Origin of the sequence: Mesorhizobium sp. M4B.F.Ca.ET.143.01.1.1 (assembly GCF_004792275.1) — a bacterium.
In the GTDB taxonomy this organism is placed as follows: domain Bacteria; phylum Pseudomonadota; class Alphaproteobacteria; order Rhizobiales; family Rhizobiaceae; genus Mesorhizobium; species Mesorhizobium abyssinicae.
This window is the reverse complement of record NZ_SRSR01000007.1, coordinates 1-114520: the sequence shown is the minus strand read 5'-3', so window position 1 is coordinate 114520 and position 114520 is coordinate 1. Positions and strand designations below refer to the sequence as shown.

General features: G+C 63.0%; 108 protein-coding genes, 1 tRNA gene and 3 pseudogenes (1 of these 112 cut by a window edge). 81 read left to right on the top strand and 31 right to left on the bottom strand.

Annotation, left to right across the window (positions count from 1 at the left end):
- Positions 1–2445, bottom strand: partial view of a PAS domain S-box protein gene (locus EN786_RS18820; protein ID WP_127309770.1) — the 5' portion only. It extends 1353 nt beyond the left edge of the window; 2445 of the gene's 3798 nt are visible here — the first part of the coding sequence; its start codon is at positions 2443–2445; its stop codon lies off the left edge, out of view.
- A 247-nt stretch (positions 2446–2692) separates the two neighbouring features.
- Between EN786_RS18820 and EN786_RS18815 the strand changes: the two genes are divergently transcribed.
- Both EN786_RS18815 and EN786_RS18810 read left to right on the top strand, forming a co-directional pair.
- A complete protein-coding gene (locus EN786_RS18815; RefSeq protein ID WP_127286863.1) occupies positions 2693–3151 on the top strand; it encodes a phasin in 459 nt (152 codons plus the stop codon).
- 347 nt (positions 3152–3498) lie between these two features.
- A tRNA-His gene (locus tag EN786_RS18810) sits at positions 3499–3575 on the top strand.
- A 534-nt stretch (positions 3576–4109) separates the two neighbouring features.
- On the opposite strand, the gene EN786_RS38685 is transcribed toward EN786_RS18810, so the two are convergent.
- Positions 4110–4289 carry a hypothetical protein gene (locus EN786_RS38685; protein ID WP_245478213.1) on the bottom strand — a complete coding sequence of 60 codons (180 nt, stop codon included), beginning with the start codon at positions 4287–4289 and terminating at the stop codon, positions 4110–4112.
- Between EN786_RS38685 and EN786_RS18805 the strand changes: the two genes are divergently transcribed.
- The 3 genes from EN786_RS18805 to EN786_RS18795 all read left to right on the top strand — a co-directional run bounded on the left by EN786_RS18805 (position 4290) and on the right by EN786_RS18795 (position 13057).
- The gene (locus tag EN786_RS18805; protein WP_245478212.1) at positions 4290–9776 is read left to right on the top strand and encodes a HAMP domain-containing protein; all 5487 of its coding nucleotides are present in this window, start codon (positions 4290–4292) and stop codon (positions 9774–9776) included.
- Between the two features lie 10 nt (positions 9777–9786).
- Positions 9787–11847, top strand: coding sequence for a response regulator (locus EN786_RS18800; RefSeq protein ID WP_135908718.1), 2061 nt, complete (start codon positions 9787–9789; stop codon positions 11845–11847).
- Between the two features lie 199 nt (positions 11848–12046).
- Positions 12047–13057: a GlxA family transcriptional regulator gene (locus EN786_RS18795; protein WP_127285435.1), complete on the top strand. Its 1011-nt coding sequence runs from the start codon at positions 12047–12049 to the stop codon at positions 13055–13057.
- A 319-nt stretch (positions 13058–13376) separates the two neighbouring features.
- Here EN786_RS18795 and EN786_RS18790 read toward each other — a convergent pair whose 3' ends face one another.
- Positions 13377–13601: a hypothetical protein gene (locus tag EN786_RS18790; protein ID WP_127285434.1), complete on the bottom strand. Its 225-nt coding sequence runs from the start codon at positions 13599–13601 to the stop codon at positions 13377–13379.
- A gap of 314 nt (positions 13602–13915) precedes the next feature.
- On the opposite strand from EN786_RS18790, the gene EN786_RS18785 reads away from it, so the two are divergent.
- The 10 genes from EN786_RS18785 to EN786_RS18740 all read left to right on the top strand — a co-directional run bounded on the left by EN786_RS18785 (position 13916) and on the right by EN786_RS18740 (position 23292).
- Complete coding sequence (locus tag EN786_RS18785; RefSeq protein WP_245478411.1) at positions 13916–14197, top strand: acylphosphatase; 282 nt, start codon at positions 13916–13918, stop codon at positions 14195–14197.
- A 149-nt stretch (positions 14198–14346) separates the two neighbouring features.
- Positions 14347–14997 carry a Rieske 2Fe-2S domain-containing protein gene (locus tag EN786_RS18780; RefSeq protein ID WP_127311443.1) on the top strand — a complete coding sequence of 217 codons (651 nt, stop codon included), beginning with the start codon at positions 14347–14349 and terminating at the stop codon, positions 14995–14997.
- On the top strand, positions 14994–15839 hold the full coding sequence (locus tag EN786_RS18775) for an aromatic ring-hydroxylating dioxygenase subunit alpha (protein ID WP_127285431.1): 846 nt from the start codon (positions 14994–14996) through the stop codon (positions 15837–15839). Before EN786_RS18780 ends, EN786_RS18775 begins: the two co-directional genes overlap by 4 nt.
- Entirely contained in the window at positions 15836–16495 is a 660-nt protein-coding gene (locus EN786_RS18770; RefSeq protein ID WP_127285430.1) for a glutathione S-transferase family protein, read from the top strand. The genes EN786_RS18775 and EN786_RS18770 overlap by 4 nt, the downstream gene beginning before the upstream one ends.
- A gap of 1 nt (position 16496) precedes the next feature.
- Positions 16497–17876 (top strand): amidohydrolase, encoded by a 1380-nt coding sequence (locus EN786_RS18765; RefSeq protein ID WP_127285429.1) that lies wholly within the window; start codon positions 16497–16499, stop codon positions 17874–17876.
- 26 nt (positions 17877–17902) lie between these two features.
- The gene (locus EN786_RS18760; RefSeq protein ID WP_189340614.1) at positions 17903–18997 is read left to right on the top strand and encodes a BMP family ABC transporter substrate-binding protein; all 1095 of its coding nucleotides are present in this window, start codon (positions 17903–17905) and stop codon (positions 18995–18997) included.
- Between the two features lie 2 nt (positions 18998–18999).
- Entirely contained in the window at positions 19000–20523 is a 1524-nt protein-coding gene (locus EN786_RS18755; RefSeq protein WP_127311198.1) for an ABC transporter ATP-binding protein, read from the top strand.
- The gene (locus EN786_RS18750) at positions 20520–21620 is read left to right on the top strand and encodes an ABC transporter permease (protein ID WP_127286752.1); all 1101 of its coding nucleotides are present in this window, start codon (positions 20520–20522) and stop codon (positions 21618–21620) included. Before EN786_RS18755 ends, EN786_RS18750 begins: the two co-directional genes overlap by 4 nt.
- On the top strand, positions 21617–22528 hold the full coding sequence (locus EN786_RS18745) for an ABC transporter permease (protein ID WP_127286753.1): 912 nt from the start codon (positions 21617–21619) through the stop codon (positions 22526–22528). The genes EN786_RS18750 and EN786_RS18745 overlap by 4 nt, the downstream gene beginning before the upstream one ends.
- 512 nt (positions 22529–23040) lie before the next feature.
- Positions 23041–23292, top strand: coding sequence for a DUF768 domain-containing protein (locus EN786_RS18740; RefSeq protein WP_127286754.1), 252 nt, complete (start codon positions 23041–23043; stop codon positions 23290–23292).
- A gap of 38 nt (positions 23293–23330) precedes the next feature.
- On the opposite strand, the gene EN786_RS18735 is transcribed toward EN786_RS18740, so the two are convergent.
- Positions 23331–24455: a P1 family peptidase gene (locus EN786_RS18735; RefSeq protein WP_127286755.1), complete on the bottom strand. Its 1125-nt coding sequence runs from the start codon at positions 24453–24455 to the stop codon at positions 23331–23333.
- 8 nt (positions 24456–24463) lie between these two features.
- Positions 24464–26026 (bottom strand): exodeoxyribonuclease VII large subunit, encoded by a 1563-nt coding sequence (gene xseA, locus EN786_RS18730; protein ID WP_135908717.1) that lies wholly within the window; start codon positions 26024–26026, stop codon positions 24464–24466.
- A gap of 122 nt (positions 26027–26148) precedes the next feature.
- On the opposite strand from xseA, the gene EN786_RS18725 reads away from it, so the two are divergent.
- The gene (locus EN786_RS18725) at positions 26149–28377 is read left to right on the top strand and encodes an EAL domain-containing protein (RefSeq protein WP_127310498.1); all 2229 of its coding nucleotides are present in this window, start codon (positions 26149–26151) and stop codon (positions 28375–28377) included.
- Between the two features lie 8 nt (positions 28378–28385).
- Here the strand turns inward: EN786_RS18725 and EN786_RS18720 are convergent, their stop codons facing one another.
- Positions 28386–29342 carry a LysR substrate-binding domain-containing protein gene (locus EN786_RS18720; protein ID WP_127283821.1) on the bottom strand — a complete coding sequence of 319 codons (957 nt, stop codon included), beginning with the start codon at positions 29340–29342 and terminating at the stop codon, positions 28386–28388.
- 178 nt (positions 29343–29520) lie between these two features.
- Between EN786_RS18720 and EN786_RS18715 the strand changes: the two genes are divergently transcribed.
- Positions 29521–29811: a DUF1127 domain-containing protein gene (locus EN786_RS18715; RefSeq protein ID WP_127310497.1), complete on the top strand. Its 291-nt coding sequence runs from the start codon at positions 29521–29523 to the stop codon at positions 29809–29811.
- A 147-nt stretch (positions 29812–29958) separates the two neighbouring features.
- Here EN786_RS18715 and EN786_RS18710 read toward each other — a convergent pair whose 3' ends face one another.
- The 4 genes from EN786_RS18710 to EN786_RS18695 all read right to left on the bottom strand — a co-directional run bounded on the left by EN786_RS18710 (position 29959) and on the right by EN786_RS18695 (position 33958).
- Positions 29959–30963: a DUF937 domain-containing protein gene (locus EN786_RS18710; RefSeq protein WP_127283819.1), complete on the bottom strand. Its 1005-nt coding sequence runs from the start codon at positions 30961–30963 to the stop codon at positions 29959–29961.
- Between the two features lie 103 nt (positions 30964–31066).
- Positions 31067–32440: a glutamate--cysteine ligase gene (locus EN786_RS18705; RefSeq protein WP_127283818.1), complete on the bottom strand. Its 1374-nt coding sequence runs from the start codon at positions 32438–32440 to the stop codon at positions 31067–31069.
- 104 nt (positions 32441–32544) lie between these two features.
- Positions 32545–33279, bottom strand: coding sequence for a 16S rRNA (uracil(1498)-N(3))-methyltransferase (locus EN786_RS18700; RefSeq protein WP_127310495.1), 735 nt, complete (start codon positions 33277–33279; stop codon positions 32545–32547).
- Positions 33280–33310: 31 nt separating this feature from the next.
- On the bottom strand, positions 33311–33958 hold the full coding sequence (locus tag EN786_RS18695; protein WP_127310494.1) for a hypothetical protein: 648 nt from the start codon (positions 33956–33958) through the stop codon (positions 33311–33313).
- 75 nt (positions 33959–34033) lie between these two features.
- On the opposite strand from EN786_RS18695, the gene EN786_RS18690 reads away from it, so the two are divergent.
- Both EN786_RS18690 and EN786_RS18685 read left to right on the top strand, forming a co-directional pair.
- Complete coding sequence (locus tag EN786_RS18690) at positions 34034–34732, top strand: type 1 glutamine amidotransferase (protein WP_127310493.1); 699 nt, start codon at positions 34034–34036, stop codon at positions 34730–34732.
- Positions 34733–35155: 423 nt separating this feature from the next.
- Positions 35156–35296, top strand: coding sequence for a hypothetical protein (locus tag EN786_RS18685; RefSeq protein WP_189340537.1), 141 nt, complete (start codon positions 35156–35158; stop codon positions 35294–35296).
- Between the two features lie 46 nt (positions 35297–35342).
- Here the strand turns inward: EN786_RS18685 and EN786_RS18680 are convergent, their stop codons facing one another.
- From EN786_RS18680 to EN786_RS18670, 3 genes are read right to left on the bottom strand one after another with little or no spacing between them, the layout of a single operon-like run.
- The gene (locus EN786_RS18680) at positions 35343–36119 is read right to left on the bottom strand and encodes a metallophosphoesterase (protein ID WP_127310492.1); all 777 of its coding nucleotides are present in this window, start codon (positions 36117–36119) and stop codon (positions 35343–35345) included.
- Between the two features lie 59 nt (positions 36120–36178).
- Positions 36179–37315, bottom strand: a complete 1137-nt coding sequence (locus tag EN786_RS18675; RefSeq protein ID WP_127310491.1) for an alpha-hydroxy acid oxidase — start codon at positions 37313–37315, stop codon at positions 36179–36181.
- Positions 37316–37337: 22 nt separating this feature from the next.
- Positions 37338–38135, bottom strand: coding sequence for an FCD domain-containing protein (locus EN786_RS18670; protein ID WP_127310490.1), 798 nt, complete (start codon positions 38133–38135; stop codon positions 37338–37340).
- 209 nt (positions 38136–38344) lie between these two features.
- Here EN786_RS18670 and EN786_RS18665 point away from each other — a divergent pair, with 209 nt between their 5' ends.
- The 6 genes from EN786_RS18665 to EN786_RS18640 all read left to right on the top strand — a co-directional run bounded on the left by EN786_RS18665 (position 38345) and on the right by EN786_RS18640 (position 45592).
- Complete coding sequence (locus EN786_RS18665) at positions 38345–39667, top strand: DUF3422 family protein (RefSeq protein ID WP_135859240.1); 1323 nt, start codon at positions 38345–38347, stop codon at positions 39665–39667.
- A 285-nt stretch (positions 39668–39952) separates the two neighbouring features.
- Positions 39953–41449: an FAD-linked oxidase C-terminal domain-containing protein gene (locus tag EN786_RS18660; RefSeq protein ID WP_127310607.1), complete on the top strand. Its 1497-nt coding sequence runs from the start codon at positions 39953–39955 to the stop codon at positions 41447–41449.
- Between the two features lie 150 nt (positions 41450–41599).
- Positions 41600–42868: a glycolate oxidase subunit GlcE gene (gene glcE / locus EN786_RS18655; protein ID WP_127310606.1), complete on the top strand. Its 1269-nt coding sequence runs from the start codon at positions 41600–41602 to the stop codon at positions 42866–42868.
- Complete coding sequence (locus tag EN786_RS18650; RefSeq protein WP_127283807.1) at positions 42865–43254, top strand: DUF4870 domain-containing protein; 390 nt, start codon at positions 42865–42867, stop codon at positions 43252–43254. Before glcE ends, EN786_RS18650 begins: the two co-directional genes overlap by 4 nt.
- A gap of 9 nt (positions 43255–43263) precedes the next feature.
- Positions 43264–44562 carry a glycolate oxidase subunit GlcF gene (gene glcF / locus EN786_RS18645; RefSeq protein ID WP_127310605.1) on the top strand — a complete coding sequence of 433 codons (1299 nt, stop codon included), beginning with the start codon at positions 43264–43266 and terminating at the stop codon, positions 44560–44562.
- Between the two features lie 31 nt (positions 44563–44593).
- Positions 44594–45592 (top strand): hypothetical protein, encoded by a 999-nt coding sequence (locus EN786_RS18640; RefSeq protein WP_135908715.1) that lies wholly within the window; start codon positions 44594–44596, stop codon positions 45590–45592.
- Positions 45593–45601: 9 nt separating this feature from the next.
- Here EN786_RS18640 and EN786_RS18635 read toward each other — a convergent pair whose 3' ends face one another.
- Positions 45602–46522: a bifunctional 5,10-methylenetetrahydrofolate dehydrogenase/5,10-methenyltetrahydrofolate cyclohydrolase gene (locus EN786_RS18635; protein WP_127310603.1), complete on the bottom strand. Its 921-nt coding sequence runs from the start codon at positions 46520–46522 to the stop codon at positions 45602–45604.
- Between the two features lie 291 nt (positions 46523–46813).
- Positions 46814–47554, bottom strand: a complete 741-nt coding sequence (locus tag EN786_RS18630; protein ID WP_127310602.1) for a L,D-transpeptidase — start codon at positions 47552–47554, stop codon at positions 46814–46816.
- A gap of 213 nt (positions 47555–47767) precedes the next feature.
- Between EN786_RS18630 and EN786_RS18625 the strand changes: the two genes are divergently transcribed.
- On the top strand, positions 47768–48406 hold the full coding sequence (locus EN786_RS18625; RefSeq protein WP_127310601.1) for a DNA-3-methyladenine glycosylase I: 639 nt from the start codon (positions 47768–47770) through the stop codon (positions 48404–48406).
- 47 nt (positions 48407–48453) lie between these two features.
- On the opposite strand, the gene EN786_RS18620 is transcribed toward EN786_RS18625, so the two are convergent.
- The gene (locus EN786_RS18620; protein WP_127310600.1) at positions 48454–48702 is read right to left on the bottom strand and encodes a hypothetical protein; all 249 of its coding nucleotides are present in this window, start codon (positions 48700–48702) and stop codon (positions 48454–48456) included.
- A gap of 484 nt (positions 48703–49186) precedes the next feature.
- On the opposite strand from EN786_RS18620, the gene hisS reads away from it, so the two are divergent.
- From hisS to EN786_RS18585, 6 genes are all read left to right on the top strand, one after another.
- On the top strand, positions 49187–50728 hold the full coding sequence (gene hisS / locus EN786_RS18615; protein ID WP_127310599.1) for a histidine--tRNA ligase: 1542 nt from the start codon (positions 49187–49189) through the stop codon (positions 50726–50728).
- Positions 50729–50906: 178 nt separating this feature from the next.
- Entirely contained in the window at positions 50907–52028 is a 1122-nt protein-coding gene (locus EN786_RS18605; RefSeq protein WP_135908713.1) for an ATP phosphoribosyltransferase regulatory subunit, read from the top strand.
- Complete coding sequence (gene hisG / locus EN786_RS18600; protein WP_135859628.1) at positions 52025–52723, top strand: ATP phosphoribosyltransferase; 699 nt, start codon at positions 52025–52027, stop codon at positions 52721–52723. Before EN786_RS18605 ends, hisG begins: the two co-directional genes overlap by 4 nt.
- A gap of 165 nt (positions 52724–52888) precedes the next feature.
- Positions 52889–54655: an AMP-binding protein gene (locus EN786_RS18595; protein WP_127309493.1), complete on the top strand. Its 1767-nt coding sequence runs from the start codon at positions 52889–52891 to the stop codon at positions 54653–54655.
- A 10-nt stretch (positions 54656–54665) separates the two neighbouring features.
- On the top strand, positions 54666–55289 hold the full coding sequence (locus EN786_RS18590; protein ID WP_127309492.1) for a poly-gamma-glutamate hydrolase family protein: 624 nt from the start codon (positions 54666–54668) through the stop codon (positions 55287–55289).
- 128 nt (positions 55290–55417) lie between these two features.
- Complete coding sequence (locus EN786_RS18585) at positions 55418–56485, top strand: calcium:proton antiporter (protein WP_245478184.1); 1068 nt, start codon at positions 55418–55420, stop codon at positions 56483–56485.
- A 91-nt stretch (positions 56486–56576) separates the two neighbouring features.
- Here the strand turns inward: EN786_RS18585 and EN786_RS18580 are convergent, their stop codons facing one another.
- Positions 56577–57485 (bottom strand): hydrogen peroxide-inducible genes activator, encoded by a 909-nt coding sequence (locus EN786_RS18580; protein WP_127309490.1) that lies wholly within the window; start codon positions 57483–57485, stop codon positions 56577–56579.
- A gap of 140 nt (positions 57486–57625) precedes the next feature.
- On the opposite strand from EN786_RS18580, the gene katG reads away from it, so the two are divergent.
- Positions 57626–59812 (top strand): catalase/peroxidase HPI, encoded by a 2187-nt coding sequence (gene katG / locus EN786_RS18575; protein ID WP_127309489.1) that lies wholly within the window; start codon positions 57626–57628, stop codon positions 59810–59812.
- Between the two features lie 69 nt (positions 59813–59881).
- Here the strand turns inward: katG and EN786_RS18570 are convergent, their stop codons facing one another.
- The gene (locus tag EN786_RS18570) at positions 59882–60559 is read right to left on the bottom strand and encodes an MIP family channel protein (RefSeq protein WP_127285370.1); all 678 of its coding nucleotides are present in this window, start codon (positions 60557–60559) and stop codon (positions 59882–59884) included.
- Between the two features lie 323 nt (positions 60560–60882).
- Here EN786_RS18570 and EN786_RS18565 point away from each other — a divergent pair, with 323 nt between their 5' ends.
- The 5 genes from EN786_RS18565 to EN786_RS18545 all read left to right on the top strand — a co-directional run bounded on the left by EN786_RS18565 (position 60883) and on the right by EN786_RS18545 (position 66708).
- Positions 60883–62181 (top strand): RsmB/NOP family class I SAM-dependent RNA methyltransferase, encoded by a 1299-nt coding sequence (locus EN786_RS18565; RefSeq protein WP_127309488.1) that lies wholly within the window; start codon positions 60883–60885, stop codon positions 62179–62181.
- A gap of 98 nt (positions 62182–62279) precedes the next feature.
- Entirely contained in the window at positions 62280–62738 is a 459-nt protein-coding gene (locus EN786_RS18560; protein ID WP_127285378.1) for a PaaI family thioesterase, read from the top strand.
- 143 nt (positions 62739–62881) lie between these two features.
- On the top strand, positions 62882–63541 hold the full coding sequence (locus EN786_RS18555; protein ID WP_127309487.1) for a 5'-methylthioadenosine/S-adenosylhomocysteine nucleosidase: 660 nt from the start codon (positions 62882–62884) through the stop codon (positions 63539–63541).
- A gap of 55 nt (positions 63542–63596) precedes the next feature.
- Positions 63597–65159, top strand: coding sequence for a glutamine-hydrolyzing GMP synthase (gene guaA / locus EN786_RS18550; RefSeq protein WP_127309486.1), 1563 nt, complete (start codon positions 63597–63599; stop codon positions 65157–65159).
- 292 nt (positions 65160–65451) lie between these two features.
- A complete protein-coding gene (locus EN786_RS18545) occupies positions 65452–66708 on the top strand; it encodes a site-specific integrase (protein ID WP_127309485.1) in 1257 nt (418 codons plus the stop codon).
- Here the strand turns inward: EN786_RS18545 and EN786_RS18540 are convergent.
- The gene (locus tag EN786_RS18540; RefSeq protein WP_127282187.1) at positions 66662–66958 is read right to left on the bottom strand and encodes an AlpA family phage regulatory protein; all 297 of its coding nucleotides are present in this window, start codon (positions 66956–66958) and stop codon (positions 66662–66664) included. The genes EN786_RS18545 and EN786_RS18540 overlap by 47 nt on opposite strands.
- A 387-nt stretch (positions 66959–67345) precedes the next feature.
- Here EN786_RS18540 and EN786_RS18535 point away from each other — a divergent pair, with 387 nt between their 5' ends.
- The 5 genes from EN786_RS18535 to EN786_RS37750 all read left to right on the top strand — a co-directional run bounded on the left by EN786_RS18535 (position 67346) and on the right by EN786_RS37750 (position 73710).
- On the top strand, positions 67346–68533 hold the full coding sequence (locus EN786_RS18535; RefSeq protein WP_127309484.1) for a DUF932 domain-containing protein: 1188 nt from the start codon (positions 67346–67348) through the stop codon (positions 68531–68533).
- Between the two features lie 164 nt (positions 68534–68697).
- The gene (locus EN786_RS18530; RefSeq protein WP_127309483.1) at positions 68698–70794 is read left to right on the top strand and encodes a ParB/RepB/Spo0J family partition protein; all 2097 of its coding nucleotides are present in this window, start codon (positions 68698–68700) and stop codon (positions 70792–70794) included.
- A gap of 60 nt (positions 70795–70854) precedes the next feature.
- Positions 70855–71904 (top strand): toprim domain-containing protein, encoded by a 1050-nt coding sequence (locus EN786_RS18525; protein ID WP_127309482.1) that lies wholly within the window; start codon positions 70855–70857, stop codon positions 71902–71904.
- A gap of 354 nt (positions 71905–72258) precedes the next feature.
- Entirely contained in the window at positions 72259–73188 is a 930-nt protein-coding gene (locus tag EN786_RS18520; protein ID WP_127309481.1) for a DUF2493 domain-containing protein, read from the top strand.
- Positions 73189–73542: 354 nt separating this feature from the next.
- Positions 73543–73710, top strand: coding sequence for a hypothetical protein (locus tag EN786_RS37750; RefSeq protein WP_187331533.1), 168 nt, complete (start codon positions 73543–73545; stop codon positions 73708–73710).
- A gap of 262 nt (positions 73711–73972) precedes the next feature.
- On the opposite strand, the gene EN786_RS18515 is transcribed toward EN786_RS37750, so the two are convergent.
- The 3 genes from EN786_RS18515 to EN786_RS18495 all read right to left on the bottom strand — a co-directional run bounded on the left by EN786_RS18515 (position 73973) and on the right by EN786_RS18495 (position 76461).
- Positions 73973–74281: a hypothetical protein gene (locus EN786_RS18515; RefSeq protein ID WP_127309480.1), complete on the bottom strand. Its 309-nt coding sequence runs from the start codon at positions 74279–74281 to the stop codon at positions 73973–73975.
- Positions 74282–75930: 1649 nt separating this feature from the next.
- A complete protein-coding gene (locus EN786_RS18500; RefSeq protein ID WP_127311534.1) occupies positions 75931–76119 on the bottom strand; it encodes a DUF3606 domain-containing protein in 189 nt (62 codons plus the stop codon).
- 45 nt (positions 76120–76164) lie between these two features.
- Positions 76165–76461: a helix-turn-helix transcriptional regulator gene (locus tag EN786_RS18495; RefSeq protein WP_127282180.1), complete on the bottom strand. Its 297-nt coding sequence runs from the start codon at positions 76459–76461 to the stop codon at positions 76165–76167.
- A 953-nt stretch (positions 76462–77414) separates the two neighbouring features.
- Between EN786_RS18495 and EN786_RS18490 the strand changes: the two genes are divergently transcribed.
- Complete coding sequence (locus EN786_RS18490) at positions 77415–77714, top strand: hypothetical protein (protein ID WP_127311535.1); 300 nt, start codon at positions 77415–77417, stop codon at positions 77712–77714.
- A gap of 502 nt (positions 77715–78216) precedes the next feature.
- Positions 78217–78426: a hypothetical protein gene (locus tag EN786_RS18485; protein WP_127282177.1), complete on the top strand. Its 210-nt coding sequence runs from the start codon at positions 78217–78219 to the stop codon at positions 78424–78426.
- Between the two features lie 20 nt (positions 78427–78446).
- On the opposite strand, the gene EN786_RS18480 is transcribed toward EN786_RS18485, so the two are convergent.
- The gene (locus EN786_RS18480) at positions 78447–78785 is read right to left on the bottom strand and encodes a hypothetical protein (protein ID WP_127282176.1); all 339 of its coding nucleotides are present in this window, start codon (positions 78783–78785) and stop codon (positions 78447–78449) included.
- A gap of 263 nt (positions 78786–79048) precedes the next feature.
- Between EN786_RS18480 and EN786_RS18475 the strand changes: the two genes are divergently transcribed.
- The 3 genes from EN786_RS18475 (at position 79049) to EN786_RS18465 (ending at position 80851) form a co-directional block, all read left to right on the top strand.
- Positions 79049–79450: a response regulator gene (locus tag EN786_RS18475; RefSeq protein WP_189340649.1), complete on the top strand. Its 402-nt coding sequence runs from the start codon at positions 79049–79051 to the stop codon at positions 79448–79450.
- A 59-nt stretch (positions 79451–79509) separates the two neighbouring features.
- Positions 79510–79695, top strand: coding sequence for a hypothetical protein (locus tag EN786_RS18470; RefSeq protein WP_127282174.1), 186 nt, complete (start codon positions 79510–79512; stop codon positions 79693–79695).
- A 958-nt stretch (positions 79696–80653) separates the two neighbouring features.
- A complete protein-coding gene (locus tag EN786_RS18465; RefSeq protein WP_135908711.1) occupies positions 80654–80851 on the top strand; it encodes a hypothetical protein in 198 nt (65 codons plus the stop codon).
- Between the two features lie 320 nt (positions 80852–81171).
- Here EN786_RS18465 and EN786_RS39305 read toward each other — a convergent pair whose 3' ends face one another.
- Positions 81172–81306: a hypothetical protein gene (locus EN786_RS39305; protein WP_281034302.1), complete on the bottom strand. Its 135-nt coding sequence runs from the start codon at positions 81304–81306 to the stop codon at positions 81172–81174.
- Between the two features lie 442 nt (positions 81307–81748).
- Here EN786_RS39305 and EN786_RS37745 point away from each other — a divergent pair, with 442 nt between their 5' ends.
- The gene (locus tag EN786_RS37745) at positions 81749–81907 is read left to right on the top strand and encodes a hypothetical protein (protein WP_189340449.1); all 159 of its coding nucleotides are present in this window, start codon (positions 81749–81751) and stop codon (positions 81905–81907) included.
- A 79-nt stretch (positions 81908–81986) separates the two neighbouring features.
- Positions 81987–82247 (top strand): hypothetical protein, encoded by a 261-nt coding sequence (locus EN786_RS18460; protein WP_127282171.1) that lies wholly within the window; start codon positions 81987–81989, stop codon positions 82245–82247.
- Between the two features lie 3 nt (positions 82248–82250).
- Here EN786_RS18460 and EN786_RS18455 read toward each other — a convergent pair whose 3' ends face one another.
- The gene (locus EN786_RS18455; protein ID WP_127282170.1) at positions 82251–82493 is read right to left on the bottom strand and encodes a hypothetical protein; all 243 of its coding nucleotides are present in this window, start codon (positions 82491–82493) and stop codon (positions 82251–82253) included.
- 217 nt (positions 82494–82710) lie between these two features.
- On the opposite strand from EN786_RS18455, the gene EN786_RS18450 reads away from it, so the two are divergent.
- From EN786_RS18450 to EN786_RS18335, 23 genes and pseudogenes are all read left to right on the top strand, one after another.
- A complete protein-coding gene (locus EN786_RS18450; RefSeq protein WP_127282169.1) occupies positions 82711–82932 on the top strand; it encodes a DUF768 domain-containing protein in 222 nt (73 codons plus the stop codon).
- Positions 82933–83486: 554 nt separating this feature from the next.
- Entirely contained in the window at positions 83487–84167 is a 681-nt protein-coding gene (locus EN786_RS18440; protein WP_245478236.1) for a sulfocyanin-like copper-binding protein, read from the top strand.
- A 236-nt stretch (positions 84168–84403) separates the two neighbouring features.
- Positions 84404–84736 (top strand): hypothetical protein, encoded by a 333-nt coding sequence (locus tag EN786_RS18435; RefSeq protein WP_245478235.1) that lies wholly within the window; start codon positions 84404–84406, stop codon positions 84734–84736.
- 142 nt (positions 84737–84878) lie between these two features.
- Positions 84879–85136: a hypothetical protein gene (locus tag EN786_RS18430; RefSeq protein ID WP_127282168.1), complete on the top strand. Its 258-nt coding sequence runs from the start codon at positions 84879–84881 to the stop codon at positions 85134–85136.
- A 1197-nt stretch (positions 85137–86333) separates the two neighbouring features.
- Positions 86334–86636 (top strand): annotated as a pseudogene (locus EN786_RS38675) (S26 family signal peptidase); the annotation flags it as partial.
- Between the two features lie 68 nt (positions 86637–86704).
- Positions 86705–87043, top strand: coding sequence for a DUF736 domain-containing protein (locus EN786_RS18420; RefSeq protein WP_127282161.1), 339 nt, complete (start codon positions 86705–86707; stop codon positions 87041–87043).
- 77 nt (positions 87044–87120) lie between these two features.
- Positions 87121–87816: a lytic transglycosylase domain-containing protein gene (locus tag EN786_RS18415; RefSeq protein ID WP_348627064.1), complete on the top strand. Its 696-nt coding sequence runs from the start codon at positions 87121–87123 to the stop codon at positions 87814–87816.
- A gap of 243 nt (positions 87817–88059) precedes the next feature.
- On the top strand, positions 88060–89799 hold the full coding sequence (locus tag EN786_RS18410; protein ID WP_127309961.1) for a VirD2 family relaxase/mobilization nuclease: 1740 nt from the start codon (positions 88060–88062) through the stop codon (positions 89797–89799).
- A gap of 22 nt (positions 89800–89821) precedes the next feature.
- Positions 89822–91807 carry a conjugal transfer protein TraG gene (locus tag EN786_RS18405; protein WP_127309960.1) on the top strand — a complete coding sequence of 662 codons (1986 nt, stop codon included), beginning with the start codon at positions 89822–89824 and terminating at the stop codon, positions 91805–91807.
- Positions 91808–91812: 5 nt separating this feature from the next.
- On the top strand, positions 91813–92250 hold the full coding sequence (locus EN786_RS18400; RefSeq protein WP_127309959.1) for a CopG family transcriptional regulator: 438 nt from the start codon (positions 91813–91815) through the stop codon (positions 92248–92250).
- Positions 92251–92430: 180 nt separating this feature from the next.
- Positions 92431–93291, top strand: coding sequence for a type IV toxin-antitoxin system AbiEi family antitoxin domain-containing protein (locus EN786_RS18395; RefSeq protein ID WP_127309958.1), 861 nt, complete (start codon positions 92431–92433; stop codon positions 93289–93291).
- Positions 93249–94172: pseudogene (locus tag EN786_RS18390) on the top strand (nucleotidyl transferase AbiEii/AbiGii toxin family protein). The gene EN786_RS18395 and the pseudogene EN786_RS18390 overlap by 43 nt, the downstream one beginning before the upstream one ends.
- A gap of 493 nt (positions 94173–94665) precedes the next feature.
- Positions 94666–95649, top strand: coding sequence for a P-type conjugative transfer ATPase TrbB (gene trbB, locus EN786_RS18385; RefSeq protein ID WP_127309957.1), 984 nt, complete (start codon positions 94666–94668; stop codon positions 95647–95649).
- Positions 95646–95972 (top strand): TrbC/VirB2 family protein, encoded by a 327-nt coding sequence (locus tag EN786_RS18380; RefSeq protein WP_127285574.1) that lies wholly within the window; start codon positions 95646–95648, stop codon positions 95970–95972. Before trbB ends, EN786_RS18380 begins: the two co-directional genes overlap by 4 nt.
- Entirely contained in the window at positions 95972–96253 is a 282-nt protein-coding gene (locus EN786_RS18375) for a VirB3 family type IV secretion system protein (protein ID WP_127285575.1), read from the top strand. The genes EN786_RS18380 and EN786_RS18375 overlap by 1 nt, the downstream gene beginning before the upstream one ends.
- A gap of 10 nt (positions 96254–96263) precedes the next feature.
- Entirely contained in the window at positions 96264–98720 is a 2457-nt protein-coding gene (gene trbE, locus EN786_RS18370) for a conjugal transfer protein TrbE (protein WP_127285576.1), read from the top strand.
- Positions 98717–99475: a P-type conjugative transfer protein TrbJ gene (gene trbJ / locus EN786_RS18365; RefSeq protein WP_127311586.1), complete on the top strand. Its 759-nt coding sequence runs from the start codon at positions 98717–98719 to the stop codon at positions 99473–99475. The genes trbE and trbJ overlap by 4 nt, the downstream gene beginning before the upstream one ends.
- An 11-nt stretch (positions 99476–99486) precedes the next feature.
- Entirely contained in the window at positions 99487–99813 is a 327-nt protein-coding gene (gene trbK-alt, locus EN786_RS18360; RefSeq protein ID WP_127311587.1) for a putative entry exclusion protein TrbK-alt, read from the top strand.
- A 2-nt stretch (positions 99814–99815) separates the two neighbouring features.
- Positions 99816–101192, top strand: coding sequence for a P-type conjugative transfer protein TrbL (trbL, locus tag EN786_RS18355; protein ID WP_127311588.1), 1377 nt, complete (start codon positions 99816–99818; stop codon positions 101190–101192).
- A gap of 3 nt (positions 101193–101195) precedes the next feature.
- Entirely contained in the window at positions 101196–101885 is a 690-nt protein-coding gene (gene trbF / locus EN786_RS18350; RefSeq protein ID WP_127283171.1) for a conjugal transfer protein TrbF, read from the top strand.
- The gene (gene trbG / locus EN786_RS18345) at positions 101882–102943 is read left to right on the top strand and encodes a P-type conjugative transfer protein TrbG (RefSeq protein ID WP_127311589.1); all 1062 of its coding nucleotides are present in this window, start codon (positions 101882–101884) and stop codon (positions 102941–102943) included. Before trbF ends, trbG begins: the two co-directional genes overlap by 4 nt.
- Positions 102940–104082 (top strand): TrbI/VirB10 family protein, encoded by a 1143-nt coding sequence (locus EN786_RS18340; RefSeq protein ID WP_135908769.1) that lies wholly within the window; start codon positions 102940–102942, stop codon positions 104080–104082. The genes trbG and EN786_RS18340 overlap by 4 nt, the downstream gene beginning before the upstream one ends.
- Before the next feature lies 1 nt (position 104083).
- Positions 104084–104308: a DUF2274 domain-containing protein gene (locus EN786_RS18335; RefSeq protein WP_127310744.1), complete on the top strand. Its 225-nt coding sequence runs from the start codon at positions 104084–104086 to the stop codon at positions 104306–104308.
- Between the two features lie 10 nt (positions 104309–104318).
- Here EN786_RS18335 and EN786_RS18330 read toward each other — a convergent pair whose 3' ends face one another.
- On the bottom strand, positions 104319–105284 hold the full coding sequence (locus tag EN786_RS18330) for a LysR family transcriptional regulator (protein WP_127283168.1): 966 nt from the start codon (positions 105282–105284) through the stop codon (positions 104319–104321).
- A 225-nt stretch (positions 105285–105509) separates the two neighbouring features.
- Between EN786_RS18330 and EN786_RS18325 the strand changes: the two genes are divergently transcribed.
- The 7 genes from EN786_RS18325 (at position 105510) to EN786_RS18300 (ending at position 110341) form a co-directional block, all read left to right on the top strand.
- Positions 105510–105728 carry a helix-turn-helix transcriptional regulator gene (locus EN786_RS18325; protein WP_127283167.1) on the top strand — a complete coding sequence of 73 codons (219 nt, stop codon included), beginning with the start codon at positions 105510–105512 and terminating at the stop codon, positions 105726–105728.
- Positions 105729–106082: 354 nt separating this feature from the next.
- The gene (locus tag EN786_RS18320) at positions 106083–106742 is read left to right on the top strand and encodes an ABC transporter permease subunit (protein WP_127283166.1); all 660 of its coding nucleotides are present in this window, start codon (positions 106083–106085) and stop codon (positions 106740–106742) included.
- A 12-nt stretch (positions 106743–106754) separates the two neighbouring features.
- Positions 106755–107504, top strand: a complete 750-nt coding sequence (locus EN786_RS18315; RefSeq protein WP_135908709.1) for an ABC transporter permease subunit — start codon at positions 106755–106757, stop codon at positions 107502–107504.
- A gap of 53 nt (positions 107505–107557) precedes the next feature.
- Complete coding sequence (locus tag EN786_RS39480; RefSeq protein WP_348642243.1) at positions 107558–108106, top strand: transporter substrate-binding domain-containing protein; 549 nt, start codon at positions 107558–107560, stop codon at positions 108104–108106.
- Positions 107991–108404 (top strand): transporter substrate-binding domain-containing protein, encoded by a 414-nt coding sequence (locus EN786_RS39475; protein WP_348627093.1) that lies wholly within the window; start codon positions 107991–107993, stop codon positions 108402–108404. The genes EN786_RS39480 and EN786_RS39475 overlap by 116 nt, the downstream gene beginning before the upstream one ends.
- A 79-nt stretch (positions 108405–108483) precedes the next feature.
- Complete coding sequence (locus EN786_RS18305; RefSeq protein WP_127283163.1) at positions 108484–109737, top strand: CapA family protein; 1254 nt, start codon at positions 108484–108486, stop codon at positions 109735–109737.
- Between the two features lie 46 nt (positions 109738–109783).
- Positions 109784–110341 (top strand): helix-turn-helix transcriptional regulator, encoded by a 558-nt coding sequence (locus EN786_RS18300; RefSeq protein ID WP_127310743.1) that lies wholly within the window; start codon positions 109784–109786, stop codon positions 110339–110341.
- A gap of 153 nt (positions 110342–110494) precedes the next feature.
- On the opposite strand, the gene EN786_RS18295 is transcribed toward EN786_RS18300, so the two are convergent.
- The 5 genes and pseudogenes from EN786_RS18295 to EN786_RS18275 all read right to left on the bottom strand — a co-directional run bounded on the left by EN786_RS18295 (position 110495) and on the right by EN786_RS18275 (position 113967).
- A complete protein-coding gene (locus EN786_RS18295; protein ID WP_127310742.1) occupies positions 110495–111265 on the bottom strand; it encodes a hypothetical protein in 771 nt (256 codons plus the stop codon).
- A gap of 50 nt (positions 111266–111315) precedes the next feature.
- Positions 111316–111867: a hypothetical protein gene (locus EN786_RS18290; RefSeq protein ID WP_210212309.1), complete on the bottom strand. Its 552-nt coding sequence runs from the start codon at positions 111865–111867 to the stop codon at positions 111316–111318.
- Between the two features lie 73 nt (positions 111868–111940).
- Complete coding sequence (locus EN786_RS18285; RefSeq protein ID WP_245478333.1) at positions 111941–112675, bottom strand: thermonuclease family protein; 735 nt, start codon at positions 112673–112675, stop codon at positions 111941–111943.
- Between the two features lie 214 nt (positions 112676–112889).
- Positions 112890–113083: pseudogene (locus EN786_RS18280) on the bottom strand (DUF1508 domain-containing protein); the annotation flags it as partial.
- 689 nt (positions 113084–113772) lie between these two features.
- Complete coding sequence (locus tag EN786_RS18275) at positions 113773–113967, bottom strand: DUF3606 domain-containing protein (RefSeq protein WP_127283159.1); 195 nt, start codon at positions 113965–113967, stop codon at positions 113773–113775.
- A 436-nt stretch (positions 113968–114403) separates the two neighbouring features.
- Here EN786_RS18275 and EN786_RS39300 point away from each other — a divergent pair.
- On the top strand, positions 114404–114520 hold a 117-nt coding region (locus EN786_RS39300; protein ID WP_135908707.1), incomplete at its 3' end, for a low affinity iron permease family protein.

Below are 114520 nucleotides of genomic sequence, written 5' to 3'. Positions count from 1 at the left end.
AAACAGGGCGCCGAGCCCGCCGGCGTCGGTCAGCTCGTCGAGCGTGTCATAGCCGGTCAGATGCAGGAACTCGTCATTGGCATAGTGAAGCGCGTCGCCGGAGTGGATGATGAGCGGCACCGGCAGCTTGTCGAGGATGGACGTATCCGGCGCCCTGGTCTCCTCGCCGGTCGAGAAAGCCGACGGCACGAAGCCGTCGAGCTTGAGCGGCGGAGCAAGGAGGCGCGGCCGCTCGATCGCCGGCGTCTTCGCATCGGCATCGACGTGGGCGGTGGCATCCTCGTCGGATCGCGCCCATTCCTCGCTGTCTTGCGCGTCGCGGAAGTCGTCTGCTGTCATGCTGTCGTCGGCATCTTGCGGCGCCGAAGCCGGCGGAGCTTCGGCGGCCCTGGCCGCTTCAGGCTCGACAGCCGGGGCGCCACCGGCAAGCTGGTCGGTCTGGTCTTCGCGGCCGGCATAGTCGAGCAGCGAGCCCGAGACGGGGGGCGGCGTGACCTGACCGGCGGCAGGCTCTTCGGCGGCTTCGCCCGGCTCGCCGTCGAGGCGCGCCAGATCCTTCTCGTCCTCGGCGTCATCTTCCGGCGGTTCCGCCAATTCGGCCGGCGCTTCCGCGCTCACCGGCTCGTCATCCGCGGCGTTCGCCTGGTCCCGGGTTTCGTCGGCTGCATTGACTGGCGTTGTCGCATCGGCATCAACCGAAGCCTCATGCGCGACAGGCTGCTCAGCCTGCGCGGTCTCGACCGAGCTTGCGGCGGGCGGGTTCGCTTCCCGGGGGGCAGGCGGTGGCTCGGATGGGCCGGAACTGTCCTTCTTCAGCCGCTCGCCGATCTCGCGGAAAGCGCTGCGCTCCAGCGTCGACAGACCCTTGTCGTTGTCCGGTTGCCGGTGCTCGGCCAGCCGGATCACCTTGTCTGCAAAACGCCGCTCCGGCTTCGGCACGATGGTCAGCGCCGGCACCTCGCCCTTGAACGGGTCGGCTGGCTTCGGCGCCTCCGCAACGGGTTCCTTTACGGTCGGCTCGCTCGCCGCCGGCGCCCTGCCATTGGGAACAAGCGCCATGCCGATGGCTTCCGGATCGACGACCGCGTCGCCGGCGCGGGCAACGCCGAAGCCGCGAAAACCCTCGAAGGCGCGGCTGCGGCCGTAGACCGGCAGCGCCGCCAGATCGACCGGTATCTTGAGATCGGTGCCGGCGACCGGCCATAGCACCGAGCGGCCGGACCAGGTGTCGCGGCGTTCGAGCAGGCCGGCGATCTCGCCCGTGGCATCGAGGCCGAAGGTGGTGGCGACGTCCTTGAAGCGGCGTCCGATGACGTCGGCCGCCGGCTTGCCGACGATGTCGGCGAATTCGGGCGACAGCGCGCTGAATTTGCCGTCGGCGTCGGTGCGCCAGACGAAGCGCAGCGGCGGCGCGGAACGATCAATCGTCCGATCGGCGGCCGGCTCCGCCGCTGGCGCGGCAGCGGCGCCATCCTGTTTAGGCGTTTCGGCTGAAGCCTCGGCCTTGCCGGATGCGGGCTCCCGATGCCGTGCCTCGTCGCCGCCGGCATTGAAATACCAATGATCGTGCTGCGGCTGCGTTTCGCCGGCCTTTGGCCGGTCGCCGGCCACCGCTTTCGGGCGTTGTGCGGCCGGGTCGGCAGCCTTGTCGGGCGCGGCCGTCGCATCCGGCTTCGCGGGCGCAGGTTCCTGGCTTGCCTCAGGGGCGACGGAAGGCACTTCGACCGGCAATGCTTCGGCTGCCGGACCGTCGGTCTGCGGCTCACCCGGCAACTCGTCGTCGAGCTGCGCTTCGTCAATGACCACCAGGAGGTGGCGCGTGTCGGTCAGCCGTGCCAGGCCGGCAGGATAGGAGTTGACGCCGCCCGGAACCAGGCGCTTGACGATACGGTCGCTGTCATCGGCCACATCGGCGACAAGTGCTGCGAGCGTCTCGGGCAGGATGCCGAGCGCCGCAAAGCCGTCGGATGCGGCCTCCACCTTGCCGGCGGCGTCGATGAAAGCGATGAAATGGCCGTCCTCGGTGAAGCCGCCAATGGCGCGGCTGGCGATCTCTGCGGCGCCGCGCGAGCCGGTCTGCGCCGCGGGCAGCGCCAGCATGATCGCCTTCTCGCCATCCGGCATCGTCACCGCGCTGGCCAGGAAGCCGACGGCGCGACTGCTCAAGCCCGTCGCCAGCCGGAGCGTGATGGCCCGGTCGCTGCCGATCTGCGGAAAACCGCTGGTCGCCATGATCTGGCGCCTGGCGATCAGCGGCAGCCGCGCCGAGGCGCCGATGATGCCTTCGATGTCGTCATGCCCGAACACCGCGGCGCCAGGCCCGTTGGCCCAGATCACCTGTTCGAGGTCGGCCGACAATATGGCGATCGCGTCGCCGGCGGCGAAGCGCTGGCGGACCGCATCGAGCACGGCAACGTCGAGGAAGGAGTAATTTTCAGGCGGCATGCGCTTGGCGAATCCCTCCACCGGGGCAATTTCAGTTAACGCTTTGTTAATAAAAGCGGACGGGGCGAAGGTCCACAAGCCAAGGGGTGCAGCGGTCGAAATCTCTGGGCGCTTGGTTAACGGCGGGGAAGATTTTTATGGTGCACTGCAACAAAGATGTTGCATCGCACAAAAAACCTCTATATTGCCATTATACATGAACGAGACGGCTTTCTGTCAAAGCCGCTACCCGCGAAAAGGATGGAAAATGTCCAAGACCAAAACTTCAGAGACGATCGAAAACATCGAATTCCCGAGCTTTGACGCTTCCAAGGCCACCGACCAGATCCGCGCTTTCGCCGAGAAGGGCGTCGAGCAGTCGAAGGAAGCCTACACCAAGCTGAAGACCGGCGCCGAGGAGACCCAGAAGGTTCTGGAGTCGACCTTCGAGACCGCCAAGACCGTTTCCGGCGACCTGTCGCTCAAGACCATTGCCGCGCTGCGCGCCAATGCCGACGCCGGCTTCTCGCATCTCGAAGCCCTGATCGGCGCCAAGTCGCTGTCGGAAGTCGTCGAGCTGCAGACCTCCTTCCTGCGCAAGCGTGCCGAGCTGGCCGTCGAGCAGGCCAAGGAATTCCAGGCCGTCGCGTCCAAGGCTGCCGAGGACGTCGCCAAGCCGATCAAGACCGCTTTCGAGAAGGCCCTGAAGGACATCAAGGCCGCCTGATAAAGACGCACGACTCATCGATGCATCAAAACGTCGCATTTCGTCAGACAAATAGATGTGCGATAGAGTTGTCCAAGTGAATACCCGGTGGGCGGAACCTCCTCCCTCTGCTCTCCGGGGTGACCAGCCAGCACCTCCTCCCGCTGGCTCGTAACAGGAAAAGGCCGGCACCTCCTCCCGCCGGCCTTTTCTTTTGCCTGGCGAAACCCAGCGTCGGTTTGAAGAACCGGCCTTTGCCTCATCAAAGGCCTTGAATTAGACTCCGATAGCCCGTATTGGACGCATCGCCGAACGACAGAGCGGATCCGGGGAGCAGAGCTTCACCTCCATCCCGCTCAGGCAGACGTGCCGTTGTAGCTCAGCTGGTTAGAGCGCCGGATTGTGGATCCGGAGGTCGCTGGTTCGATCCCAGCCAACGGTACCATCGGCTTAAGCATCTGTTATTGCTGATAATTTCATAGGCCAAGCGAACTTGGCCACGCCGACTTATGGCATTCGATGGAAGAATCCTTCCGGCCCTCCTGAGCCTCCGCTCTCCTTCTACCGAAGACACGTTTCACACCTGGTGCAGAACCTTTCTGGCGAAAGGCCGCTCAGAAATCCATGCGGAGAGCGGCGGCGAAGACGCGCCAGGGGGATGGCTTGCGCTTCGCCTGAACCGTCCAGACTGGACTGCCCGCTCTGCCTTCCCCGATTCGGTCAGCGACTGTTCGGCCCAAGCAGGCATCTGTCGAACCATCTGCACCGACCTGTCGAACGCCGCGGCATCTGCGCGAAATTCTCCTCGGAACCAATTGTCTTATTCCACGTTTTTAGCCTTGCGGTGGATTGTACGTCGCCGCAAGGGGTGGGGATTTCATCGGCATAAGTTCCTTCACAAAACCGCTGGGCTGGGAGTGGCACTGTGAGCGTGCAGGCATCAAGAGCGCAACTCGACCGTCGTCAAATTCTCAATTCGTTAAAAGCCTTCAGGCGAGGCGACTTTTCCGTCCGGATCGACAACGTCTATGAAGGTATCGATTCCGATATCGCCGATGCCTTCAACCAGATCGTTGAACTGAACGATCAGGTCACGAAGGAATTTGAGCGACTGAGCAGGGTCGTCGGCAAGGACGGAAGGATCGGCGAGCGGGGCCACGTGCGCAATGCCACCGGTAGCTGGGAATCGAGTGTCAGGTCGGTCAACGACCTCATCGAAGACATGGTCCAACCGACCGCGGAAGTGGCTCGCGTCATTGGCGCGGTGGCAAAAGGCGATCTGTCCCAAACGATGATGGTCGAAATCGATGGCCGACCGCTGCGCGGCGAGTTCCTGCGCATAGGCAAGATCGTCAACACAATGGTGGGACAGCTGGCTTCCTTTGCCTCCGAGGTGACCCGCGTCGCGCGAGAGGTTGGCACGGAGGGAAAGCTTGGCGGACAGGCGCGGGTGAAGGGCGTTGCCGGCACGTGGAAGGATCTGACCGACAACGTCAACGCCATGGCCACCAACCTCACGGGTCAGGTGCGCAACATCGCCGAAGTGACCACCGCGGTTGCTTCAGGCGACTTGTCGAAGAAGATCACCGTCGACGTGAAGGGCGAGATCCTCGAGCTCAAGAACACCATCAACACGATGGTCGATCAGCTTAATTCCTTCGCATCGGAAGTGACGCGCGTGGCGCGCGAGGTCGGCACCGAAGGCAAGCTCGGAGGCCAGGCCCGTGTCGAAGGCGTCGGCGGCACCTGGAAGGACCTGACGGACAACGTCAACTCCATGGCGGAAAACCTGACCGGCCAGGTCCGCAACATCGCCGAAGTGACCACGGCAGTGGCTCTGGGGGATCTCTCGAAGAAGATCACCGTCGACGTGAAGGGCGAAATCCTCGAGCTCAAGAACACCATCAACACGATGGTCGATCAGTTGAACTCCTTTGCTTCGGAGGTCACGCGTGTCGCGCGTGAAGTCGGCACTGAGGGCAAGCTCGGCGGCCAGGCCCAAGTGCGCGGCGTTGCCGGCACGTGGAAAGATCTGACCGACAATGTCAACTCGATGGCCGAGAACTTGACCGGTCAGGTGCGCAATATCGCGGAAGTCACGACTGCGGTTGCCTCTGGCGATCTGTCGAAAAAGATCACTGTCGCCGTGCAGGGCGAGATTCTCGAACTCAAGGACACCATCAACACGATGGTCGATCAGCTGAATTCGTTCGCGTCGGAAGTGACGCGCGTGGCGCGCGAGGTCGGCACGGAAGGCAAGCTCGGCGGCCAGGCCGAGGTGAAAGGCGTCGCCGGCACCTGGAAGGACCTGACTGACAACGTCAACCTGATGGCGGCCAACCTGACGGGCCAGGTTCGAAACATCGCAGAGGTGACCACGGCCGTCGCCCGAGGCGACCTTTCCAAAAAGATCACCGTCGACGTCAAGGGCGAAATCCTCGAGCTCAAGGATACCGTCAATACGATGGTCGACCAGCTGAATTCCTTTGCGTCCGAGGTGACACGCGTGGCTCGCGAGGTCGGATCGGAAGGCAAGCTTGGCGGCCAGGCCCACGTGGAAGGCGTCGGCGGCACGTGGAAAGACCTGACAGACAACGTCAACGCCATGGCCGGAAATCTGACCGTGCAATTGCGCGACGTTTCCAAGGTGGCAACCGCAATCGCCACCGGCGACCTGACGCAGAAGATCACCGTCGATGCATTGGGAGAAATTCTGCAGATCAAGGACGTGATCAACACCATGGTTGATCAGCTGAACTCGTTCGCCTCGGAAGTGACGCGCGTGGCGCGCGAGGTCGGTTCGGACGGCAAGCTCGGCGGCCAGGCGCAGGTTCGAGGCGTGGCCGGCACCTGGAAAGACTTGACCGACAATGTGAACGCCATGGCTGCCAATCTGACCGGCCAGGTGCGCAACATCGCCGACGTGACGACGGCCGTGGCGCTGGGCGACCTTTCCAAGAAGATCACCGTCGACGTGAAGGGTGAAATCCTCGAACTCAAGTCGACCATCAACACCATGGTCGACCAGCTGAATTCCTTCGCAGGCGAGGTGACGCGCGTGGCGCGCGAAGTCGGCACCGAAGGAAAGCTCGGTGGTCAGGCTCAGGTGCGAGGGGTCGCCGGAACGTGGAAGGATCTCACCGACAATGTGAACTCGATGGCCGAGAACCTTACCGGCCAGGTGCGCAACATCGCCGAGGTGACGACGGCGGTCGCGCGAGGCGACCTCTCCAAGAAGATCACCGTCGACGTGAAGGGCGAAATCCTCGAGCTCAAGTCGACCATCAACACCATGGTCGACCAATTGAACTCTTTCGCAGGCGAGGTGACGCGCGTCGCGCGCGAGGTCGGCACGGAAGGCAAGCTCGGCGGCCAGGCCGAGGTGCGAGGCGTAGCAGGCACCTGGAAGGATCTGACCGACAACGTCAACCTGATGGCGACCAATCTGACAAACCAGGTGCGTGGCATCGCCGACGTCGTGACGGCAGTGGCTCAGGGCAATCTAAAGCGCAAGCTGACGGTCGATGCGAAGGGCGAAATCGCCTCCCTCGCGGACACCATCAACGGCATGATCGAGACCCTCGCCACCTTCGCCGACCAGGTGACCAACGTCGCGCGCGAAGTGGGCATCGAGGGCAAGCTCGGAGGGCAGGCGCGGGTGCCTGGTGCAGCCGGTCTCTGGCGCGACCTGACGGACAATGTCAATCAGCTGGCCGCCAATCTGACCACCCAGGTGCGCGCCATCGCAGAAGTCTCGACCGCCGTGACAAAGGGCGATCTGACCCGCTCGATCAGTGTCGAGGCCTCGGGCGAAGTCGCGGCGCTCAAGGACAACATCAATGAGATGATCCGCAACCTCAAGGATCAGACGCTGAAGAACGCAGAGCAGGACTGGCTGAAGACCAATCTGGCTCGCTTCTCCCGGATGCTCCAGGGCGAGCGCGACCTCGCCACGGTTTCGCGATTGATCATGTCCGAACTCGCCCCGCTGGTGAACGCTCAATACGGCGTGTTCTATGTGACCAACCGCGACGAAGATGAGTCCTATCTGGAGCTGGCGGCGTCGTACGGCGCCGAGAGCAAGGCAGCCATCAAGCAACGGCTCGATCTTCGGGAAGGGCTCGTCGGCCAAAGTGCCGCAGACAAGCGTGCGATCATGCTCGACAATGTGCCGCCGGACTTTCTGCGGGTCACCTCCGGACTGGGCAGCTCCTCGCCGGCCAACGTCATCATTCTGCCGGCTCTGTTCGAAGACGAGGTCAAGGCCGTCATCGAACTCGCATCATTCGGCGAGTTCCGCGACACGCACCAATCGTTTCTCAATCAGCTGATGGAGTCCGTCGGCATCGTTCTCAACACCATAGCGGCGACGATGCGGACCGAGGGCCTGCTCAAGCAATCGCAGCTGCTGACGTCCGAATTGCAGGCCCGCCAGACCGAACTGACTAAAAAGCAGGAGGAACTGCACGCCACGAACGAGGAGCTTCAGGAAAAGGCTCAGCTTCTGGAGAACGAGAAGAAGCAGGTCGAAAACAAGAATCTCGAGATCGAGATGGCACGGCGGGCGCTTGAGGAGAAGGCTGAGCAGCTTGCGCTCACTTCAAAGTACAAGTCCGAGTTCCTTGCCAACATGAGCCATGAGCTCAGAACGCCGCTCAATTCGCTGCTGATCCTTTCCAACCTGCTCGCCACCAACCAGCAAGGCAACCTCAACGACAAGCAGGTGGAGTTTGCGCGCACCATAAATTCGGCCGGCACGGACCTTCTCAGTCTCATCAACGATATCCTCGATTTGTCGAAGATCGAGTCGGGTACGGTCTCGATCGACATCAATGACATGCCGGTCGCGCATCTGCGCCAGCATATGGAACGCACGTTCCGCCAGCTCGCCGCCGACAAGGGACTTGGCTTTGCCATAAAGGTCGACCCGGCTCTTCCCGAGACCGTGCGTACCGACGAAAAACGCCTGCAGCAGATCGTCCTCAACCTGCTGTCAAATGCCTTCAAGTTCACGTCCGGAGGTCAAGTCAGCCTGAATTTCCGGCTCGAGAAAACTGCACGCCGCAACGGCGCCAGACAGTCCGCCAGGGCCCTGGCCATTGCGGTGACCGACACCGGCATCGGCATTCCGGAAGACAAGCAGAAACTGATTTTCGAGGCTTTCCAGCAGGCGGACGGTACGACCAGCCGCAAGTACGGAGGAACCGGTCTGGGGCTCTCGATCAGCCGTGAGATCGCCCGTCTGCTTGGCGGTGAACTCAGGGTTGAAAGCACTCCGGGCAAAGGATCGACCTTCACGCTCGTCATTCCGATCGACGGTCCAAGGACTACGGCCGCGACGCAGCCGGAATTGCTTCCGGCCACCGAAGCGATTGCCACGACCGCAGCGCCCACCGGTCTGCCGTCTGCGGAATTGATGGACGACCGCGACGCCATTTCGGCGGAAGACAGGGTGGTTTTGATCGTTGAGGATGATCCGACCTTCGGCGGCCTGCTGCTGGGCCTGGCACGATCGGCCGGGCTGAAAGGTGTCCTGTCGACTGCCGGGTCCGGAACCTTGGCCTTGGCCCGCAAGCTGGTTCCGGACGCGATCACGCTGGATCTCGGGCTGGCGGACATCGATGGATGGGTGCTCTTTGACCTGCTGCGCCATGATCCGAAGACCACCGGCATTCCTATCCATGTGATCTCTGGCGCGGACGACATCGAAGGCCTGGCCACCAAGGGCGCATCGAGCATTTCCACCAAGCCCGTGTCGTCCGACGAACTGATGAAGGTGTTTCAGGATATTCATTCGAGAAAGCTTCGTGTCCAGCGCCGGGTGCTTGTCGCAGACGCCGATCCGGAGCGTCGCCTTTCGCTGGTCGAAACCATCCGGGATGGGGTCACCTCGGTCACTGCAATCGGTCGCGCGGCGACTGCAGATGACATTGACCTGGCCGCGTACGATGCCGTGGTTCTCGGTCTTGGAAGGTCTGCCAAGGACAACGCCCAGGCGCTCGATGAGCTTACCAACCAGCTTTCAGACGGGCTGCCGCCGCTTCTGTTCTTTGCCCCTCACTCCGACGCCATCGAACAGGTGCTGGCGCTCAATCCGGCTTGGATCGATGTCCCGCGGGCCGAGAATTTTGCTCAGTTGGCTCTCCACATATCGGCAACACTCCCAGGAGGATTGCGCGAGGACAATGGGGCAGGGCCCGGGCAAGCTGAGAACAGGTCAAACATCGCTGGCGCAAAAGTGCTGATCGTCGATGACGATATCCGAAACATCTACTCGCTGACGAGCGTTCTCGAGACCTACGACATCGAAGTTCTCCATGCCGAGCGGGGCCGAGACGGGATAGCGTTGCTGGAGGAGAACTCCGACGTCGACGCAGCCTTGATCGATATCATGATGCCCGAGATGGACGGCTACGAGACGATGAGGAGAATCCGCAATACGCCCGCCATAGCTCACATTCCACTGATATCGGTGACGGCAAAGGCAATGAAAGGCGATCGGCAGAAGTGCCTGGAAGCCGGCGCGTCCGACTATATAGCAAAGCCCGTCGATCTCGACCTTCTCATGGCGTTGCTCCGGGTCTGGATCGGTCGTTCCAGAGCGAGGGTCGAGACCTCGCAAAATCTGCTCATGTCCGTGAACTGACAGGTGCCCGATGCAAAAGCTGTCGCCTATCCGTTCGAAAAAAATGGAAATCGTGCAGCCGACCGACAGCCCTGCCAAAGCACGCATCCTCGCCGTCGACGATGACGAACGAAATCTGTTGGCGATTGACGAACTCCTCTCTCCGCTGGCGGAGGTCGTCACGGTGCAATCCGGTGAAGAGGCGCTGCGCTGCCTGTTGAAGGAGGATTTCGCCGTCATCCTGCTGGACGTTCTGATGCCGGGTCTCGACGGTTATGAAACAGCCGCGCTGATCCGCCAACGCGAGCAGTCCAAGCGAACGCCTCTCATCTTCCTCACGGCCATCAACAAGGAAGACGCTCATATGCTGCGCGGTTACGACGCCGGCGCGGTAGACTATGTGTTCAAGCCATTCGACCCGGTCATGCTGCGATCCAAAGTGGCCGTATTTGTCGAGCTTCACGAGAAGACGCTCGAAATCCAGCGAAATGCCATTGCCGAGCAGGCGCTGCTGGCGAAGGCCCTGCAGGCCGAAAAACAGAAGCTTGAAGCCGAGCGATCGCTCCGCACCGCGGAGGAGCGACAGGAAGCCATTCTTGGATCATTGCCCGTCTGCTTTCACGCGAGGGCCGCCGAGCCGCCTTTTGCAGCTCGTTTTGTCACCAAAGGTGTCGAACGTCTGACGGGATTTCCTCCCGAGCGACTGACATCCGATCCACGTTTTGGCCTGAGCCGGGTGCACCCGGACGATTTGCCCAAAGTGCGGGAAGCATTGCTGGCGGCAAAAGCAACAGGCTCCTACACATGCGAGTTCCGCTGGCAGTGCGCCGACGGCAAATATCGCATCTTTCTGGACCAGGGCGTCGTGTCGAAAGGTGCCGACGGGCGCCGTCCCGAAATCCTTGGCACCTTGCTCGACATAACAGAGCGCCGTGAGCTCGAAAATCAACTCCTGAAAACTCAGCGCCTGGACGCGATTGGAAAACTCACCGGAGGGCTGGCCCACGACTTCAACAACCTGCTCGCTGCGATTCTAAGCGGGCTAGGTCTGCTCGAGCGGCATGCCACGCTCGACAATCAGGGGAAGCAGATCGTTGAATTGACCCGCCGCTCCGCCAAACAAGGCGCTGAGCTTGTCACGCGCATGCTCGCCTTTTCACGGCGACAGAACCTGAGGCCTGCCGCGGTCCGTCTTGCGGCGCTGGGGGACACGATGAACGGGCTGGTGGCACCGGTACTGGGAGGCTTGATCCGGTTTGAATGGATGGTCGACAACTCAGTTTGGCCCGCTCATGTCGACGTCGGCCAACTGGAGCTGGCTTTGATGAACCTGGTTTTCAATGCGCGCGATGCCATGGCCTCCGGGGGAACAATTACAGTGCACGCACAGAACCGGACGATCACAGCAGCATCGGAAGATTTGACAGCGGGAGACTACGTCGTCCTTACGGTCAAGGACACCGGCGCAGGCATCCCCCCGGATGTTCTGGCAAGGGTCGTCGAACCCTTTTTCACCACAAAACCGCTCGGCAAGGGGACCGGCTTGGGCCTCAGCACCGTCGACGGCTTCATGAAGCAATCCGGTGGTTCACTCCGCATTATCAGCGCCGTCGGCCGCGGGACATCGATGGAGCTTTGGTTGCCTCGTTCGGCAGAGTTGCCGGCAGATAATGCGGCCGAGTTCGACGCGGAGCCGGTGATGGGCGAGGCTGAAAAGGCGCTTCCGTCCCTGCTTTTGATCGACGACAGCAGCAGCCTGCGGCAACTGACAGCAGAATCTCTTCGGCAACGCGGCTTCGCAGTCACCTGTGCTGCAGGTGGTGCCGAAGCACTGGCGATTATCGAACGGACACCCCACGACTTCGACGTCATTGTCACGGATTTCGCCATGCCTCTCGTGTCGGGCGTCGAGGTAATTCGCTTTGCGCGCAACCTGCGCTCGAATTGGCCAGCGGTGATGATAACGGGATACGCCGACGCCGACGCTATCGCAAACCGTCCTCCGGATGTTCCATTGGTCAACAAGCCCTTTCGCGAAAAGGACCTCATAGAGAACATCCTGCGCGTCAACGCTGCCTACGCGATCAGCTGATAGCAAGCCAGCGTCCACAGCTATGGTGCGTGCACCACACCGGTTGGGGTCCGCTCGCTTCAGCCTGAGGTCGTCATGTCGTTCATGGAGCATCAGTGCGACTTTTCCGCCAGCATCATGGCCACAGTTTTGCAGGTAGGATAGCAACGCTGGCGACGAGGCTGGAAGCCGCAACTGGCCGAAGCGAAGGAAACGATCGATGAAATCCGCGAACGGAATTGCCGAGGTGAGCCGACTGAAAATCGGCTTTGTGCTCGCGCGTTCGTTCACCCTTTCAGCCTTCGCCCTGTTCGTCGATACGCTGCGTCTGGCCAGTGACGAGGCGGACCGGTCGGGCCGCATTTTTGCCGATTGGCAGGTTCTGGCCAGCACTCGGCACCTGATCACCTCCAGCTGCGGCGTGCAGGTCGCGCCGACATCGGATCTCGTGGACCCAAATCTGTTCGACTATATCGTCATCGTCGGCGGGCTGTTGAACACCGAGTTCCCGGTCGACGACGAGACGGTCCGCTATCTCAAGAAGGCAGCCGCCAGCAAAGTGCCGTTGATCGGTGTCTGCACGGGGACCTTCGTGCTTGCGGACGCCGGCCTGATGAAGTTCCACCGGACCTGCGTCAGCTGGCTGCACTACCAGGCATTCCGCCAGCGTTTCCCGGATCACGAAGTCAGGTCGGACCGCATCTTCAACCTCGATCGGACCAGGGGATCGTGCGCCGGCGGCAGCAGCGCGGCGGACATGGCCGCATCGATCGTGAGGCGTCACATCAGCGAACGCGCCGAGAGAAACGCGCTCGAGGTCCTGCAGATCGACAAGGCGCGCCCGGCCTTGCACATCCAGCCGCGCCGGCCGCTCTCGATCGAATGCAACGATCCGCGGCTTCAGGCGGCGCTGATTGCGATGGAAAACCATATCGAGAATACAATCTCGATATCCGAGATCGCGGCATCGGTTGGATTGTCGCGAAGGCAGCTGGAACGCTTGTTCATGGAGAACACGAAAACCTCCCCGGCGCTCGTCTACAAGAAGGTGCGCCTCGAGCGGGCAAAGCAGCTTCTCCTCGAGACCAGCGTGCCGATGCTCGACATCGCCATCGAAGTCGGCTTCGAGAACGCGTCGCATTTCTCCAGGGTTTTCCGGGAGACATTTGGAATGCCGCCGAGCAAATTGAGATCGGCAGTTGCCGGCGGCACGAGCCTTGTCGATAGATAGACTCGTGCCACCAGGCGCAGCAGTGCGGCGAGTGACGGCGTCAGGTCACATGTTGCTGCAAGGTCGGATCGGCGGTCGTGGCTTGAACGGAAGAGGCTGGCGCCGGAGGGGAACGTCGGCGAGCGACGACCGGATGGGTTTGACGGCAGCAGTGGGTTGAGCGGCGGCTACACGCCTGGCGAGCAGCCCCGCCGACATTGCGGCGAGCTTGGATGCGATACTCAAGGACGACTCCTCCCAGGAGAACTCCAGCACATCCCAATCTACCACGCCCGCCGCCGCGCCCGCAGTTACATTTGCTAATCCAGGGAGGATTCGGTCAACCGGTGCGAAGTCTTTCCGTTCTGGCGGACTCAATCTTCCTCAGCCGTGCCTTGGCCTCGCTCACGCGCCGCTGCGCGCCTCTGATCCTGCAGCACAGGGCCAAATTGACGGCAACGTTGCCGTCACCATCCAGGAGTTCTTCCGCCCGTTCCAAGGCCAGTTCCGCTCGGCCGGCACGCTGCCTCGCCTTGTCCATTTCCAAGCTGTAAATTTCAACCATCTTTCCGCTCGCGTTGCGGTCCCTTCAAGATCGAAACCAGTGCCGATTGGATTGGTTCCGACACGGCGCGCGACAGCTTGTCACAATGCGGGGCGCGTTTAACCGGGAAGCCGGTGGTACCGTTGGCTAGGATCGTCAGGTCGTTTGATGGGCGCCCGGCAGGAGCACTAGCTTTCCCGCCTGGAAGCCTCCTGCAGCCGCAAATTGCCTGGCAACGCTTGCGAACCCGTCCTTTCGGAAACTTCTTCCGGTATCTTTTGTGCAGCAGTCGAAACAGTCGTATCCTGTCCCGCCGCGACGGTCGCGGACGAAGCATGAAGGTCTCGATGGGCGAGCAAAATCCACGTTCTTCGCGGGAGCGCATGACGATCCTCGGCGATGTCGAGGCGGCATCCTTTGTTCCGTGGATCGAGCGTCATGCCGCCAAGCTCGGGCTCGCGCAGGCAATATGCGCTGCCGGTCCCGACCGGATCGAACTCGACATTGCCGGTCCGGCCGAACTCATCGACATGATGGAGATGGGGTGCTCCCTTGGACCAATCGATGTCTGGGTCGAGGCCATCCGCCGGGCGCCGATCGAGAGCGAATCGGGCTAGGTTTGCAGCCGCTTGCGAAGCGGCGTGCACCTTTTTTAGGCATTATTGCCAGTGAGGAAATGTTGTGCAAACGTAACCGGGCTTATTAGCATGTCCTTGACCGCGAAGCCGCGCTCGGGAAGATGCTGGTGTCGTTTGAAAGTTGATGCATGCCGCCCTATCCGACCGGCTCATGGATGCCTGTTGCCCTCTCCGCGGACCTGCCGGCGGGAACCGTAATGCCGGCGCAATCCCCAGCCGGACCGGTTGCCCTTTGGCGAAGCCGTTCCGGCCGTGCGGCGGCCTTCGCCGACAGATGCCCGCATCGCGGCATGCGGCTTTCCCATGGCTTCGTGCGCGGTGAGACCCTGTCCTGCATCTACCACGGCTGGGGCTATGCCCAGGCGGGAAACTGCCTGCGCATTCCGGCCCATCCGGCACTGACGCCACCGGACACGATCCGTGTCGCGACGCAGCCCGTCGAGGATGGCGGCGGCATCATATGGATTTCCGTAGGCGAGCCCGCCGCCGGGCCGCCCCGGTTCGAGGGCCTTGCTCCGCTGCGCTCGATGATGGTGGAAGCGGACATCGCGGCGCTGGAGGCGGTCGCGGGCACCAAGGCCGACGGAGACCTGCTCGACTACGCCGGGAATGCCCCGACCATCCGCCTGCTGCTTGCTCCGCAAGGGCAAGCGCGGACGCTGGTGCATGTTCTGGTGGCCGAGGGCAGCAGTCAGGCCGAGCGTATCGCCGCATCGAGAGCCGCCGAGGCGCTGCGGCGGGCGGCCGAGGATATTGCGCACGGTGGGATCGCCCGATGACCCGCAACGCGATGATCGACGAATGGTATCCGGTCGGCATTGCCGGCCAGCTTGATGCGCACGGGCGCAAGACGGCCCTCATGGGCGAGCCGATCGAGGTGGGGCGCGGCGAAGATGGGAACGCGAAGGTCACCGGCGCCAACGGACGTGCCCTGCCGGCCTGCATCCGCTACGGCCATGTCTGGTCGTCGCTCGGCGACCCGCAAAAGCCGCTGTTTGCGATCCCCGAGGCCGATCAGCCGGGCCGCCGGCTCGTCGATGTCGGGGTGGTGCGTGTGCGCTGCTCGCCGCTGCGCGCGGTCGAGAACTTCCTCGACATCGCGCATTTTCCGTTCGTGCACACCGACATATTGGGGGCCGAACCGCACACCGAGGTGCAGAACTACAAGGTCGAGATCCGGGAGGACGAAGACGAGGTTTGGGCGACCCAGGTGAAGTTCTATCAGCCACAGGCCGCCAAGTCGGCGGAAGGCGGCATAACAACCGAATACATGTATCGCGTGCCCGCGCCGACCTGCTCGATCCTCTACAAGACATGCCCGCCGCGCCCGGGTGAATGGGACGTCATCACGCTTTTCGTGCAGCCGCTTGCCGAGGACCTGTGCGACGTCTGGCCATGGATGGCGCTGTTCGACGACGAAACGCCGATGACGGACCTGATCCATTTCCAGCAGACGATCTTCGTCCAGGACCGGTCGATCCTCGAAAACCAGATTCCGGGGCTGCTGCCGCTGGATCCCGGCATGGAGATCCCGACGCGAGCGGACCTCACCTCGGTTGCCTACCGGCGCTGGCTGAAACGTCATGGCTACACCTACGGCGCGCAACTGGTGGCGCAATGAAGCTCTTCGACTACGTGCTTTCGCCGAGCTGCTACAAGGTGCGCCTCATGGCTGCGCTGACCGGGGTGACGCTCGACATCCGCCCTGTCGACTTCCATCCCGGTGTCGAGCATCGCGGTCCTGAGCTCATGGCGCTGAACCCGGCGGGTTCGATCCCGATCCTGGAAGATGGCGATCTCGTCCTGACCGAATCCTCGGCCATGCTGGTCTACCTCGCCGCCAAGGCGGCGCCGCAATGGCTGGGCAACGATACGGCCGGGCAGGCGGCGCGCGTCCAGCAATGGCTTTCCTTCTCGCACCGGCTGACCGCCAGCCTGGGGGCCGCGCGCCTGCACGAGATGCTGCTGCGTCCGGGCAATATTGCTGTCCTCCAAGGGCAGGGGACAGCGGCCCTGCGGGAGCTGGAGGCTGGCCTTGTCGAACAGCAGATCCGCGGCCAGCGCTTCCTTGCATCCGACCGGCCGACGATCGCCGACATCGCCTGCTTTCCTTATGTGGCGCTCGCGCCGGACGGCGGCGTTTCGCTCGATCCCTATCCCGCGATCCGGCTCTGGTCGCGGGCGATCCGCGCCATCGATGGCTTCATCGAGATGCCGGGCATCCACCGGCTGCACGAGTTGAAACCCGAGCCCGTCCCAGAAGTCGGCGAGGCCTGACGTGGCTGGCTATTTGCTGAAGAACTGCGCTGCAGTCATCGTCGACGAGGGCAACGGCCCTGACGTCCGGCGCAATGTCGATGTCCTGACCGATGGCCCGGCGATACGGGCCATCGGCGAGGGCCTCGACAAGGCGGAGCTGCCCGCCGGGACCGTCGCGCGCGACGCCGCCGGCTGGTTCGTCTATCCCGGCCTCGTCAACACCCATCACCACTTCTTCCAGTGTTTCGTCCGCAACCGCGCCGATCTGGACTGGACGAAGCTGTCGGTCATCGAATGGCTCGACCGCATCTATCCCGTTTTCTCGCGGCTGACCGAGGAATGCTTCTACCACGCATCGGTGACCGCGATGGCCGAGTTGATAAAGCACGGCTGCACGACGGCATTCGACCATCAGTATTGTTTTCCGCGGCATGCCGGCAAACGGCTGATCGACCGGCAGTTCGAGGCCGCCGAACTCCTCGGCATGCGCTTCCATGCCGGACGCGGCGGCAACACGCTGCCGAAATCGCAAGGCTCGACCATCCCCGACGCCATGCTGGAAACGACGGACGAGTTCATCGCCGACTGTGCCCGGCTGATCGACGCCTATCATGACGCCGGTCCTTTCAGCATGCGCCAGCTCGTCGTCGCGCCCTGCCAGCCGGTCAACTGCTATCGCGAGACCTTCGTGGAATCGGTGGCGCTGGCGCGCGACCGCGGGGTGCGCATGCATACCCATGTCGGCGAGGGCGAAAGCCCGGTCATCGAAGCCCGTCACGGCATGCGCACGGTGGACTATTGCACCGAGATCGGCTTCTGCGGGCCGGATGCCTTCTATGCCCATTGCTGGGAACTGACCCACGACGAGCTGCGCAAGATGGCCGCGAGCGGCACCGGCGTCGCGCACTGCCCGGAGCCGGTCTATCTCGTCGGCGCCGAGATTACCGACATCCCGGCGATGTCGGCCTTCGGGCTCAATGTGGGGCTGGGCTGCGACGGTGCCGCCTCGAACGACAATTCCAACCTGATGCACTGCATCCATTCCGCCTACATGCTGCAATGCCTGGCGGCATCGACACGGCGCCATCCGGTTCCGCCGCCGGCCGATTTTCTCGGCTATGCGACGACCGGGGGCGCGGCGCTGCTCGGGCGCCGCGACATCGGCAGGCTGGCGCCCGGCATGGCCGCCGACCTTTTCGCCATCGACACGCGGCGCATGGACTATGTCGGCACCAGGCACGATCCGCTGAGCCTGCTGGCCAAGGTCGGCATCGGCGCGCCCACCGACATGACCATGATCAACGGCCGCATCGTCTGGGCCAAGGGCGAATTCCCGGGGCTCGACGAGGCCCGGCTTTTCGCGCAAGCCGAGGCGGCGCTCGCCACGGTGGAATTCTAGCAACCAAAACAAGGGGAACCGACATGCTGACAAATCTTACCCGCAGAACATTGATGAAGGGCGCGGCCGCCACCGGGCTGGCCGCAACGCTGGGCGGCCGGGCGCTTGCAGCCGACGAACCTCTGGGCATCGTGCTGGTGGTCCCGTCGCCGGTCGGCGATGTCGGCTGGGGCCGGGCGCTTGCCGACGGGCTCGAGCCGGTGAAGGCGGCCTATGGCGACAAGGTGAAGGTGACCATCATCGAGAACATACAGGAAGGACCCGACGCCGACCGGATCATGAACAAGGCGATCGCCGACGGGAACAAGTTCCTGATCGCCGGCTCCTTCGGCTACCAGAACGGCGCCCTGCAGATCGCGCGCCGCAATCCGGACGTCACCGTTCTGCATGCCTCCGGTTTCCAGGTGGCGCCGAACTTCTCGCCCTTCGCGGCCCAATATTCCCAGGGCACCTACCTGATGGGCATGGCGGCAGCCGCGCTTTCGAAGACCGGCAAGCTCGGCTCGGTTTCCGCCTTCGCCATTCCCGAGCTGATCACTTCGATCAACGCGTTCACGCTCGGAGCGCAGGCGGTGAAGCCCGATGTCGAGGTTTCGGTCGTATGGGTGAACTCCTGGTTCGATCCGGCCAAGGAGCAGGAGGCCGCCAAGGCGCTGCTGGCGCAGAAATGCGACGTGATCTTCTCCAACGCGCAGGACACGCCCTCGGTCATTTCGGCCTGCGAGGAGGCCGGCGTCCCCGCCTTCAATCTCAACTCGTCGATGAAGAAATACGCGCCAAAAACCTATCTCGGCTGTGTTGCGACCGACTGGTCGCCCTTCTTCAAGGCCTCCGTCGACGCCCACATCGCCGGCAACTTCAAGGGCGCCAACGCTTTCCTGGGTGTCGGCGACAAGGTTGTCGAGGTTGTCGACTGGAACCCGGGCATCCCGGCCGACATGATGACCAGGATCAAGGAGGTCGAAGCCAAGATCGCCGCCGGCAGCTTCTCGCCCTTTGCCGGTCCGATCGCCAAGGCCGATGGGAGCGAGGGCGTCCCCGCCGGCAAGACGATGACCGAGGCCGAGATCGTGGCCATGGACTGGCACGTCAAGGGTGTCACCACGCCGCTGCCCAAGTGACCATGACCGTCCCGCTCCTGTCGCTGCGCGGCATCTCCAAGAGCTACGGCCAGATCCATGCCAATCGAGACATCGATCTGGACGTGGCTCCGCGCTCGATCCACGCGATCCTTGGCGAAAACGGAGCGGGCAAGTCGACCCTGATGAAGCTGATCTACGGCGTCGAGCAGCCCGACGCTGGAACGGTGATCTGGAAAGGCGAACCCCTGGCCCTCGCTTCCCCCGCGGATGCGAGGCGCAAGGGGATCGGCATGGTCTTCCAGCATTTCTCCTTGTTCGAGACACTGACGGTGGTGGAAAACATCCGCCTGGTCGTGCCCGCAAGCAAATCGGATCTGGCGCAACGCATCCGCGCGCTCGGCCGCGACTTCGGACTTCAAGTCGATCCGCTCGCCCATGTGCACGCGCTCTCGGTCGGCGAGCGGCAGCGGGTGGAGATCATCCGCTGCCTGATGACCGAACCCCAGCTTCTGATCCTCGACGAACCGACCTCCGTCCTGCCGCCGCAATCGGTTGACAGGCTGTTCGAGACCTTGCGGCGGCTGCGCGACGGCGGCGTTTCCATCCTCTTCATCTCGCACAAGCTGGAGGAGATCCGCGCGGTCTGCGACCGTGCGACCATCCTGCGCGGCGGGCGCGTCACCGGCAATGTGGACCCGCGCGACCACGACGCGCACGACCTCGCCCGCATGATGATCGGCCGCGACATGCCGCAGCCCATGCCGGCGGTCGCGCATTCCGGCGGCGACAAGTGCCTCGAGATCGTCGGCCTCGACCATCGGCCGGACGATCCCTTCGCGGTGCCGCTTTCCGACGTCAGCCTGACGGTGCGGGCCGGCGAGATCCTCGGCATCGCGGGCATATCGGGCAACGGGCAGAGCGAACTCGCAGCGCTGATCTCGGGCGAGACGGTGCTGCCGCGCGAAAAGTCCGACCGTATCTTCATGATGGGAAAGGATGTCGGCGCGCTCGATGCGGCGGCCCGGCGCCGGCTGGGCTTGGCTTTCGTTCCGGAGGAACGGCTCGGCCGCGGCGCGGTGCCCGAAATGTCCCTTGTCCTCAACAGCCTTCTGACCGCCCATCCGTTCGGCCTGCTCAAGCGCGGCCTCGTCGACACGCCGCGGGCGAAGGCTTTCACCGACGACTGCATCCGCCAATACGACGTGCGCACGCCCGGTTCCGAAGCGGAGGCCGGCGCGCTCTCGGGCGGCAATCTGCAGAAGTTCATCGTCGGCCGCGAGATCATGCTGTCGCCGAAATTGCTGTTCGTGGCGCAGCCGACCTGGGGCGTGGATATCGGCGCGGCCGCCGCCATCCGCCGGCGCCTTGTCGCCCTGCGCAACGAAGGCGTGGGCATCCTCGTCATCTCGGAGGAACTGGAGGAGCTGTTCGAACTCTGCGATTCGATCCAGGTGATCCATCAGGGCCGGCTGAGCCCGCCGCTGGTGACGCGCGACACCAGACCCGAGGAGATCGGCCGCTACATGATCGGCGCCCATTTGACGGCCAGGAAAGTCCCTGCATGATCGCTTCCTCCAGGCCGTTCCTTCCCGTTCTGGTTCGCCGGGAGCATGCCTCGCTTACCGTCAAGCTGGTCGCCCCGCCCGTGGCGCTCGGCCTGGCGACGCTCCTCAATCTCGGGCTCTACGTGCTGATGGGCCGCGATCCCGTAGCCGTTTTCCACGCGATGCTTCTTGAACCCTTCCTGTCCTGGGCCTCGTTCTCGGAAGTCCTGCTCAAGACCGGGCCGCTCCTGCTCATCGCGCAGGGGCTTGCCATCGGCTTTCGCGCAAAGGTCTTCAACATCGGAGCCGAGGGCCAGTTCATCCTCGGCGCGATCTTCGCATCGGCCATCCCAATCTGGTTTCCAGCCGCGACGGGCCAGTGGATATGGCCCTCCATGCTCGTCATCGGCGCGCTGGGCGGCGCGCTGTGGGCATCGCTCACCGCCTTCTGGCGCGTCAGGCTCAATGCAAACGAGATTCTGGTGTCGCTCATGCTGGCGCTCGTCGCCGCGCAATTGCTCAACTATCTGCTTCTCGGCCCCTGGAAGGATCCGGCCGGCTTCAACTTCCCGCAATCGGTGATGTTCCAGTATGACGCGATGGTGCCGATCCTGATCCCCGGCACCCGGGTCAACGTCTCGCTGCTTGTCGCCTTCGCATTCTCCCTCGCGGCCTGGGTCTTCATGCAGAGGAGTTTCGCTGGCTACAAGCTGCAGGTCGGCGGCCTCGCGCCGCACGCGGCCGGATACGCCGGCTTCAACGAAGGGCGCGCGATCTGGCTTTCGCTGCTCATCGGTGGTTTCGCTGCAGGCCTCGCCGGAGCGGCCGAGGTGGCCGGGCCGCTTGGTCAGTTGCAGCGCTCCATCTCTACCGGTTACGGCTACGCCGCCATCATCGTCGCCTATCTCGGTGGCCTTCACCCGGTCGGCATCGTCTTTTCCGCGCTGCTGATGGCGGCCCTCTATATCGGTGGCGATAATGCAATGGTCTCGGCAAATCTGCCGGTCGCAGCGGTCCGGGTCTTCCAGGGCAGCCTGCTGCTTGCCTATCTCGTCGCCATCGCCTTCGTCCGCTACCGGCTCGTCTGGCGCCATGCCGCCCACGGAAGCACCTCATGAACGCCGTTGAGTTCATCGTCGCCGGGATGCTGGCGGCAGCCACGCCGTTCCTTCTGGCGGCGCTCGGCGAACTGGTGGCCGAGCGGGCCGGCGTCCTCAATCTCGGCGTCGAGGGACTGATGGCCCTCGGCGCCGTGATTGCTTTCATCGTCGTCTATCAGGGCGGCGGGCATCTGCTCGGATTCCTCGCCGCCGGCCTTGCCAGCGCTGCGCTCTCCCTTGTCTTTGCCGTCATCGCGCTGGGATTCCGCGCCAACCAGGTCGCGGTCGGCCTCGCCATAGGCATACTCGGCCAGGGCCTCTCGGCGCTGTTCGGCAAGAGCTATGAGAGCCTCACGGTCAGGGGGCTGCCGAAGCTGTCATTGCCCTGGCTGTCGGATATCCCGGTCGTCGGCGGCCTGTTCGCCCAGGACATTGTCGTGTGGCTTTCGCTTGCCGCGACCGTCGCCATCTGGGCGACGTTCGCCTACACCAAGACCGGTCTCGTCGTCCGCGCCGTCGGCGAGAACCCCAAGGCGGCGCATGCGCTCGGCTATCCGGTGATCGCCGTGCGCTTCGCCGCCGTCGCCTTCGGCGGCGTGCTGGCGGGTTTTGCCGGCGCCTACGCAGCCGTGGTCTACACGCCGCTGTGGGCCGATGGCATGATCGCCGGGCGCGGCTGGATTGCGATTGCGCTGGTCGTCTTCGGCACCTGGCTCACCAGCCGTATCTTTCTCGGCGCGTGTCTCTTCGGCGCCGTGTCCCTGGCAAGTCTGGCGGCGCAGGCGACCGGGCTGGGCGTTTCCTCGCAACTTCTGTCGAGCCTGCCCTATCTCGTGACAGTCATCGTGCTTGGCATCATCTCGTCGAACCGGCGGCTGCTCAAGCTCAACGGCGTTGCTTCGCTGGGAGAGCCTTTCGAGCGCTAGCACCACGGATGCGCCGCAATGCGGCCAATGCCATCTGCCCCGGCGAAACGGCAACGCCGATGGTCGGGTGCCAGTTCGGGGCTGCCGGCCTGCCACGCCGCCGACAGCCCCCGGCAGACCCCTCATTGCGGCGGAAAGAAGCACCGCAACCAGGAGAGTCGACATCGCATGAGGATATCACTATATACCGGCGGCTTCGGCGACGCGCCCCGGGTATTGGGCGGTCGACGGCGCTGCGAATGTGCTGACACCTATTGTGATGCAAATCGGTCTGAAAACCGGAAAAGCAAAATAGAAACAATAGCATGATGCTGGGTATCCCAGCCACCTCCACCATCATCCTCAACGATCAGAACGTGTCCCTTGACGCTTCCCTCCTCTCGCACGCTGTGGACCTCGGGCAAGATCAACTTGCCGGGAGATGCCGACTCGGCTGGAATGGGTGCATGCATCCTTTGCGGGGTGCCGACGTTTATGATTACCAACCGGCATAGCCGCTAGGGAAAAGCAGTATGAGTGAACATGCGATCGAGTTCTTGCGGGGGTGGATTGGCGAGAAGGTCCATTGCCAGCACTCGCCGGTAAAGATCGACACGCAGGCCGAGACCCTCGCCAGGGAATGCGCGGCCAAGGCGGCCGAGGAGGGCATTCTTCTCGAGGACATCCAGGAAGAGGTCGGCGACATCAAGGAATTGATCGCATCGCGCCTCGAAGAGGCCGCCGAGGCCGAGCAAGAAACCCATCCGGACAAGCCGTCCGAGTGAGCTAGACCCGGGCGGGGCGCGCCTGTCCCAGGCAGCGACTACCCTTTCGGGAATTTGGCCTGAAGCCAGGCCTTCGGCAGCGCCGGCACGAAATTGCCGTCCCGCCCTGTCATGTCCTCATTGGCGACCAGCGCGTTGAGGATCGCTTCCTCCACCCCTTGCACCACCGCATCGAAAAACGGATCGATATCGACGTCCGCAACGAAATCGGCATGCGCGATCCGTCCTGACGGTCCGAGCGCAGCCTCCGGGTTGGCGGTCGAGAAAGCGAGAAAAATGTCGCCCGAGCTGTGGTAGCCGTAGCCGCCGGTCATGGCGATGCCGAGCGGCACACGCCTCGCCAGCCGCTTCATCTGATGCGGCAGGAACGGCGCGTCGGTGGCGACGATGGCGATGATCGAACCCTTTTCGGCGCGCGGCGTGCCTTCGCGGATCGCCGGTTCGGCGAGATCTGGCCCGACGCGCTGGCCGCGCAGGGTGAAATTGCGCCGCTTGCCGAAATTCGCCTGCACGAACACCCCGACGGTGTAGCGGCTGTCCTGCCATGCGACGATGCGCGATGCGGTGCCGGACCCGGCCTTGAAGCCGAAGGCGATCATGCCGGTGCCGCCGCCGACGCTGCCTTCCTCGATAGCGCCGATGGCAGCGCTGTCGAGCGCGCCGGCAACATCGTCGAAGCTGACATGATGGCCGTTGATATCGTTGAGGAAGCCGTCAAAGGTCTCCGCCGCCACCGGCAGGCCCCAGCCTGTGTCGAGCGCGGCCGGCAGCACCTTGTGCATCCAGCGCAGCGTGCCGTCGCGGGTGACCCCGCAGGAATGCGTGTTGGTGATGGTGACCGGGAAATTGAAGGCGCCGGTCTCCTCGATGATGTGCGTTCCCGTCAGTTCGCCGTTGCCGTTCTGGCTGAAGACGCCGGCAAAGACCGGCGTCGCGAGTTCAGCAATCGGCCTGGGCAGGATGGCGGTCACGCCGGTGCGCACCGGCCCCTTGCCGACGACCAGCGGCCCGTCGCCCGAGATCAGCGTCGTATAGCCCACCGAAACGCCCGGCACATCGGTGATGGCATTGAACTCCCCGGCCGTGCCGTCGAAGCCGATGCCGAAAGCGCGGGCGCGCTGCTTTCGGGACGGCGTCAGGAAATGCGGATCATGTCCTGTCATGCCGCGCCTCAGAACAGCGAGCCTTGATTGCCCGGCTCCCTTGGCTTGGCTGGTTTGGCCGACGCCTTGGGCCGCGCGCCGCCGCCGGTGGCGACCGCGTCGGCGCTGCCGTCGGCGAATTCCAGCGACAGCGCCGCCCCTGGTACCACGTCCGCCGCCAGCTTGATCACCGCGCCTTCGGCATCCTTGACCAGCGCGAAGCCGCGCGCCAGCACCGCCTTGTGCGACAGCGTCGACAAAAGCCGGTCGGCCTGGGTCAAGCTCGCGCGCAACCGGTCCAGCCGTCTCGCGATGGCATGGTCCTGGCGCCGCGTCAGCCCGGTCAGAGCGTCGCCTTGAGCCTTCTGACGCCTGACGATCGGCGCCGGCGACAGCCTTGCGGCGGTGCGTTTGAAGCGTGCCCGCCTCTCGCGCGCGATGGCAAAGAACGCCGCCTGCGCGCGGGCGAGATCGCGGCCGGTCAGCGTGCGCGCTTCGTTGATGCGGCGGGAGAGTGCGGCGGGCGTCAGCCGCTGCCGCTCCAGCCTTGCGCGCTTGCGCTCGATGCTCACCGTCAGGGCCCGGCCGAGCCGGCTCGTCGCCTCGTCGAAGCGGCGGCGTGGCAGGGCCAACAACTGATCGGGCGAGGGCAGCGCCCGCGCCGCCGCGCGCACCGCCTGGCGCTTGCGTTCGAGATTGCGCGAGGCGCAAGCTCTGAGCCGTGCTGCGAGGCTTGCCAGCGTCGCTTCGAGGTCGGCCCTGACCGGCACGGCGATCTCGGCCGCGCCCGTCGGCGTCGGCGCCCGCATGTCGGCCGCGAAGTCGATCAGCGTCCAGTCCGTCTCGTGGCCGACGGCGGAGATGACCGGAATGCGCGAGGCGGCGACCGCGCGCGCCAGGGCCTCGTCGTTGAAGCCCCAGAGATCCTCGAGGCTGCCGCCGCCGCGCGCCACGATCAGCACGTCGGGATGAGGGATGGCGCCATCCCGGGCGAGCGCGTTGAAGCCGTTGACCGCGGCGGTCACTTCCGCGCCCGCCGTCTCGCCCTGCACCCTGACCGGCCAGACCAGGACGTGCAGCGGGAAGCGGTCCTTGATGCGGTGGATGATGTCGCGGATCACCGAGCCGGTCGGCGAGGTGACGACGCCGATGACGCCGGGCATGAACGGCAGCCGCCGCTTGCGGCCGGCATCGAACAGGCCCTCGGCCTGCAGCCGGCGCTTGCGTTCCTCGAGCAGCGCCATCAGCGCGCCGGCACCGGCCGGTTCCAGATTGTCGATGACGATCTGGTAATTGGACTTGCCGGGATAGGTCGTCAGCCTGCCGGTGGCGATCACCTCCATCCCTTCCTCGGGGCGGAATTTCAGCCGGCTCATCGTGGTCTTCCACACCACGGCATCGAGCCGCGCGCGGTCGTCCTTCAATGCGAAATAGGCGTGGCCGGACGAATGCGGGCCGCGATAGCCGGAAATCTCGCCGCGCACCCGCACATTGCCGAACGCGTCCTCGACCGTGCGCTTCAGCGCTCCGGAGATCTCGCTCACCGTGTATTCGGTGGCATTGCTGCGTGATTCGGATGCCGTATCGCTCATCGGCCGATTGAGGGGTGGTTGCCCGTCCGCGTCAAGGCGGCGCTCAATCCGCGCTAATATTATAACGCGATCTTAAGCCCAATTTGCTTTGACTTGTCGGCAACGCAGCTGGCCAGGAACGCATGAGCGCACGCGCAAGCAACAGCCCATTGACGCATCAGGTCACGCTGACCGTGCTGATGCTCGCCGCCTTCGCGCTGGCCATGGTCGTCGGCTTCGGCTTCTACGCCACTGCCCAGGCCGATCATGTCTCGCTCGAGCGGCAAAAGATATTCTTTGCCAATGGCTTGAAGGATCAGATCGCGGCGGTGGAGCGCGAGCAGGAGAGCGTGACCGTCTGGGATGATTCCATCATCAACGTGAAGGCGGGAAACCAGGCCTGGATAGAGGAGAACCTCAGCGTCTGGATGTACTCCTATTACGGCCACAACCGGGTCTATGTGCTGGATGCCGCAAACCGTCCGGTTCACGCCATGCGGGAAGGCAAGGTGCTCGATCCGTCCGTCTATGGCGAGGACGCGCCCGCATTGCTGCCCACCATCGAAAGTCTGCGCGCTAAGATGGCCGAGCCGCCGAGCGAGGACGCTTCGGCCGCGCCGGCGAAGATGGTCGGCGAAGACCTGGTGGCGCTCGGCGGCAAGCCGGCCATTCTCAGCATCATGCCGCTCGTCCCCAGCACGAACCGGCTCACCCAGGCACCGGGCAGCGAATACCTCCACATCTCGGTCGAGTTCATCAGCGACAAGGTGATCGGCAAGATCGCCGAAAAATATCTGCTGGACGGCGCGCATCTGCTGCCGCTGTCGCAGCCGACCGGCTCGGCTGCCATTCCGCTCTTGGATTCTCGCGGTGTCATTCTCGGCTATATCGGCTGGGACCAGGAACGGCCCGGCCTGACGCTGGTGCGCAAGGCGGCCCCGGCCTTGATAATCGGCCTGCTGCTCGCGGCGAGCGTGCTCGCCTTCCTGCTGCGCCGCCTGCGCCGCGCATCGTCGGCGCTGCAGACCAGCCAGGACGAGGCGCAATACCTCGCTTTCCACGACACGCTCACGGGTCTGCCCAACCGCGCCCTGTTCGAGGATCGGCTCCGGCGGGCCCTGCTCAGGACCACCCACGACACGGCCGGTCACGATATGGGGAAAGTGGCGCTGCTCTACCTCGATCTCGACCGCTTCAAGCATATCAATGACACGCTCGGCCATCCGGCTGGCGACGAACTGGTGCGCCAGACGGCGGCCAGGCTCCAGCATACCGTTCGTGAAGTCGACACCGTGGCGCGCCTGGGCGGCGACGAATTCGCGCTGATCCTCATCGACATCCGCGATATCCGCGCCGCGGAGGATATTGCCGAGCGGCTGCTGCAGAAGCTGCAGGAGCCGTTCAAGCTGATCGACGATCAGGTCTTCATCAGCGCCAGCATCGGCATCGCGCTGTCGGTCGGCGCCGAGATCGATGCCGACGATCTGCTGCGCAAGGCCGACATCGCGCTTTACGAGGCCAAGAAGAATGGCCGCGGCCGGCACCAGGTCTTCGCCGGCGACATGGACGACCTTCTCTTGCGCAAGCGCAAGGTCGAGACCGAGCTTCGCAAGGCCCTCGATGGTGGCACCGGCATTGGGCTCGCCTACCAGCCGGTGTTCGCGGCAAACGGCAAGACGATCCTGGGCGCGGAGGCGCTGATCCGCTGGGGGCATGAGGTGCACGGCGCCTTGCCGGCGGCGCAGTTCATCGCCATTGCCGAGGAGCGCGGCATGATCGGCCAGCTCGGCGCATGGGTGCTGCAGGAAGCCTGCCGCTTCGCCGTGCGCACCGAATTGCCGTGGCTCGCCGTCAATGTGTCGCCGCTGCAGTTGCGTGACGCCGGCTTTGCCGAACAGGTTGCTTCGATCCTCGCCGATACCGGCCTGGCGCCGCAGCGCCTGCAGCTCGAGATCACCGAGAGCGTGCTTCTGGAAAACAGCGATGCCTCGCGGGCAGCTCTGACGGCCTTGCGCGAGTCCGGTGTCGGCATCGTGCTCGACGATTTCGGCACCGGCTATTCGTCGCTGAGCTATCTGCGCCGCCACGCCATCGACAAGCTCAAGATCGACCGCTCCTTTGTGCGGCTGCTCGACGGCGAGGCCAATGCGGCGGCGATCGTCAAGGCGCTGATCGACCTCGCCGTCGCGCTCGGCGTCGACGTCACCGCCGAGGGGGTCGAGACCGAGGCGCAGAAGATCCTGCTGGCCGCCATGGGCTGCCGGCAGTTCCAGGGCTATTTCCTGTCGCCACCGCTCGAACCGGCCCAGTTGCTCGGCCTTTCCGGCCTGGCTAAGCCGCACGACGTCGTGCCGGCGGCCGCGCGCGCCTAGGAAAGACCCTACCAGCCCGGCATGATCTGGTTCGGCTTGGTCCGCTTCATCTTGGTGAAGGCGAGCGCGGCGAAATCGAAGCTTCCCGTCTCTTCGCCGAGCGGCACCGATATGTTGTCGAGGCTTTCGCAGATGTGGCGGGCAAGCGCGTCGACGATCTCCGGCTGCGAGGTTTGGCCGCGCATGATGCCGATGCGGCAGTCGGGCAGGGTGCCGAAGCCGTCGGCCTCGCCGAGCACGCGCATGCCGGGCCGCAGCGCGCATTCGGGCAGCACCGAGATCGCGAGGCCGGAAAGCACCGCGGCGGTGATGACGGTCGCCGAGAAGCTGGAGAACAGGATGCGGTACTCGCGGTTCTGCCGGTCGAGCACGTCGACGGCGGCGCGGCGCCAGATGCAGTTCGGCCGGCCGAAGGCCATCGGCAGGATTTCCTGCTCATGCGTGGCATGGTTTGCCGAGGTCACCCACAACAGCGGCTCGCGCCGCACCACTTCCGACTGGCCGCGCGTGTCGTTGTGCGTCACCAGGGCCAGGTCGAGATTGCCGCGCTTGATGTGTTCGACCAGTCCCGGCGTCGGCTCGCAGATGACGGTCAGCTCGACCCGCGGATTGGAGCGCGTGAAGCGCGCCATGATCTCGGGCAGGAAGCGGTCGGCGTAGTCGTCCGGCGTGCCGATGCGGATCGTGCCTTCCAGCCGCTTGTCGTCGAAGGCGGCCAGCGTCTCCCGGTTGAGGAAGATCAGCCGCCTCGCATAGGAAAGCAGCCTGTCGCCTTCCTCGGTCAGCTTGTTGGTGCGGCCGTCCTTTTCGAACAGCGGCTTGCCGATCCGCTCCTCCAGCCGGCGCATCTGCATCGACACCGCCGACTGCGTCCGGTGCACCTCTTCCGCCGCGCGGGTGAAGCTGCCGGTATCGGCGATCGAGATGAAGGTCTGCAACTGATCGAGATCGAGCGGCGCTTTCATCGGTCCAATCCATCATTGATGTTGATGCTAAAGATTAGAAACATTCGTTGGATTAATCAATCGCACGGTGGCACATTCCCCAACATCCACATGAAGGCATGTGAATCGAGACCGGAACGGCGCTCCTCCCAGCGACGTTTGCCCGGCTTCGTCTGCTCGACTCTGAAGGAGGACTGACATGACCACGTTTGATTTCGCCACCGAGACCTCGCGCGTCACCACGCGTCCGGCCGTTGCGACGCGCGTGCTCAATGCCGTCGCCGATGCCTACCGAGCCTGGAAAAACCGCCGCGAATTCTATCGCCTCGGCGAGATGTCGGACGCCGAGCTCGCCGACATCGGCCTGACACGCGCCGACCTTCACGTCGCCGTTGCCGTGCCCTTTGGCCGTGATCCGACCGTGAAGCTGCGCGCGATCGCCAGCGACCGGGTCGACACGATCGAGGATCTCGCCCGCAAGGTGGCTTGATCCAGCCGGCTGGCGCATTCGGTCGCCCTGAACCTTTTCAAGGGGCGCGGCGACCAAGGTTCATGCAGGCTCCCCACTCCCTGCCGGTTCCCCCGGCCTGCCTGCACGCTGCCCGGTCCTCCCAAGGACCGGGCTTTTCTTTTCGGGCTATCGTCGATCCATGCCCCGCTTGAACTGATCGAAAATCGTCTCCATGCCCTTCTGATACTCGTCGCGCTGCTGCGCGCCGGTCTCGAACATCTTGCCGAAGATATCGTCGAACGGGTTCCGCGGCCTGCCGCTCGGATTGGTCTGCGGCTGCGGCGCCTGGCGTGGCTGAGACGCCTGCGGTTGCTGCGGCGCCGGCTCGGCCCCGGGCAAGCCGAAACCGTCGCCACCTTGCCGCAGCATCTCCTCGAACATCTTGCCCAGCGGGTTGTCGCCATAGGGGCTTTGGGCCTGCGGCTGCGTCCGGCCTTGCGGCTGTTGCGCGCCGCCGCCGAACATGTCCTGCAGCACCTTGCCGAGCGGGTTGTCGCCATAGGGATTGGGCGCCTGCTGCGGCTGGCTCGGCGGCTGCTGCGCGCCGCCGCCGAACATGTCCTGCAGCACCTTGCCGAGCGGGTTGTCGCCGTAGGGATTGGGCGCCTGTTGCGGCTGCTGCGCGCTGCCGCCCGCCTGTCGCATCATCTGCTGTATGATCTCGCCGAGCGGATTGCCGCCGCCGCCGAAGCCGCCCGCCGCCTGCATCTGGTTGGTGGTCTGCTTGAACAGCCCGCCCATCATCATCGAGGCCATCGCCGGCAGCATCTGCTGCAGCACCTGCTGGCTGAGACCGGTCGCTTGCGCGGCCTGGCTGGCGACGGCCCGCGACAGCTCCTTCGAGCCGAACAGATGGCCAAGAATGCCGTTGCCCTCGTTGATGCCTTGCGGCGAGAAGGCCCGGGTCGCGTCCTCGAAATATTTGGCGTGCTGGCCGCTCGCCATCGCCGTCATGAAAGCGCCGAGCCCGTAGGGGTCGGCCGTGTTGCGCTGCAGCCCTTGCGAAAAGGCCGGCAGCAGCGCCTCGACCGCGGCCTGGGTCTGCTGCATCGAAAGCCCGAACTGCTGAGCCAGCGCCTGCATGCCGGCGCCGTTCTGGGCCTGGGCGAATATGTCGAACAGGGAAGGCATTGGGTTCTCCTCCGGGAACATCCTCGTTGGAGAAGCCTAGTTCGTTTCCATCGCTGATTGAAGCGGCTTTTGCCGCCCTCTCCGCCGGGCGGACGGCGAAGGGTCAGTAAGCATATTCCATGAACACGGGCTCGATCGAGCCGCCCCAGCGCGTGTGGTAGGCCGACAGCATTTCCTCGGCGCTGGTCGTGCCGCGCGCCACGACTTCGTCCAGCGTGTTCAGGAACGAGGTCTCGTCATAGCCGTCGCGGTTCTTGCGGGCGCGGTTCTTCAGCCCCGAGCGCGAAATGGCGAGCACGTCGCGGGCGACATCGCGCAAGGTCGTGTTGCGGAACGGCGCCGAAATGCCCAGCTCCGGCACCGCGTTGCGCATTGCCAGCACTTCCTTGTAGGTCCAGCTCGCGGTCAACGCCTCGGCAGCCTCCAGCGCCGCCTCGTCGTAGAGCAGCCCGACCCAGAAGGCCGGCAGCGCGCAGATGCGCCGCCACGGCCCGCCGTCGGCGCCGCGCATTTCGAGGAAGCGCTTCAGCCTGACGTCGGGGAACAGCGTCGACAGATGGTTCGCCCAGTCGCCCATCGTCGGCAGCCCGTCCGGGACCTCATTGCGGGCGGCCCCTGCCATGAACTGGCGGAAGGTGATGTGCGTCATGTCGTGATAGTGGCCGTCGCGGATGACGAAATACATCGGCACGTCGAGCGCCCATTCGACATAGTCGGCGAAGCCGAAATCGGGCGAGAAGCAGAATTCGAGCAGGCCGGAGCGCTGGTTGTCGGTGTCGCGCCAGATATCGCCGCGCCAGCTCTGCAGTCCGTTCGGCCGGCTTTCGGTGAAGGGCGAGTTGGCGAACAGCGCCGTCGACAGCGGCTGCAGCTTGAGCGAGACCTGCATCTTGCGGCGCATGTCCGCCTCGCTCTCGAAGTCGAGGTTCACCTGGATGGTGCAGGTGCGGTACATCATGTCGAGGCCCCTGGTGCCGACCTTCGGCATGTAGCGCGTCATGATCTCGTAGCGCGACTTCGGCATTTTCGGCGTTTCGGCGAGCGACCATTTCGGGCTGCCGCCGAGGCCGAGGAAGCGGATGCCCAGCGGTTCGGCGATCTCGCGCACCTGGGAGAGGTGCGCGTTGCCCTCGCGGCAGGTCTGGTGGATCGACTCCAGCGGCGCGCCCGACAGTTCGAACTGGCCGCCGGGCTCCAGCGAGATCGCCCCCTGGCCGGTCGGCTCGACCAGGCCGATGATGCGTCCGTCGTCCAGGATCGGGTCCCAGCCGAGCTTTTGCTGCATGCCTTCGAGAATGGCGCGGATGCCGCGCTCGCCGCCATACGGCACCGGCGCGTTGCCGTCGACATAGAACGGAAACTTCTCGTGCTCGGTGCCGATGCGCCATTGCTCGCGCGGCTTGTTGCCTTCGGCAAGATAGGCGACGAGCTCGTCGACGCCCTCGATGGGCCGGAAATCGGTTGTGTCGCGCGCCATGGGAAGCCCTCCGCAGCGGCTATCTCGCCGCCGGGCGCTAAATGGACGAAATGTCAGTAGCCGATCAAGCGAAAAATCCTGAGCCAAGGCTCAACTGGATTTGATCACCAGTCGCCGATCGTGGCCTGCATCACCGCGAGCGCGGCCACGGCGGCGGTGTCGGCGCGCAGGATGCGTGGCCCAAGCGGGATGGCGGTGACGAAAGGCAATGCCCTCAGCATCTTGCGCTCGTCGTCGGAAAAGCCGCCCTCCGGCCCGACCAGCAGCGCGAGCTTTGTCTCGCCGACCGCCTGCAGCGCCGGCAGCGGGTTGTTGGTCGAGGCATCCTCGTCGCAGAAGATCAGCCGCCGTTCCTTGTCCCAGCCTGTCAGCAGGCGCTCGAACTTTTCCGCCTCGCGCACCTCGGGCACGGCGAGGATGCCGCATTGCTCGGCCGCCTCGACGACATTGGCGCGCAGCCGCTCGATGCCCGGTTTTGCAACCTGCGTATGCTGGGTGATCACCGGCTGCAGGATACCGGCGCCCATCTCGACCGCCTTTTGCACCAGATAGTCGAGCCGTCCCTGCTTCAGCGGCGCGAAGCAGTAGACGAGGTCGGGCAGCGGCGGCTGCGGCCGTTGTTGGTCGAGCACCTTCAGCCGCACCGCCTTCTTGGATCTGGCGGCGATCGCCGCCGACCATTCGCCGTCGCGGCCGTTGAAGACCAGGATCTCGACGCCTTCGGAAAGACGCAGCACATGCATCAGGTAATGGCTTTGCTGCTGCCCGGCATCGAATTCGATGCCCGCTCCGAGGTCGTCCGGCACGAACAGCCGCTGCATCTTGTAATTGGCGCGCATCGCCGAGCAATGGGCGAGGCGGGCTTTGCCGTCAAGCCTCGGCCGAAGGGTGCCATGCCGGCGCGTAGCCTTGCCGCAGCACCGAGATGGTGGTCGCCGGTGTCAGCAGGCGAAGCGGCCGGCCAGCCAGGTCGCCAAAAGCGGCCGGTGTGCCATAGCCCGCGAACGACCAGCGCAGCGCCTTGCCGCCACGCAGCGCATAGGCCGTGTTGCCGTCCGCGATCATGCTGCCATCGGGCAGGGCGGCCAGCTCTTCCGGCTTGACCGTTGGCGGCTGGCCGCCCGAGGCCAGCCGCTCCTTGTGCAGCCGCTTGTCGAGCATCGGCGCGCGCGGCTCGGCGATGGCGGAGGCCTCGCCGAACCGGCGGACGAAGTCGCTGGCCCGTTCGCGCCGGCAAAAGAAGCAGGGCCGATGGCCGGCGGCCAGCGCCGTCACCTCGTCGAGGAAGAACAGTTCGGTCCAGCCCGCCTTGCCGCCCGGCCTGTTGCGGCCCATCGGCTCGCGTCGCACATTGCGAAATTGGCACACGCAGATGATCCAGGCCTGTAGCGCCCAGCGCTTCTTCAGCAACGTCTTCGTCTCGGGGTCGTGGATGATGCCGCGATTGCCGGTGAACAGGCCGCGTTCGGGGACGGCATGGATGGCGCCGAACGGATCGACCCGGTTCTGCAGTGGCATAGGCGTTCCTTCTTGGCTGCGATGCGGGCGCCATGATATCGCTCGCGGGCTCAATATCATGTCAGCAGGGTTTCGATGCGCGTCCTGGTCGTCCAGAATTTCGACAATGAAGGCCTTGGCCAGATCTGCGCAGCGCTGGTCGAGGCCGGCGCCGATATCGATCTGCGCAAGCCCTACAACGGCGAGGCCTTGCCCGGGCACAGCGGCGAGCATGACGCCATGGTCGTGCTCGGCGGTGCCCAGAACGCGCTCGATGACGAGCTTTGCCCCTATTTCCCCGAACTGCTCGATCTGACGCGCGACTTCGCCGACAGGGACCGATCGGTGCTCGGCATCTGCCTCGGCAGCCAGTTGCTGGCGCGGGCCTTCGGCGGCGAGAACCAGATCGGCGGTGCCACCGAGTTCGGCTGGCACCAGGTGTCGCTGACGCCGGCGGCGAAGACCGATCCGGTGCTGGCCGCCTTGCCGGAGAATTTCCCGATCTTCGAATGGCACGACGACACCTTCGTGCTGCCGCAGAATGCCGTGCGGCTGGCAGGCAGCGCCGTCGCCGAGAACCAGGCCTTCCGCCTTGGCCGCGCCGTCTACGGCTTCCAGTTCCATTTCGAAGCGGATACGCCGATGGTGCGCGACTGGAGCACCTCCTTCGCCTCCCTCATCGCCGAGCGCCATCCCGACTGGAACGACCGGCTCGACGGCGAAATCACCCGCAACGGTCCCGATGCCGACGCCGCCGGTCTGGCCATTGCCCGCGCCTGGGTGGCGACCATCTGAAGCGTGTCGATGTTCAGGTGAGGCGGCCTGCAAACAATGGCCTCCTGCGCTTCTGGTGCTCACGTACTTCATGTACGCTCCGCTCCGGTTCTCAGAAGCCATAGTTTTTCGGCTCGGCCTGACCTGAATCTCAACTCACCTTGGCGCGCAGACCTGGGGCGGCGTGACATTATTGGCACGCCACGGCAGTTCCGGCTGGGGAAAACCCTTTTCATCCTTGGTTTGTGTCCGCGCGCCATCCTAGAAGGCGCGCGCTTTGTATCGCCGGTGCAACCGCGATGAACCTTCTGTGTGATCCGCGCGACACACCGGCGATACGGAATCTGCTTAGAAACGCGAAATCGTCGAAACATTGAGACGCATTTTATCGTTTCAACGCATTGGTAACCGGGTCGTGCACAGATGCAGGAAGCTCAACCAGAGATGACGTCCGTGAAAGCAGCGCTTCTGTCCTTTATCATGCTGTCTGCCATCGTCCTGTGCGGCCTCGGCATCTATTCGGCCGACGCCGCCAACAATCACCAGGCCGTCGACGGCTACGGCGTCACCGCCGCCCTTCGCTAAAGCCTGGTCCTTCCCGACAAACGGAAAGCTGATCCCATAGCCGGGATCATGACTGGAACCGCTGCGCCTCGACCGTCAGGATGCGCTTATCCGCGCCGTCGACGACGAGCGCGCTGAGCGTTCCCGAATGCCATGCGAGCGTGTCGACATTGACGCGGTTGGCCATGATTTCGGCCTCCGGCACCGGTGTGTGCCCATGCACGATCACTTTCGGATAAAGGCCGGGGTGATCGTGAAAGGCGTCGCGAATCCAGATCAGGTCCTGCGGACTCTGGCTTTCGAGCGGTACGCCTGGCCGAATGCCGGCATGGCAGAAGAAGAAGTCGCCGAACGCCACCGAAAACGGCAGTGAGCGCAAGAAGTCGACATGGGCTTGCGGCACGGCCGCGACCAGGGTCGCGTGTCCCTCCCGCAACGCCGTCTCCGCCGTGCCGAACCAGCCACTGGCCGCGGGCAGCGTCACGCCGTAGGACTGCGCCGTTTGGATGCCGCCATAGCGCATGAACAGGCCGTCCGCGTCGGGCTCGGCGAGAAAGTCGAGGAAGCCGACATCGTGGTTGCCGGTAAGCGTCAGATGGCGCGGGTCGCGTGCCCTTGCGTCGATCAGGAAATCGATCACGCCCCTGGAATCCGGACCACGGTCGGTATAGTCGCCGAGATGGATGACGCGCCAGTCGGCGGTCGGCTTGTATTCGAGCTCGCTCTCGATCCGGCGGTGCATGGCGGCCAGAAGGTCGAGCCGGCCATGCACGTCGCCGATGGCGTAGAGCCGCATGCCTTCCGGCCCGCGCGCGTCGAGATAGTGGATGCCGGTTTCGGTCACGGCGAGCGTCTTCCCGTATCGATCATCACGGGAAACTAGAGCGGATAGGTGAATAGGCCCTAGCGCCTCAGCTGGTCCTTGCCCATGTCGGTTACCAAACGCTTACCGCACAGCGCCAGCGTGATGTCCATCTCCTTGCGGATGATCTCCAGCGCCTTGGTGACCCCGTCCTTGCCCATGGCGCCGAGGCCGTAGAGGAAGGGCCGCCCGATATAGGTGCCCTTGGCGCCGAGGCAGAGCGCCTTGAGCACGTCCTGGCCCGAGCGGATGCCGCCATCCATGTGCACCTCGATCCTGTCGCCGACGGCGTCGGCGATCTCCTCCAGCACCTCGATCGACGAGGCGGCGCCGTCGAGTTGGCGTCCGCCATGGTTGGAAACGACGATCGCATCGGCGCCGGTCTGGGCCGCCATCAGCGCGTCCTCCTTGTCGAGGATGCCCTTCAGGATCAGCTTGCCGCCCCAGCGTTCCTTGATCCAGGCGACATCCTTCCACGAAAGCTGCGGATCGAACTGCTCCGTCGTCCACGACGACAGCGAAGAGACGTCGCCGACCCCCTTGGCGTGTCCGACAATGTTGCGGAAGGTGCGGCGCTTGGTGCCAGCAATGCCCAGGCACCAGCGCGGCTTGAGCGCCAGGTCGATGATGTTGGCGAGCGTCATCTTCGGCGGCGCCGAAAGCCCGTTGCGGACATCCTTGTGGCGCTGGCCGAGGATCTGCAAGTCGAGCGTCAGCACCAGAGCCGAGCAATTCGCCGCCTTTGCCCTGTCGATGAGGTTGAGGACAAAGTCCTTGTCGCGCAGCACGTAGAGCTGGAACCAGAACGGCTTCTTCGTCACTGAGGCGACATCCTCGATCGAGCAGATACTCATCGTCGACAGCGTGAACGGCACGCCGAACTCCTCCGCCGCCTGGGCCGCCAGCATCTCGCCATCGGCGTGCTGCATGCCGGTCAGCCCGGTTGGCGCCAGCGCCACCGGCATCGCCACCTTCTCGCCGATCATGGTCGTTTCCAGCGAGCGGTTGCTCATATCCACCAGCACGCGCTGGCGGAACTTGATTTTGGCGAAATCCTCCTCGTTGGCGCGGTAGGTGCTTTCGGTCCAAGCGCCGGAATCGGCGTAGTCGAAGAACATCTTCGGCACCCGGCGGCGCGCCAGGTCCTTCAGATCGGCAATGGTGAGGATGTCGCTCATGGTCTTTCCCGCTGGGTGTTCGCTAATTCGTTGTCTTGGCGCCGTCGCCGGCGTCGGAGCGCTGTCTCAGCCTCAGCCGTGACACGCGCTGCCAGTCGCCGCTGCGTTCGGCCTCGAGCATCGAGCGCTCGACATAGGAGATGTGGTCCATGGCCGCTTGCCGGGCAGCCGCCGGATCGCCGCCCTTGATCGCCGCATAGATCGCCCGGTGCTGGTGAAGCAGCGCCTCGCGCGCGCCGGGCACGCTGAAGACGAGAAGCCGGTTCTGGAACACACCTTCCGACAACAGCCGGTAGCAGGAGCGCAGCGTATGCAGCAGGATGATGTTGTGCGCGCACTCACAAACCGCGTGATGAAATTCGACATCGATCTCGGCCTCGTCGTCGAAATCGCCGGTGCGGTGCGCCTCGTCCATGCGGGCCATGATGCTGTCGAGCAGCGTGAGGTCTTCCGGCGTGGCGCGCCGCGCCGCATATTCGGCGGCGACCGCCTCGATCTCGCGGCGATACTCCAGATAGTCGGTCACCGCCTTGCGGTGCATCGAGATGAGGTCGGTCACCGGCTTGGTGAACAGCTGGCCGATGACGTCGGCGACATGGGTGCCGCCGCCGGCCTTGGTCGTCAGCAGCCCGCGCCCCTCCAGCGCCTTCAGCGCGTCGCGCAGGATCGGCCGTGACACGTCGAACTGGCGCGCCAGCTCGCGCTCGCCCGGCAGCCGGTCGCCGGTGCGCAGCACGCCTTCGAGGATCAGGCTCTCGATCTGCTGCACCACCTCGTCGGCGGTGCGCGAATGCTCGATCCTGGAGAAAATATCGCTCAACGGGGCGCCTGGGAAAGGGAAGCGGTTGTCGCCCAGATTAGAGCCTGTGTCCCCAACTGGTCAAATTATTTATCCAATTCCTCCGGCGTGGCTCACTGCCGACGCCGCCTTCCTATATGCCCGTCAGCTAAACTTTGCTGTTTGCGTCTCCGGGCGATTGGCCCTAGAGGACGCCGATACACGCAGGGTCAAGAACAGGGGGACCGGCCGTGTCGGACGAGACGTCCAATCTCGAATTCCAACCACGCGCCCAGGGCAGCGTCATGGGTTTTCCGGCGCATGGAGGCCGCGCCGGCGCGCTTGGCGAGGTCCATGCCCGGCCGCATCCGTTGATCGAGAAGTCGCGCGTGCTGATCCAGCTTTCCTTCATGACCGAAGGCGGCTCCGGCGTCGACCACGCGGTGCTTTCGGAGATGTCGCGACGCCTTGGCATCGCCGCCCCCGACCGCCAGGCCCGCCACCATGCCATGAAGTGGGGCAAGGGCTCGTTGCGCTGGGAACGGCACACCGAATTCTCCACCTACCTGTGGGAAGGGCCGCTTGCCGAAAGCGCCGGATCGCAGGAGGATTCGCCTTTTGGCAACGGGTTTTCGCCGCCGGGCACGGTCATATCCGGGATCAGGCTCGAGATCCGTAAATGGACGCAAACCAGCGAAAAGCTCATTGCCGATTTCGACCCGACCAGCCTCTGCTACTCTCTGGTCGGCCGAGGCAACGCGGCCATCGTCACCGACTTCCGCCAGGACGGCGACGGCCTGACGCGCATGCTGGTGCTCGACCGCGGCCTGACGCCGGCCAGCACCGGCGCGTTGTCGCAGCGGCTGCTCGACATCGAGACCTACCGGACGCTGGCCATGCTTGGCCTGCCGCTGGCGCTGACGCTCTCCGGCCGCGCCCGCCGCATCGAGGACCGGCTGGCGCAGACGACGCTGGAAATGAAGGGGGCGGAGACCCGCGACAGCCAGACGCTGCTTGCCGACCTGACCGAGCTGGCCGCCGAATTGGAGGCGGATGCCGCCTCCAGCCTCTATCGCTTCGGCGCCAGCCGCGCCTATGACGGCATTGTCGTCGAGCGGCTTGAGGCATTGGAGGAAGAGCCGGTGTCCGGCTACGACACCTGGGCGGGCTTCCTGCAGCGGCGCATGGCGCCGGCCATGCGCACCTGCCGCTCGGTCGAGGAGCGGCAGGCCAACCTGTCGCGCAAACTCACCCGCGCCACCACGCTCCTGCGCACCTGGGTCGATGTCGAGGTCGAGAAGCAGAACCGCGACCTGCTGGCCTCGATGAACAACCGCGCCCGCCTGCAGCTGCGCCTCCAGCAGACGGTCGAGGGGCTTTCCGTTGCCGCCGTTTCCTACTACGTCGTCGGCCTCATCTCCTATCTCGCCAAGGGCGCCTCGATCTTCGGCCACGCCTTCGCGCCCGAAATCGTCACCGCCGCCGCGGTGCCGGTCGCAGTGCTGCTGGTCTGGTGGGGTGTGCGCCGCGTGCGGCGCATGCACTCCGAGCCGGCGAAGCATCCGGGCGAGTAGTCTCCCCCCTCGAGGGGGAGATGTCGCCGAAGCCGACAGAGGGGGTCGCCTCGCGTGGGGCGCCAACCTCGTTCGCGACGGAAGATGCGCTGGCGATCTGTGCGAGACGACCCCTCTGACCGCTTCGCCGCCATCTCCCCCTCAAGGGGGGAGAACATCAGCGGCAGATTGCCGCTGCGGAAGCACGGCCTGCACCCATTGTCTCATCTCGACCAAAGCAGGGGTTTGCAACAAACGCGCTTCACTGGTAAAAGATTTTGACCAGTCGAGTGGAGGAAAGCGCCGATGTCCGGCCTTGCCATGCCGAAGCCAGATGCCGCCACCATGCGCCGGCGCGCCGAGATCGTCGCCGACATGCGCATCATCGTGCCGGGCGAGGGTGTCGTCGACGCGGCCAATGAAATGCGCGCCTTCGAGAGCGACGGCCTCACCGCCTATCGGCAGCTGCCGCTTGTCGTCGTGCTGCCGGAAACGGTGGCGCAGGTCTCGCGGGTGCTCAAATATTGCAACGATCGCAATATCCGCGTCGTGCCGCGCGGCTCGGGCACTTCGCTGTCGGGCGGCGCGCTGCCGCTCGAGGATGCGGTGCTTCTGGTGATGAGCCGCTTCAATCGCATCCTTGCGATCGACTATCCGAACCGCATTGTCGTTGCCCAGCCCGGTGTCACCAATCTCGGCATCACCACCGCCGTCGAGCAGGAGGGCTTTTACTACGCCCCCGATCCATCCTCCCAGATCGCCTGCTCGATCGGCGGCAATGTCGCGGAGAACTCCGGTGGCGTGCACTGCCTGAAATACGGGCTGACCGCCAACAATGTGCTCGGCATCGAGGTGGTGCTGATCAATGGCGAGGTGGTGAGGCTGGGCGGCAGGCATCTCGATGCCGAGGGCTACGACCTGCTCGGCGTCATGACAGGCTCCGAAGGCCTGCTCGGCGTCGTCACCGAGGTCACGGTGCGCATCCTGAGGAAGCCGGAGACGGCGCGCGCGCTGCTGATCGGCTTTCCGACCAGCGAGCAGGGCGGCCAGTGCGTCGCCGACATCATCGGCGCCGGCATCATTCCCGGCGGCATGGAAATGATGGACCGGCCGGCGATCCACGCCGCGGAGGATTTCGTCCATGCCGGCTATCCGCTCGACGTCGAGGCGCTGCTGATCGTCGAGCTCGATGGACCAGGCGTCGAGGTCGATCACCTGATCGGCCTCGTCGAGGCGATCGCCTATCGCAACGGCTCGACCACCTGCCGCATCTCGCAGTCGGAGCAGGAGCGGCTGAGCTTCTGGGCCGGCCGCAAGGCGGCCTTCCCGGCGGTCGGCCGCATCTCGCCCGACTATTACTGCATGGACGGCACCATACCGCGCAAGGAACTGCCGCGCGTGCTCGCCGGCATGCGCGACCTGTCGGAGAAATACGGGCTCGCAGTCGCCAACGTCTTCCATGCCGGCGACGGCAATCTGCATCCGTTGATCCTCTACGACGCCAATGTGCCGGGCGAACTCGACAAGGCCGAGAATTTCGGCGCCGATATTTTGCGCCTCTGCGTCGAGGTTGGCGGCGTGCTGACCGGCGAGCATGGCGTCGGCGTCGAAAAGCGCGACTTGATGCCGGAAATGTTCAACCAGGTCGACCTCGACCAGCAGATGCGCGTCAAATGCGCCTTCGACCCCCACCACCTGCTCAACCCCGGCAAGGTCTTCCCCCAGCTCCGCCGCTGCGCCGAGCTGGGGCGCATGCACGTGCATCGCGGCCAGGTGGCGTTTCCGGACATTCCGAGGTTTTGATGGGGGCCAATTTCGCATGACGGCGTTCCTTCGCGCCCCCCTCTGTCCTGCCGGACATCTCCCCCACTTGGGGGGAGATCGGCTGTCATCTCGGGCTACGCCCGAGCCACCTCTCCCCCGCTCTGCGGGGGCGAGGAAGGGCGCGCTTCGATGACCACCTTCACCCCATCCACCGCCGCCGAAGTCCTCTCCACCGTCCAGTGGGCGGCGGCGGAGGAAGCGCCACTGGAGATCCTCGGCCACGGCTCCAAGCGTGGCATCGGCCGTCCGCAGCAGAGCGAGCACACGCTCGACCTTTCGAAACTTTCCGGCGTCACCCTCTACGAGCCCGCCGAGCTGGTGCTGTCGGCCAGAGCCGGCACGCCGCTCGCCGACATCGACAAGCTGCTCGCCGAAAACGGCCAGCAATTCGCATTCGAGCCGATGGACTATGGCCCGCTGCTCGGCGGCGAGCCGGGCCAAGGGGGCAAGGGCGGCACGATCGGCGGCGCGCTTGCCGCCAACCTGTCAGGCCCGCGCCGGCTGAAGGCGGGGGCCGCGCGAGACCACATTCTCGGCATATCGGCGGTTGCCGGCCGCGGCGACGCCTTCAAGTCCGGCGGTCGCGTCGTCAAGAACGTCACCGGCTACGATCTGTCCAAGCTGATGGCGGGAAGCTGGGGCACGCTCGCCGTGCTCACCGACGTCACCTTCAAGGTGCTTCCGGCGGCGGAGACCGAGGTGACTTTAGCCATCCGTGGCCTGCTTGACGATGCTGCCGTCGCGGCGATGGCGCTCGCGCTGGGCTCCAGCGCCGAAGTGTCGAGCGCTGCGCACCTGCCTGAGCGCATCACCGCGCGCGTCGCTGCCGGCAAGCATGGCGGCGATGCCGCGACGCTGCTGCGCGTCGAGGGTTTTGGCCCTTCCGTGGTCTATCGCATCGAGGCGCTGAAGAGCCTGCTCGGCAAAGCGGGGCCGCTGGAGGAGATCGCCGGCGAGGCGTCGAAGGCCATCTGGCGCGATATCCGCGATTGCATACCCTTCGCCGATGGCGGCGCGAGACCGGTCTGGCGTGTGTCGATGGCGCCGTCGCAGGCGCATCACATGGTGATGGCCCTGCGCATGCAGGCGGCGGTCGACGCTTTCTACGATTGGCAGGGCGGTCTGGTCTGGCTGTCGATGCGCGAGAACGACCCCGAGGCCGACCTGCTGCGCGGCCTGATCCGCAAGCATGGCGGCGGCCACGCGACGCTGGTGCGCGCCGCACCCGCGCATCGCGCCGCGCTGCCGGTGTTCGAGCCGCAACCGCCGCATCTGGCGGCGCTGTCGGCGCGGCTCAAGGCCGAATTCGATCCCAAGCATATCCTCAACCCCGGCCGAATGGCGCCGGGTTCCAGCTCTGCTACTCTGGCACACTCATCGGAAGGAGGAGCACAATGAGCAACATCAATCAAGGCCCGGGCGGCGGACCTCGCCAGACCGATCGCTGGCTGGAGCCGGGTTCGACCAACGCCCTGGTCATCTATATTCTCTATCTCGCCGGCCTCGTCATTGGCGTCACCGGCATTGTCGGCATCGTGCTTGCCTACATCAACCGCGGCAAGGCCGGCGGCTTCGTCGAAAGCCACTACACCTTCCTGATAAGGACCTTCTGGATCGGTTTGCTCTACGCGCTGATCTCCGCGGTCCTGATGATGCTCGTGATCGGCTTCCTGCTGATGTTTGCCGCTGCCGTCTGGTTCATCGCCCGCTGCATCCTCGGGCTGCAGGCGCTGCAGCGCGGCGAGCCGGTCAAGAACCCGCAAAGCTGGCTCCTCGGACAATAGGACTCCCCGGTGCAGACCAACTTCTCAGCCGCCCAGCTTGCCGATCCGCACGTCGCGGAATCGGAAAAGATCCTGCGCAAATGCGTGCATTGCGGCTTCTGCACCGCCACCTGCCCGACCTATGTGACCTTGGGCAATGAGCTGGATTCGCCGCGCGGGCGGATTTATCTCATCAAGGACATGCTCGAGAACGGCCGGCCGGCCGACAAGGAGATCGTCACCCATATCGACCGCTGCCTGTCCTGCCTCGCCTGCATGACGACATGCCCCTCGGGCGTCAACTACATGCATCTGGTCGACCATGCCCGCGTTCACATCCAGAAGACTTACAAGCGGCCGCTGCTCGACCGGCTGACGCGAACCGTGCTGGCTTTCGTGCTGCCCTATCCCTCGCGCTTCCGCGCCGCATTGAAGCTGGCCGGGCTCGGCAGGCCGTTCATCGGCCTGTTCGAAAAGCTGCCGGCGCTAAAGCCTGTCGCCGCCATGCTCAGGCTTGCGCCATCCTCGATCCCGGCGGTGTCGGCAATGGCCTTGCCTGGCGTGCACGCCGGGCAGGGCACGCGCAAGGGCCGCGTTGCCATCCTGACCGGCTGCGCGCAGTCGGTGCTCGATCCGGCCATCAACGAGACGACCATCTCGCTGCTGACAAGGCTCGGCGTCGAGGTGGTGGTGCCGGAAGGCGAGGGCTGCTGCGGCGCGCTCGTCCACCATATGGGCCGCGAGGAGGCAGCCCTTGCCTCGGCGAGGCGGAACGTCGACGCCTGGATCCGCGCCATCGACCAGGGCGGGCTCGATGCCATCGTCATCACCGCGTCGGGCTGCGGCACCACGATCAAAGACTACGGCTTTATGCTGCGCCTCGATCCGGCCTATGCCGAAAAGGCCGCGCGCGTCTCGGCGCTGGCCAAGGACATCACCGAATATCTCGCAGCCCTCGACCTGCCCGAACCGGTACGCAAGCCCGGCACCGTCGTCGCCTATCATTCGGCCTGCTCGATGCAGCACGGCCAGAAGATCATCCGCCAGCCGAAGGAGCTTCTGGCCAGGGCAGGGTTCGTCGTGCGTGAGCCGCGCGAAGGGCATCTTTGCTGCGGCTCGGCCGGCACCTACAACATCCTGCAGCCCGAGATCTCGGCAAAACTGCGCGACCGCAAGGTGAAAAACATCGAGGCGACGGATGCCGAAATCGTCGCCACCGGCAACATCGGCTGCATCACCCAGATCGCCTCCGCCGCGAAACTGCCGGTGGTGCACACGATAAAACTGCTCGACTGGGCCTATGGTGGCGAGCCGCCCAAAATGAGTTGACCACGCAGCGTTTGCCGAGGACGATGCGGCGATGTCCAATCCACGACTGCAAGATATTCAAACCGCAGTTCGTCTTCTAACAGACCTGTCGCGTTCGACGTTTCAGGGTCGCTATGCCGACTGCGAAGCCATTATCGCCCAACACTTGAAAGACGGATCGGCGTTCCTGCTTGAGCTGATCAAGGCGGCTGTGGAAGCGGGCGTTCACCAGGTCACTCTGATCGAAGACGCGGTTTCGTTCCTCGACGATGCGGACTTGGCCCGCCTTGCATTTTTCCTCCAAAGCGCAGCAAGCCGCGGGACGGATGTCGAAGACTTGTTGTCTCACGCTTTGCTGCAGGCTCCAGACTTGTTTCCAGACGCCGCGCTGGCGACCAGTTACGATTTTGCGGACTGGCAGCAGCATACCGATCTGCGGTCAGCCCCAGCGTGCAAACATTTTATCTTCGAAGGGGGTTCTCCGAGCGACTCGCCCTTTCCGACGCACCGCAACCACCCCACTTGGCATCTGCCGACCACCGGCGGACCACTTGCGGTTGGCGGCAGAGGTTCGGCGGCATGTCCAGTCTGCCGGCAGAAATTGACTCACTTGGTTACACTGGACAGTTCTGAGGAGAAGTTTGTTCCTGGGCTTTCCATCGAAACCTGCGCGAACTCTCTCGAGCCGACCTATTATTCGCACGATGCCGAGGGTAGGCCGACGCCGATTGGCCCATTTCATTCCGATGATGGTTCCGCAATCAAGCCGGCTTCGCTTGTGAGCACCGTGCGCGTGGCGGCCACGCCGCCACGCTGGCTCAGACAGTCCTATGGAATAAGCAATTCGCGGCAGAACCTGTTTCGGCTCGGCGGACTGCCGTCCTGGGTCCAAGGACCGCAGTTCCCGCTGGTTCCTGGAACGGATCGGGAAATGAAATTTCTGCTGCAGTTCGACTCGCTGGCCGGCTTCTTCTGGGGCAGCGGCGGCATGCTTTACGTCTTCTGGGACGAAGAAAGCCGGATCACCTGCCATGTGTCGCAGTGGACCTGACGACAGCAGTTACTCCGCCGCGAGCTTGTCCGCCACGCCGTAGGTCGCCTGGTAGAGGGCGCGCTGGCGGCTGAGCGCCACCATCGTGTTGCGCAGCAGGATCGCCACCGTGATCGGGCCGACGCCGCCCGGCACCGGCGTGATCCAGGAGGCGACTTCCTTGACGCTGTCGGTGTCGACGTCGCCGACGATGCGGGTCTCGCCGTCCGGTCCGATCTCGGAATTGATGCCGATGTCGATGACGGCGGCGCCCGGCTTGACCATATCGGCCTTGATCAGCCTGGGCTTGCCGACGGCGACGAACAGCGCATCGGCGCGCCGCGCATGCGCTGCCACCGAGCGCGTCATGTGGTGGCAGACCGTCACCGTCGCGCCCTCGCTCATCAACAGGAAGGCGATCGGCTTGCCGACGATCTCGGAATGGCCGACGACGACCACCTCGAGCCCCTTGAGGTCGAGACCGGTTTCCTTGAGCAGCTCGACCGAGGCTGCCGCCGTGCAGGGCGCCAGGTCGAGCTGGTTGTAGACGATGTTGCCGATCGAGGCCGGATGCATGCCCTCGACGTCCTTCAGCGGATGCACCGCCGCCTGCAGCGTCTTGATCGGGATGTGAACCGGCACCGGCCGCTGGATGATGATGCCGGTGACGCGCGGATCGGCATTGAGGCCGTGGATCGCGGCCTCCAGTTCGCCGGCGGTGATGTCGGCGGCAAAGCGCCGTTCCTCGAAGCCGATGCCGGCCAGTTCCGCCTTGGCGCGCTGGTTGCGCACATAGACATCGACCGCGGCGGTGTCGCCGACGGTGATCGACACCAGCTTCGGCGGAAAACCTTCGGCGGTGGCGATCGCGGCGTCCTCGCGCACGGAGGCGATGATGCGCTGGGCCACCGGCCCACCCTTGAGATAGCGGCTGTCGTCGGACCGGGACATGGCTGACCTTTGGTGTCGGGAATTGTGCGCTGCAATAGCAGAGGCCGTCCGGGAAATCAGCCCCCGAAAACGAAACGCTCTGCCTTCAGCGCGACGCGTTTTGCCTCGAAAGGCGAAAGGGCAGCGCGGTTTCCCGCGCTGCCCTTTCGTGACCGGCCGCATCCCCACACGGCCCGTCCCCCGTTAACTCGTTGCCAGTCTAAGCACGTCTCCCGAATACGCGCTATGGCTTGGGAGCAACAGCTGGCGCCAAAATTAGTCGGCGCTGCCTGACCGGCAGATTCTCAGTCCCTATATCACCACCACCGTCGTTCCGACATTGACACGCTCGTAGAGGTCGACGACGTCCTCGTTGCGCATGCGGATGCAGCCGGAAGATACGGCGCCGCCGATCGTCCATGGCTGGTTGGTGCCGTGGATGCGGTATTCCGTCGTGCCGAGATAAAGCGCACGGGCGCCCAGCGGGTTCTCCTCGCCGCCGGCCAGATAGGTCGGCAGATAGCGGCCCTTGGCGGCCTCGCGCTTGATCATCACCGCCGGCGGGCGCCAGTCGGGCCAGACGCGTTTGTCGGTGATCTTGTGCGTGCCCGACCATTCGAAGCCCGGCTTGCCGGTGCCGACGCCGTAGCGCCTCGCCTTGCCGTCCTTCTCGACCAGATAAAGGAAATTCTGGTGCGTATCGATGACAATGGTGCCTGGCTTCTGCGGCCCGTCGAACGCGACTTCCTGCGGCAGGTAGATCGGGTTGATCTGCGGCCGCATCGCCGTGCGCCGGGCCGGCTGCTGCACCGCCGCCGTGCGCTGCTGGTCGGGCTGGACCTGCAGATAGCGCCGCTGCGGCTGCTGCACCATCTGGCGGGTCTGCCGCACGATACCAGGCGCATGGCCGAGCTGCAGCACCCAGGGCGCGGAAAGGTCGGGGCTCACCATCACCGGCGGCCGGTCGGCATAGCGGTCATCGGCATTGGAGGAGGTGGCGCCGGCGGCAAGAACCGCCGCGGCACCCAGCAGGGAAAACAAGACTGTCTTCATCGGAACGCACCTTGATCGTCGAACGGACGGAGGCACGAAACCGCCCCCGGTTGCGCGATCCTTGGCGCCAAGCGGCAACCGAAACATGAATCGGAATGCGTAAAATGCCGATGTGTCAGTAAACCTTTTGGTGTGGTTACCGGCCGGTTCAGGAATCTGGTAAAGCCACGGTAAAACAGGCGCCGAGGCGCATTAACGAATGGATTTCTGGCAATGGGAACTGAAAATGCCGGCCTGCTCGACGGTCCCGACGGCAAGGCGCGCTGCTTCTGGCACGGCAATCTGCCGGACTATATGCACTACCACGACCGCGAATGGGGCCGCCCGGTAACGGACGACCGGCGGCTGTTCGAGAAGATCTGCCTCGAAGGCTTCCAATCCGGCCTTTCCTGGCTGACCATCCTGCGCAAGCGCGAGAATTTCCGCGAGGCCTTCGCTGGCTTCGACTTCGACAAGGTGGCTCAATTCACCGACAAGGATGTCGAGCGCCTGCTCGGCAATGCCGGCATCATCCGCCATCGCGGCAAGATCGTCTCGACCATCAACAACGCCAAACGTGCGCGCGAAATGGTTGACGAGTTCGGCTCGCTGGCCGCCTGGTTCTGGAAGTTCGAGCCGGGGGCCGGCGAACGGCCCGAAATCGTCGACCTCGCCCATCTGCGTGCCAATCCGACGACGGCGGTCTCGGTCCGCATCTCGAAAGAGTTGAAGAAGCGCGGTTGGAGCTTCGTCGGCCCGACCACCGTCTATGCCTTCATGCAGGCGATGGGCCTGGTCAACGATCATCTAGAAGGCTGCGTCTGCCGCAAGGAGGTGGAGGCGGAGCGGAAGAGGCTCAAACGGCCGAAATGATTTCCTTCCCCTTCTCCCACAACAAGGGGAGAAGGTCAGGTCGCGCCTCAGATGCCGCTGGCGCCGGTCAGGAACAGGCCGGCGACGATCGCCGCCAGCGCGGCGAAGGCCGGGTAGATGACCAGCAGGCCGGTCATCAGCGCATCGCGCATCGACGAGCCCTGGCGCGGCTCCGCCTCGAAAGGGCCCGCCACCTGGCTCACCGTTACGAGCGCCTGGCCATCGGCCGGCCGCAGCCGCGCGGGCAGTTCACGCGTGCCGCTGTCGATTGTGTCGAATTGTCCCGTGGTGCTCATAGCCCCGAACCCTTTGGTTTCGGTGCGCTTTATCGGCTGCGATTGTGTCGGCACGATGCCGCGCTGATGGCGGAATTGTTTCCTTTTTGGTGGGGTTGGTTTCAGAAATGCCTCAGGCGTTCCAAACGACTAACCACAGCAATTGGTGCTTACCTCTTCAGCTGCCTGGCGCTGCCCCTCATCGCCCTGCCGGGCACTTCTCCCCGTATAGTGACGGGGAGAAGGACGCCGTCATCGCCGATTTCGCCAATCGCCAACGTTGGAATTGTAGCACCGGCGCCGAAGTCTCTCCTTCTCCCCGTCAGGTGCCGGCAGGCGGATGAGGCGCGGCGCGGCGTTCGCAAACTGTCCGAACTCAAGCCTCGTTGCGGATCGAGCCGCAAACCCTTGCCGCACCAAGCGGCATCGGCTAGGACACGCCCGCCGTGGAAAGCGGTAATCTAACCGGCCCACACAACGCCACGAAACACCGAGTACCCATCCCATGGCCGACAAATCGGAAAAGACGAAAGCGCGGCTGCCGCGCGGGTTTGCCGACCGCGGCGCCGATGACATCCGTGCCGTCGAGAAGATGATGGCGACCATCCGCGGCGTCTATGAGCTCTACGGCTTCGAGCCGGTCGACCAGCCGATGATCGAATACACCGACGCGCTCGGCAAATTCCTGCCCGACCAGGACCGGCCGAACGAAGGCGTCTTCTCCTTCCAGGATGATGATGACCAGTGGTTGTCGCTGCGCTACGATCTGACCGCGCCGACGGCGCGCTTCGTCGCCGAGAATTTTGACAAGCTGCCGAAACCCTATCGCAGCTATCGCTCCGGCTGGGTATTCCGCAACGAAAAACCCGGTCCCGGCCGCTTCCGCCAGTTCATGCAGTTCGACGCCGACACCATCGGCACGCCAACCGTGGCAGCTGATGCCGAGATGGCGATGATGATGGCCGACGTGATGGAGGCGTTGGGTCTCAAAGGCCAGTATGTTATCCGCGTCAACAACCGCAAGGTTCTGGACGGCGTGCTGGAGGCGATCGGCCTTGGCGGTGATGAGAATGCGGGACGCCGTCTGCAGGTGCTGCGCGCGATCGACAAGCTGGACAAATTCGCGCTTGAAGACATTCAACTGTTGCTTGGGAAAGGTCGCTGGGACGGTGGCAAGGAAGGCGAGGGCGACTTCACCAAGGGAGCGGGTCTTTCTGACAGTCAGATATCGCAGCTGTTGAATATCACCGGTTGGAAGTCCCAGGGATCCGGCAGCCGAGGAGTTGCCAACGGCCTTACCGTCGACAATCTGCGTAGCGGCTTCGAACAAACGCCCCTTGTCATGCAAGGTTGTGACGAGCTCGATCAGATACAGATGCTCTGCGCGGCCGCGGGCTATGATGAAACCAAGATATTGATCGACCCCTCGGTCGTGCGCGGCCTCGAATACTATACCGGCCCGGTCTTCGAGGCCGAGCTGCTGGCCGAGATCCCCAATGAGGACGGCCAGATCGTGCGCTTCGGGTCGGTCGGCGGCGGCGGCCGTTATGACGGGCTGGTCTCGCGCTTCCGCGGCGAGCCGGTACCGGCGACCGGCTTTTCCATCGGCGTCTCGCGTCTGATGACGGCGCTGAAGAACCTCGGCAAGCTCGACATTTCCGATGTCATCGCTCCGGTCGTCGTGCTGGTCATGGACAAGGACACCGAAAGCCTCGGCCGCTACCAGAAGATGGTCGCCGACCTGCGCGCCGCCGGCATCCGCTCCGAAATGTATCTCGGTGGCGCCGGCATGAAGGCGCAGCTGAAATACGCCGACCGCCGCGGCAGCCCGGTCGCCGTCATCCAGGGCGGCGACGAGCGAGCCAGGGGCGAGGTGCAGATCAAGGACCTGATCGAAGGCGCGCGCATGTCGGCCGAGATCACCGACAACGCCGAATGGCGCGCCGCCCGCCCGGCGCAGGCGACGGTGGCGGAGAGCGAGCTGGTTGGCGAGGTGAAGAAGATCCTGGCGGCTCAGGCGGCTGATCGCGCGAAAGGTGGCGCTTGAGCCCCCCTCTCTGGCCTGCCGGCCATCTCCCCCTCAAGGGGGGAGATTGGATGTCGCCTGCGCTTTCGCCACTCTTCAGGGCCGAAGAAAAAGCGCCGCGCTTTGAGCTGCTGATCTCCCCCCTTGAGGGGGAGATGTCCGGCAGGACAGAGAGGGGGGCCTCGCGCCCAACCTATCCATGACCTCCCGCTACCCCGCCATCGCCGCCGACATCGCCAAGCTCTTCGCCGCACGCGACACGCACGCCGTCGAGGTCGCTGTGCTGCAGCCGGCCGATCCGTTCCTCGACATGGCCGGCGAAGACCTGCGCCGCCGCATCTTCCTCACCGAGAGCGAGACCGGAAAGACGCTGTGCCTGCGCCCGGAATTCACCATTCCCGTCTGCCTCGACCATATCGCCAGCCAGGCCGGCACGCCGCGCCGCTATTCCTATCTCGGCGAGGTGTTCCGCCAGCGCCGCGAGGGCGGCAACGAATTCTTCCAGGCCGGCATCGAGGATCTCGGCGACCGCGACACGGCGGCTGCCGACGCCCGCTCGCTGGCCGATGCGCATGCGCTGCTGACCCTGGCGCTGCCTGCCCAGCCGCTGGCCGTCACGCTCGGCGACCAGACGGTGTTCGAGGCTGTGCTGGCAGCGCTCGGCCTGCCGCGGGGCTGGCGCATGCGGCTGGCACGCGCCTTCGGCTCGGCGCCGATGCTGGAGGCGGCATTGGCCGACCTCGCCAACCCGCCGCGCAACAGCCAGCTTTCCGGCCCGGTCGCGGCGCTGGTGCTCGACGGCGACCTCGACGGCCTGTCGGCGCACATCGCCGGCGGCATGGAGGAAGCCGGCCTGTCGGCATCGGCCGGCCGCTCGCCTTCCGACATCGCGCGGCGGCTGATCGAGAAGGCTGAGTTGCGCAGCGTCAGGCTGTCCAACGAGGCGTTCGCGGCGCTGAAAGGGTTTCTGGCGATCGACGTGCCGCTGAACAATGCGGCGCAGGCGCTGGAAAGCTTTGCCTCTGGCGCCGGCCTTTCCCTGGGCGCGGCGCTCGACAACTTCGCCGCCCGCGCCAGGGCGATCGAGACGCACGGCCTGCCAATGGCGGATATCCGCTACGATGCCGCTTTCGGCCGTCCGCTCGACTACTATACCGGCCTCGTCTTCGAGATCGCGGCCGAAGGTGGTGAGAGGCCGCTGGCCGGTGGCGGCCGCTACGACCGCCTGCTGACGCTGCTCGGCGCGAAGACGCCGATCCCCGGCGTCGGCTTCTCGGTCTGGCTCGACCGCATCGAGGCGCTGCGGGAGAAGGCCAGATGATCACGCTCGCGCTGCCATCGAAGGGCCGGCTGAAGGAGCAGGCGCTGGACGTGCTGGCCAAGGCCGGCCTCACCGTCAGCCTGCCCGGCGACGAGCGCAAATACCGCGCCCGCATCGAGGGCATGGAGGCCGTCGAGGTCGCCTTCCTGTCGGCCTCCGAGATCGCCGGCGAGATCGGCCAGGGCTCGGTCGATCTCGGCATCACCGGCGAGGACCTGCTGCGCGAAAACCTGGCCGACTGGGAAGCGCGCGCCGAGATCGTCGCCCGCCTCGGCTTCGGCCATGCCGACGTCGTGGTGGCGGTGCCCGACATCTGGCTCGACGTCGAGACCATGGCTGATCTCGACGATGTCGCCGCCGACTTCCGCCAGCGCCACGGCAGGCGGCTGAGGATCGCCACCAAATACTGGCGGCTGACCCAGCAGTTCTTCTCGCAAAAGCACGGCATCCAGGTCTACCGTATCGTCGAGAGCCTGGGCGCCACCGAGGGCGCGCCGGCGCAAGGGCTGGCCGACGTCATCGTCGACATCACCACCACCGGCTCGACGCTGCGCGCCAACCACCTCAAGGTGCTGGCCGACGGCGTCGTGCTGCGATCGCAGGCCTGCCTTGTGGCGTCGAGGAAGACGCGTGGAGCAGCGGACCAAGCCGTCTTGCGCGACATAGCGGCGAAGATGGCGTCAGTGAACGGATAGCAACCGAGGTCGGCGCCGCCCCTCGGCGACGCGCCCTTACTCCCCGTCACCATACGGGGAGAAATGCCCGGCAGGCAGCCTCAGGCGATTGCCCTCCATACCATCGGCCAGTTCCCACCGCCGCCGTCGACTGATAGGCTCGGCTAATCCCGGGAGGAGACGGCGATGGCGATCAAACTCGACGAGCTCATGAACGCCACCAATCTGCGCGGGCGCAGCGCGAGGGGCACCTTCATTGCCCCGGTCGATGGCAAGGCGCATGTCTCGGGCGACCATTCGGTGCCCTTGCTCGACAAGACCATCCCGGAACTGTTTTCCGACACCGTCAGCAAATACGGCACGCTCGACGCCGCCGTCTTCGTCGGCCAGGACAAGCGCTTCACCTGGAGCGAGCTGTCAGACACAGTGGATGCGCTGGCTGCCGGCTTCCTGGCCCTCGGGCTGGAAAAGGGCGACCGCGTCGGCATCTGGTCGCCCAATCGCTGGGAATGGCTGGTGACGCAATTCGCCACCGCGCGCATCGGCCTGATCCTGGTCAACATCAATCCGGCCTACCGGCTGACCGAGCTTGAATATGCGCTGAACAAGGTCGGCTGCAAGGCGCTGGTCACCGCCGCCAGCTTCAAGACGTCCGACTATCTCGGCATCATCGAGACGCTGGCGCCCGAGATCGCCAAGGCCGAACCCGGCAAGCTCAAGGCAAAGAAGCTGCCGGCGCTGAAGATCGTCATCCGCATGGGCGAGGACAATTCGCCCGGCATGTTCAATTTCGGTGACGTGCTGGCCATGGCCGGGCGCGACGAGCACGATAGCCTCGACCGCATCTCCGAGGGGCTGAAGCCCGGCGACGCCATCAACATCCAGTTCACCTCAGGCACGACGGGCGCGCCGAAGGGTGCCACGCTCACCCATTTTAACATCGTCAACAACGGCAATTTCGTCACCTCGGCGATCAAGCTCACCGTCGACGACCGGCTCTGCATCCCGGTGCCGCTCTATCACTGCTTCGGCATGTCGATGGGCACGATGGGCTGCGTCACCAAGGGCGCCACCATGGTGTTCCCGGGCGAGGGCTTCGACGCCGGCGCGACACTGAAGGCCGTGGCGCAGGAACGCTGCACCGGCCTCTATGGCGTGCCGACCATGTTCGTCGCCATGCTCGACCATGCGGATTTTTCGTCCTTCGACCTCTCCAGCCTGCGCACCGGCATCATGGCCGGCTCGCCATGCCCGATCGAGGTGATGAAGAAGGTTGTGTCGCTGATGCATATGTCTGAGGTGACCATCGCCTACGGCATGACCGAGACCAGCCCGGTATCCTTCCAGAGCGGCGTCGACGATCCGCTGGAAAAGCGCGTCTCCACCGTCGGCCGCATCCAGCCGCATGTCGAGGTCAAGGCCATCGATGCCGACGGCGCCACGGTCGCGGTCGGTGCGCCGGGCGAGCTCTGCACGCGCGGCTATTCGGTGATGAAGGGCTATTGGGACGACGTGGAAAAGACCCGCGAGGCAATCGACGCCGACGGCTGGATGCACACCGGCGACCTCGCCACCATCGACGCCGAGGGCTATTGCAACATCGTCGGCCGGGTCAAGGACATGGTCATCCGCGGCGGCGAGAACGTCTATCCGCGCGAGGTCGAGGAGTTCCTCTACCGCCATCCCAAGGTCAAGGAAGTGCAGGTGTTCGGCATTCCCGATGACAAATATGGCGAGGAGCTGTGCGCCTGGATCGTGCTGAAGCCCGGCCAGATCGCCACCGCGGAGGAGATCAAGGCCTTCTGCGCCGGCCAGATCGCGCACTACAAGGTGCCGCGCTATATCCGCTTCCGCACCGAACTGCCGATGACGGTCACCGGCAAGCCGCAGAAATTCCTGATGCGCGACACGATGATCGAAGAACTGGGTTTGGTGGTGCAGAAGACGGCGTGAAACGGCATTTATGGACAACGAGTTTCCGAATTTCGCGGCGCTGAAGGCCGCCAAAACCGAAAACATAGATTATCGCATAGTCGTCCGGCGCGGAGCGCGAACCGGCAGTGCGATCGTCATGGCCCCACATGGCGGCAAGATCGAGCCCCGCACCTCCCTGATCACCGAGACGATAGCAGGGCGCGATCTCGATATGTATTGCTTTGAAGGGCTCATGCCGGAAAGCAACCGAGAACTGCACATAACATCCAGGAACTTTGACGAGGCAACCGCGCTGGAACTGTTGCGGACCAAGTCGACGGTCGTCGCCATCCACGGTCGTCAGGATCGGGACGATCCCTCGACAGTTTACCTCGGCGGCAAGGACGCCGCGTTGGTTTCGGAGATAGCCTGGCGTCTGCAGGACGCCGACTTCCAGACGCAAAAGGACAACCATCCCTTTCCAGGTATCCAGGATTTGAACATCGTCAACCGAGGCTTGACGGGGAAAGGAGCACAGCTGGAAGTGCCCTTGTCGTTGCGCCGTCGACTGGGGAGCGAGTTGGAACTTCTGGAACGATTTTGTGGGGCGGTTCGCAAGGCCATCGAGACATTCGATGCGCAAAACGGTGCCCAGGCCTCAATCGTGTTTTGAATGGTGCGCTTGGCAGGCAAAGATGCCTGTGAGGTGCCCCCGCCGCGCTTTTCCGCTAAGTTCGCGGAAACGCGTGGCGTTCGGGGGCTCGGATGACAGGTTTCGGACGATCGGTAACGTCCTACGCGATGCCCTTGGCCGCCCTGGCGATGGCCGTCGCGGTCAGGGCCAGCGGGCTCTCCGTGGACGTAGGGTCGCCGGGCGTCAGGATCCTCGTCGGAGCGCTTTCGAGCGCGATCATGTTCATCACTATTTTCGTGGTGCTCGAGCATGCCGAGGCGGTGGCTCGGCGGGTCGGCGAGCCTTACGGCACGCTGGTGCTGACCTTTGCCGTGACGGCGATCGAGGTGTCGATCATCGTGTCGATGATGCTGCATGGAGAGAACAACCCGACGCTTGCGCGTGAGTCCGTCTTCTCGACGGTGATGATTACCTCCACCGGCGTTGTCGGCACCTGTCTCGTGCTTGGCGGCTGGCGTCATCGCAAGCAGGCGATCGTTCGCCAGGGGACCACCGCCTATCTGGCGGTTCTGGTCGCGCTGACCGTCATGACGCTTGTTCTGCCGACCTACACGCGGACCACCGATCCCGGCACGTTCTCAGCCGCTCAGCTCGGCTTTGTCAGCGTGCTTTCCGTGCTGCTCTATGCGGCTTTTGTGTTCGCGCAGACCGTCCGCCATCGGGAAGACTTCATCGAAGCACAGGCCCACGAGGTTTCGATCCGAACCGCCCCCCATGAAGGCGTCTTCGCCAGCGCCCTGCTGCTGTTCGTCGGGCTGATCGGAATTGTCATGCTGGCCGAGCAGGTCGCCGCGAGTGTCGAAGACACGCTCGTTGCCTACGAGGTGACCCAGGCCGACAGCATTGTCGGGGCATTGATCGCGGGGCTGGTTCTGATGCCGGAGGCGATTTCGGCGGTTCGTGCTTCCCTCAACAACGAGCTGCAGCGCGGCCTGAATGTCGCGATGGGCTCTGCCTGCGCCACAATTGGCTTGACGATACCGGCGGTCGCGGCAGCCAGCCTGCTGACGGGACGAGGGCTGACCCTGGGGCTCCCGGCGGCTGACGCTGTCCTTATGGTCCTGGCGCTTTTCGTATGCAGCATCAGCTTCAGCACCGAGAGAACCACATTCCTGACTGGCATGGTCCATGTCGTGGTGTTTTTCACCTATGTATTTCTGATATTTGTGCCGTGAGAGGCTTTGGTAAGAATCAGCACGTCGCGGACGTTTCTGAAGCGCTATGCGATTGTCGAGAAACTGGGATGGCAGCGTAGTCGGCGCACCCTCACGCGGCCAGCACCGCCGCATCCAGCCCGCGAATGATCTTCGCCAGTTCCACGCATTCGTCGTGCCGCGCCTTGTTGCGGCGCCAGGCGAGGCAGATCATGCGCTGCGGCATCGGCTCCTGGAACGGCACGATCTTGAGGTCGGGAATGGTGCCGGCGGGCCGCATCGCCATCTCCGGGACCAGCGTCACGCCCAATCCATGCGCCACCATCTGCAAGAGGGTCGTCAGGCTGGTGGCGCCGTAGCTCGCCATCGCCACCGGCCGCACACTGCCGCAGACGGCCAGCGCCTGCTCGCGCAGGCAGTGGCCTTCCTCCAGGAGCATCAGCCTTTCCAGCGCCGGGCTTTCCGGCGGCACCGGCGGCGAGGCGAAGGCCGGATCGCCTGACGGCACCGCAAGGAAGAAGCGGTCGGGGAAGAGCTCTTCGCTGACCAGGCCGGGATGGTCGAGCGGCAGAGCGGCGATGAACGCGTCGAGCCGCCCGGCGGCAGTGTCGTCGACCAGCGACGCGGTCACCGCCTCCCGCAGTTCGAGCTGCAAGACCGGGAAATGCCGCCTCAGTTCCGGCAACGCATGCGGCAGCAGATAGGGCGCGACTGTCGGGATGATCCCCAGCCGGAAGCGTCCTTCCATTGCGGGGCGGCCGCGCCGCGCCGTCGTCTCGACGTCACGGATATCGGCCAGGATGCGCTCGATGCGTGGCTGCAAGGCCAGCGCCTCGTCGGTCATCCGCACCGTCTTGCCGCCGCGCTCGAACAGACGGCAGCTCAGCCGCTGCTCCATCTCCGCGATCTGGGAGGACAGCGCCGGCTGGCTGACGCCGGCGAGCTTGGCGGCGCGGCCGAAATGCAGCGTCTGCGCCAGCGCGTCGAAATATTGCATCTGCCGCACGGTGAGGCCAATCATAAGAAAATCCTATCGGAAAAAACAGGAAAGGCAATTTGTCTTTATCACCTCGCCGGCCTAGTCTGGAATCGTTCCAGATTGGTGCGGCCGCTGGCCGCCCCTGGCGAAAAATCAAATCTCGGTAAAAATCGGAGAGTAAGATGGACGCGAAAACCGACGACAACAGCGCGGGCAAATGCCCCGTGCCGCATGGATCCGCCGGCAGGACCAATCGTGACTGGTGGCCGAACCAGCTCGACCTCGGCGTTCTTCACCAGCAGTCGAGCCTCTCGGACCCGATGGGCGAAGGCTTCGACTACGCCAAGGAATTCAAGAGCCTGGATCTCGATGCGGTGGTCAAGGACCTGCACCAGGTGATGACGGATTCGCAGGACTGGTGGCCGGCCGACTTTGGCCATTACGGGCCGCTGTTCATCCGCATGGCCTGGCACAGCGCCGGCACCTATCGCATCGGCGACGGACGCGGCGGCGCCGGCGCCGGGCAGCAGCGTTTCGCGCCGCTGAACAGCTGGCCGGACAACGCCAATCTCGACAAGGCGCGCCGCCTGCTCTGGCCGGTCAAGCAGAAGTATGGCCGCAGCATCTCCTGGGCCGACCTGATGATCCTCGCCGGCAACGTCGCGCTGGAATCGATGGGCTTCAAGACCTTCGGCTTCGCCGGTGGCCGTGCCGACGTCTGGGAGCCCGAGCAGGACGTGAATTGGGGTTCCGAGGCCAAGTGGCTGGGTGACGAGCGTTACTCCGGCGATCGTGAACTCAGCGGCCATCTTGGCGCCGTCCAGATGGGCCTGATCTACGTCAATCCGGAAGGACCGAACGGCAAGCCGGATCCGCTCGCCGCGGCGCGCGACATCCGCGAGACCTTCCGCCGCATGGCAATGAACGACGAAGAGACCGTGGCGCTGATCGCCGGCGGCCACACCTTCGGCAAGACGCACGGCGCCGGCGATGCGGCGCTGGTGGGCGCCGAGCCGGAAGGCGCCGGCATCGAAGCGCAGGGGCTCGGCTGGTCGAGCAAGCATGCCACCGGCATTGCCGGCGACGCCATCACCTCCGGCCTGGAGGTCACCTGGACCACGACGCCGACCAAGTGGAGCAACAACTTCTTCGACAATTTGTTCAACTACGAATGGGAGCTGACGAAGAGCCCGGCGGGTGCAAACCAGTGGACGCCGAAAGGCGGCGCCGGCGCCGGCACCGTTCCGGACGCGCACAATTCGTCGAAGCGCCATGCCCCGGCCATGCTCACCACCGACCTTTCGCTGCGCTTCGACCCTGCGTATGAGAAGATCTCGCGGCGCTTCCACCAGCATCCCGAGCAATTCGCCGATGCCTTCGCCCGCGCCTGGTTCAAGCTGACCCACCGCGACATGGGTCCGGTCGTGCGCTATCTCGGCCCGCTCGTGCCGAAGGAAGAGCTGATCTGGCAGGATCCGATCCCGGCGATCGACCACGAACTGGTCGGCGAACAGGATATCGCCGCGCTGAAGGCGAAGATCCTGGCCTCCGGCCTGTCGGTCTCCGAGCTGGTCTCGACCGCCTGGGCCTCGGCCTCGACCTTCCGCGGTTCCGACAAGCGCGGTGGCGCCAACGGCGGCCGCATCCGCCTTGAGCCGCAGAAGGACTGGGAGGTCAACCAGCCGGCCGAACTGGCGAAGGTGCTGGCGAAGCTCGAGGCCGTCCAGGCCGAGTTCAATGCCGGCGGGAAAAAAGTCTCGCTCGCCGATCTGATCGTGCTCGGCGGCGTCGCCGCCGTCGAGAAGGCGGCGAAGGACGGTGGCCATGACGTGAAGGTGCCGTTCACGCCGGGCCGAACCGATGCCTCGCAGGAACAGACCGACATTGTCTCCTTCGCCGCGCTCGAGCCGGTCGCCGATGGTTTCCGCAACTATGCCAGGGGCAAGCAGGTGCTCTCGGTCGAGGCGCTGCTGGTCGACCGGGCGCAGCTTTTGACGCTGACGGCGCCCGAACTGACGGTGCTGGTCGGCGGCCTGCGCGTGCTCGGCGCCAACACCGGCAAGTCGAAGCACGGCGTGTTCACCGACCGGCCGGGCACCCTGACCAACGACTTCTTCGTCAACCTGCTCAGCATGGCGACGATCTGGGATCCGGCCTCGGGCTCAGACGGCGTGTATGAAGCGCGCGACCGCAAGACCAAGGCGGTCAAGTGGACCGGCACCCGCGCCGATCTGATCTTCGGCTCGCACGCGCAGCTGCGCGCGCTGGCCGAGGTCTACGCTTCGGGCGACGCCAAGGAGAAGTTCGTCAAGGATTTCGTCAAGGCGTGGACCAAGGTGATGAACCTCGACCGCTTCGAGATCGCCTGACGCCAAGCATTCACTGCAAAGAAAAGGCGCGGGGCCAGCCCCGCGCCTTTTTTCCTCAGGCTTAGAAAATCACTCCTTTTCGAAGATGCGCGCCTTGGCGACGACGCCGGCGATGGCGCCGCCGATCAGCGGCGCGACGATGAACAGCCACAGCTGGCTGAGCGCAGCACTGCCCGAAAACAGCGCCGGTCCGATCGAGCGGGCCGGATTGAGCGAGGTGCCGGTGACCGGGATGATGGCGAAGTGCAGCCCGGCCAGCGTCAGGCCAATGACCAGCCCGGCGAAGGTCGTGCTGTGGTTTTGCGCCGTGACGCCGAGGATCACGGTGACGAAGGTGAAGGTTCCGATCAACTCCCACAGGAAGGCCGAGCTGACGCCCCATTTCGCCTCGTCCCAGCCATTGGCGCCGAAGCCGCCGGTGTGGCCGCCGACCTGGCCGGAGACGATGATCCACAGCGCCAGCGAGGCTATGATGGCGCCGATGATCTGCGCGATCCAGTAGGGAACGACATCCTTTGCCGGCAGCCGGCCGGCGAGGAAGGCGCCAAGCGTCACCGCCGGATTGAGATGCGCGCCCGAGATCGGCCCGATCGCATAGGCCGCCGCGATGAGGCCGATGCCGAACGCCAGGCCGATGCCTTCCTGGCCGAGCGGCAGCGCGCCGCCAAAGCCGCCCGTGACCACAGAAGCCGTGCCGATGAACACCAACAGAAAAGTGCCTAGAACTTCCGCAAGATAAGTCTTCATTGCCCTCTCCTCGTATCGATCCGCAAATCCGCTTTTCCTGCGTCGCGAATCACAGCCAAAAGAGTATTCGCAACCTGAAACCTTGGAAAGCAGAGCACTTGCTCCACACGGCATGCTTGTGCCCGCCAGTCGCGCCCATTAGAGAGCTTTCATATATTGGATGAATTGTTCCGTTCGCGCTGGCGGATGCCCGGTTTGTCGAGAACTCGCAGCCTCCGCCGGGATTGCTCCGGCCGCCGGCAAATTGAGTTGGTTCAAATCGGGAATGAAAGGCTCTAAGAGCAGGGCGGAATTAATTTGCTCGGAAAACGGAAGACAAGAGAATGCGATTGGGCGGAAGGCTGGCGGCGGCCATCGAAGTGCTGGAGGACATTGGTCGGCGTCATCGGCCGGTGGCCGATGCACTGCGCGACTGGGGCCTGTCGCATCGCTTCGCCGGCGGCGGTGACCGCGCCGCGATCGGCAACATCGTCTACGACGCGCTGCGCCGCAAGCGTTCCGCCGGCTGGCTGCTCGGCGAGGACACGCCGCGCGCCATCGGCTTCGGCGCGCTTCTGCTCGAATGGGGGCAGACGGCGCAGTCGCTGAACGACGCCCTCGAAGGCGACAAGTTCGCTCCGCCGCTGTTGAGCGACACCGAGCTCAAGGCGGTTGCCGTCCGCCGGCCGGCCGACGCGCCGGATGCGGTGCGCGCCGATATTCCCGAATGGTGCGTGCCGCTGTTCGAGCAGGCTTTCGGCGCGGCCTGGGTCGCGGAAGGATCGGCGCTCGCCACCCGCCCGCCGCTCGACCTCAGGGTCAACACGCTGCAGGCCAACCGGGCCAGGGTGCTGGCCGAACTCGACGGGACGGGTGCGGCACCGGCCAGCATTGCCGCGCAAGCCATCCGCATCCCGCCGATCGACGGCGACGGCAGGCATCCGAATGTCCAGGCCGAACCTGCCTTCCAGAAGGGCTGGTTCGAGGTCCAGGACGAGGGCTCGCAGATCGTCGCGGCGCTCGCCGGCGCCGAGGCCGGAATGCAGGTGCTCGACTATTGCGCCGGCGCCGGCGGCAAGACGCTGGCGCTGTCGGCCGAGATGAGCAATACAGGCCAGATCTTCGCCCACGACGCCGAAAAGGCGCGGCTGGCGCCGATCTTCGACCGCATCCGCCGTTCGGAAAACCGCAACATCCAGATCGTCAGCAAGCCGGCCGAGCTGGCCCCGCTGTCAAACCACATGGATATCGTGCTGGTCGACGCGCCCTGCACCGGCAGCGGCACGTGGCGACGCCGCCCCGACGCCAAATGGCGGCTGACGCAAAGGCAGCTCGACCAGCGCCGGGGCGAGCAGAGCGAAATCCTCGACGCGGCCAGGGCCTTCGTCAAACCGGGCGGCCTGCTGGTCTACATCACCTGCTCGGTGTTCGACGCCGAGAACGGCGACCAGGTCGCGGCGTTTCGTGCGCGCCACGGTGATTTCACGCGGGTCGACCACCGCAAGCTCTGGGACAGCCGCTTTCCAGGCCATCCGGCCGCCGCGCGCCTGGGCAGCGACGGTGGTGTCTCGCTGTCGCCGGCGCTGAGCGGCACCGACGGCTTCTATGTCTGTGCGCTGCGCAGGGCGGGATCAGGCCGGTGAGAACGGCCGCGCGGCGGCATTGTTGCACTGCAACATAAGAGATTGCCTGCGCTGCGTGCCTCTGCAATAAGCTTTCCCAGGAAACAAGGGCGATGGCCATGGCAGCAAAGATCGTACCCGCTCCGGACTATGAGGATCGCGTCCGGACTTCTTTCGCCCGGCAACAGGCGATGACGACCATCGGCGCCGAACTGACCCTTGTGACGCCCGGCATCATCGAGATCGAGATGCCCTATTCGGCGGCGCTCACCCAGCAGCATGGCTTCCTACATGCCGGCGTCATCTCGACGGCGCTGGATTCGGCCTGCGGCTATGCGGCCTTCTCGCTGCTGCCGCAGAATTCCAGCGTGCTGACCATCGAGTTCAAGGTCAATCTGCTGGCGCCGGGCAGGGGCGAGCGCTTCCTGTTCCGCGGCTCGGTGACCAAGCCCGGCCGCACCATCGTCGTTGCAGATGGCCAGGCCTATGCCTTTGCCGCCGACGGCGAGGCCAAGCTGATCGCCACCATGACCGGCACGATGATGACGGTCGTCGGACGTGACGGGATCGAAGGGTGAGGAGCGGTCCGCGCAGCGGACGAAAAGCCCCCAAATGGGCTTTTCGAGCGACGAACGCCCGGAGCCATAGCGAAGGCCGGGAGGCGGCGAGGGCACATTGTCCTTTCCCTTCGTAGTGGCAACAAACAGGGGGTAGGGCCGTCATGACCGTCAAAGTGTCACGTCTGTCCGGCAGCGACGTTCTCTTCGTCATGGCCGTGGAGGCCGAATACGGCCCGCACCTCAGGAAACTGTTCACGCCGCTGATGACCGGCGTCGGACCGGTCGAGGCCGGGATCAGGCTGGGCGCCGAGCTTGCCAGGCTGAAACTGGAAAACGCGCTGCCGGATCTCGTCGTCTCGCTGGGCTCGGCCGGCAGCCGAAGGCTGGAGCAGGCGGAGATCTACCAGGCGGTTTCGGTCGCCTATCGCGACATCGACGCCTCGCCCTTGGGCTTCGTGAAGGGCGCCACGCCGTTTCTCGACCTGCCGGTCACCGTGCCGTTGCCGATACGCATTCCGGGCATCAGGGAGGCATCGCTGTCGACCGGCGGCGCGGTCATCTCCGGCGTCGCCTATGACGCGATCGCCGCCGACATGGTCGATATGGAGACATTCGCCTGCCTGCGCGCCTGCCAGCTCTTCGGCGTGCCGCTGATCGGCCTGCGCGGCATTTCCGACGGTGCGGCGGATCTGAGGCATATCGGCGACTGGACGGAGTATCTCCACGTCATCGACGAGAAGCTGGCCGGCGCCATTGGCCTGCTGGAGCAGGCGATCGCATCCGGAACGATCCGGCTTGGTTCCCGGCAAGGACTGGATTGAGCCAGACGCCCCGCAACCCATTGCGCCGACTCGTTTCTTTCTCTAAACGCTCGCCATGAAAACAGCCAATCGCTCCGACACCGTCCTGATTGTCGACTTCGGCAGCCAGTTCACGCAGCTTATCGCCCGCCGCATCCGCGAGGCCGGCGTCTTTTCCGAGATCGTGCCGTTCCAGTCGGCCGAGGCGGCTTTCAAGCGCATCAACCCGAAAGCGGTGATCCTCTCCGGCGGCCCCGCCTCGACCACCGATATCGGCAGCCCGCGCGCGCCGCAGATCGTCTTCGAGGCCGGCGTGCCGGTGCTCGGCATCTGCTACGGCCAGATGGCGCTCTGCGTGCAGATGGGCGGCGTCGCCGAAAGCTCCAACCATCGCGAATTCGGCCGCGCCTTCGTCGAGATCGAGAAGGAAAGCCCGCTGTTCGAGGGGCTGTGGGCGCCCGGCCAGCGCCACCAGGTGTGGATGAGCCATGGCGACCGCGTCATCTCCTTGCCGGAGGGCTTCGAGGTGTTCGGCAGGTCGGAAGGCTCGCCCTTCGCCATCTTCGGCGATGTCGAGCGCAAGATGTACGGCATCATGTTCCACCCCGAAGTGGTGCACACGCCGGATGGCGCCAGGCTGCTCCGCAATTTCGTCCACAACATCGCCGGCATCGAGGGCGACTGGACGATGCGCGCCTATCGCGAGCATGCCGTCGAGGCGATCCGCAACCAGGTCGGCAAGGGCAAGGTGATCTGCGCGCTGTCGGGCGGCGTCGATTCCTCGGTTGCAGCGCTCCTCATCCACGAGGCGGTCGGCGACCAGCTGACCTGCATCCTCGTCGACCACGGGCTGATGCGCAAGAACGAGGCGGCGAGCGTGGTGGAGATGTTCCGCCAGCACTACAATTTGCCGCTGATCCTGGTCGATGCCTCCGACCGTTTCATCTCGGCGCTGGAAGGCGAGAGCGACCCGGAGAAGAAGCGCAAGACCATCGGCCGGCTGTTCATCGAAGTGTTCGAGGAAGAGGCAAAGAAGCTCGGCGGCGCCGACTTCCTGGCCCAGGGTACGCTCTATCCCGACGTCATCGAAAGCGTCTCCTTCTCCGGCGGCCCGTCGGTGACGATCAAGTCGCACCACAATGTCGGCGGCCTGCCCGAGCGCATGAACATGAAGCTGGTCGAGCCGCTGCGCGAGCTGTTCAAGGACGAGGTGAGGGCACTGGGCAAGGAGCTTGGCCTGCCCGAAAGCTTCATCGGCCGCCATCCGTTCCCGGGCCCCGGCCTTGCCATACGCTGTCCGGGCGGCATTTCCCGCGACAAGCTGGAGATCCTGCGCGAGGCCGACGCCATCTATCTCGACGAGATCCGCAAGGCCGGCCTCTACGACGCCATCTGGCAGGCCTTCGCCGTGCTCTTGCCGGTGCAGACCGTCGGCGTGATGGGCGACGGCCGCACCTACGAGTTCGTCTGCGCGCTGCGCGCCGTCACCTCGGTCGACGGCATGACGGCCGACTTCTATCACTACGACATGAACTTCCTCGCCGCCGCCGCCACCCGCATCATCAACGAGGTACGGGGCATCAACCGCGTCGTCTACGACGTGACGTCGAAGCCGCCCGGGACGATCGAGTGGGAATGATTCAGGTCTATCCGAACGTCGCCGAAATTACGCCAGAAATCGATCTAACTAACTGAAATTAAAAATAGTTTTTGCCGGCAGCTTTCGCTGCCTATCGGCGTGCATTGTTCGGCCTTGCCGGACTGGCTGCCGGACCTCCGACATATTGCCACGATGAATTTTCAACAGTACCGTCACCTCATAGAGGTCTGATGACGGTACTTTTTTCAGGCTAAGGCTATGAAAATTAAGAAGAAGTTCCGCCCAAAGCCCTCAAAAAACCCGTGACGGTACTTTTGGAAAGGCAGTCGGGATGCTGACGGACGCCGCAATCAAGGCATTGAAAATAAAGCAGAAAATGTACAAGGTGGCGGATCGTGACGGGATGTATGTCCGCGTCATGCCTAGCGGCACGATCTCGTTTCGTCTGGACTACAGGCTCAATGGCCGGAGGGAGACCGTCTACCTCGGCAAGTACGGGCGCGATGGGATCTCCCTGCTTCAAGCGCGCGAGAAATGCCTCGATGCGCGTCGAGCTATCAGAGAAGGCCGCTCTCCTGCCATCGAAAAGCAACGAGACAAACGGCGACTGAAAGAAGCCAAGAGCTTTGGCCAATTCGGAGAGAAGTGGCTGACTTTGGCGCCGATGGCGGACAGCACTCGATCGATGCGCCGGTCAATTTACGAACGCGAACTCCTGCCGGTTTGGCGCAATAGGCTGCTGACCGAAATCACACCGGACGATCTTCGCGCCCAATGTGCCAAGATCGTCGAGCGTGGAGCGCCGGCAACGGCGATCCACGTCCGTGATATCCTCAAGCAAATTTACGGCTTCGCCATTCTCCATGGCGAGAAGGTGTCCAATCCGGCCGACGACGTAGGGCCGGCATCGATTGCTCACTTTGTCCCGAGAGATCGCTCGCTCTCCCCAACTGAAATCCGCGTCATGCTCAAGATACTGGAGAAGGTCGCAACACTGCCCACCATTCGCCTTGGCCTTCGCCTCATCCTGTTCACGATGGTTCGAAAAAGCGAACTTCAGGACGCAACCTGGGACGAGGTTGACTTCGAGCATGCGGTCTGGACCATTCCAAAGGAACGGATGAAGCGATCGAAGGCCCACAACGTCTATCTATCACGCCAGGCGCTCGACATCTTTGTTGCGCTCAAGACCTGCTCGGGGAACTCTCGTTTCGTGCTGCCATCCCGCTACGACGCGGACGCGCCAATGGCGCGCGCAACCTTCAATCGTGTGACCTATGCGGTGGCCGAACTGGCGAAGAAGGAAGGCCTGCCGCTTGAGCCATTCACCGTGCACGATCTCCGGCGCACGGGCTCTACACTTTTGAACGAACTAGGGTTCAACAGCGACTGGATCGAAAAATGCCTGGCTCACGAGGACGGTCGCTCCTCCCGCGGCGTCTACAACAAGGCGGAATACGAAGTTCAGCGCCGCCACATGATGCAAGAATGGTCCGATGCAGTGGAAGCCTGGGTCGAGGGAAGGAAGCGGCCCGTCGTCCTTATGCCCCCGATGATGACGGTCTTTGAGCCCGATCCAGCGCTTTGACAGGAGCGGTCTTTCTCAAACGCACATCTGGAGGGCTGGCTCGGGGAATTGGTGCTGCCCTGCGCGCATGGAGCCAGGCTTCAACCTCGGCCAAATCCCACACGACGCAACGGGGGGTAAGAGCGAAACGTCGCGGAAATTGCCCGCGCTGCTCCATTTCATAGATTGTGCTGTCAGCCAGAGGGACGATTTCACGTAGCTCCTTACGGCGGATCGTCCGCTTTATTGTAACCTCCCTGGGATCAGTCATGGCGGCCTACCTTTCCTCGTGTCGCAGAACGATTGCTGCCGATAGCTGGCGAGGATGGAAAGGGCGAAAGTCGATAAGCGTATGTTGGGCGGTGTTTTCGCACATATCGGTCAGTCAGGGTCGCATGACCCGGACCAAAGAAACGGTTATTCGACCTGACGCGCCTCGACGGATCGCTTGCCGCTCCGAGGTCAAGCTTACCGAGGAAGCATTATATAGCGCCCTTGGCCGGGGGCTGTCGGTCCCGCATCCCGCCTTCGTACGCCCTTTTTTGTGTTTGTCGGGAGAGCGGGGGCTCTCCCGACAAAGAGTCAGAGAGGGGCCGGGTTTTCGGCGACGGGTTGAGGCGGAAGGAGAGGCCTTCGGCGCCCGTCATGGAGACAACCCATGACACAAGTTCTGAACGCCCGTGATCTTTCCGGCGGCTTCAAGGTGGATTTGAGCCGCGGCGAGCGGATTGGTCGCGTGTCCTCGGAATGGTTTTCGCGGCCGGCCGACGAGCGCTACTTGTCCTTATCGGAGCTATTCGAGGCGGTGCAGACGCGGACCGAGCGCAGCCGGACGAGAACCGTGGAAAGCGCGGCTATTCGTGTAGAGGCAAGCCGCAACGATGCCGAGCGCCTGACGCTGGTGCTGCCGGGCTCCGATATTCCAATCGCCCCAACCCATTGGAGTTTTGGCCAACTGGCGAGTCTTGTTGGCGCGCCGGCGGCCTATTTGCGCCAACTTCCAGCGCCGCTCGCCGGCATCAATCTACAATATGGCCTGACGTCTCACCGCTCCGAACAGGTGAAGACGCTGGAAATCGAGGATGGTCGTGTTGAGTTGCGTGCGGTTACCAGCCCGGACTACGGCCGCATCTTCGATCGCGAACTGGTCGCCGCCGTGCAGCGCATCGCCGGCAACGGCACAGGTGACACCCGGTGGAAGGTGCCGGGCGTCCTTGACTGGTCGACGAGCATTTATAATCCGCGAGCCGACATCACTAAGGACACCACGACGCTGTACGCCTCCGACCGCGACCTGTTCCTTTTCCTGGTGGACGATCTCAATCCGATCGAGGCCGGCCGGCTACGGAACGGCTCACCCGATCTTTATTTCCGCGGCTTTTACTGTTGGAATTCGGAGGTCGGCGCCAAGACGCTCGGCATCGCAAGCTTCTATCTTCGCGCCGTTTGCCAGAATCGCAATCTCTGGGGTGTTGAGGAGTTCGAGGAGATTACCATTCGTCATTCGAAATACGCAGCTTCACGTTTTGCGCGTGAGGCCGCGCCGGCGCTTGCACGCTTTGCCAATTCGTCCCCCATGCCCTTCATCAACGGCATCAAGGCGGCGCGCGAGCGGATCGTTGCCTGTACCGATGACGATCGCGGCGACTTCCTGCGCAAGCGTGGCTTCTCAAAGGCGGAGGCGACCAGGATCATTGAGACAGTGCTGACCGAGGAAGGTCGCAAGCCTGAAAGTGTTTTCGACTTCGTGCAGGGCATCACGGCGGTGGCTCGCAACAAGACCCAACAGGATGCTCGGCTTGATCTGGAGGCGCGGGCGAAGAAGCTGTTCGACAAGGCGGTCTGACATTCTGGAAGCCAGGAGATGCACCGGTCTCCAGTTCTGTCCACTTCGCGTCTTTTTTCTCGTGCTGCGGCGTCGTCCTCAAGAGTAAGAGGGCGGCGCTGCGCTTTGTGACGGGTTGGAGGTCGAGAGAGTGGCTTTCGGCTGCCCGTCGCGGAGTAACATCGATGGCTGCTATTGCCAAAAAGGTCACCCTGTCGTCTTCGCGCGACATCCCTTTCAACAAGCTTGTGCTCAGTCAGGCAAATGTCAGGCGCGTGAAGGCCGGTATCTCGGTCGAGGAACTGGCCGAGGATGTCGCCCGCCGTGGGCTGCTGCAGGGTCTCAGCGTCCGGCCGGTCAAGGACGAGGCCGGTGTGGAAACCGGAATGTTCGAGATTCCGGCCGGTGGCCGGCGATATCGCGCGTTGGACCTTCTGGTGAGGCAAAAGCGCCTCAGCAAAACCGCGCCGGTTCCCTGCATCGTGCGAGAGGAGGGTATTGCCGAGGAAGACTCGCTGGCGGAAAATGTCCAGCGCGCGCCCCTTCATCCGCTCGACCAGTTCCGGGCCTTCCTCGCCCTTCGCGAGAAGGGGCAGTCAGAGGAGGATATCGCTGCCGCGTTCTTCGTCTCGATCGGTGTGGTCAAGCAACGCCTGAAGCTGGCTTCGGTGTCACCGGCACTGCTTGAGATTTATGCCGAAGATGGTCTGACGCTCGACCAACTCATGGCGTTCACTGTATCCGGCGATCATGAACGCCAGCAGCAGGTATTCGAACGCCTGAAGCCCTCCTATGACAAGCAGCCCTATGCCATTCGGCGCATGCTGACGGAGGGCTCGGTGCGTGCGTCAGACAAGCGGGTGCAGTTCATCGGCATCGACGCCTATGTCGAGGCCGGAGGCATAGTCATGCGCGACCTGTTCCAGGGCGACGACGGTGGCTGGCTGCAGGACGTCGTCCTGGTAGACCGGCTGGTCGCGGATGAGTTGGAACGACGCGCGGAGGCGGTTCGCGCAGAAGGCTGGAAGTGGATCGAAATCGCGCCCGACTTCGCCTACGGCCACGCCTTCGGTCTCCGCCAACTGCGCGGAGAACCGTCGCCTCTTAGCGCCGAGGAGGAGTCGACGCGTAAGGCATTGCAGCTCGAGTTCGACCGTCTGTCGGAGGAATATGACAGCGTCGAGGACCTCCCGGACGAAATCGATCAGCGTCTCGCTGAATTGGAGACTGGACTTCAGTCCTTCGAAAACCGGCCACTCACCTTCGACCCGCTCGAGGTTGGCCGCGCCGGTGGCTTCATCAGCATCGCGCCAGACGGGTGTCTCCGCGTCGAGCGCGGCTTCGTCCGTCCCGAGGACGAGTTGCCCATCGGAACGCAGCAAAGCGAAGAGGGGGAGGAATCCCTGACAGGTACTGCCGTCCGAGACGGGGAAAGCGTTTCGGCCGATCGTGAGCCGCTGGCCGAGCCCGAGGAGGCCGATGGCATCTCGCCGATTTCTGACCGGCTCATGACGGAACTGACGGCACATCGAACCCTTGGCCTGCGCGAGGCGCTCGGTGGAAATCCAGACGTCGCCTTCCTCGCCGCCTTGCACGCGTTCACGCTGAAGATCTTCTACCAATATGGATCAGATAGCTGCCTGGAGTTGGACTTGAAGAGCGTCGGTTTCGGCGCTCAAGCCTCAGGATTGAACGACAGCACCTGCGCACAGGCGATCCGTGTGCGACACGACCTGTGGGCGAACTCGCTGCCGAAGGAAGCTGCCGACCTTTGGGATGCCCTTCGCGACTGGGATCGCGATCGCCAGGCTGCGCTTTTCGCACATGCCGTCAGCATGTCGGTCAACGCTGTGCATGAAACATGGAACAGGCGCCCGCGCGCTCTCGCCCATGCCGACCGGCTGGCACAGGCCATCACCCTCGACATGACGGCGGCCGGCTGGCGGCCGTCTGTCGACAACTTCTTCGGACGTGTCACAAAGGCGCGCATTCTCCAGGCACTCACCGAAGCGAAGGGGCAGGAAGCCGCTGACCGAATAGCGCACCTCAAGAAGGGGGACATGGCGAGCGAGGCGGAGAAGCTGATCGGCAGCAGCGGTTGGCTACCTGAGCCCCTGCGCACCCCGGGAAACGGGAATACAGAAACGAATGAGACAGGATCGCCGCAAACGGTGGTCGAAGCGACGGCGGGGAACGACGGCGAATGGTCCGTGGCCGACACCGAGAGCTTCGCTGAAAATGACGAAGCCGCGAATGAGCCTCACACGATCGCTGCTGAATGATCAGCCGCAAGTCTTCATCTGGCCCGCCGGAGACGGCGGGCATTTTTCTGGAGGCGGACCGTGTCTAGAAGCCCGAACGACCTCGCCGGCCGTCTCAGCCGGCAGGCGGAGGCGGTATGTCGGAACTATCTTTCAAACGGCCGGCGCCATGGCAACTATTGGCTGGTAGGCGACGCCCGAAACACGCCTGGGCGATCGATGTATGTAAGGCTGAACGACACTCCCAAAGGTCCCGCCGGAAAATGGACTGATGCTGCTACCGGCGAGCACGGTGACCTGCTGGACGTGATCCGCGAGAGCTGCGGCCTGATCGACTTTATCGATATCAGCGCGGAAGCCTGCAACTTTCTGAGCTTGCCGCGCTCCGAACAGCAGCCGACGGTATCGAAGCAGACCAGGGCGCTGGCCCCTTCCGGTTCGGCAGGAGCAGCGCGGCGGTTGGTCTCCATGTCGCGGTCGATACCAGGAACGCTTGTGGAGACCTATCTTCGTGGACGCGCGATCTCAGCCTTGCACGAGACCGGGAGCCTTCGGTTTCATCCGCGCTGCTATTACCGTCCGGAACGCGGCCCGACCGAAACATGGCCGGCAATGATCGCAACCGTTACCGACCTCAAAGGCAAACTCACCGGCGCCCACCGCACCTGGCTCGATCCGGGCGGATTTAGCGAGGCTCACCTTGGGCGCGCTCCGATTGAGACGCCGAGACGCGCCATGGGCCAACTGCTCGGACACGCCGTCCGCTTCGGCTGCTGTTGCGATGTCATGGCTGCCGGCGAAGGCATCGAGACCATGTTATCGCAACGCACTGTCCTGCCCGCCATGCCGGCAGTCGCGGCACTGTCGGCGGCGCATCTGTCCGCAATCCTGTTTCCTGACACATTGCGGCGGCTCTATATCGCCCGTGACAATGATCCGGCCGGTGACGGAGCAGTGGCAACTCTCATCGAACGCACCAATGCGGCCGGTATCGAGGCGATGGTCCTGGTGCCGCAGCTCGGCGACTTCAATGAGGACCTGCGCCTGCTCGGTGCCGACGCCTTGAGGGCGATGCTGCGGGTCCAACTCGCGCCGCAGGATGTCGAACGCTTCATGACGTCCGCGGCCTGACTGGAAAGGGAAGGGGAGCGGCGTGCCGGCGTTTTCGTGGCTCGGGTGCGCAAGGGACCTCCGTTGAGGAGAGGGCCGGCCCAAGGCCTTCAAGAGGGCGATAGGGCGCCGGCCGATCCAGACAGGCAATGGCTGCGCCCGGCTATTTTCCGTCGGCCCTTGCCGACCCATGCGGCAAGTCACGGGGAGCCCCTCTTCGGGCCTTTCCATCGCCAGACAAAATATCCGGGCTTCGCCATCCTCCACCTCCTTTCCGGCCCTACGCTGACGCTTCAGGTGCAAGTCCGGGTCGTCCATCGCCTTCGACGCCATGAAGGCCGCGATGGGCGCGGCGATCCCACGAAGGCAAGCCCCATGAGCACCGAGCACGATGCCGACTTCCAGCCTCATCCCTCATCATCACCAACAGATCATGTCCTTCAGGAGCTTCAGCTTTACGGTTTCCGTCCCTTTGACGAAGAACCCGACCCGCGCCCGCTTCCCGAAGGCAAGGTGGTCGCAGCCAGCATCGCCGATATCTTCGACGCTCTCGTGGTGGCAATGGCCGACACACGCCTTGAACCCGATCTCGAGGAACTCCTGTGGGGAACGGTCAATCTGTTCCATCGCGCGACCAGGCGGATCGAGCGGGAGCTCGATGAAAACGAGCTTAGCCAGCTGCGGCTGCAGCGCGAACAGGACGGATCCGAGGTCAAGTCGGTCGAGCTGGAGCGCCTCATCGCCCAAGGTCAGACCCTGCTCGAACGCCGCAGCGCTTTCGAATTGATGCGCGACCAGGCCGCTGAGCACTACGAGCGTAACACCCACTCGATCTGGCGCCCGCGTTCCGGTTCTGTCGTCAACCATCGCCACCTGACCGCGGCAATGATCGACAGCAGGGACTTCGTTGCCGCGAGAAAGCATGCGGACAGCCAGATGCTGTTGCCACCCGGACCGAAAGTGGCTTTCACCGGCGGGCTCGATTTCAACGACCACAGGCTGATCTGGGCCAAGCTCGACCAAGTCCATGGCAAGCATCCTGACATGGTTCTTCTGCACGGCGGATCACCGAAGGGTGCAGAGTTGATCGCCGCCAAATGGGCTCACAGTCGCAAGGTGCCACAGATCGCCTTCAAGCCGGACTGGACCAGGCATGCCAAGGCCGCGCCGTTTAAACGCAACGATGCCGTGCTCGACACATTGCCGATAGGCGTCATTCACTTCCCCGGCTCTGGCATTCAGGACAACCTCGCCGACAAGGCCCGCAAGCTTGGCATTCCGGTGATGAAGTTCGGGCCCGCGTGAAGAGGGCTACCAGTCCACTCGCCTCAAGTCATTCGCACTGAGTTCCGTCGCTCTCCGCGTGTTCATCGAACGAACGCTCAAGCCGCTCTGGCGACGATCAAGGCAAGGCAGCAAACCACCAGGTTCACATCTGTCTGGTCCTGGAAGCAGAGACAGGGGACCGATCTCCGCGTTTGTCGGCGCAATTCCTTGGTCCGGTCCGAGGACCTGATGCCATCAACCCGTAAAGGGTCGGACTACGCCAAGCGTGCCGCCATTGCGGCTTCGCCTCCACGGTGATTGCGGCCCTCGGCCGGACACATCGGGCGCCTGTCACGCGGGGATCGATCCCGCTTCCAAGCAGGAGCCGGATCAATGTCCCTCATAGAAGCAAACGCCTTTGCCTTCAGCCTCGCCACCAGCTTGATGGTCAGCATCGTCATCTTTCGTGCCGGCGATGGCACGCTCGCGGTCATGCCGGCAGACGAGTACGATGGTGACCCGTCCGAGATCGTCGGTGAGATAGACCCCCACGCCTCATGAATCGTCGCGGCTTTGCCGACGCGCCCCGGGTGGCGCGGCTGCCTCTCGAACACAGGTGCCGGCAGTATCGTCAGCCTGTATCTTTGCGTGGCGTCGTTCGCGCCGCTTTGAGGGTGCCCGGCAAAGGCGCGGGGCTATCGCCTAACATTTGTTAGCGCGGAATACCTGCCTGCCGTGCGAGCATAGTTGGGGCTCGACCCTCGCGGGCTCTAGGGTCGTGACCATCTCCTTGCCCGCTGGCTTCGGCCGGCGGGCTTTTTGTTTATGTCGCCCTATCGACCAGCGGCGTCTTCCGTTTCGGCGCCACGTAGCTGGTGACAAGCCGGACCGTGTTGAGCTTGACCGTGACTGGAACGCCAAGGTTCACCGTCACTCTGTCCTCGTCGACATGCATGACGTCGCCCACTAGCTCGACTTTCTGCCCGCTGCTCACGTTTGGCGACCGGTCTACGATGGAATGCGGCTGGTGGTAGGAAGGGATCAACACGGCGACCCGATCCTCAGTCACGCGCTTGCGCACGGTCGCTGTGATCGCGACCTCGTCGCCGACTTTGTTGCTGCCCTTCGCCATGAAGAAGACTCTGGGGCGCAGGGCGGCATACTCAAGCAGTTGCTAAAATAGACCATTGCAGGAGGCTCATTCGGACCTCAGTCCACATCGCATGATGAGGCCTGATCGGATACGTTTTGCTCCTCGCCGACTGTTGAAACCACTCCTCCCCGGATTGGAGATGTCGGCGGCTAGCCCGGCTCGCAAGTCCTGTGTCACCTCGACCAGCGAGCCGGGCTTGGCAAACAGCAACCCGACGGTCGGGCTTGGGCGCTTGTTAACCGCCGGGCCTAGCCGGCAAGGCTAGCGGCTGGCGACGTTATCGGCCCTTCCATCTTCTGCTACTTGGCAAAAAACGGTGGGTGTCGGCTTCCTCTATCCGCAAATCGGATGAGCCCAGAGTCGCGACCCACTCGAAACAAAAGCCAACTTCAGCGGTTCCAGTCATTGGAGGAACCCTTATGTGCCCGGCAATCGACAATGAAGATGAGCGCATCGCCCATCTAAAGCTGTTGGCGGAGCGACTGATGAGGGAGACTGGCATCGGGGGAAGAGGCGAAGCGCCTGGTCGAGTTGATTGGAACTGATTGGAATTCGCTGCTTCGCGAGGCTAGGTTCCTGAAAGGTCGACACTAGAGGATTGCCGGCCGGCACTAGCGGATTCGCTGGATGCGCCCTTTGTCGAGTCGAAACACCCCGTTCTGGCCGCCCTGCTTCTCAAAGTCGGTTTGTATCTCATCCCAGGTGCCAAGGTACTTTCCGCAATCATCGCAAAAAATGGGCGTATCCGGACGAGCGTCATGGGGAATCCTGAGCCTGATGGTGAGGCAGTATGGGCATTCCAACCGATGATCGAGATATTTCGGGGCCATTTCACCGTGTGCTCTGGTTGGCGCTGGATCCGTTCCACATTATGGAGTCTGGGGCCGTCGGCTGCCTCGTCAAGCGGATGCTAATATTTGTGTCCGGACATGGAACAGACCTTCGCGGTCGCGGTTCTATCTTGAGCGGTCATCTCCCGCTTCTGGGTGGCCAGAGAGCCCCGTCGCCATGTCCTCCAGGCGACGGGCTCTCTCGTGCCTCCTTGGAAGTACGAAGTTTTGAAAGCGATCGCCACAACTCGGTCTCGTCGGGAGATCCGTTGTCGAAAACTTCGAAGATTTGAGAGGCAAGATATTCCCTCTGGTCCCTGTCCTTGAGGGCCAGCCGGCGTTCTTTGCGCAGTCGGTCAAAGACCCGCTGCAGCAAGTCCAGATCAGCGGGTTCGTACACACCACTGTTGCGCGACAATGACATCGTTGCCGCCTAAAACCCTGGTCGGAATTATCTCACACTGCAGGGCTGGCGCGAAGAAAAATCAGCCGGTCTGTCGGCGGTGGATAGCGTCTCAGTCGAAAATCTCAGGGAACAGTTTCAGGTCTGGCGGATTTCTATCGCGAGCGGCCAGTCCCCTCCGCCGCTCCCCAAGCAAGAGCCCGTCGTTCTCTCCCCGAGACGGCGGGCTTCGCGTTTCCTGCAGGTATCGCGCTACGTCGATGCTCGCGTACGGCAGGGTTTGAGGCGCTTGTCGCGTCATGACGGGGCCGATGTAGACAAGATCTGGTGGTCGGCCCGGTACTCAGGCCAAGGCGGCTGGCCTCATTGGTGGTCTCACGTCTGGGAATTTCTCGTCATCGTCCTGGCAATCCCTTGGCAGCCTTGGTCAGGGTCGCGCGATCATTGCCGTGCTTGCGGATGAGTTCTCGAACTTGAGCCGGTGTGATGTTGTTCTGCAGGGCGAATAAATTCACCTCATACTCATCGTCAAGTGAGATTTGGCCTGCGGCGCGGAGGTCGGCTCTGCTTTTGTCCTTTGCCATCTTGTGACTCCTTCCGCCAGGATCTCCTTATGCGAGGAGTTTCTTCTATTCCGCCGCGCGATTTGTCTGCCGACGGCGCCACGATCTGTTGCCGGTGTGGCGACCACCAGTCTGAGCCTCAGGGCGCGCTAGTGATGGGCTCCCTTCGGCGGAAAAGACAATTCCCGACCCTTCGAAAGCCAGGAGCATAGCGGCGACCTTGCGAGGATGCGGTTTCCTTAGCCCATTCTCAAATTCGCTGATCGTCGCTTCGCTAAGATTGCACTTGGCGCCAAGCCGCACGCGCGACCACTTCAATAGCGTTCTTGCTGCTAGCAACTGCTCTGCAGTCAGGTTTCGCACGCACGGACCTCCTGTTGACCAATAGCGGACTGAAAGGAAGGTTCCGGAGCATTTCAGGGTTTGCTAACGGAACTGAAACGGCCATGCGATATTGAAACATTTCGATGTCGCGTGGGTACCGATGCGTAGGCGTGCCGGGGACCAGGCCTTTCTCGTTATCGGAGCCAAACGGCCCTCCCAGACTCGCCACTTGCGCTTACCAATCGGGACTTCGGTCGCAAGCTCAACTGACCCGAATGCCGGCTTAGCCATTTCATTAGAAAGTGCTAAAGGTCTCCTTATCGGAGCTATTTGATGGATGAGGCAGCCGTTTACCTAGAGGCGAAGCGACGGGCCAATTCGCTTGCGCCGCCGCCAAATTTGACCCCTTCCGTGCAGGAATGACCGGAGCGGTTGTGACCGCAGGCGCGATGGTGGTCTTCCACCGGCTTGCTGTTATCGACCACATGACGGGGGCAATCGGCGTCATCATCCTTTTCGGATTTGCGCTGCCATACTTCCATCTGCGAAGCGAGGATCGAAGGCACTCGGAGGCCTTTGAGGCTGAGTATGCCTGTCAGTTGGCCCTGGAGAGGGCACGAGAAATGAGCGTGCATGCTGTCAAGGCAAGCTCATTTCCGATCAGACGAACCCGTCAACCGGTAAGAAAAACCCGCCTGCCGGCAAAACCCGCCCGGGGTGGCCGCCCCCGCTGGAGCACCCGTTGGCAGGGTCCTAGGTCAATTTAGCAACTTGAAACAAAACGCGGGTGGGACCGTTTGCAAGTGCCAGACCACACTCTGGCTACTCCAGTACTCCCGCTGGCCTCGGCCGGCGGGCCTTTTTTGTCGGAGCCTCTGAGGCGACGTTGACCGCCGCCTCACCAGCTTCGACTAGCCATCGGGCTTTTCGGGAACCGTTTGCGAGTTTTCCTATTTGGAAATCGAAGGGACCGCCTCGCAAGGAGACAACCGATGAACCGGCTACTTTTCGCGTTACCTATCTTGGCAATGTCCACTGGGCTTGCCATTGCACAGTCAACCAGCACCACGAGCGGATCTTCCACCACGACCACCACGACGACGACGATGCCGAGCACTACCAATCAAGGCACGGACCCGACCACAACCAGCGACACCAATCCGAAGTCCGCGAAGGATTGCGCGCCCGGCCACCAGACCGGAAGTGCGAAGCAGGCTGCGCCGGGGCAGCAGGACACCGATGCAAAGTCGGCTGCTCCAGGTCAGATGAAAACGACGACCGAAGGCTGTTAAAGCGAGCGAAACGACGCTGCCCGGCGTCAAGGGCACAGGCCGATCGCGTTGTCATATCCGCGTCGCCGGCAGTAGCTCAGCGGCGCGGAGGTTTTCTGTTCGAGCCGGAGCGCGATGGAATAGGCGACGGCCGAGCAATGGGAACATGGCGGCCAAACTGAACCCGCCATCCGGGGTTCGGGTGGTTGGCCTCTCCGCAGGATTTCAGAGTCAGATCCAAAAGGCCCGCCGCCAAGGAGTTAGCGGCGGGCAGTTCAGGGTTACATGGAGGGGATAATCTCCTGCGACTGCTACCAATGAACTGGCGGTCCGTTGTTTCCTGTGCTCAGACCTATGCGTGCGGCCATCGGACCTCAGTCGCCAATCGCCTGGGACGTGAGGCGAGCGCGGGTGTGCCTTGGTTCTCTCTCGGGGCTGACCGGCGGTGACATGTTGGGCAAACCAACACGCGATTGGCCATACTTCCGCTGGAACATTTCGGACGATTAGTCGTTGCGAACCCATGCCAAAGCAGCCGACCAACGACAACGCCTCATACTTCGAATTCGACGTAATGCGCGAAGCGTTCAACCGCTGGGTGGATGAGGACAAGGTTCCTGAGGAACAGTGGCGACCGCGCGCAACGAAGCTCGTTCGGATTGTGACAGGCGATGACTACGTCGACCCCAACTTGGTCGAATGGATCATACGCAAAAGCCCCGACGCCGATTAAGTTGGCCCAAGCAGACCCCCTTAGGCTTCATTCTGACAGCGGGCGCTTCTTTTCAGCCCCCTTGCCCACCGGCCTGTTTTTCGCTTCGGCAGTACGTAGCTTGTCACCAGCCTTACGATTTCGATGTTGACCGTGACCGGCACGCCTAGGTTTATCGTCACCAGATCCCCATCGACATGGGTAACATCGCCAGTTAGCTCGATGTGCTGGCCCTTCTTCACCGTTGACGTCCTGTCGATGATCGAGTGCGGGAAGCTGTCGGAAGGGATCGAGACGCTGACCCGGTCTTCCGTCACCCGGCGCCGTACTATCGCGCCGATAGCTACTTCGTCGCCGACTTTGACGGTGCCCTTCGCCATAGGAATGAGTCTGGCGCAGCTTCGGGCTTCGTCAAGCGGCTGCTAATATTCCTGTCGCGACCCATCATTTGTTAGCGCTGCGTCTATCTGACCTGTGCAACCCTTCAGGCGCTCAGCTAGCCGACTAGCAAGACAGCGGACCGGGCAATTTTTCGCGTCGGCAGTATAGCGGCCTCGACATGGGCAACGGTAAATGACTCGCAAATCTCGCCGGTAGGTATAAGTTTCTCTTGATGATCCGACAACCCAAAAGGGGGGCGTCGATGTTGTGTTCTGTCATTCCCATTAATTCAGCCCAGTTCAAGCCGGCAGCGCCACTGCAGGGACGCCGAGTCCTTGTCGTCGAGGATGAGTATCTGATCGCCGCCGAACTCGAAGAGGCCATCACCGAAGCTGGCGGCAGGGTAATTGGCCCTGTGGCCAATCCTGAAGATGCATCGAGGAAAATCGCCAGCGAGGACGTCGAATGCGCCACCGTTGACATAAACCTGGGTGGTGCCCCGACTTTCGCTGTCGCGGCCGAATTGAAGGGGCACGGTATCCCGTTCATATTCGTCACCGGGTATGACCGGACCATTGTCCCGAGCGAATTTTCGGGCGTCCCGCGTCTTGTGAAACCCGTTATGCCCGATGACCTCATCAGGCATTTGATCGAACTGACCTAAGGTCACCGGCCCCCGACGCTGATCTAGTTCCGGGCCAGAAAACCCTTTAAAATGCCGCGATGAAGCGCAGCAGCACGATCTATGCCGTCTATCACCCGCCCGTGTTCGGGCTTCCATTCCTCGCCGTGGTTCTAAAGCCGGACGGCACGACAACGTCTCGGCAGTTTGAGACTGTCGATGAGGCGCGCGCCTTCAACAAGTTCCTGGCGCAGGCGGATCAATCAAGCGGCAAGACGCAGCATTAAAGGAAAAGCCCCAGCGCTGAGGGGGATCAGCGCTGGGGCTTGCTTGGGCATGTACGCTGTACCCTTCATGTCCGATTATGAGCTTGCGCTAAAACCGTGAACGAAAGGTGAATTGCTCACTGTGACCCGCTGGTGCCACGTTGCCCACCGCCCGCTGCTCAGTTTGGCGACCGGCGACGGGCTCATCCTTGCCTAAGCAAGATCGACGCGCCCCCAACCAGGTTTGAAAAGCGAGCGTTTTCGGGCTATTATTATCACTCGCATCGCTGACAGCAAAGGACGTCAGCAGCTCCCGTCTGTTCATAGAGACCGGAGGCGCACCCATGCCAGACAACGCCAGCAAGAGTGCTTTTCAATCCGAGCATGACAGGATTCTGCTCGTCCGAACGAGAGAATGCCTCGTTCGTTCGAGGCGGCTGCTTGCAGAAACCGCGCCTCAGTTGGACCCGCATAGACAATGCCTGGATCGCAACGCTGTTTCCATAACCGAGGTGGACAACGAGTGGCACGTGCTTGTCGAGCAGATGAACCAACACATACGCATTCGCTCATTCCGAGACGAGCAGGCCGCCGTGAACTATGCTGAAGGCGAAAGGGTCCGGCTAGGCATCGACACGTTGACGCGTGGCCGCGTTCTTCTGCCTTTGCCAGCAACCGCGACAGATGCTGTTCGTGCAGGTCCTGCATACTTTCGAATAGATCAAGCACTTCGAACGCCTTGCCGGTAGGCAATTGGAGACGTTCCAAATCAGAGATGCGCTCGCGCTGCTCGGAGATGTGTCGTCTTCCCAACCTCACGTGCCCCTGCACCATTTCGATGTCGTCAGCCAGTGCCATCGGTGGATTTCCTGTGTCACCAACAGATTAAGAAGGCCGGGCCGCTTATGTTCCGCCAGCCGTAGCCTCGTGCGCAGTTGGACGGCTGGTGTCGGCCAATCCATATGCTAAAATCTCACCCATGGACCAGAGAACCATCGGTAGAGCGCTCGACTTGCTCAAGCAGTATCGCGCCACCCTGGTGATGAGTCACGCACCAATAGGGCCTGATGGCGTTCCTGAGATACGCACGCCAGCACAGGCCACTGATCCGCTCGAAATAGCCGCACTGGAAGATATCGCCTCGCTCGATGCGGTCATCAAAGAGATGTCGGCCTAACGTCTCCGATGTAGTTGCCCATGCGTGTGAGTCCGCTCTACTCTTGGGTCGCCAGGGAGCCCGTCGCTACGCCTCCCAGCGACGGACTTTTCCTTGCCCTACAGGGCCTGACGGATGCAGAATGCTCAGTCCCCCTTGGAATTGAGCTTTCCCCAGGGGACACGGCCCGGCCCGCGAATCCTGTGTCACCTCGATAAGCGAGCCCGGGCTGTGCGTGGTTCCGAATCGCTATGGGCAATCTGTCCGCGATGGGGAATATAATCCTCTCCGGTGCGGCGACCTCATTTTCGGAGATCGCCATGACAATGAAATTCCCGTTCCTAGAAGACACGCTCGGCAAGAAGCTGGAGGCTGGCACCGGACTTTCCGTCGACTGCCTCACCTGCAAACGCCATGTCGTGCTCGATGTCGCCGCGCTTGTAGAGCGTCTCGGCCCTGACCAGCCGTGCCTTCATTGGGATCTGGTAAATGTGATCTTTTGCTACGAGTGCCGCGGAGCCGGCCGAGACGACCGGAACCTACAATTCACTAACCACGCGGCCACACCGGACAAGCGCAAAAGCTGGAGTCCATGAAACGGGAGCGGCCCGGCAGGCTGGCGTGGGTAGGCCAGCAAACGCCGGGCCTAACCGGCGCTGGGTTCGGGGGCGAACGCGGCGCCGGCTGCCGAAACAATACGCTCTTGCCGAAATAGCAGGCACGTATCCATAAGGACGAACGTGGGAGTAGCCCAACGTTTCAGTGTCTCATCTCGGGACCGAATTGCTGGCATCAATTTTGCGTCAGACGCATTGCTGGTACGGCAAGGGATTTTTCACATTGCGACTGTCTGCTCAGCCTGCGCGAAGGCCAGGATCACCGAAGTGCATATACTCAGCGCCGCTGCAGATCGAGGATGTGCAGATCGACGAGAATGGCGATGTGACCGTCTCGATTATTGCTGACGACATCTACTCGAAGAATTCCACACAGCGCTATCAGATCACGCTAACGGAAGCCGAAATCAGCATTCTCGCCCACGGCGTCAGGCCCCACAAAGCATTGACCGCCGGCTAGGCGGAGGGCGGGACGCCGTGCTCATAGCCGGCCCTCAAATTTGAATGCCGCCACAGTTGCTTTGTCTCACAGTGGCCGAATGTCGAAATACCTCTTCGAGGTTGTGAGAAATGGCCAGGCGCTTGGCGATGCCTGGGTCGATCTCGATAGCCTAAGCGAAATGCGACGAGAGGCGCTAAAGGCTCTGCAAGACATAGCAGTCGACGAAATGGCCTTAAGCGATTTGGATGAATCCATGACCGTCTCCGTCTATGACGAAGCGGGGCGACTGGTCTATTCTGCTACCATCAGCGTGTGTCAGTCGTTTCCGGTTTCGCAGGAGCCCCACCAGGTCATCTAGAAATTAGATGGAGAGCCGTTTTTTGTTGGCTCTGATTTTCCTCCGATAGACGGCTGCGACCTTGCCCACCGATCCGGTAGCGAAGAGCGTGCCGGCAATCGCGGCCGCCTCCACTTTCTCACTGATCATTTGCTTCGCTTCTCGCTCTGCCAATTTACCTCCCTGGGCAATCCGCAGCGTTCGAAGCCAAATTACCTGGTGCGCTTCCAGCGCCGACAAATAAAGATCGAACCACGGATTGAACATTCAGACCTCCAGATCGCTCAGGAGAACGGCGGCATCGAATGTCGGTTCCTAAAGTGGGGAGAGCATTGCCGCACAGGCGCGAATGCTGGCCACCACTGCCCGCACAGGGAGGCGCCAGAGCGCGCCGGATACTTCGGCGCTGTAGGAGAGCGGCGGCGATGAAATGCGCTGGCGAGGCTCTGTGGAACCTAATGCCCGCCTTTGACTTTTGTCGGCCATGAGCACCCGTGGGACTGACTTTTTTTACAAGTGGATAGGCGCCAACGTTCCCGAGACGGTGGGTGCCGATATCATTTCCGTCGCCGAGTTGACGCAAAAGTTGTTCGCCGACGCGGAGTCGGTAGGCATCAGAAGCACTGAGATTGAGGAAGACACCGGCAGCGTCTATGAAGTCATCCTCGACGCAATCGTTCATTACGACGCCGGTATTGCAGATTGATGAGATAGCAGAACGTGCCGCCCAACAAACGAACATACCGTCTACAGATCATGCTCAATGCCGAGGAACTGGCCGTGCTGGATGCTTGGCGGTTTGAGAGAAGAATGCCGACTCGATCTCAGGCGGTACGAGAATTGTTCCAGCGCGGCATGAGGGTAGCGGATCATGATGCCGATCGAGCCGCGCGTTCGGCTGAGTCCGGGGTTTTGAAACTGCCAGGGGAGAGGTGACGGCGCGCTTCCTGCAGGATTTTCGGGAGGAGCAGAAATAGCGGGGCGTACTATATGAAAATCTACTTCGTCGAAGAGATGCGAGACGGCGCTGTGGTGGCGTCGCATTCTGTCCCGGCGTTAACGCCGTTCGAAGCTGCTGCGAAAGCCACCGGAAGAACGGTCACACTTCGCAATGGCGACTCCGAATGGGTTCGGGTCACTGACACCACCGAAAGGCCGCATCGGAGTCGTCACCGACCCACCGTCTTTGAATACAAAGCGATCGGCCGCAGGGCCACCTAGCACAGCGGGTACGAAGAACGCGCGCTGGCGGGCTTCCCCGTGGCGCGCTATATCGTGCCATCCAGTCAACTCGCGGCCGACGAGGTCTCCATTGCACTCGGCCACCCGGCCAGGAAGGAGCCTCTGATTGCCATGGCGCGCTTTGCCCACCTTGTCCTTCTCGCCTTCGCCCTGGGATTGTCGCCTGGAATTGCATTGGCTGGGGAGCCTTTCGTCCCGAGCTGGATCAAAAACGACCCCGCAGCCAAGGCGGTTGCCATAGAGATTGTTGCCGATTGGAACCAGATCGAGCGCTACCGCAGGGACAACATCCGGACCGACATTATCGACTTCAACGGCTACTGGGGCGGCAATCTCACGATCATCGTGCCTGAGCAATGGTCGGTGCAGATCGAATTCATCAACGGCTCCTCCAATTTCTGGCACGGCCTGATGCTGACCAGGGTCTATGCTCAGTCGGAGATGCCAGTGAAGTTGAAGGCTGAGGACGCGATCTGGGGAGCCTACACCACCCCGCTGGAGGGGATTAAAATCAATGAGCGGAGACAACTCAACTTTGTTGCGCAGCAGGCGGGGAACTATTTCCTCGCCTGTCCGAGACAAACGCACCTGATGGATGGCCACTGGATCGGCTTCGAGGTGAGAGGCAACCTCGAGCGGGCCGTGGCAATCGTCCATGAAGACAAGTTCCCGCAGGAGCAGCCCCCGGGACGTCCATAGGCCTGCGGGAGCAAGGCTGCGTGCCATGGCGCCGCGAGATGGCCTCTGGGAAGAGTTCGTCCCGGAGCACGATGGACCGGCGTCTCGCTGCAGGATTTCCGGGAAGAAAGCTAGTGAACCGGCAACCCTTTCAGGGGGCCCGCCTAAAGGCGTAACCCCATGCCCATTCGACTTAGTTTTGCGCCTTTCGTTCTTGGAACGTGCGGTGGGCGTTCGCTGGGTTAGCGGTCTCTAAAGTGACTCACCGGGCCGGTGCCGTTGCACCGGATGAACGCCACTTCCTTCTCGGTGACTTCGCGCGCGGTTCAACGGCGGAACCTAACTCACGTGTTCAGCTTGTGCTGTTTATGAGCACGCGCGGCATCAACTTCCTGGACAAATGGCTGGCAGAGCATCTGCCGAATGCGATCACCGACGATCCGGTGGCAGTCAGCGACCTGGCCGACGAATGCATAAAGGCGGCACTGCGCGAAGGCATTGCACCGTGGGAGATCGACGAGGAGGTCGGCAGCGTCTTCGAGGCGATCTTCGAAGCCATGCAGCACCGCGACGGCAGCTTGGCGGATTGAATCCGAGCCAGAAATCGGGGCCAACGTTCAGGTGTCAACTCCTACTGTGGTGGATCCCACCCCCCTAGACTTGAAGTAAGCCGATGGTGACGTCGAGCCGCGTGCGCTGGCCGGCTCCCCTGTAGCGCGCTATATCGGCCGGATGAGCAAGGGCTGGACGTTTCAATCCCTGATCGACGCGAAGATGACCGTGACGGCGTTTTGCCACTGGTCGCCCTGCAACCATAGCCAGAAGCTCGATCTCGCCCAGCTCCGGGACCGCTACGGCCCTGACTCGCCGGCAATGGCCGATGACCTCATTCCCAAGCTGAAATGCAACAGATGCGGCGGGACGGCCGTAGGGGTGATCTACACGCCCGACACAAGACCCAACGCCCATGGCAAGGCCAAAGGCGGCTAATCGACCTACCTACGCGGGCGGCCCAGCGGTCTGGGGTGGGGCTTGGGGTTCGGCCGCCGGGCCTACCGGCAAACTCATAGGGGGACGTTTGTCGGCAACCGCAATTATAGGCCGATATAGCGGGATATAGAATAGGTCTGCCGGGCGCTTTCAGAACCTGCCCAAGCCAGGGCGGCTCGAATAGCCACACGGACATGACGATGATGACAATCGCCATGGCCATGATGAAAAGCGCGATCTTCCGGGACCACTATCCATTCTTGGCTGCTGATAACAACCTTGGCCTCAAAGGCAATTCAAATAGACGTTAGGGCTGCCCGGCTGTCTATCGACCCTTTCGCAGCCTCACCGACCACGCTGCTATCCAGCTCACCTGTGCCTTCGAAGCGAGGTCCCACCGGACCCGATATTTCACATCCCCCGTTCGGCAACGGAAGGGCCAAGCGCAACCGCTAGGACGGTGAGCAGCCCGCTGACAGGCGCCAACTTATCGCTCGATTTGGCATGATAAGTCCCCCACAAACCCATGCTCCAAGTTTTTAGGCCCAAGGCAACTGTCCGTCAGAATCCCACACGGACGGAATCCGAACGACCTGTGCATGGCCAAAGCCTGCCGGAGCTTTCTGGGGCGTTTGAGACACGTCAGCGATGACCGACGCCCTCATCCCTTGCCGACAAGCCGGCACATGGATGCGGAAAACGCGATCGAATTTTGCACCGCAGGCATCGTCGTAGCTTGCGAACTCGGGAGACGTCTATGTGCAACGCCGAAGAGCCGGGTACCGGAGCCACCTCGCTATGCGCAGATTAGTCAATGCAGACGCGCGGGCCAGGTGCGAAGCGACTACCGTTGCGTGGAGCCCCTGTTGCCGGGGTCAGATTGGCGCAGGTCACCTTTTCTCCTGGCACCTAGGCTGTCTTGGCCAACACCGATGCGGTCTCTTCGATTGGTGTTTCTGGTCCGAAGAACGGCTTCGCCTCAATCGCTTGTTGCGCAACGGTGCGGCACGACTTTCTTCCCCTGCCGGCTGCGCCGTCATTCCTCGCGGAGCAACTAAGTCGCTCCAGCGCCGTCCTCCGCTGCGCTTCGGCCCTCCGGTGCGCAAGCGATCGCCTTCGACCTTTCGACCACCATCGAGCCGCAATGGTGTGGAGCTCGAGACATTACGATCAAGGAGAAATTATCATGGCCACCACAAGCACGTCGTTGCAGTTTCTGGCCAGACCGTGTGTCGGAAAGGGCTCACCATTTCCGCGGATGGCACCGAAGTCGGCACGGCGCTCAAACGCGATCGCGCCGGTCGCGATCTGCCAGTTTGGCAGGGCTGCCGGCCCATTCCCGTCGGCGCCGTCTTCCTGATGAACAGTCAAGTCCGTGACAGCTTCGACGGACGTTACTTCGGCCTCCTCCCCATAGATCACATCGTCGGCCGCGCGGTTCACCTGTGGACGGATGAGCAGGGCGACGGCCGCTTCCAATGGCGCGCGTCAGCGCGGTGAGCGCGCCACCGGCGGCGCCTTCCGTGCCGTTGGATCGTCACCGCACCCATCAAGACAGGAGACAGGACATGCCACAGATCGGAGAGTTCATCCGCCATCAGACGGGGTATTCAGGTCGAATCCGCACGCTCAGCCTCAACCTCGAGGTTGCGATCGTCGTGGCGGAAGCGAGCGATGCGGACAATGCGCCCGACTATCGTGTGCACGCTGGAGCAGAAGACGGCACCGCGATTGGCGCCGGTTGGAAACACTCGAGCGAAAAGGCCGGCGAGTTCGTAACGCTGCAGTTAGATGACCCGACTTTCGCGCAGCCGATCCGCGCCTATCTGTTCCAGAACGGCGACGACAACAAGTCCTGGTCCTTGCAATGGTCGCGCCCGCGTGAGCGCGCAGAGAAGGACAGGTGATGTCCGCGCGCCGTCGGCCGACGACCCAACCGGGAGCGCCCGCATCGCCTCGCACGTGCCGGCGCAGACCTCTTGGCGTGCTTGGCGGGCTCAGCATCCTATGCCTGGTTTCCGCGCATGCCCTGGCGCAGAGCCCGACAGTCGACTTGCCGTCGGCGCGCAAACTCTATGACGTCCACATCGCGGAAGCGGCGCGGCGCTTTCGCCTTCCGCCCGCGTGGATCCGCTCCGTTCTCATCGCCGAAAGCGCCGGCGACCAACGTGCCATATCGCGCAAGGGCGCCATGGGTCTGATGCAGATTGTGCCTGATACCTGGTTCGATCTGCGCGACAGGTACCGGCTGGGCCGCGATCCCTACGATCCGCACGACAACATCATCGCAGGCTCGGCCTATATCCGCGAACTGCTCGACCGCTACGGATCGCCCGGCTGGATCGCCGCCTACAACGCCGGTCCTGGACGCTACGAGGCCTCACTGCAAGGCAGGCGGCTGCCTCGCGAAACGCGCGCCTATGTCACCGTCGTTACATCCGCCATCGGCAATGACGGCGCACGGGAAACTATTGGTCCGGCAGTCCCGACACAGCACAATTGGAAGCGGGCACCGCTTTTCGTTGCGCAGCCGGGCGACCGGCTCACCGACCGTTCGCTGCAACCGCGGCGTTCCCGCGATAGCGGTTCAGAGTCTGTGCCAAAGGACGGGCTGGCCGACGCCGAACCTCGCTCAAACGGCGTGTTCGTGCCCAAAGCGAGTGAAAGGTCTTCGAAATGAGCCGCGTAAGCGCTTTTCGCATCATCTCGCGCCCTAGCGTACATTGGCGTGCGGAGAGGGGAGAGGCAGGCAACACAACCGAGGGATGGCTAGATAAAAGCCCGCACATTGTGTGCTGGCCGGTCGGTTGGTTTTTGGGGATTTTCAGGTGCCCTGCGCACATTGCGGTCATTCGGCGCAATGTGCGTCGAATACCCAAGGCTTTGTATCGGCATCCTCTTTTCCACGTTGCAGGACAACGCCATGGCCGATGAGCGCGAGCTTCGCATCCGACCGGGGCGAATACGCTCCAACCGCGATCAGGCCGTGCGGCCGTTCATCGCCCAGGCCTTGGCGGCGGCGAAGAGAGCTGGTGGAAGCATCTCCCGCACCGGTCAAATCAGCCCGGGCAACCGATCGCGCTTCGGCCGGGGCCGGATCGCCAACATCCAGGCCAACCGCCTGCTGGCCGATCGCTCGCGCGTCACGGTCATCAAGACCCGCGTCGTTCGTCACTCCGGGCGTGCCGTCCCGCTCACCGCACACCTTTCCTACCTGCAACGCGAGGGCGTGACCCGTGACGGGGAAAAGGCCCGCATGTTCGGCCCCGAAGCCGATGATGCCAGCGTCAAGGTGTTTGCCGAGCGCTGTGATGGCGACCGCCACCATTTCCGCTTCATCGTCTCGCCAGAGGATGCGCCGGAGATGTCCGACCTCAGATCCTTCACCCGCGACCTTATGCGGCATATGGAGAAGGATCTCGGCACGAAGCTCGATTGGGTCGCGGCGGACCATTGGAACACCGACAATCCCCATATCCACGTCATCCTGCGTGGACGCACAGGTGACGGGCAAGATCTCGTCATCTCACGCGACTACATCAAGGAAGGGATGCGCGCCCGAGCCGCCGATATCGTTACCCAGGAACTCGGCCCTCGGTCGGATCTCGACATCCGCCGCAATCTGCAGCGGCAGATCGAAGCCGAACGCTGGACCCAGCTTGATCGTCAACTGCGCCGCGACATGTCGCGCACCGGCACCATCGATCTTGCCCCAAGTGCCTATAGGCCCACCGACGAGTATCACGTGCAAAAGGTCGGCCGCCTGCGCAAGCTCGAAGCCCTTGGTCTTGCCGATCAAGTTGCCCAAGGTCAATGGGTGATTGACGACAGGGCCGAGACGACCCTGCGCGCGCTCGGCGAGCGTGGCGACATCATCAAACGAATGCACCGCGCCTTGACCGAGCGCGGGATCGAGCGCGGGTCGGGCGGTTATGTCTTGGCGGCCGAAAGCCTCGATACACCCATTGTCGGGCGACTGCTTGATCGCGGTCTCGACGACGAGCTGAGCGGCACTGCCTACGCCGTCGTCGACGGCGTCGACGGACGCACGCACCACATCAGACTTGGCGATCTGGAGGCAACTGGGGATGGTCCGCCAGGGTCGATCGTCGAATTGCGCAGCTTCGAAGATGCGAGGGGCCGGCGCAGGGTTGCACTCGCCGTCCGCTCCGACCTCGGCCTGCATGAGCAGATCACGGCAGCTGGGGCGACCTGGCTCGACAGGCAAGCCATCGCTCGCGAGCCCGCCGCCTTGAGCGCAGGTGGCTTCGGCGCCGAGGTTCACGAGGCTTTGGATCAGCGGGCCGGACACCTCATCAACGAAGGCCTTGCGAAGCGTTTGGGTGCGCGCGTTGTTTTCAACAGCAACCTGATCGAGACATTGCGCCGCCGAGAACTCGAACTGGTCGGTGCAAAGATCGCGGCCGAGTCCGGACAGCCGTTCAACCGTCCTGCCAGTGGAGCCTATGTCGCCGGCATCTATCGCCAGCGCTTGTCGCTTGCGTCAGGCCGCTTTGCCATGGTCGACGACGGCCTTGGCTTTCAACTCGTGCCCTGGACGCCCTCCCTCGAAAAACATCTCGGCCAGCATGTCTCCGGTGTCTCCCGAGATGGCGGAGGTGTCGACTGGAGCTTTGGCCGCAAGCGGGGGCTTGGCCTCTAAGGACACAAGAAGGAACCATGCCATGTCCGCCACCAAAATCCTCTGGGGCCAGATACTCACGGTCTTCCTGATCGTCCTGTTGACGATCTGGACAGCGACGCAATGGACCGCGTGGAGGCTGGGCTACCAGGCGCAACTCGGGCCGCCCTGGTTCGATCTGGCCGGCCTGCCCATCTACTATCCGCCTTCCTTGTTCTGGTGGTGGTACTTTTACGACGCCTACGCTCCGGATGTTTTCGCCGAAGGCGGCCTGGTCGCCGTGTCGGGGGGCTTCCTCTCGATCATCGTCGCGATCGGCATGTCAGTGTGGCGGGCGCGTGAATCCAAAAATGTCTACACCTATGGTTCGGCGCGATGGGCCGGCAGGAGGGAAGTGGAGGCGGCTGGCCTGCTTGGCGCCGACGGCGTCGTGCTTGGGCGCTACGATCTCCACTACCTGCGCCACGACGGACCCGAGCATGTTCTGTGCTTTGCTCCGACCCGATCGGGGAAGGGCGTCGGCCTGGTGGTGCCTTCGCTGTTTGCCTGGCCGGGTTCCGCGATCGTCCACGACATCAAGGGTGAGAACTGGCAGCTCACCGCCGGCTTCCGCGCTCAGCACGGTCGCGTGCTGCTCTTCGATCCGACCAATTCCAGATCGTCGGCCTACAATCCACTCCTCGAAGTCCGCCGCGGCGAATGGGAGGTTCGCGATGTCCAGAACATCGCCGACATTCTGGTCGATCCGGAAGGTAGCCTGGAAAAGCGCAACCATTGGGAAAAGACCAGTCACGCGTTGCTGGTCGGCGCTATCCTTCACGTCCTTTATGCCGAGAATGACAAGACGCTCGCCGGCGTTGCCGCCTTCCTCTCCGATCCGAAGCGTCCGATCGAGTCGACGCTGGCGGCGATGATGCGAACCGCGCATCTCGGCGAACCCGGCCCGCATCCGGTCATCGCCAGTGCTGCGCGCGAGCTGCTCAACAAATCCGACAACGAGCGCTCCGGCGTGCTGTCCACTGCCATGTCCTTCCTCGGCCTCTATCGCGATCCCGTCGTCGCCGAGGTAACAAGGCGCTGCGACTGGCGCATCGCCGACATCGTCGGCGGCAAGCAACCGGCGACGCTCTACCTGGTCGTGCCGCCGTCCGACATCAATCGGACCAAGCCGCTCATACGCCTCATCCTGAACCAGATCGGGCGTCGCCTGACCGAGGACCTGCGCACAAAGACCAGCCGCCACCGGTTGCTGCTGATGCTGGATGAGTTTCCAGCGCTCGGCCGCCTCGACTTCTTCGAGAGCGCGCTGGCCTTCATGGCAGGATATGGGCTGAAGAGCTTCCTGATTGCTCAGTCACTGAATCAGATCGAAAAGGCTTACGGCCCGAATAACTCCATCCTCGACAACTGTCATGTTCGCGTCAGCTTCGCGACCAACGACGAAAGAACAGCCAAGCGTGTCTCCGACGCGCTGGGCACAGCGACGGAGATGCGGGCAATGAAGAACTATGCCGGTCACCGGCTGTCGCCTTGGCTCGGGCATCTCATGGTGTCGAGGCAAGAGACCGCCCGCCAGTTGCTGACCCCTGGAGAGGTCATGCAGCTTCCACCGACCGACGAGATCGTGATGGTGGCGGGTGTGCCGCCGATCCGAGCGAAGAAGGCCCGCTACTACGAGGATGCCCGCTTCCAGGAGCGCGTGCTGCCGCCACCTGAACTGTTCCGTCCGGAAGGGAGGCATCCCGATGATTGGAGCCTCCTGCCGGTCCTGGCCGGCGGCGTTGTTGACACTCCCCAAGGTTCGCCGCGACAGGACGATGAAGATACGACGGGATCCGAGCAGCGCCAACAGCCCGAACTCAATCGCGCGCCGCCAGTCGAGAAGACGGCCGCGATCGAGAACGAGTTCGAGATCGAGCAGGTGGATGATGGCGACGATGATGCCGTCAGCAATCGACGCCTGGCTCGCCTCGTAGAGGGCGTGGCGCGTCAGGTTTCGCTGGACCCCGATGACGGCATGGAGTTGTAGCCGCCATGACCGCTCGCCAGAAGAAAGTGCAGATCTCCGTCTATCTCGATCCGCCCCTCATGACGATGCTTCAGGACTATGCGGCGCGACGCGATCAATCCCAGTCCATGATAGCCGAAGCCGCGATCGCTTCGTTCCTGTCGCCCGATGCGGATGAGCGTCGCGAGGCCGCGATCACCAAGCGCCTCGACCAGGTCGACCGCCGCCTGGCCAGGCAGGAACGCGATATAGGCATCGCGGTCGAGACCTTGGCCGTGTTCGTCCGCTTTTGGTTGGCGACTACGCCCGCCTTGCCGGAGCCAGCAGCACAGGCTGCGCGATCCAAGGCAGCGGAACGCTACGAGGCCTTTGTCACTGCCCTGGGCCGGCGGCTGGCGAAGGGGCCGAAGCTGCGGCAGGAGATTTCGGAGGATGTCGATCCGAAAGAATCCGGCGGGGTTTAGGCGCATCACTTTGCGTTGTCGGCGGGTGTCCAGCTAATGACAGATGTGTTTACATTTTTTCCATAATGCGGCGATAATCGCCGCAAATTCCAATTGTTGTAAACCAATGGCGATCATGATAGTTTATAAAAATGGAAAATTGCGGCGATCATCGCCGCGTATGCGGAAATCTACAAACCCATGCCAACGAATGCTGATCGCCGAGCGCTGCTTCAAACCCTGCTACCCGAGGGGCTTCCGGTAACGAAGCAATGGCTAAAGAAGCAAAGCCCGCAATTTGATCGTCATGCAGTGGATAATCTGCTCAAAAGCAACCAGCTCAGATCGCTGGCGCCGGGCGTCTATGTGCGGCCCGGCACTCATTTGACCTGGCAAGGCGTGGTGGCCGCCTTGGAGAGCATGTTCGGCAGGGATCTTAGTGTCGGCGGGCTGACCGCGCTCGAGCTGCAGGGATTTGCGCATTACCTGCCGCTGTCGCGCCAAAGGACAGTGCATCTTTACAGTAAGGCCGCTTTGCCGGCCTGGCTGAACCATGCGATACCGACCGTAAAATTCATACGCCACAACGGCCTTCCCTCGCTTTTGGGATTCGGGCTCGTCCACCGCGAATATGATCCGGTCGAGCGCACGCTTGTAGATGTGCAAGCTCCGGGCCGGCAGCAGGATTTTTGGTCTGTCACCTTATCATCGCCCGAAAGGGCCTATCTGGAGGTGCTGATGGATGTTCCGGAGACGGTCTCGTTCGAGCACGCCAATCAACTGCTTCAGGGGATGACGACGCTTTCGCCACGGCGCATGGAGCAGCTTTTGCGCAAGTGCACCAGCGTCAAGGTTCGCCGCCTGTTCTACTGGATGGCCGAGCGCAATAATTATGCATGGTTCAAGAGGCTGCCCGCTCCCAAAGCGCTCGATGCGCTCGGCCTTGGTAGCGGCAACAGGGTTCTGGCCAAGGACGGCAGACTCGATTCAAAATATCGCATAACCATCCCGGAGGAGATGTGGACAGCACCAGCCCTTACTACGGACAAGTCCGCCTCCTGACCCGCATCCTGCCACTGGTGGCAGTCGAGAAATCGTTTGCGCTGAAAGGCGGCACCGCCATCAATCTCTTTGTCCGCGACCTGCCGCGCCTCTCCGTCGACATCGACCTTGTCTATCTGCCGATGGATGATCGCGACACGGCATTGAAAAACGTGGCGGAGGCGCTTGCCCGCATCGCGGACGCCATCAGCGCCGCGATGCCCGGAACCGAAATCATTCGCTCCTTCGAGCATCAGGCCGATGCGTTGCGCCTCTTCATTTCGTAGGGCGCCGACCGAATCAAGATCGAGCTCTCCCCGGTGCTACGCGGGTCCGTGCTTCCAGAGGAATTGCGCGAAGTATCGCCGGCGGTCGAAGAGCAGTTCGGCTATGTCGAAATGCAACTGCTGTCTTTTCCGGACCTGTATGCCGGAAAAATCTGTGCCGCACTCGACCGGCAGCATCCGCGGGATCTTTTTGACGTGAAGCTGCTCGTTGAGAGCGAGGGCCTCACCGAGGATCTGGTCAGGACCTTTCTGGTTTACCTCATCAGCCACAACCGGACGATGGCAGAACTGTTGCAACCCACCCGCAAGAACATAGCCGGCATCTACGAAGGGGAATTCGTCCGTATGTCCCAGGTCGAAGTCAGCCTCGACGAACTCCTCACCGTTCGCGAACGACTGGTCAGCGACCTCAACAGGGCTTTGACCGACAATCAGCGCAAATTTCTTCTATCGTTCAAAGCCAGTCGACCGGATTGGAGCCTGCTCGATGTCGTGGGCGCCGACAGGCTTCCCGCGGTCCGCTGGAAGCTGCACAATCTGGAACGCATGCCGCGAGCGAGGCAGCGTGCGGCGTATGACAATCTGGAGCGCGTGCTCGGCCTCGGTTCCAGTTGAAGTCGAGCAAGATTTGCCGCTCGACGCATTCCCTAGCGACGGCAACCAAGGCCATCCTCGAGGTCGGAGGGCCGCGGTTCGGTTCAACACCGAGGCTCATCATTGCAGCCGTTCTTCTGTTATCTGCACGCGCACTATACGCACTCGCGCATAGATCGGCTTTATACGCGATTGCGTATAAATGGCGGTTATGCGCTATCGCTGATGAATCTAGCGACGGATGCGCAATCCCCGCGTCGGTCTCCTCTCCTTAAGATCGGCAATAACAGGCGCGGCTCGCGGCGACGTGAGTTGTGGGGAGCCCGGTTCACCGATCCGACCCCGATCGCTCTCCGATCAACGAGAAAAGGCAGCCGCACCGCCGCTCTCCTGTAATTACACGCCACGCTACTACGCCTCGATATACTTGTTGAACCGAACCGATATCCGGTTCTCTTAGTCATCCCCGAGCGGGGACCATCCGAGTTGTCCCCAACGGAAAGACGGGGACGAGATGACGGTTTCGCAAAACAATAGCGAAGGACGCGCCCGCAGCTCGCGCATGCTGCGCACGGCGCTCGGAGCCGAAATAGCACGGCTGCTGGACGATCCCGTGGTCGTCGAAGTCATGCTGAATCCCGACGGCCGGATTTGGGTGGACCGCCTCACCGAAGGTCTGGCCGAGACGGGGAAGGTGCTGTCTGCCGCCGATGGCGAGCGCATCGTGCGCCTGGTGGCTCATCACGTCGGCGCGGAAGTGCATCCGTGCTCTCCACGGGTCTCTGCCGAATTGCCCGAAACCGGGGAACGGTTCGAAGGACTGCTGCCGCCGGTCGTCGCCGCGCCGGCCTTTGCCATCCGCAAGCCAGCTGTCGCGATCTTCACACTCGAAGACTACGTGGCGGCTGGTATCATGACAGACGGTCAGGCGGCGACGTTGCGCGCTGCCGTCGCTGCCCGCGCAAACATCCTCGTCGCCGGCGGCACGTCCACGGGCAAGACGACGCTCACCAACGCCTTGCTCGCCGAAGTGGCGAAAGGGGCCGATCGCGTCGTCATCATCGAGGACACGCGCGAACTCCAGTGCGCGGCGCCCAACCTTGTCGCCATGCGCACAAAAGATGGTGTCGCCAACCTCTCCGACCTCGTCCGATCCTCAATGCGCCTGCGACCCGACCGCATCCCGATCGGTGAGGTGCGCGGCGCCGAGGCCCTCGACCTGCTGAAGGCATGGGGCACCGGGCACCCCGGCGGCATCGGCACCATCCATGCCGGCTCCGGGATCGGGGCGCTGCGCCGTCTCGAGCAACTCATCCAGGAAGCCGTCGTCACGGTGCCGCGCGCGCTGATCGCCGAAACCATTGACCTTGTCGCCGTCCTGTCGGGACGCGGTCCCGCACGGCGACTGACCGAACTCGCACGCATCGATGGCCTTGGACCCGACGGCGACTATCGCACCTCCCAAGCCACCCCGAACAACACAGGAGACAAATCATGATCCACAATCTTTCCCGTGAGCACCTGGCTACGGCGGCGACAACCCTCGTCATCTCTCTCATGGTGGCCCCGGCCGCCAATGCCGCCGGCTCCTCGATGCCGTGGGAGCAACCACTCGAAAAAATCCTTCAGTCGATCGAAGGGCCGGTCTCCAAGATCATTGCCGTCATCATCATCATCGTCACCGGCCTGACGCTTGCCTTTGGCGATACGTCCGGCGGCTTCAGGCGGCTGATCCAGATCGTCTTTGGCCTGTCGATCGCCTTCGCGGCGTCGAGCTTCTTTTTGTCGTTCTTCTCGTTTGGCGGCGGAGCGTTGATCTGATGGCAACCGCTTTCGAACAGCTCGACGCAGTGCCCGGTTTCACCGTCGCCGTTCATAGGGCGCTGACCGAGCACATACTGCTTGGCGGCGCACCCCGCTCCATCGCGATCCTGAACGGCACACTGGCAGGCGCGGTTGGCCTTGGCCTGCGCCTCTGGCTGGCCGGTCTCGTCATCTGGGTGTTTGGGCATTTCATGGCGGTGTGGGCTGCAAAGCGCGATCCGTTGTTCGTGGAAGTCGGCCGCCGGCATCTGCGCCTCCCCGCTCACATGTCTGTTTGAGGGCGCGATTATGATGAACCTTGCCGAATATCGCCGCCGCGCCAGCCGCCTTGCCGACTACCTGCCATGGGTTGCGCTCGTCGCGCCTGGCGTGGTGCTGAACAAGGATGGCAGCTTTCAGCGATCCGCTACGTTCCGCGGGCCGGATCTTGAATCCGCCGTCGCGGCCGAACTGGTCGCGGTGGCCTCGCGCATCAACAATGCCGTCCGTCGCCTCGGTTCGGGTTGGAGCCTCTTTGTCGAGGCGCAGCGGCACGCCGCCGCGACCTATCCCGAAAGCCAGTTTCCCGATCCCGCCTCTCGCCTGGTCGACGCCGAGCGCAAGGCCGAGTTCGAAGAAGAAGAAGTTCATTTCGTATCGAGCTACTTCCTCACCTTCCTTTATTTGCCGCCGGCCGAGGAAGCAGCCCGCGCCGAGACGTGGCTCTACGAGGGACGCGATCAGTCCGGGATAGATGCCAACGAAATTCTGCGCGCCTTTGTCGACCGCACCGAGCGCGTGTTCTCCCTGCTCGACGGCTTCATGCCGGAATGCCGCTGGCTCGATGACAGCGAGACGCTGACCTACCTGCATTCGACGATCTCGACCAAGCGCCATCGCGTGTGCGTCCCGGAGACACCCATCTATCTCGATGCGCTGCTGGCCGACCTGCCACTGACCGGGGGGCTTGAACCGTGCCTTGGCGACCAGCATCTTCGCGTGCTCACCATCGTCGGCTTCCCGACCGCGACCACGCCGGGTCTGCTCGATGACCTCAACCGGCTCGCCTTTCCCTATCGCTGGTCGACGCGCGCGATCCTGCTCGACAAGACTGATGCCGCCAAGCTGCTGACGAAGATCCGTCGGCAATGGTTTGCCAAGCGCAAGTCGATTGCGGCGATCCTGAAGGAGGTCATGACCAACGAGGCCTCCGTGCTGGTGGACACCGACGCCGCCAACAAGTCCGCCGACGCCGACATGGCCTTGCAGGAACTCGGGGCAGACGTGGCGGGCATGGCCTACGTCACTGCGACCGTCACGGTCTGGGACGCCGATCCGCGGGTGTCGCAGGAGAAACTTCGTCTCGTCGAGAAGGTCATTCAGGGCCGCGACTTCACCGCCATGGTCGAAACCATCAATGCCGTGGACGCCTGGCTCGGCTCATTGCCGGGACATGCCTACGCCAATGTACGCCAGCCGCCCATCTCGACACTCAATCTCGCCCACATGGTTCCCCTCTCTGCCGTGTGGGCGGGGCCGGAACGGGACGAGCACTTCGGTGCGCCCCCCTTGCTCTATGGCAAGACCGAGGGCTCGACCCCGTTCCGGTTGTCCCTGCATGTCGGCGACGTCGGGCACACGCTTGTCGTGGGCCCGACCGGCGCCGGCAAGTCGGTGCTGCTGGCTCTGATGGCCTTGCAGTTTCGCCGCTATGCGCGGGCCCAGGTCTTCGCCTTCGATTTCGGCGGTTCGATCCGTGCCGCGACACTTGCCATGGGCGGCGATTGGCACGATCTCGGGGGCGAACTCACCGAAGGCACCGAAGCCTCGGTCTCCCTCCAGCCACTTGCCCGCATACACGACGCCTACGAGCGCGCCTGGGCCGCCGACTGGGTTGTCGCGATCCTGGCGCGGGAAGGCATCGCTATTACCCCTGATGCCAAGGAGCATATCTGGGCCGCCCTGACGTCGCTCGCCTCGGCGCCAGTCGAGGAACGCACCATCACCGGCCTCAGCGTGCTTTTGCAGGCGAACGATCTGAAGCTGGCCCTTCGCTCCTATTGCATCGGCGGCCCCTATGGCCGGTTGCTCGATGCCGAGGCGGAGCACCTTGGCGCGGCATCCGTGCAGGCTTTCGAGATCGAGGGTCTTGTTGGCACCGGAGCCGCGCCGGCGGTTCTCTCCTACCTCTTCCATCGCATCGGTGACCGACTCGACGGGCGGCCGACATTGCTGATCATCGACGAGGGCTGGCTCGCCCTTGACGACCAAGGTTTCGCCGGCCAGTTGCGCGAATGGCTAAAGACGCTCCGCAAGAAGAACGCCAGCGTCATCTTCGCCACTCAGTCGCTGTCCGACATCGATAACTCGAAGATCGCCCCGGCGATCATCGAGAGCTGCCCGACCCGGCTGCTCTTGCCCAATGAACGCGCGATCGAGCCGCAGATCACGGCGATCTATCGCCGCTTCGGCCTCAACGATCGCCAGATAGAAATCCTGGCTCGCGCCACGCCGAAACGCGACTACTACTGCCAGTCCCGGCGTGGCAACCGTCTCTTCGAGCTCAGCCTGTCCGAAGTTGGGCTGGCGCTCTGCGCCGCATCCTCAAAAACCGATCAGGCCTTGATCGCCAGCATCGCCGCCGAACACGGGCGTGACGGGTTCCTTGCATCCTGGCTGCGCGCCCGAAACGTCGGCTGGGCCGCTGACCTCATTCCCGATCTCTCCACCTCCCTACCGCAAGCTGAAAAGGAGCTCCAATCATGACAAGCCGTGGAAACTGCTCTCAGGCTGTGTTGCTGGCCGCCGCCTTGCTCACCGCACCGGTTGCGACCTCGCTGATGGTGACTGCGCCGGCGCAGGCATTCATCGTCTTCGATCCATCCAACTATTCGCAAAATGTGCTGACGGCGGCGCGATCCCTGCAGCAGATCACCAACCAGATCACCTCTCTGCAGAACCAGGCCCAGATGTTGATCAACCAGGCACGCAATCTTGCGAGCCTGCCTTTTTCTTCGCTGCAACAGTTGCAGCAATCGGTGCAGCGCACGCAGCAGCTCCTCAGCCAGGCGCAGAACGTTGCCTTCGACGTCCAGCAGATCGACGAGGCTTTCCAGCAGCAGTATGGCAGCGTCTCTCTGTCCACTTCCGACCAGCAACTCGTCACGGATGCGCACTCGCGATGGCAGAATACGGTCGGCGGCCTGCAGGATGCGATGCGCGTGCAAGCGGGTGTGGTCGAAAACATCGACACCAATCGCACGCAGATGTCGGGGCTTGTCGGCGCCAGTCAATCAGCGACCGGCGCGCTGCAGGCGACGCAGGCCGGCAACCAGCTCCTCGCGCTGCAGGCGCAACAGCTCGCTGACCTCACCGCCGTTGTCGCCGCCAACGGTCGCGCCCAGGCGTTGACCGAAGCCGAACGTGCCGCCGCCGCCGACCAGGGCCGAGAGCAGCGCCGTCGCTTCCTCACCCCCGGCTCCGGCTACCAGGCCGGCAATGCCACGATGTTCAATCGCTGAGGGTTCCGACCGTGGATAGCAAGTCACTTGCCCGCGTCGTCGCCGTCATCTTTGTCGCGGTCGCCGTTACGGCGACCGCGCTCGAGATGACCCGGAAGGAGGAAAGGCCGCACGATGCCGCTACTCAGTTGCCTGCCGCTTTGGTGCCGAACCCGCCCCGCGAGGGTCTGCGCCGCTGCCAGATATTGGGTGAGGTTGCATTGCGCGACAGCGGTTGTTTGCGCCTGTGGGCCGAACAGCGCGACCGGTTCCTCAGGGTTAAAGCGCCATTTGCGACCTCCGCTTCCGGGCCGGTCGGCGCGCCGCCGAAAGATGCGACCTCGCCGGGGACGCGATAGGCATGGGCAACACCGGCGTCATCGACCAATTCCTCGCCACCTTCACTCGCTACATAGACAGTGGGTTCGGCCTGCTTGGTGGCGAAGTTGCCTTTGTCGCCACCACGCTGATCGTCATTGACGTGACGCTTGCCGCCCTCTTCTGGAGCTGGGGCGCCGATGACGACATTCTCGCGCGGCTGGTCAAGAAGACGCTGTTCGTTGGCGTCTTCGCCTACCTGATTTCCAACTGGAACAGCCTTGCCCAAATCGTCTTCGAAAGCTTTTCCGGGCTCGGGCTAAGGGCGAGCGGCACCGGGTTTTCGGTCCAGGACCTGCTTCGTCCAGGCAAGGTCGCGCAAACCGGCCTCGATGCGGGACGACCTCTGCTTGAGGCGATCTCGGGGTTGATGGGCTACGTGTCCTTCTTCGAGAACTTCATCCAGATCGCCTGCCTGCTCTTCGCCTGGGCGCTCGTCCTGCTCGCCTTCTTCATCCTGGCCGTGCAGCTCTTCGTCACCCTGATCGAGTTCAAGCTGTCGACGCTGGCAGGCTTCGTTCTCATCCCCTTCGGCCTCTTCGGCAAGACGGCCTTCATGGCCGAACGCGTGCTTGGCAACGTCATCTCATCGGGCATCAAGGTGCTTGTGCTTGCCGTCGTCATCGGCATCGGCTCGACGCTGTTTGGCGAGTTCACCCAGGGCTTCGGCGGCGAGAACCCGACAATCGACCAGGCGATGGCGATCGTGCTGGCGGCGCTGTCACTGCTTGGGCTCGGTATCTTCGGTCCCGGCATTGCTAACGGTCTTGTCTCCGGCGGATCGCAGCTTGGGGCGGGAGCGGCCGTTGGAACAGGTCTCGCGGCAGGCGGCATGGCGCTCGTCGCCGGCGGCACTGCTGGTGTCGCGATGCGAGGCGGAAGCGCGGCGTTGTCTGCAGCGCCATTGGCGGCACGGCACGGCTCATCTCTCGCAGGCGGTGCGTCTGCCGCCTATACTCTTGGTTCCGCCGGCCAGACTGGCGCCGCGGGCATCGCCTCCGGGATGGGCGGCGTTGCAGGCGCTGGCGTGTCCGCTGCTGCCTCGCCTCTCAAGCGCGCCGCCGCGCGCGCCAGCCAATCGATGAAGTCGAGCTTCGCTTCCGGGGTCAATTCGGCCGTCGAGGCCACCGGTGGGTCATCGACCCAGGGGACTGTCGGAGGCGGGGCCGGTGCAGCCAACGATCCGTCATTCGGCCGCGACGGCCAGACGAGCAGCGTGGCCAGGAGTCCGCCGGACTGGGCCAAACGCATGCAGCGATCGCAGCGCCTCTCTCATGGCGTCCAGGTCACAGCGCACGCCGTGCGTGCCGGCGAAGCCCACGGCAGCGGCACATCGATTTCTCTCTCCGAAGGCAAATGACCAATGAACATCTTTCGACGACCCGCCGTCCACTACGGCAAATCAGCTCAACCGGAGACGCCTTATCAGAAGGCGTCGCAGATCTGGGACGAGCGCATCGGTTCCGCCCGCGTGCAAGCCAGGAACTGGCGGTACATGGCCTTCGGGTCGCTGATCCTCTCGGCTGGCCTCGCCTGCTCGGTCGTGTGGATGTCAGCGCGGGGATCGGTGGTGCCGTGGGTGGTCCAGGTCGATGCGCTCGGACAGGGGCAAACGGTCGCGCCGGCGACTGCCGACTACAAGCCAACCGACCCGCAAATCGCCTGGCACCTCGCCCGCTTCGTCGAGCAGGTCCGATCGATCCCGGCCGACCCGATCATCGTGCGCCAGGATTGGCTGCGCGCCTACGAGTGGACGACCGACCAAGGTGCAGCGGCGCTCAATGATTATGCCCGCGCAAACGACCCCTTTTCCAAAGTCGGCAAGCAGCAGGTGGCGGTCGAGGTCTCTTCGGTCATCCGTGCCTCCGCGGATTCCTTCCGCGTCGCCTGGACCGAGCGTCGTTACGAAAGCGGTCAGTTGTCCACCACGGAGCACTGGACCGCGATCCTCACAATCGTGGTCCAGCCGCCGCATGACACCGAACGGCTTCGCGTGAACCCGCTCGGCATCTACGTCAACGCCATCAACTGGTCGCGGGAGATGAGCCAATGAGCCTCGCACTGCCTGCCGTCGCCTTTCCAGCTTTTCGTGGATCTGTACTCGCCTCGGCCCTCCTTTCGGGGTTGGTACTCACCAGCTGTGCCAAGCTCCAGAGACCGCCGCAGATTGGCTATGATTCCTACGTGCCGCCGCTGCCACCCGCCCCGCCAGGACCCGCCGAACAGAAACCCAAGCCGCCACACATTCCGCCGGGCTGGACACCAACGATGGGAGGGGCGGCTGGCGATACACCGACCGCGCGCGTCGAGAACGCCAACGCGGCCGCGCGCGTCCAGCCGCGACGCGAGGGATACTACAACGCCATCCAGATATATCCCTGGAGCGAAGGGGCTCTCTACCAGGTCTATGCCGCACCCGGGCAGATAACAGACATCGCTCTTGAGCCCGGCGAGAACCTGACTGGCAGCGGCCCGATTGCGGCGGGAGACACCGCGCGCTGGATCATCGGCGATACCGAAAGCGGGTCGGGCCTAACCCGGCGCGTCCATGTGCTGGTGAAGCCCTCGCGCGCCGACATCACCACCAATCTCGTCGTCACCACCGACCGGCGAAGCTACATGATCGAGCTGCGGGCAGGCGAAAAGCCTTACATGCCGGCCGTGGCATGGGCCTACCCGGCGCAGCCAACCGATCGGCGGCAGGTTGTTCCCGCCACGCCGATGATCCCGGACACCGTCCAGCGCAACTACCGCTATGGTCTGACAGGTGACACGCCGCCGTGGAAGCCCGTCACCGTCTATGACGACGGCAGGCGCGTCTACGTCGAGTTCCCGCGCGGAATCGTACAGGGCGAGATGCCGCCGATCTTCGTCATCGGCCCGGACGGCGAAGCCCAGATCGTCAACAGTCGGGTCTTCCAAAACATTCTGATTGTCGACCGTCTCTTCGGCGCGGCCGAACTGCGTCTCGGCAGCGGCAAACGACAACAGACCGTGAGGATCGTCCGAACCGACGGGATCAAGAAGGATCGATTCCCTTGGATGCCGACCTCGAATTCAGCGTCGAAAGTCACCAATCCACCGAGGCAAAGGGGAGGGGAGCAGCCATGAACGAGAACGAAACGGCGGCCGCTCCCATGCGGCTTCGCGCCGAGCCGCCGCGAGTGACCCGGCTGTCGCGCAAGGTGCTCGCCGGCGTCGCCTTCATCACATCGCTCGGCATTGGCGGCGCACTGATATACGCCCTGCAGACGCGCGAGACAGACCCCCATGGCGAGGAACTCTTCTCGACTTCCAACCGGCAACCGGCTAATGGGCTGGCCAACCTGCCACGCGACTATACCGGCCCGATACTTGGGCCGCCGTTGCTCGGAGATCTCGGCCGTCCGATCCTCGACGCCCAGAACAAGGGGCAGCCCGTTGTCACGCCGGCTATCGCGACGCCCACTGTTGACGAGGCCGAACAACGACGGCGGGCGGAAGAAGAGGCGGCACGAACATCGCAGGTCTTCTTCCAGACCGGGGCTGCCGCCGACGCAACGACGGAACATCAGACAAATATCGCCACGCAGGATCTCGCCGGTCTGGCTCCTGCCGGACAAACGCAGCAGGACCGCCAACTTGCCTTCCTGAGTGGAGCCGCCGACCGCAACACCGTCGCGCCCGAACGCGTCGTGCCACCGGCTTCACCTTATGTGCTTCAGGCAGGAGCCGTGATCCCGGCTGCCCTCGTAACCGGTATCCGTTCGGACCTGCCCGGTCAAATCACCGCCCAGGTGACGCAGAACGTTTACGACAGCCCGACAGGGCGCTCGCTTCTGATCCCCCAAGGCACCAGAGTGATCGGCCAATACGACAGCGGCGTGGGGTTCGGGCAAAAACGTGTGCTGCTTGTCTGGAACAGGCTGATTTTCCCGGACGGCCGTTCGATTGTTTTGGAGCGTCAGCCTGGCGCGGACGGTCAGGGCTATGCAGGCCTCGAGTATGGCGTCGACTATCACTGGCGCGAGTTGTTCAAGGCGGCAGCACTTTCCACCATCCTCAGCGTCGGGGCGGAGGCCGGCTCGTCTGGCCAGGAGAGCGATATCGTGCGCGCCTTGCGCAGCGGCGCTTCCGACAGCGTCAGCCAGGTTGGCCAGCAGATCGTCCAGCGCCAGCTCCAGATAGCGCCGACGCTCGACATTCGCCCGGGTTTTCCCGTGCGCGTTATCGTCACCCGCGATCTTGTGCTCCAACCATACGGAGGCTGAAATGGCCAAGCTGAAACTCGGCCCCATCGCCGAGGACAAACCTGTCAAAGTCACAATCGAGCTTCCGGCGCCGCTGCATCGCGACCTGATCCGATATGCCGAAATTCTCGGACGCGAAACGGGGCAATCCTCCACCGATCCCCTGCGCTTGATCGTGCCCATGCTCAAGCGTTTCATCGCGACGGATCGCGGTTTCGCGAAGGCAAAGCATGAGCGGAAGGGTTAGTCCGGAGCCGTTAGGAGGAACGGTCAGCAGCGCGGGCAGTGGCGTGTATCGGGAGAACGGTAGGTCCGCTTTCCGCCGCCGGTTGAAAGGCGGACAGGATTGCCTCGAGAGAGACTTCCAACACGTTGGAGAAGACCCTGCCTTTTTGCCAGACCGCAACGTAGTGATAGAGGGCCGAGGGCTCCACCGGCTTTGCCTCCAGCTCGAACGCTGCATATTCGCGGGCGATGATTTCGTTGGTGATGGAAACGCCGAGACCGGCCGAGACGAAGCCGACTTCGTAGCCATTGCAATCGTATTCCACCAGTATGTCTGGCTCGACCCCAGCGAAGCGCAACGCGTTGAAATTCATTTGATGCGACGCAAACTGGGGGTCGATGTCGACGATCTGTTCCCCCTCCAGGTCGTGTGCCTCGACACATGATTTTTTCGAGAAACGGTGCTTGGAGTGGAAGATGCACACGTTGCGTGCCGACCCGATTGGCGCCCATTCAAACAGCCGGGGATCCAAGGGCAACCTCGAGATTCCAAGATCTGCCCGCCCCGACAGGATATGCTCACCCACCTGCTCGTAGTTTCCCGAAATTGACCGGACACTTGAAGCCGTCTTCGATCGGATAGTCGCTACGACCTTCGGCAACGTCACGAAACCGAAAACGGCGGGTGCGGCAATTGCGATCCGCTGCTTCTCGTCGTTCTTGATCGCGAAGATCGACGCTTCCAGGCGGTCCATGGAAGTCAGGGCCAATTCCACGTTGCGCAGGAGCTCCCAGGCTTTCCTCGACGGAATGATGCGGTTGGTCGATCTTTCAAAGAGAGCGATGCCGAGGGCGGCCTCGAGCTGCTTCACGTGCTGGCTGACCGCAGGTTGGCTTATCCCGAGCGCAGCAGCTGCCTGTCTCGTCGATCCGGTCCGCAACACCTGACGAAAGACCTGCAGTTGTCGGAGCTTCAAGCCGCTTTGCAGCAACTCCATTTTGCGCCCTTTTCTCGAGAGCCCTTCACCGGTCGCGAGGCGATTGAGTTGGCCGATGAGGGTGTGGAGACCACGCACACAACCCTGAAAATGAAACCGACGCGATCTCTGGGCCGACTTCGTTCTCCGGTTCATGCCGCCTACACGCTGAGATCTCTCTCAGATCAATGATTTACATATTATAGTTGATAAACTCAAAGTATGTAAATCGCGATCTTCGTGCGCATGGATATGCGCAAATTGGTCGGCCGGAACTTCGCCCGCCTGCGTCGAGAGAAAGGCCTGACCCAGGAAGAGGTGGAAGCGCGTTCCGGCTTCAGTCAGCAATATCTCAGCGGCCTGGAACGTGGCCGAAGGAATCCGACCGTAATCACGCTTTATGAACTGGCCCAAGCCCTGGGTGTCGGCCACGTTGAATTGGTCGAGCCTGACAACGAGCCCTAACCAAAGCTGGCTCGACTACAATAGGTATCTTTCCGCCGCGGCAGGGGCGGTTAGCGGAATTCCTTGAGGCGAGGGCGCTGAGGTCGATCCAGCACGCGCTCCTATGCCAATTCCATCGCTCCTAACTTTTCAGAGCGTCGAGAGAGGAGCTGCCCGTATAATCATTTGTTATAGGCATAATTCTGAAAATTATAGATTGAATGAATAGGTTAGCTCGGTAATTTAGGGTCAATCCTGCAAAACCGTTGCAGAATATCCCTTAGTAGATTTTGCAAATCTTAGGCTATCGGCCAGAGGTGTGTCGCGGCAAGACGTGGCATACATTGCGAAATTGCGAATTGATGGAAGAGTCTCATGGGCGGATTTTCTGCTCAATTTGCTGCGGCTTTCATGGTTACCGTCGGCCTTGCTCTTGTTAGTGGGTTCCTAGGCACCGTATTCGGCCTGCTGTTGGCTATCTCGAAAGGCACGTCTGCAGCCCGTTTCAGAAGTGTCGTGACGGCTTACACGACCGTGGTTCGCGGTGTTCCAGAGCTCCTCATAATCCTTCTCATCTATTTCGGTGGAACCACCTTCGCCAGCAAGGTCGCTGGCAGGTATGTCGAGGTGAACGCTTTCACCGCTGGGGTCATCGCGCTGACTGTTGTCTTCAGTGGCTATGCGACCGAAGTCTTCCGCGGTGCGATTGCGGCGGTGCCAGCGGGGCAGACCGAAGCAGCGAAGTCGCTTGGCCTGAATTCCTGGCAGCGGTGGTTGTTCATCGTGGGTCCACAAATGCTAAGGCTGGCGCTGCCCGCCTATGGCAATCTTTGGATATCGCTCTTTAAGGACACGGCGCTGGTCTCTGTCGTGGGCCTGACCGACATCATGCGCGTTGCCTATGTCGGCGCCGGATCCTTGCGCGCGCCGTTGACCTTCTACCTTGCAGCATCCTCGTTCTATCTCTCCCTGACGACGATCACCTTGCTGTCGATCCGGTTGGCGGAGCGGCGCTATCCCGCGTTCAGTCGATAGGAAGGTGTCGACATGAACCTCGGCCTGATGTTCGACGCCTTGCTGGTATTGCCCTCAGGCATCGGTCTCACCTTGACCCTGACAGGCCTGTCGCTGACTGCTGGATTTCTTCTGTCGGTGCCACTGGCGTTCGCCCGCGCGTTTGGACGACCGAGCCTCTCATTCGCGGTGCTGGCCTACACCTATGTAATCCGCGGTACGCCGATGCTGGTTCAGCTCTTCCTGCTCTATTATGGTTTGAGCCAGATCGAGGCTGTGCGCGCCAGCGTCTTCTGGGTGATCCTTAAAGACCCTCTCTGGTGCGCCCTGTTCACATTTTCGCTAAACAGCGCGGCGCACACGACCGAAATCCTGTGCCGCGGTCTCCTGTCCGTGCCGACCGGTATCGTTGAGGCCGCCAAGGCGCTTGGGCTGAAACGCCTGCAGATCGCCCGCCTTGTCACCTTTCCGATCGCTTTCCGGATTTCGCTTCCCGCTTACGGAAACGAGGTCGTGGGGATGATCAAGGGCTCGTCGCTGGCAAGCACGGTAACGCTGCTTGAGATAACCGGCATGGCGAGACAGATGGTGTCGGCCACCTTCGCGCCCTACGAGATATTCATCGTCGCAGGAGCAATCTATCTCGTGCTCACGACTCTCGCGGTGAAAGCCACCCAGTTCCTGGAACGGCGGCTTTCGACCGAGGGCACTCCAAAGCACAGACGCAAAGCGCGGCCCTGTCCGGGCTTGCCTGATCACGAGATCACGACACTCGTGCCGTGACGCCGCAGCCCTACGGCTGCTTTCCCACCCAAACCAGAAGAAAGTGGTACTCTATGCGCATGTCCCTGGCTATTACCATTTCTGTTGCTTCCTTGCTCGCCGCCTTGCCCACACGTGCCGAAAGCGAGCGAACGATATCGATCGCCACCGAAGGGGCGTCGCCGCCCTGGGACGGGACAGGCGCGGATGGCAAGCTTTACGGCTACGATGTCGATGTCGGTCTCGAGTTGTGCAATCGCATCAAAATCAAATGCACCTTCGTGGCGCAGGATTGGGACGGGATCATTCCCGCGTTGCTGGTCGGGAAATACGACGTCATCATGTCGGGAATGGCGATCACGGAGAAGCGCAAGCAGCAGATCGCATTCTCCAGCCCCTACGCCAGCGGCTACAACCAGTTCGTCGTGCGCAAAGAGCTCGGGCTCGATACCGGCGACACCAAAGCGAAAGTCAATCTCCAAGGCTGGAGACAAAGAGAAGGCAACCATCGACCAGCTCAGATCGACCCTCAGCGGCAAAACGATTGGTGTCCTTCGTTCATCGAACTCCGAGGCTGTTGTGAAGCAACTCCTCGGCGATGTCGTGACCATTCGCAGCTATGACAGTCTCGACAATTTGAAGCTCGACCTTACCGCGGGGCGCGTCGATGGCGGCCTCGCCGACTATTTCACATGGCGCGATTTCCTGGAGGCGCCCGGTGGGTCGGTTGCGGTGTTTTTCGGACCGGAGCTGAATGGTGGTCTCTGGGGTCCGGGTGTTGGCGCTGGCATGCGCAAAGACGACACCGAACTGCTCACCAAGTTCAATGCGGCGCTCGAAGCTGCCACTAAGGATGGCACCATCAAGGCGTTGAGTCTGAAGTGGTTCAAGACGGACATTTCTCCGGCCCTGCCAAAATAGCCCGGCGATCGGCGGCGACTCCAATGTGGTGCTGACCGAACGTCGGCGCCCGACCCTTCACGACTGTGAGGCGAGTTCCATGAAAGACCCATTTTGCGCGGTCGTAACCGGCCAGTCATTGATCACGCATGACATCCGCCATGTTCAAGACGAACAGTTCGCGGCGGTTGTACGCTTCTTACAGCAAGGTGATGTCGTCTTCACCAATTTCGAATCGACGATCCTCGGCAAGCATGGTGGTTGGCCGACCAAAGGCAGGTACTTCGGCTATTCCAGGGCCGAAGTGCTGGATGCATTGCAGGATATAGGTTTCAACGCGCTTGCCCTGGCGAACAACCACGCATTCGATCTCGGTGCTTCCGGCGTTCTCGCCACACTGGAGGAGGTCGAAGCGCGCGGCTTCCTGCATGCTGGGGTTGGCATCGACGAGACCCATGCCGCGAAACTCGGCCATCGCCATCTGGGCGCCCGCCAGGTTTCCCTTCTTGCGATAGACGCAGGCCCAGGCCCGGCCAACATGTACGCCGAGAACGGCACCGCTTCCCGTCCGGCTCGGCCTGGCGTCAACCGGCTGAAAACCGTTCGAAAGATTGGGGTGCCGGACGGGCACTTCCGAAGGCTGGCAAGGCTTGGCGATCAGTTGCAAAGCTCGCACCTTGAACTCACCAACTACGCGCAACCGGAAGATCCGCCGGAGCTAACGAGAGGGAAGGAGCTGAATTTCTACGGAACCGTGTTCACGCAGGCTGCCGATTTCAGCCGCTTGATCGAGATCGATCAGCAGAGCGCGAATATTCATTTCTCGGCGATCCGGCAGGCGGCTGCGCAACGCGATTTTGTGATCGCGTATCTGCACCACCACCATTGGGAACCGGGTTGGCAGGACGTGCCGCGCTGGGTGCAAACCTTTGCCCGCACATGCATCGAGGCTGGCGCAGGCCTCTTCGTCAGCCACGGCGCCCCGGTTCTTCAGGCGGTGGAAATCTACAACGGCTCGCCCATCTTCTACGGTCTCGGAAATTTCCTGTTTCACGTCCATCCGGACGAGGGCGAATGGGATCCTCCGGAGGTCTGGCAGAGCATTGTCGCGGCTTGCCGCTATGATGCGAATGGAACGCTCGAAGGCATAGACCTTCTGCCGGTCGTGATCGGCGAGGTAAATGAACGCACGGGAGCCGAAACGGGAAAATTGGTTCCCGTCCCCGCCGCCGGACACGTGGCGCGAAATATTCTTGAAGGTTTCGCAAGCCGCTCGCGTGCCTTCGGTACCGGGATCGAAATATCTGGATGCTCAGGCAGGATAGTCCCGCCGCTTGTGCGCAAATTCGGCTGACGCCCTCCACAAAGGACGAGGTTCCGACTGCGACGGAAATGACCTGTTGGAGTTTCGAAAGTTGTTGTTGAAACAGAAACGCTCTAGCGAGTCCCTGGCGGCGCAAAAGCCAAAGGCCGGGCGTGACCCTCACCCGGCCGATGTGCATGTCGGCAGACAGATCGCAATGGTTCGCGTGCAGTCGGACGTATCACAGGCTCAGCTCGCCCGATCGATAGGCATCACCTTTCAACAGCTCCAAAAATACGAGAACGCAAGGAACCGGGTGAGCGCGTCCATGATCTACGAGATTGGCAGGTCGCTAGGCGTCCCCGTCAGCCGTTTTTTCGAAGGCCTCCCGGAGAATGCTAAGAGCGGCCATGAGGCTTCACGTCTACGAACCGATGAGCGCATTGGCTTCATTGCCAGCGCAGAAGGTCGACGCCTGATCGAGCGCCTTGTTCGACTTCCTCCGCGAGTGCGTGCCCGCGTGTTTGCCCTTATCGCCGCAATCGGGGAAGAATTGACCGTCCCTCAATGCAATGAGATCGGGCAGACGGACGGCGAACTGGTGCCGGCTAAACGCAAGATGGTTCGACCGCAGGTTTGGGCACGGTTCGACTAAGCCGACCGTGCGTTTTGCTCCTTCATTCGGCTAAATAGTCGCTTCGGAAGCGTCTGGAAAACAGACACTTCGTCTGCCGTGCCAACTGAGGACTCTAACCGATACGGTCGGTCGCCGTACGGCGGCCCGCCATGGGTTGGCTCGACGCTCAGGTCAGAAGGACAGACGTGCTATGATCTTCGCGGGCCCCACTGCTCGGACCGCCGGCGCGACGGTTTCTGGTATTTGGAAGGTCCTCAGGTTCTGAGCTTTGGATGTCGAGCCCGGTATCGCCGCCTCTGCGGATGCAATATCTTTCGCGCTGACCTGTAGCGACTTACAGGCTCCCTTCTCGTCCCAAAGGTTCTTGGCGATCGCGCTTCCCACGGCTGCAGTGATGGCGCTGGGGGCAATATCGTTCGGCGCGACCTCGCGCGTCGCGATCAACGCCTTGATTGCCTCGCCGAGGATCGCAGCGGAGTCGTCGAAGTCGACCCCACGGACTTGGTCGAACCTCTTTTCGGTGCTGCCGTCGACGATGCAGTGATGCGCGATGAAGATCCAGTCGTGGATCATGTACGCCGGAGCGTAGCCCCATGGGGAGAGACCCTTGAAGACTTGCGCGATCTTCGGGATCGAGCCGCCATCGGTGTACATGAGACCCGGCCTGATCGTGCTTCCAGGAGTCGCCGGATCCGCCCGATGGAAGATCAAGGGATCATGAGGGTCGGGCACAAACAGGAAATTCCCGTCGCCGGAACTGTTGCCCTCGCCGACCCACATGACGAACAGGCTGCCAGATATTTGGCCGGTGCTGAGCTTCTGGTAGTCTATTGAGGTGCACCCAACTGCCGTTCCAACTGCGAGCGTAATCATGCTCGTAATCGAACGGCACGCAAATCGCCGAAACAGCTGGATCGAATCGCTGAACGCATTGTGTCGCATCGTTCCACCTCGGTCGAATAGGGTGCTGATGGTAATGAGACCTTGCCTAACTAACGGATGAAGTCAGAGAAAACCGACCCAGTGGCTCTCGGCGACAATCGAGATTGGCACCCCTCGTCGCGCCAGGCGGTGGCTTTGAAATCTTGTCGCCAAACGATGAGTGCTTCCAAGACTCGGTGGCATAGGCCCCGATCACGAGCACGTCGGTTTTTTGCGTCAAGCTGCCAGCGCGGCCGCCACGATCCGCTATGGCCTGCTCGCAGCATTTTTCGCTGGCCATAATTGAACGTCCCGGTGAAGCAGTACGTCCGGCCTTCAAAGGTCAAATGCGGAGGCGGATTGCAAAGGGGCAGGGTGGTGGGCTTCACTTCTCCGAGTTCGAAATCTCGGTTCGAGAAGCCGTTCAACGTATCGAGAAGTTCGGTGTGTTCATCGAAATCGAGCACGCCGTCCGCGAGCATTTCATTGACCCGTCGGTACAAGGTCCGGACGATCGGCTGATCGCTAATCTCGACATTGGCGGCCAGCCACTTTTGAAGGAACTCGACTTCGGCCTTGTCGATAGTTCCGTCCGGGGCGACGCCGCGCGCCAGCCCGATCAACTCGTCGATCTGCCGCGAAGAAATACGATCGCCGCCGACGCGGTTGTAAAACTAATCATCCATGAACCCCTCCTTAGCAAAGCGTCTCGCACGCTACCCCGTCACCATCCCTATCCAGCTTGCGGCCCCACGCACAGTTGTGCAGGTACCATTGGGCGTCTTCGCAGGAGCTGATTTGCGAGCAGTACCGCCGGGGTTCGCACGAAAGGCCGCCGCTTTGCGCGACCAGCTTGCGACCGATGATGCCGAGCGGCTGGCTCGACGGCGCAGCAACGTCGCCATGCGAGGCGCGCCAGTCCCAAGGCGCGTCGAATTTGCCGACCCATAAACCGACCTTCGCCGCCTTGGCCTTGGCCTGCTGCGGCGCGTAGGCGCCGTTGCTGTAGCGCGGCCAATCGAGCGCCTGGCCATGCTCTACCATCCACGCCGCCACGCTGGCGCCGTCGGCGCGCCGGCAGTCGCCGACGACGCGGTGATAGCGATCCCAAGTCACGAAAGTGCACTGCACCGGCCGCGAGGCGGTCAGGAAACTATCCAGCGCTTCGGCGGATCGTCGGCCGCACTGGTATTCGAACCCCGTGGCGTCGTCGCAATATTGCTTGCTCTCTGGTGCGTCGATCCCGTTGAACCGAATTCGCTGGCCGCGGATCTCGATTGTGTCACCGTCAATGACGGACGCGACGCCGGTCATGGAGGCGGGCTTCGGCCCGATCCAGTTCGAAGGGGTCAGGTCGGGCAAGCGGTCACTATGCAGAATGACCGTCTCAGCAGCGAAGGCTCCGATTGCGGCAGCGGTGACGAAGATCAACCGTCGCGGCACAATTGCCCACCGCAGTGCACGGGAGTGTTTTGCTCCAGTGCGCTTGCGCCAGCGATCAGAACGATTGTCGTAACGAGACCTATCCACACCCCCACTCCCCAGCGGAGAGAATGCTCCTAAAGGTAGCAGAGGTCTAGTGAAGTTTATTTGCCGAAGATTGCCTTAGGAGCTGAGGGCCTCACTTGCCCTAGCGCAACAAGTGCTAGTGCCGATCCGAAGCTCGTTCCGAAGCCAATATGCTCAGCTTCGGAATTGCCACCGGCGCACTCGGGCCATTTTTCTTGATCGAGTCGATGGCGTTCTGAGCGCTGGATTTGCTTGAGTAGCTCTCGGTCGAGAATATACCTCGCTGTTGTACTTGAAGCGAACGCGATATTCGCCAGCTTTGTCCTTATAATTTCGAACTTATATTTCGCGTGATTTGGAATCTGCCTTGGCCGCCCTTGCGCCCGCACCATTCCTGCCTGCCGACCTCCGAGTCGGCGAGCGGGTGATCGATGTCGCACCGGTCATCAGGCAGGGCACCTCAGAGGGCGTGGCTGAAAACGAACGCAATGCGACTTGTCCAGACAGGCGCGGTGTCACGGGGGGAGGCACCCCTTAAATGGACATTAATATCATTCGCCCCAGCCTAAAATTGTCAGGGGAACCGCGCCGCCTATCACGCGTTGAACCATGTCGAAAAGCCCGTTGCCAACCAACCCCTGCAACGGGCTTTATTGGATAGCCCGGCACCCGATCGTGTCACTCTGTCATGCTGCTGAGCAGCCGGGCTATCCGGTTCTCGCCAAATGACTCGCAAGTCCCCCCAAAATGAGGCTCCGAGCTCCATTTCGAGATCGCTGATGAAATACGGGCGAAGGGGATGGCCGCGGCGTCCGCTGCTGGGCCAAGTGAGAGAAGATGACAACGAGACGAAGCAAAAGCGGATGCTAATGCAGTTTTCGCCATGCGGCCTGCCTAGAGACACTGTCCCGGCTCGGCACCTCCTCGATGTCGGTGCATGGCCCGGCCTGCGGAATCCTGTGTCACCTCGATTTAAGCAGACCGGGCTATCGCTTGACCCTGATTGGCCGGAAAGTTGGTCAATTTTGTTGCTCACCCAGCTTCTTCGCCTCCCGCTCAAGCGTCTCGCGGTCATTGCCGTGTTTGGCAATCAATTCGCGGGCCTCTGGGATCGTGAGTTGGAACTTGCTCGCAAGATAGCCAACTTCATATTCCTCGTCTCCCGATACCCGGTCGCGGTCTCGAAAATCGGTCTTGCTTCTGTCGTCTGCCATGGCTGTTCCTCCTAATTGAAAGAGAACAGCAACCGTGCCGGAATGTTCCGACGACCTTCAGCAAACGCTAACGGAACGCACGGGCGTGCGATATTGAATCAAATCGAGTTTTGCGTTGGAGTTCGTATTGTAATCTTGCCGGCAAGGCCCGGTTGTCCTTCATCCGTCCGATGGAGCCCGAGCTGGTGAGCAACCGCCCAAGGGTGAGGGCTGGTCACACGAGGTCAAATTCTACGGCTACCGCACCCAGGTGATCAAGGACGCTGACGGGAGACGCGTTTCTTCACCAAGAATGGTTTCGACTGGACGGCAAAGTACCGGCCGCTCCTACAAACTCGGCAAGCGCGCAAAAGTTGCCGGAAATCGCGATCCTGATCGGTGGGAACTGGTGCCCTAAACCAACGTTGGTTGCGCATCATCATCCAAGGTTTGTGTCATGGAAAAGAGGTTCAATCGAATGGCGGAAGCAGTCGCTCACGCAACAGGTAGGCCGTGGGCGTTCGCTCTTTGCTTGGGATCGGTTTTGACCTGGGCGGCAACTGGCCCTGTGTTT

Coding starts and splice junctions, on each gene's coding strand:
- EN786_RS18815 (WP_127286863.1), top strand. CDS start 2,693: ATGTCCAAGACCAAAACTTCAGAGACGATCGAAAACATCGAATTCCCG.
- EN786_RS18800 (WP_135908718.1), top strand. CDS start 9,787: ATGCAAAAGCTGTCGCCTATCCGTTCGAAAAAAATGGAAATCGTGCAG.
- EN786_RS18795 (WP_127285435.1), top strand. CDS start 12,047: ATGAAATCCGCGAACGGAATTGCCGAGGTGAGCCGACTGAAAATCGGC.
- EN786_RS18790 (WP_127285434.1), bottom strand. CDS start 13,601: ATGGTTGAAATTTACAGCTTGGAAATGGACAAGGCGAGGCAGCGTGCC.
- EN786_RS18785 (WP_245478411.1), top strand. CDS start 13,916: ATGAAGGTCTCGATGGGCGAGCAAAATCCACGTTCTTCGCGGGAGCGC.
- EN786_RS18780 (WP_127311443.1), top strand. CDS start 14,347: ATGCCGCCCTATCCGACCGGCTCATGGATGCCTGTTGCCCTCTCCGCG.
- EN786_RS18775 (WP_127285431.1), top strand. CDS start 14,994: ATGACCCGCAACGCGATGATCGACGAATGGTATCCGGTCGGCATTGCC.
- EN786_RS18770 (WP_127285430.1), top strand. CDS start 15,836: ATGAAGCTCTTCGACTACGTGCTTTCGCCGAGCTGCTACAAGGTGCGC.
- EN786_RS18755 (WP_127311198.1), top strand. CDS start 19,000: ATGACCGTCCCGCTCCTGTCGCTGCGCGGCATCTCCAAGAGCTACGGC.
- EN786_RS18750 (WP_127286752.1), top strand. CDS start 20,520: ATGATCGCTTCCTCCAGGCCGTTCCTTCCCGTTCTGGTTCGCCGGGAG.
- EN786_RS18745 (WP_127286753.1), top strand. CDS start 21,617: ATGAACGCCGTTGAGTTCATCGTCGCCGGGATGCTGGCGGCAGCCACG.
- EN786_RS18740 (WP_127286754.1), top strand. CDS start 23,041: ATGAGTGAACATGCGATCGAGTTCTTGCGGGGGTGGATTGGCGAGAAG.
- EN786_RS18735 (WP_127286755.1), bottom strand. CDS start 24,455: ATGACAGGACATGATCCGCATTTCCTGACGCCGTCCCGAAAGCAGCGC.
- xseA (WP_135908717.1), bottom strand. CDS start 26,026: ATGAGCGATACGGCATCCGAATCACGCAGCAATGCCACCGAATACACG.
- EN786_RS18725 (WP_127310498.1), top strand. CDS start 26,149: ATGAGCGCACGCGCAAGCAACAGCCCATTGACGCATCAGGTCACGCTG.
- EN786_RS18720 (WP_127283821.1), bottom strand. CDS start 29,342: ATGAAAGCGCCGCTCGATCTCGATCAGTTGCAGACCTTCATCTCGATC.
- EN786_RS18715 (WP_127310497.1), top strand. CDS start 29,521: ATGACCACGTTTGATTTCGCCACCGAGACCTCGCGCGTCACCACGCGT.
- EN786_RS18710 (WP_127283819.1), bottom strand. CDS start 30,963: ATGCCTTCCCTGTTCGACATATTCGCCCAGGCCCAGAACGGCGCCGGC.
- EN786_RS18705 (WP_127283818.1), bottom strand. CDS start 32,440: ATGGCGCGCGACACAACCGATTTCCGGCCCATCGAGGGCGTCGACGAG.
- EN786_RS18700 (WP_127310495.1), bottom strand. CDS start 33,279: ATGCGCGCCAATTACAAGATGCAGCGGCTGTTCGTGCCGGACGACCTC.
- EN786_RS18695 (WP_127310494.1), bottom strand. CDS start 33,958: ATGCCACTGCAGAACCGGGTCGATCCGTTCGGCGCCATCCATGCCGTC.
- EN786_RS18690 (WP_127310493.1), top strand. CDS start 34,034: ATGCGCGTCCTGGTCGTCCAGAATTTCGACAATGAAGGCCTTGGCCAG.
- EN786_RS18685 (WP_189340537.1), top strand. CDS start 35,156: ATGACGTCCGTGAAAGCAGCGCTTCTGTCCTTTATCATGCTGTCTGCC.
- EN786_RS18675 (WP_127310491.1), bottom strand. CDS start 37,315: ATGAGCGACATCCTCACCATTGCCGATCTGAAGGACCTGGCGCGCCGC.
- EN786_RS18660 (WP_127310607.1), top strand. CDS start 39,953: ATGTCCGGCCTTGCCATGCCGAAGCCAGATGCCGCCACCATGCGCCGG.
- glcE (WP_127310606.1), top strand. CDS start 41,600: ATGACCACCTTCACCCCATCCACCGCCGCCGAAGTCCTCTCCACCGTC.
- EN786_RS18650 (WP_127283807.1), top strand. CDS start 42,865: ATGAGCAACATCAATCAAGGCCCGGGCGGCGGACCTCGCCAGACCGAT.
- EN786_RS18640 (WP_135908715.1), top strand. CDS start 44,594: ATGTCCAATCCACGACTGCAAGATATTCAAACCGCAGTTCGTCTTCTA.
- EN786_RS18635 (WP_127310603.1), bottom strand. CDS start 46,522: ATGTCCCGGTCCGACGACAGCCGCTATCTCAAGGGTGGGCCGGTGGCC.
- EN786_RS18630 (WP_127310602.1), bottom strand. CDS start 47,554: ATGAAGACAGTCTTGTTTTCCCTGCTGGGTGCCGCGGCGGTTCTTGCC.
- EN786_RS18625 (WP_127310601.1), top strand. CDS start 47,768: ATGGGAACTGAAAATGCCGGCCTGCTCGACGGTCCCGACGGCAAGGCG.
- EN786_RS18620 (WP_127310600.1), bottom strand. CDS start 48,702: ATGAGCACCACGGGACAATTCGACACAATCGACAGCGGCACGCGTGAA.
- hisS (WP_127310599.1), top strand. CDS start 49,187: ATGGCCGACAAATCGGAAAAGACGAAAGCGCGGCTGCCGCGCGGGTTT.
- EN786_RS18605 (WP_135908713.1), top strand. CDS start 50,907: ATGACCTCCCGCTACCCCGCCATCGCCGCCGACATCGCCAAGCTCTTC.
- hisG (WP_135859628.1), top strand. CDS start 52,025: ATGATCACGCTCGCGCTGCCATCGAAGGGCCGGCTGAAGGAGCAGGCG.
- EN786_RS18595 (WP_127309493.1), top strand. CDS start 52,889: ATGGCGATCAAACTCGACGAGCTCATGAACGCCACCAATCTGCGCGGG.
- EN786_RS18590 (WP_127309492.1), top strand. CDS start 54,666: ATGGACAACGAGTTTCCGAATTTCGCGGCGCTGAAGGCCGCCAAAACC.
- EN786_RS18585 (WP_245478184.1), top strand. CDS start 55,418: ATGCCCTTGGCCGCCCTGGCGATGGCCGTCGCGGTCAGGGCCAGCGGG.
- EN786_RS18580 (WP_127309490.1), bottom strand. CDS start 57,485: ATGATTGGCCTCACCGTGCGGCAGATGCAATATTTCGACGCGCTGGCG.
- katG (WP_127309489.1), top strand. CDS start 57,626: ATGGACGCGAAAACCGACGACAACAGCGCGGGCAAATGCCCCGTGCCG.
- EN786_RS18570 (WP_127285370.1), bottom strand. CDS start 60,559: ATGAAGACTTATCTTGCGGAAGTTCTAGGCACTTTTCTGTTGGTGTTC.
- EN786_RS18565 (WP_127309488.1), top strand. CDS start 60,883: ATGCGATTGGGCGGAAGGCTGGCGGCGGCCATCGAAGTGCTGGAGGAC.
- EN786_RS18560 (WP_127285378.1), top strand. CDS start 62,280: ATGGCAGCAAAGATCGTACCCGCTCCGGACTATGAGGATCGCGTCCGG.
- EN786_RS18555 (WP_127309487.1), top strand. CDS start 62,882: ATGACCGTCAAAGTGTCACGTCTGTCCGGCAGCGACGTTCTCTTCGTC.
- guaA (WP_127309486.1), top strand. CDS start 63,597: ATGAAAACAGCCAATCGCTCCGACACCGTCCTGATTGTCGACTTCGGC.
- EN786_RS18545 (WP_127309485.1), top strand. CDS start 65,452: ATGCTGACGGACGCCGCAATCAAGGCATTGAAAATAAAGCAGAAAATG.
- EN786_RS18540 (WP_127282187.1), bottom strand. CDS start 66,958: ATGACTGATCCCAGGGAGGTTACAATAAAGCGGACGATCCGCCGTAAG.
- EN786_RS18535 (WP_127309484.1), top strand. CDS start 67,346: ATGACACAAGTTCTGAACGCCCGTGATCTTTCCGGCGGCTTCAAGGTG.
- EN786_RS18530 (WP_127309483.1), top strand. CDS start 68,698: ATGGCTGCTATTGCCAAAAAGGTCACCCTGTCGTCTTCGCGCGACATC.
- EN786_RS18520 (WP_127309481.1), top strand. CDS start 72,259: ATGAGCACCGAGCACGATGCCGACTTCCAGCCTCATCCCTCATCATCA.
- EN786_RS37750 (WP_187331533.1), top strand. CDS start 73,543: ATGTCCCTCATAGAAGCAAACGCCTTTGCCTTCAGCCTCGCCACCAGC.
- EN786_RS18515 (WP_127309480.1), bottom strand. CDS start 74,281: ATGGCGAAGGGCAGCAACAAAGTCGGCGACGAGGTCGCGATCACAGCG.
- EN786_RS18500 (WP_127311534.1), bottom strand. CDS start 76,119: ATGGCAAAGGACAAAAGCAGAGCCGACCTCCGCGCCGCAGGCCAAATC.
- EN786_RS18490 (WP_127311535.1), top strand. CDS start 77,415: ATGAACCGGCTACTTTTCGCGTTACCTATCTTGGCAATGTCCACTGGG.
- EN786_RS18485 (WP_127282177.1), top strand. CDS start 78,217: ATGCCAAAGCAGCCGACCAACGACAACGCCTCATACTTCGAATTCGAC.
- EN786_RS18480 (WP_127282176.1), bottom strand. CDS start 78,785: ATGGCGAAGGGCACCGTCAAAGTCGGCGACGAAGTAGCTATCGGCGCG.
- EN786_RS18475 (WP_189340649.1), top strand. CDS start 79,049: ATGTTGTGTTCTGTCATTCCCATTAATTCAGCCCAGTTCAAGCCGGCA.
- EN786_RS18470 (WP_127282174.1), top strand. CDS start 79,510: ATGAAGCGCAGCAGCACGATCTATGCCGTCTATCACCCGCCCGTGTTC.
- EN786_RS18465 (WP_135908711.1), top strand. CDS start 80,654: ATGGACCAGAGAACCATCGGTAGAGCGCTCGACTTGCTCAAGCAGTAT.
- EN786_RS39305 (WP_281034302.1), bottom strand. CDS start 81,306: ATGAAGGCACGGCTGGTCAGGGCCGAGACGCTCTACAAGCGCGGCGAC.
- EN786_RS18460 (WP_127282171.1), top strand. CDS start 81,987: ATGTCGAAATACCTCTTCGAGGTTGTGAGAAATGGCCAGGCGCTTGGC.
- EN786_RS18455 (WP_127282170.1), bottom strand. CDS start 82,493: ATGTTCAATCCGTGGTTCGATCTTTATTTGTCGGCGCTGGAAGCGCAC.
- EN786_RS18450 (WP_127282169.1), top strand. CDS start 82,711: ATGAGCACCCGTGGGACTGACTTTTTTTACAAGTGGATAGGCGCCAAC.
- EN786_RS18430 (WP_127282168.1), top strand. CDS start 84,879: ATGAGCAAGGGCTGGACGTTTCAATCCCTGATCGACGCGAAGATGACC.
- EN786_RS18420 (WP_127282161.1), top strand. CDS start 86,705: ATGCCACAGATCGGAGAGTTCATCCGCCATCAGACGGGGTATTCAGGT.
- EN786_RS18410 (WP_127309961.1), top strand. CDS start 88,060: ATGGCCGATGAGCGCGAGCTTCGCATCCGACCGGGGCGAATACGCTCC.
- EN786_RS18405 (WP_127309960.1), top strand. CDS start 89,822: ATGTCCGCCACCAAAATCCTCTGGGGCCAGATACTCACGGTCTTCCTG.
- EN786_RS18400 (WP_127309959.1), top strand. CDS start 91,813: ATGACCGCTCGCCAGAAGAAAGTGCAGATCTCCGTCTATCTCGATCCG.
- EN786_RS18395 (WP_127309958.1), top strand. CDS start 92,431: ATGCCAACGAATGCTGATCGCCGAGCGCTGCTTCAAACCCTGCTACCC.
- trbB (WP_127309957.1), top strand. CDS start 94,666: ATGACGGTTTCGCAAAACAATAGCGAAGGACGCGCCCGCAGCTCGCGC.
- EN786_RS18380 (WP_127285574.1), top strand. CDS start 95,646: ATGATCCACAATCTTTCCCGTGAGCACCTGGCTACGGCGGCGACAACC.
- EN786_RS18375 (WP_127285575.1), top strand. CDS start 95,972: ATGGCAACCGCTTTCGAACAGCTCGACGCAGTGCCCGGTTTCACCGTC.
- trbE (WP_127285576.1), top strand. CDS start 96,264: ATGATGAACCTTGCCGAATATCGCCGCCGCGCCAGCCGCCTTGCCGAC.
- trbJ (WP_127311586.1), top strand. CDS start 98,717: ATGACAAGCCGTGGAAACTGCTCTCAGGCTGTGTTGCTGGCCGCCGCC.
- trbL (WP_127311588.1), top strand. CDS start 99,816: ATGGGCAACACCGGCGTCATCGACCAATTCCTCGCCACCTTCACTCGC.
- trbF (WP_127283171.1), top strand. CDS start 101,196: ATGAACATCTTTCGACGACCCGCCGTCCACTACGGCAAATCAGCTCAA.
- trbG (WP_127311589.1), top strand. CDS start 101,882: ATGAGCCTCGCACTGCCTGCCGTCGCCTTTCCAGCTTTTCGTGGATCT.
- EN786_RS18340 (WP_135908769.1), top strand. CDS start 102,940: ATGAACGAGAACGAAACGGCGGCCGCTCCCATGCGGCTTCGCGCCGAG.
- EN786_RS18335 (WP_127310744.1), top strand. CDS start 104,084: ATGGCCAAGCTGAAACTCGGCCCCATCGCCGAGGACAAACCTGTCAAA.
- EN786_RS18330 (WP_127283168.1), bottom strand. CDS start 105,284: ATGGAGTTGCTGCAAAGCGGCTTGAAGCTCCGACAACTGCAGGTCTTT.
- EN786_RS18325 (WP_127283167.1), top strand. CDS start 105,510: ATGGATATGCGCAAATTGGTCGGCCGGAACTTCGCCCGCCTGCGTCGA.
- EN786_RS18320 (WP_127283166.1), top strand. CDS start 106,083: ATGGGCGGATTTTCTGCTCAATTTGCTGCGGCTTTCATGGTTACCGTC.
- EN786_RS18315 (WP_135908709.1), top strand. CDS start 106,755: ATGAACCTCGGCCTGATGTTCGACGCCTTGCTGGTATTGCCCTCAGGC.
- EN786_RS39480 (WP_348642243.1), top strand. CDS start 107,558: ATGCGCATGTCCCTGGCTATTACCATTTCTGTTGCTTCCTTGCTCGCC.
- EN786_RS18305 (WP_127283163.1), top strand. CDS start 108,484: ATGAAAGACCCATTTTGCGCGGTCGTAACCGGCCAGTCATTGATCACG.
- EN786_RS18295 (WP_127310742.1), bottom strand. CDS start 111,265: ATGCGACACAATGCGTTCAGCGATTCGATCCAGCTGTTTCGGCGATTT.
- EN786_RS18275 (WP_127283159.1), bottom strand. CDS start 113,967: ATGGCAGACGACAGAAGCAAGACCGATTTTCGAGACCGCGACCGGGTA.